Here is a 110,483-nt window from a genome sequence, read left to right as displayed (position 1 = left end):
TTCGCACCTCGGCGGCACTCTCGCCCGTGCCCTTGAGCGCGGTCGTGACGTGCGCGGCGAACTTGTCCGCGTAGCAGATCTCGGGCCCGGTGAGCGGGACCGGATCCAGGAGGTTCCCCTCGGGAACGGGCGGCGCGGTGTTCTCGATGACGGGCGGGTCGGCAGGCACGGGAGGGCGGTCGCCGGGATCACCCGTGGGCCTGCTGGACGGTTCTTCCGGAATGGTGGGGAACTCGCTGGGGCCGGGGGCCTTGTCGCCCTTACTGTCGTCCAGCGGCGCGCAGCCTGCGGTGAGTTCGAGCGCGAGCTTCATGAAGTCGAGCAACGGTTCGCCGGAACCCGGGGCCCCGGGTGCGGAGGCGACGTTGTCCGCCTTGATGGTGGCGGCCTGGGTGGCGCCGGAGCAGGCGGTGAGGGTGAGCGCGCCCAGAGCGAGTGCGGCTGCGGTGTGTGCGATTCGAGGCATGCCGTCAACCTAAAGTCGGGCGCCGGCACGGCCATGAGCACGCGTACTCACTTCGAGGAGCGAGAGTCGGCTCTCACCGCCGACCCGACAGCCCTCTTCACGTCACGGCAGTCGCAAGGTGCCGAGCGCGCCCACGGCCGCACAGATGTGGCCCGGCCCGCCCTCCGACCGCCGGCCGGAGCACCACCAGGAAAGCACTCCGTCCACGTCGCGCGTATGCGTGCCCAGGTTGTGTTCGACGCACAGGGGCCACGCCTGCCACAGAAGCTCAGTGACGGTTTCCTGCGCGGCGTCGGCGACGGTCGCCAAGGCATGAGCAGAGTCTTCCGGCGTCTTCGGGTACAGATGACCGCCGTGCCATTCGCCGTTGGCCAGGGCAACGTAGACGTACTCGGGCTCGCCCGCCTCGTAGGAAGGCTGGGCCAGCAGTTGCAGAGGTCCCTGCTCAGTAAGCGTCGCGGCCAAGTCCTGGTTGAGGACCACGAGAGCTTCGTCCCACAGGGGGTACTCGCCGCGCGGGACCCGGCGGACTTCTGGTTGATCGAAATGAGCACGCATAGGGCCATCCTCCGCTACGGATGCCCGACCTCACGCGCGCACAACGTCGGAAGGCTCGACGACACTTGAACGACCTTTGGATTCACGCACCGCGCACTGACGACTCCGACAACAGGGAGCACCTCCTCCAATGACCGCACAACCCGCACGTCCCGATCACGGCGGCCCCACAGCCGCCTCGGTCACGGGTGTCCCGCCGTTCACGCCCTCCCTCGCCAAAGCGGTGTTCAGGGACGTGACCCCGATGCACGTCTCCCGGCCGGCCGCGATAGCCGCCGCGTCGGTGACACGGACCGTGCTGACGGAGATCATCGACGCCGCGAGGAGAGCAGCGGTAGAGCAGAACCGGAAGAAGCTGCTTCCCGAGGACCTGATTCCGGCAATCGACCGGAACGTCGAACTCGAGGTGGCGGGTTCGTGGTTCGGCTACAGCTCGACGTTCAAGGAGCGGATGGGTGTCCTGCGCGACGCCGAGGGTGTCATCGTGTCCTCTCCCAAGCGCAGCAGGTCTCGCAGGCCGAGTGCTGTGGCCGGCTCCCACCGGTTCGAGGCCGGGGTCAGGAAGCTGCTGCGGAGCCAGGGGTGACGGCCGTCCCGGCGATGGTCCGGGACCTGGACGGGATCGCGAGCGTTTTCCTGACCGACCTCGCCCGTGACGCGGTCATGGTCGTCCGCCAGGGCGGGGCCAGGCGGACCGTCGGCCGGGATGACGTCCTGGCCGCCACCGGGATGCGGTTGTTCGTCGGCATCAGGCAGCGCGCCCTCGCCGAGGCACATGAGGCGACTCGGAACACTTCGGCCGGCTGAGCGGCGGCCGGAGATCCCTGCGCCTCGCCCTCTCCGAAATTCCGCCGGTCGGCGGTTCCCCAGTTCCACCCCGGAGAGGCCGGACGAGGCGCAGGGATCTCCGGAACCATAGGGCGGGGCCGTTACTGGAGCGTTTCAAGGCAGGTCGGGGCCTTCACGCATGCCCGAGCCGGCGTCCCCGCAGTGGTGCGGGGACGCCGGCTCAGAGGGTGGTGCGGGACATCAGGCCTTGTCGATGGTCAGGGTGATGGCCGAACGGATGGCGGTGTAGGAGCCGGACACCTCGTTGCCGACGAGACCGGCCGTGCGGTCGGTGCCGTACGCGTCGAACGGCAGGGTGATGATCTCGTCCTTGCCGTCGCCGTCGAGGTCGGCCACGAAGTGCTCGCGGGCGCCCCAGGCGTCGAAGCCGGTGACGGCCAACTGGTGGGGCTCGACGTCGGCCTTCAAAACCTCGGGCCTGTAGAGCGCGACGAAGGTCTCGCCGCTGCGTACGAGGACGCGGGCGCCGTCGGGGCCGGTGGCGAAGGAGCCGCCGCGGATCTCGGCGATGGCACGGGCCTGGCCGTCCACGCCGTCCGCGCCGTAGGTGCGCAGCGAGGCCAGGCTGTTCTCCACCAGGCCCTCGGGGCCCGTCATCCAGTTGGCGAGGGTGGCGTAGCCGCCCGCCTTGGCCTCGTGCAGCAGCTCACCGGTGCGGCCGTCGCGGATCTGGACCATGTTGGTCAGCTGGTTGGGCGGCAGCTGCTCGGAGTTGCCGCGCACCACGTAGGTGAAGACCACCGCATGGCCGTCGGCGTAGGGAATGCCGGACGAGGCGAACGTGCCGGCGCGCAGCGGCATGCCGAGGACGTCGCCCTGGCTGGTGCTGGGTGCCTTCGGGGTGAACGACCAGGCGGCCGAGCCGTCCTTGCCGTTCAGCGCGACGCCGCCCGCGGCGACCGGCGCGACGGGACTCCGGCCGCGGGTCTGGTACTGGGCGTAGACCTTGCCGTCGGCGGCCGACAGGTCGGCGAACGCCGGGGTGCCGATCTCCGCCGGGACCGCGTACTCCCACTTCAGGGAGCCGTCGTCCTCGTAGGCGCGGACCTTGTCGGTCGCCACGGCGACCTCGGCGGCGCCGTCGCCGTCGAGGTCGGAGGCGACGACGTTACGGACGTACTCGCCGGCGCCCGCCTTGATGACGGTGCGGACCTTGCCGGTGCGGGCGTCGACGATCGCGGCCGCCGAACTCGCGGCGACGATCAGCTCGTCGCGTCCGTCACCGGTGGTGTCGGCCTTGATGACCTGGGCCACGCGGCCGGGCAGCGTGGTCGACCACAGCCGCTTGGGCCGGCCGGAGACCATCGACGTGCCGTCGTAGGCGAACAGGCCGTTGGACGAGCCGCCGAGGACGACGTCGTTCTTCTTGTCGCCGTTGATGTCCGTGGCGGCGGCGGTGGTGGGGACGCCTTCCAGCGGCGAGACGGCCTTCTCCGCGCCGTTGCCGAGGTTGTAGACACGTACGTTCTGGTCGGTGTCGACGGTCCGCACCCGCCAGGAGCCGTCCTTGAACGGCTCGGTGTACAGCGGCGAGCCGATGACGCCGTTCTTCTCCCACTTCACGGCACCCTTGGTGCCGCTGAGGACGGAGATCCTGGCGTAGTGGGAGCCGTAGCGGTTCTCGGCGGCCCGGAGGTCCGTGTCGTCCAGGTAGGAGGCGACGATCTTGCCGTCGACCGCCTTCAGGCCCCATGCGGCGGCGACGTCACCGCTGTCGCCCGCCCGCTTGACGGTGCGCGCCCAGAGCAGGCTCGCGTCGTCGCCGTCGAGCGCGCGGACGCTGTTGCTGTTCATGTCGGGAACCGGGCTGTACGCGGATTCGGAGAGCGTCGACTCGCTGACCGTGTACTCAGGCTTGGTGCTGCCCTGGATGTCACCGATCTCCAGCGCGAGGGGAAGCGCGTTGATCCGCTCGGTGAGGGTGGTACGGGTGCCGTCGGCGAGGTCGTACGCGGCGATCTCGTACTTCACGCCCTCGGTGTAGTCCGACTGCTCCAGCGCCACGACCCGGTCACGCTTGGCGTCCAGGCGCAGCTGCCGTACGTAGAGGCTGCCGGTCTTCGACCACTTGACGGTGCCGTCCTCGGTGTCGATCACCAGGGTGTGGCCGCTGGGGGTCTGGTCGGTGGCGTAGTTGCGGTTCTGGTTCCAGGAGGCGGCGATCAGCCCGTCGCCCAGCGGCTGGAGCGAGCCCCACTGGACGCCGTTGTAGAGCTCGGCCTCGTGCGTCCAGGTCTGCTTCGGGGTGAGCTTGCCGTCGGCGAAGTCGAAGCGGATGCCGGTCAGGGTGGCCTTGGAGCCGGCCGGGGAGTTCATGTTGGAGAACGCGGAGTCCGCGATCACCAGCGTCTTGCCGACCAGTTTGACGTTGTACGCGGCCGCGTACAGCTTCGACCACAGCGTCTTGCCGGTGGCGCCGTCCAGGACCGTGACGAAGGTGCCGTTGGGCAGCGAGGAGCCCGGGGAGGTGAACGGGCGGTAGGGCAGTACGCCGTTCTCGGCGGTGAAGACGATGTCGTCCACGCCGTCGCCGGTCAGGTCGCCGGTGGTGACACCGTCGTCGCTCGCCATCGCGAACGGGCTGATCGCGTTGAAGCCCATCACCACGGCGGGCGGGTAGGGCTCCTTGCTGCCGCGGGGGGACGGGGTGATCTGCCAGTCCGCGTCCAGGGAGGTCGCGTCGCGCGACCAGAGCTGCTTGCCGTCGGCGCCGACGCGCTGGATCGGGCTGAGCCCGTTGACGGAGAAGTAGTCGCCCTTCGAGCCGCCCACCGGGAAGGTGGCGGCCATGCCCTGGGCGCCCTCGATGCCGGACTTCTTGGTCAGCTTCCAGGGGCTGGTGGCGTCGGTCGACGCACCGCTGTCCGTCGTGGAGGCGTCTGCGTCGGCGGCCTTGTCGGCGGTCGCCTTGGCGGCCTCGGCCGTCCGCCGGGCATCACCCTGGCTCCGCCCGTCGCCGTAGACGTCGGGCATGAGGCGGGCGGCCATCTCCGTGGCCTGGCTGTCGGTGAGCTTCAGGATGCCGTTGCCGTCCTCGGCGTGGACCGCCGGGGCGATGCTCAGGGCGAGACCGGAGGCAACCAGCATGGAGGCCAGGCGCAGGCCCCGTCGTTGCGGGTTTCTCATCAGATGTCCTTCGGGGAGAAGCGGAGGGCGGTGGCGTCGCTCAGGACGGTCTCGTTGAACGAGCTGCCGAGACCGTCGGTGCCGGCCTGGTTCTCGATGCCGGTGGTGGCCGAACCGCCGCGCTGCGAAGCGGCGCTGCCGATGCCCTTGTACTGGAGGGTGACGGCGCCGGTGGCCTCGTCGAAGACGGCCTCGAAGGAGACGCGCACCGAGGTGGCGGAGGCGAAGGCGGCGTTGTTCCACACGATGGCGAACTGGCGGGAGCCGGTCTTGCCGGTGACGGCGGTCTGGACGCTCGACTTCTTGTCCAGGGTCAGGTCGTCCCAGAAGGCGGCGACGACGCCGTTGGGCTGGGCGGGCGCCGGCAGCGCGGTGTTGGTGTAGTCGCCCAGGCGCGGCTGGAGGAAGTTGACCAGGCCGTTGGTGGTGACGGAGGCGCTGGTGTAGCTCACGCCGTAGTGGCGCACCGGGAACGGCAGGCTGATCTTCGTGGCGTCCTCGTCACCGGTCAGGGCGATGCTCTTCGAGCCCGTGATCCAGGAGGAGGCGACGGGTGCGCAGGAGTAGGTACCGGCCGCGTCCGTACGGTTGGGGAGCTTCACGTCGGCCGTCTCGTCGCCGTCGACCTCGATCGCGCCGCTGTAGACGCCGTTGCACACGACCGGAGCGGCCGGGGCGACGGACAGCGTGTAGGCGCCTTCGGCGACCTTCGGCAGGGTGAACAGGCCCTGGCTGTCGGTGGTGACCGCCGCGACGGGCGTGCCCTTCACGGAGACGGTGGCCTTCGCGAGCGGCCGTCCGGTGACGTCGAGGACCTTGCCGGTCACCTGGTGCGCGGGCACGGCGGTGAGCGCGAGGTCCTGCGTCAGGGGCTGCCCCGTGGCCAGTTCGACGCCGGACACCGTGCCGGTCACGTAGCCGTAGGAACCGGCCGAGAAGCTGTAGGTGCCCGGGAGCAGCGACAGCCGGTAGGAGCCGTCGGCACCGGTGGTCACCGCGCGGTTCGTGGAGTCGTTCGTGGCCTTGACGGTGACGCCCGGCAGCGCCGCGCCGCTCGCCTTGTCCGTGATCCGGCCGGACACCGTCACCGCGGTGTGCGGGGCCTTCTCCACGGAGGCGAAGACGTCGAGCTTGCCCTCGCCCCACACGTTGTTCATGCCGGCGGTGCCGCCGCAGTGCGTGTCCTCGACGTCGCGCGCGCCCTCGTTGAGGAGCTTGCGGGTCTCGTCGATGTTGCCGATCAGGGACGGAGCAGCCGACCACAGCAGCGCGACCGCGCCCGCGACGTGCGGGGTCGCCATCGACGTACCGCTGATGGTGTTGTACTGCGAACCGGGCCAGGTGGCCGTGACGTCGACGCCCGGTGCCGAGATGTTCGGCTTCGCCAGACCGTCGATCGGGGAGGGTCCGAAGCCGGAGAACTTGGCGATCTTGCCGGTGGAGTCGTAGGCGCCCACGCCGTAGGAGGCGACCTGCGAGCCCGGCGGGTGCGTGGTGGAGCAGGTGACGCCGTTGCCGTCGTTGCCGGCCGCGAAGGCCTCGAAGATGCCTGCGGAGTTCCAGGCCTCGACGATGTCCTTGTAGAAGGTGTTGTCGTCACCGCCCCAGGAGTTGTTGACGATGTTCGGCGCGAGGTCCGGGCGCGGGTTCTGCCCGTTGTGGTCGGTCGGCGCGAGGATCCACTGACCGGCCTTGAGAAGGTAGTCGTCCGTGCACTGGTCGGACTCGCAGCCCTTCGCCGCGATCCACGTCGCGTCGGGGGCGACGCCTATGCCGTGCTTGCCGACCATGGTGCCCATGGTGTGGGTGCCGTGGCCGTTGTTGTCGCACGGCTTGCCGGAGGTGCCGCAGTACCCGGACGGGTCGTAGAAGTTGTAGTCGTGCGTGAACGAGCCGTCGCCGTTGTTGCCGCGGTACTGCTGCACCAGGTCCGGGTGGTCGTACTGCACACCCGAGTCGACGTTGGCGATGACGATGCCCTCGCCGCGGTTGTCGTACTGCGACCAGACCTGGTCCGCCTTGATGTCCTTGACTCCCCACTCCGGGGCGTCGTCGCCCGTGGCGGAGGAGTCGGTCCCGGCGGACCGGGTGCGCGATGCGGCGACCTTCGCGTCGGAGGTCTCGATGTCGTCGAGCTTGTACGTGCGCGCCTTGACGATCCTGGCCACGTCGGAACGCTTCGCCAGCGCGTCCACCAGCGCCTGGTCACCCGTCACCTGGACCGTGTTGGAGATCCAGTAGTCCTGGTGCCCCACCTTCTTCTTGTCGAGGAAGGCGGTGAGCGAGCGCTGGCCCTGGCGCGCGGTGTCGCGCAGCGCCTTGTAGGCGGCCTGGGCCGCCTGGGCGTGGGTCTTCTTCCGCTTGGCGGCCGTGAGGTCGGCCTGGTCCTTCAGTACGACGAAGAAGCGGGCGTCCGCGCCGTCGCGCACGGCGGACGCGAGTCCGGCGTCGATCTTGCCCGAGACCGGGCTCGACGGTGTGGAGTCGGCGGAGTCGGCAAGGGCTGGTACGGGGCCGGCCAGCATCGCGGCAGCCGCGGTGAGCGAGGCCGCCGCCCACACGGCACGTCTACGCCTGGGCGATCGGGGCAGGGGCATCGAGGCACTCCTCCGGGGGGAAGGTTCGGGTGCCCGGACCCTAGGAGGCTGCCGTTACTCGGCCATTACAGGCCACTTGATCCCGCCGGTTCTCGCCGGGCCCCGCCCGGATCCGCGGCCCGTTCAGGCAGATCCGAGCCGGTCCCACGCAGGCTCCGCGTCCCCCGCCGCCGCCCCACCACGCTATGCGCTTGCGAGCAGGCCGACCGTGCCTGCCAGCCCCTCGTCGCCGTGGCCCTCGGCGACCCGGTCGCTCATCAGCCGCATGTAGGGGGTGAGGAGCCGCGGGTCCACGGACTGGCCCTGCGCCGTGGCGAGAAGCGTGTCGTTGGCCGCCGCCATCATGGCGAGGTTGGACGCGACCCCCTCGGTGAAATCACCGCTGTCCAGCTGGGCGGCCATGCCCTGGGCGGCTCCGGCCATGGCGCCGAGCCATTGAGCGAGCAGCGTGGCGAACCGGGCCCGGTCGACGTCCTTCTCCGTGTCCACCAGGGCGAAAGCATGGGTGATGCCTGCGAACATCCCCGTCATGGCGCTGAGCAGGGCGACATCGTGCAGCGCCGCGTGCCCCGGGTCCTCGCCGACGAACTTCACGCCGGCGGGAACCTCCAGCACCTCACGGTGGCGCTCGAACAACTGCTGGTCGCCGCTGTAGAAGACGTAACCCCCGGTCTCCGGGCGGCCGATCATCGGAGGGACGGCCATGATCCCGCCGTCCAGGAAGCGGGCGCCGCGGTCCTCGGCCCAGCGGGCGCGCTGCTGGGCCTGGGCGGGGGTGTTCGTGGTCAGGTTGACCACGTCCTTGCCGTTCAGTTCGGTACCGCTCAGGGTCTCGCCCACGGAGGCGTCGTCCAGCAGGCACAGGACGACGGGTCCGGTGGCCGAGGCCACCGCCTCGGCCGGTGTCGCGGCCGGACGGGCGCCCTCGCGCACCAGTGGTTCCGCCCTTCTCGGAGTGCGGTTCCAGACGGTCAGCGGGTGCCCCGCGGCCAGCCAGGTGCGGGCGAGCGCGGTCCCCATGTCACCGAGGCCGAGGAGGGTGACGGGCGTCTTGGAATTGCTGTGTGAGTCCATGCCTCCAGGCTGGGTCACGCCCGATAGGTGATCAAGTACGCACTATTTTGTGGGTGGTTACCTTAGGGTGAGTGGATGACCAGGCGGGGCGCTTACGTGTGCGGCATCGACGCGGCGATCGACGTGGTCGGCGGTAAGTGGAAGGTGCTCATCCTGTGGGCGCTGGAGGCGGGGCCCGGCCGGTTCGGCGAGCTGAGGCGGGGCATCCCCGGCATCACGGAGAAGGTTCTCGCCTCGCATCTGCGGGAGTTGGAGGCCGACCGCATCGTCTCCCGCGAGGAGACGTCGGAGGGTGCGGTACGCCGCGTCACGTACGCGCTCACCCCCCTCGGTGTCTCCCTGAACGAGGCCCTGGGCCCTCTCGGAGCCTGGGGCAGGGAGCACCTGCTCCAGGAGCGGGGCGCCCCCCAGGAAGCGCCCTGAGCGTGCGCGCGTGAATCGACCGCATCGCGGCGCTGCTCGACGACCCGGAGCTCGGCCCCCGGGCCGCCGCGAATCCGGCGCTGCCCGTCGCGACGATGTACGCGCTGATCGCGGCGGCCGGGCTGGCGGGTTAGAGGTACTCCGCGTACGCGTCGAGCGTCCGCAGGACCTCCGGTTCGGTGGCGGGCGGCAGTTGGAGGACGACCTCCTCGATGCCCAGGTCCGCGTAGTGGGCCAGCTTGCCCGGGTTCGGCAGGACCGCGTACGGGATCACCTGGAGGTCCTTCGGGTCCCGGCCCGCCGCCTCCCAGGCCGTACGCAGCCGGGGAACGGACTCGCTCAGGCCCCGGCCGCCGATCGGCATCCAGCCGTCCGCGTACTCCGCGATGTGCGCGAACAGCTTCGGGCCCGCCGCGCCGCCGATCAGGGTGCGCGGCCCAATCACCGGGCCGCGCGGTTCCTGGACGGGCTTCGGGTAGGCGTGGCTCGCCCGGACCGAGGTGAACTCACCCTGGTACGCGGTTGGTTCGTCCGCCCACAGCGCGCGCATCAGCGCCATCCGGTCGCGGCCGAGCTCCCGGCGCGTCGACCATTCCACGCCGTGGTCCGCCGCCTCCTCCACGTTCCAGCCGAAGCCGAGGCCGAGCGTGAAGCGGCCGCCGGAGAGGTGGTCGAGGGTCGCGATCTGCTTGGCCAGGCCGATCGGGTCGTGCTGGGCGATCAGCGTGATTCCGGTGCCGAGCGCCAGCCGTTCGGTCACCGCGGCTGCCTGGGCGAGGGCGACGAACGGGTCCAGGGTGCGGCCGTACTCGGGCGGCAGGTCGCCGCCCGCCGGGTAAAGAGTTTCCCTGCTCACCGGAATGTGCGTGTGCTCCGGAAGATAGAGCCCGGCGAATCCCCGCTGCTCAAGCTGGTGCGCGACCCGCACCGGTGTGATCGTTTCGTCGGTGAGGAAGATCGTTGTGGCGATCCGCATACGAGGACACCTCCGTCGTTGTCTGGTGGCGGCTCCAACGTATGCCGTACGGTGCGCAAAGCCGAGTCCTCGGCGACTTCGGGGGAGGTCGGAACATCATGGTCCGTACGCGCACCCGCACGGTGCTCACCGCGCTGTTCCTGACGGGCGTGCTCGTCGGCGGCTCATCCGCGGCGGCATCGGCCGCCGCGCCCGCATCCGCATCGCAATCCGCCGTCTCCCGCACCGCGTCGGTGCAGAGCGCGGGACACGTGGACAACGCGGCGGCGTCCGCCCACACCGGCGTGCGCGAGGCCGCGCACACGTACAAGAGCAAGCACAAGAGCAAAAGCAAGAGCAAGAAGCGGCGGAAGCACGGCTCCAGCGGGTTCGGGGGCGGGATGATCGCGGGGATCGTGCTCGCCGTGATCGTGGTCGGCATCATCGCGTTCGTGCTCGTCGCCCGCGCACGGCGGAACCCTTAGCCGCCGCGCCCCCGGCCGCCCCGTCCGGGGGTGGCCAGGGGCGCGCTGCGTCACCCCACCCGAAGGGGGTGCAGGACGCGCAGCGCCGCCCTGGAGCGCAGGGTGGGCGCCACCAGGGCCACGGTGTCGCCCGCAGACGCCGTCTGCGCGGTCGTGGACGTGCCCTGGTAGAACCAGCGCCAACTGCCGGAACCGGGCGCGGTCACTGTCGCGCTGACCTGGCCCGCGCTGTTCGTCTTCACCGTCTTCACGGTCGTGTACGAGGTGGCGCCCGTCTTCCTGAACTGCAGCTTCAGACTCTGGCCGCCGTAGCCGCGGTACTTCAGCGCCTCCCAGTCTGCGCGGGCCAGCGCGCCGGTGACCTTGACCTGGTTGCTGGTGCCGAACAGGGCGGGCCGCATCGCGGACACCTTCAGCGTCGCGGCTCGCTTCAACGTGAACGGGGCGAGCGCATCGAAGATCCAGTAGTCCCTGTCGTTGGCGTTGACGATGCCGTAGACGTTCCAGTCCCCGGCCCCCTCGTTGGCGTTGCGCTCGCTGTACGCGGGAAACCAGGCGGGATCGAAGCGCAGCGTCGCCGTGCAGTCCGAGGTGGTGGCGCTCAGCTTCTTGCAGGTGATCCCGACCGTCTCGGCCGGAGCGCCGTCGGCCGTGTCGGCGCCGCCCGTGTGGATTTCCCCCACCCCCTTGACACCCGAATTGTCCTTGATCGTCAGCTTGACCGGGAAGGTCACCACTCCACGGATGCCGACGACGACGCTCTTGCCGTTGTTGGCCACCGCCTTGACGATCCGGATGTCGCCCCGCCCTTCGGCCTGCGCCGGTGACGCCCCCAGCACGGCCATGACCACCGAAGCGGCCACCGTGCCCCACAGCACATGTCTTCGCATGTCCCCTCCTCCTCGCCCACGCGCCGGGTCCGGCGCGGAGCGTGGGCACAGCGTAGAACCCGTCTTCCGGGGCTCATCGGGGGGCTCACCGATCCGGTGATCGCCGAGGAGACCGGAGAACCTGCCGCGGGGGAGTCGTCGCACGATCCGGGGCGAGTGGGGCGTGCAACCGCCATGCGCAGCCGCGTTGTTGTACGTACGCGAGCCCCGCGATCACCGCGCCCAGCACCAGCCAGCCCGTCGGCCCTGCCGCCATCACGACTCCCGTCAGCAGCGGCGGACCGGCGGACTTCTGGATGGACGGGGACATCCCGGCCACTCCCAGGTACGCGGCGCGCGCGTCGGGTGGCGCGAGGAGGACGGCCAGCTCCCATGAGCTCACCGAGCGCATCAGCTCCGCCAGGGTGACCAGCACCGCCGCCCCGAGCAGGACCGCCGCGGCCGTCCAGGTCCCGCAGCGGGTGGCGGCGGCGAGCAGGGCGCAGCACGCGCCCATCAGGACCCCGTACAGGGTGACCGTCCGCAGCACGCGGCGCGGGCCCTCCGCCCTGTTGGAGACGGTCAGTTGGAGCGTGACGACGAGCACCGTGTTGATGACCAGGACCGCCGGGACGAGCGCGTGCGGCGCGGATGTGCTGCTCACGAGCCACAGCGGGAGGCCGACGCCGAGGACCGAGTCGTCGAGGTTCATCGGGATGTCGAGGAGGACGAAGCGGAGGTAGCCCCGGTCCCGCCACGGGCTCTTCGGCCGGGCGGGGTCGCGGGGGCCCGCCGTGGCGGTGCCGGCCGCCTCGCTCTTCGCTACCTCCACCGTCACCGTGGCGCGCGGCTCGCGGGTGCGGCGGGCCAGGAGCGCGGCGACGGCGAAGGACAGCGCGTTGGCGAGGATCATGGCGCGGTAGGCCTCCGTGGTGCCCACCGCCAGCCCGATGGCCGCGAGACCCGCGCCGACGCCGTAGCCGGCGTTCGCCGCGCTGCGGGACAAGGCCTGGTAGGCGGCCCGTCGTTCGCCCGCCGCTCGGGTGGCGAACAGCATCTCCAGGGTCTTCGCCGCGCGGTCGCCGAGATAGGTGGCCGCGATGACGGGCAGCAGGGCCGCGAATCCGGTGCAGGTCATCACCAGGAGCAGGGTCACCAGCCGGAGCAGGTGGCAGCCGATCAGCAGCCGGCGAACCGGGAAGCGGCCGGCGAGGCGCCCGGCCAGGGGTGATCCGACGATGCCCGCGATTCCGGCCGCCCCCAGCAGTACGCCGATCTGCTCGGGGCTGAGATGCGTGACGAAGGTGAGGTAGAGGACCGACGAAGCGGCCCACAGTCCGGAGCCGGTGCGGTCGACGGCCAGGGCGAGCAGCATGATCCGGGCATCCCGGCCGCCCGGCGGGTTCCGCAACTGCGCCAACAGCCCCTGGCTGTCCACGCGGTGCGACATCTCGGTGCCCCCGCTGCCCGCGCCCCCGCTGCCCGCCGTGCGGCGCACCGCCCACCCCCGGTTACCTCGACATCAAGAGATCTGAAGACCTGGGGAAGCCTGCCGGGATTTAATCTCGATGTCAAGATACTTGATGGCGAGATACTGCCTGTGGTTCCCCTCGCGAACCCCGTGGGAACGAATCGGCGGTCCGGCTCCTCTGTGGGGTGACGCAACACGTCACCGCAGCCCGCCCATGGCCCCACCAGAGGAGTCCCCCGTGATATCCGACCGCCTGTTGCCCAGCCGCCGCGCCGCGGCTCTCGCCGTCGCCGGTGTGCTCACCGCCGACGGACTGCTGCACGTCCTCTGGTCCACCGGCACCACCTGGCCCGCCGGGGACGCCGCCTCCCTCTCGTACGCCGTCCTCGGCGTCGACGCCCCGTTCACCCCGCCCGTCGTCCTCCCGCTGGCCGCCGTCCTGTTCGGCGGGGCGGCCCTGGTCACCGCCCGCGCCCGGCTGGGGCGCACGCACCGGCTGGGGCGGCTCCTCCAGGCCGGGACGCTCGCCGTCGCCTGCGGCACCGCGCTGCGCGGGGCGGCCGGGCTCGGTTGGGCGGCGGGGCTGCGCACCGGCCTGGACGCCGGAGCCGGATCCACGTTCCATCTGCTCAACTGGTCCTTGTACACGCCCCTTTGCCTACTGCTCGCCGCAGCCGCACTCCGAGTGGCGGCCAGGGAGGACAGCCCCGCCCGTGCCCGATGACCACGACCGCGCGGTACGCCTCGTGGTGGCCGCCCAGCGCGGGGACACCCTCGCCATGAACGAGCTCCTGGACGACCTCACCCCGTACGTGGGCCGCATCTGCACCCCGATCGCCCTGGCCGACGGACCCGACGCCGTGCAGGAGACCCTCGTCGCCGTCTTCCGCGGTCTGCGCACCCTCAAGGAGCCGGCCGCCCTGTACGGATGGGTGCGGTCCATCGCCTGCCGGGAGGCGGTCCGGGTCGCCCGGCGCACCGCCAGGGCCGTGCCCGCCGACCTCACCATCCTGCCTCAGCGCGGCGATCCGCAGCTCGGCGCGGACATCGGTGACGTCCTGGCCCGGCTCTCCCCCGAGCACCGGGCCGTGCTCGTCCTGCGCGACGTCGAGGGACTGGACGAACAGACCGCCGCCGCCCTGCTCGACCTCCGGGTCGGCACCGTCAAATCCCGCCTGCACCGGGCCCGGGACTCCTTCCGGAAGGCATGGACGTCATGACCGACACCCCGCTCCCCGCGTGGCCCGCCGCCGCGCCCCTGGACCCGGTGCGACGGCTGCACGCGCTCGCGGCCGGGGTGCGCGGCGCCCGGGTCACCACCCGGGAGATCCCCGCGCCCTGCGCCGCGGTGGAGCCCCTGCTCGCCGACATCGACGGCGAACTCGCGCTCCTCGTACCGGATATGCGGCGCCTGCGGCTGACCCGAGCCGAGGGCGACCGGGTCGAGGCGGTGGCCCGCAGCCGGTTCGGCCCGCACGCCCGCTTCCACGGGGTGCGGCGCCCCGGCTGGCTCTGGCTGCAGAGCCGCTTCGTGCTGATCGGCATCGCGGCCGCCCCGTCCACGACCACCCCTGGCCACACGCTGGTCGCCTTCACCGGCGGCGTACGCGTCCCGGGCCGGGCGGCCCTGGTCCCGGTCGGCGTCGGCCGGGCGGGCCGCAAGGTGCTCGGCCTGCTGGAGGCCCGCCTCACGGCGCGCGGGTGAGCCCTCCGCGAGCCGCTCAGCCCGGCCAGACGATCGCCTGGAGTTCGCTGTACGCGTGCAGGGCGTACGAGCCGACATCGCGCCCGACCCCGCTGCGTTTGAACCCGCCGAACGGGGCCTCCATATTGCGGCCGATGGTGTTCACCCCGACCCCGCCGGCCCGGAGCCGGCGGGCGACGCGGAAGGCGCGGGCCACGTCGCCCGACCAGACGTAGTCGATCAGGCCGTAGTCGCTGTCGTTGGCCAGCGCGATGCCCTCCTCCTCGTCGTCGAAGGGCACGACCACCACGACCGGGCCGAAGATCTCCTCCCGCACCACCCGCATGTCGTTGGTGCAGTCGGCCAGCAGCGTCGGCGCGACGTAGAACCCCCGGCCGGTCGGGTCCGGGCGTTCGCCGCCCGTGACGACCCGCGCCCCCTCCTTGCGGCCGAGTTCCACATACGCCTCGATGCGGTCGCGGTGGGACGCCGAGATGACCGGCCCGACGACCGTGCCCTGCGCCCTCGGATCGCCCACCGCCAGATACCCGGCGTACGCGGTGAGCTTCTCGACCAGCGCGTCGTGCAGGGCCCGTTGGACCAGGACGCGGGTCGGAGCCGTACAGATCTGACCGCTGTAGAACGAGAACGTCGTCCCGATGCCCGCGACCGCCGAGTCGACGTCCGCGTCGTCGAGCACGACGGCGGCGCCCTTCCCGCCCAGCTCCATCAACTGCCGCTTCATCGACCGGCCGCAGACCTCCGCGATGCGCTGCCCGACCGCCGTGGAGCCGGTGAAGCTGACCATGTCGACGTCGGGCGAGTCGACAGCCGCCTCGCCCGCGTCCGGTCCCGAACCACTGACGACGTTGACGACGCCCGCCGGAACGCCCGCCTCCGCCAGGGCCTCCGCCATGCGGTAGACGGAGAGCGGATCCTGCGGGGCCGGTTTCACGACGACCGTGTTGCCCATCGCCAGCGCGGGCGCGATCTTGCCGGCCGGGTTGGCCCAGGGGTTGTTGTACGAGGTGATGCAGGTGACGACGCCGACCGGCCGGCGGACGGCGAGCGCCCCGAAGATGCCGGCCCGGCCCATCGGACCCGCCTCGTTGATCTGCGGCGGCACGGCCTCCTCGACCGGTTCCAGCGCCCCCTTCGCGTACCGCCGGAACCGGGCAGCTCCCACGGCGACCTGCATCCCGCGGGCCGTGCCGGTGGTGGCGCCGCTCTCCGCCTGGGCGAGGGCCGCGTTCGCCGCGAAGTCGCGCTGCATCAGGTCCGCGGCGCGGTCGAGGATCGCCGCGCGTTCCTCCGGGCGGGTGCGGGACCAGGTGGCGAAGGCGTCACGGGCCGCGGCGGCGGCCTCGTACACCTGCGCGCGGCTCGCCTCGGGGGCGAGGCCGACGACCTCCTCGGTGGCCGGGTCGATCACCTCGTAGTGACCGCCGGCGGGCTCGGACCACTCGCCGTCGATGAACAGGCGCTGGGGCGGAGTCGTCATACCGTGCTCACCGTCCGGGTGTCGCGGCCGGAGCGGAGCACCGTGCCGGGGACCGCGCCGGTCACCTTGTCGTCGCGCAGAGTCTCCACTCCGTTGACGCGGACCGACACGATGCCCAGCGCCTTGGAGTCCAGGCGGGGGCTGTCGCCGGGCAGGTCGTGGACGAGGGTGGCGGGGCCCGCGTCGATGCGTTCGGGGTCGAAGAGGACGAGGTCGGCGTGGAAGCCCTCTTCGATGCGGCCCCGGTCGCGCAGGCCGAAGAGCCGGGCCGGGTCGTCGGTCAGCATCTTGACCGCCCGCTCCAGCGGCATGAGTCTGCGGCCGCGCAGACAGTCGCCGAGGAAGCGGGTCGTGTACGGGGCGCCGCACATCCGGTCCAGATGGGCGCCCGCGTCGGAGCCGCCGAGCATGACGTCCTCGTGCTCCCAGGTGCGCTGCCGCAGCGCCCAGGAGTCGGGGTCGTTGTCGGTGGGCATCGGCCACAGCACCGTACGCAACTCGTCGGCCGCGCAGATCTCGACGAGGCAGTGGAAGGCGTCCTGGCCGCGCTCGTCCGCGATGTCCTTGACGACGCGCCCGCTGAGGCCCTCGTTCGCCGCGCTGTACGTGTCACCGATGACGTACCGGCCGAAGTTCGCGAGGCGGCGGAAGACACCGGCCTCCTTGCTGTCGGCGCGGCGCAGCATCTCGGCGCGGGTGTCCGCGTCGCGCAGCCGCTCGATGCGTTCCGGTACGGGGAGGGCGAGGATGTCGCCCCAGCCGGGGATCAGGTTCAGGGCGCAGAACGTGCCGAGCGACATGTTCATCGGGGTGAGGATCGGCATCGTCAGCGCGACGATCCGGCCGCCCGCGCGGCGGGCGCGTTCGCTGGGGATCAACTGGCGCGGCACACGTTCGGGGACGGACGCGTCGATGGTCAGCACGTTCCAGTTCAGCGGGCGGCCGGCGGCGGCGCTCATGTCGACGAACAGGTCGATCTCGTCGTCGGAGAACTGATCGAGGCAGCCGGCCACGATGGCCTCGATCTGCGTGCCCTCGTGCTCGCCGACGGCCCGGGACAGCGCGAGGAGTTCCTCGGGGAGCGCGTGCCGGGAGGCGACCGGCTGTCCGTCGCCGTCGGAGTGCGTGGAGGACTGCGTGGTGGACAGGCCCCACGCCCCGGCGTCCATCGCGTCGTGGAGGAGGGCGAGCATGGCGTCGAGCTGGGCGGCCGTGGGCTGCCCGCCGACCGCGTCGGCGCCCATGACGTGGCGGCGCAGGGCGCAGTGCCCGACCATGAACCCGGCGTTCACCGCGATCCGCCCGTCGAGCGCGTCGAGGTACTCCCGGAAACTGGACCAGCTCCAGTCGACGCCCTCCTCCAGCGCCTTCAGCGCCATGCCCTCGACCCTCGCCATCATGCGCCGCGTGTAGTCGGCGTCCTCTGGGCGGTCCGGATGGAGTGGGGCGAGGGTGAACCCGCAGTTGCCGCCGGCGACGGTGGTGACGCCGTGGTTCATCGACGGGGTGGCGTACGGGTCCCAGAAGAGCTGCGCGTCGTAGTGCGTGTGCGGATCGACGAAGCCGGGCGCGAGGACGAGCCCGGTGGCGTCCTCGGAGCTCGCGGCCTCCTCGGCGACGGTCCCGGGCTCCGCGACGACGGCGATACGGCCGCCCCGAATACCGACGTCCGCGAGACAGGAGGGCCCGCCGCCGCCGTCCACGACGGTCGCTCCGCGAATGAGGTGGTCGAGCATGACGGGTCCCTTCCGTGGTGGTTTCGTTGCGCCGGGGTGCGTACGGCCGCGGTACGCACCCCGGCCCGCGGAGCGGCGGTCCGGGAAGACGCCGCTCGTCTCTCGGCCCCGCAGGGCAGACCGAGCTCCCGGGGCTCCGCCCCGGACCCCGCGCCTCAAACGCCGGCGGGGCTGGAATTCACGCCGCGTCGCGGAACCGCGAGGTCCGGTGCACCGGATCCGTGTCGATCTCCGGAATCACGTGCTCACCGATCAGCTTGATCGAGTTCAACGTGTCCTCGGGACTGATCCCGATCGGCAGCCCGAAGCTCAGCTGGTCCGCCCCCGCCCGCTCCCACCGCCGGCACTGCCCCAGCACCTCGTCCGGGTCACCGCAGATCATCAGCTCCTCGGCGATCAGCAGCTCGATGATCTCCTCGGAGTACTCGGGCAGCAGCTCCGGCCACTCCGGGATGCCCTCCGGCCGGGGGAACGTGTCGTGGTAGCGGAACAGCAGCGACTGGAGGTAGTTCAGCCCGCCGCCCACCGCGATCTCGACGGCCTTCTTGTGGGTCTCCGCGCAGATCGCCGTGGAGGTCACCATCACGTTGTCGTTGACGAAGTCACCGACCGGTTCGGCGTCCTTGACGGCGTTCTTGTAGGACTCGACGACCCACTCCATGTCGGAGACCTTCTGCACGCTGAAGCCCAGCACGCCGAGCCCCTTCTTGCCCGCCATGGCGTACGAGGACGGTGAGCCGGCCGCGTACCACATCGCCGGGTGCGACTTCCCGTACGGCTTGGGCAGGATCTTGCGGGGCGGCAGCGACCAGTGCTTGCCCTGGAAGCCGACGTACTCGTCCTGGAGCCACATCTTGGGGAACTCGGCGATGGTCTCCTCCCAGAGTTCCTTCGTGTGGTTCATGTCGGTGATGCCCGGCATGAACCCGAGGATCTCGTGGGTGCCCGCCCCGCGCCCGGAGCCGAATTCGAAGCGCCCCTCCGACAGGTGGTCGAGCATGGCGACCTTCTCCGCCACCTTCACCGGGTGGTTGACCGGGGCGAGCGGGTTGAAGATGCCGGATCCGAGGTGGATGCGGTCCGTGGCGTGTGCGAGATAGCCCAGGTACACATCGTTGGCCGAGAGATGCGAGTACTCCTCCAGGAAGTGGTGCTCGGAGGCCCAGGCGTACTTGAAGCCGGACTTGTCCGCCTGGATGACGTACTCGGTCTCCTCGATCAGCGCCTTGTGCTCTGCCCCGGGGTCGGCCTTGGCCCGCGCGGCGGGCACGTACCCCTGTACAAAGAGCCCGAATTCCAAGGGGGTTCACCGTCCTCAATCGTTTCTGACACACCGTCAGATTCTGCTGCGTCCGACTGTTCCACCGGCACCCCGACCCGTCAATAGCTGACGCCGCGTCAGGCACGGACCCGGGCGACGGGTCAGAACAGGCTCACCCCCGCCAGCCACCCGCCGTCGATCACGAACGGCTGACCGGTGATGTACGAGGAGTCGTCCGAGGTCAGGAACAGTGCGAGGGCAGCCACCTCCTCGGGCCGGCCGATGCGCCCCAGCGGCACGAGCTTCTTGTACAGCGCGCCCACGGCCTCCGCCGTCTCAGCCGGGTCCGCGTCCGGGTCGAGCGCCGCCGGGTTGGTCATGGGGGTGTCCACGGCGCCGGGGCACATGGCGTTGACCCGGATGCCCTTCGCCGCCAGCTCCACCGCCGCCACCCGGGTCAGCCCCAGCACGGCGTGCTTGGTGGCGGCGTAGGCGCCGACGAAGGCCATGCCGGTGAGACCGGTGTACGAGGAGGTGTTGACGATGGTCCCGCCGCCCGCCGCCTCGATCTCGGGCGCGACTGTCCTGATCCCCAGGAAGGCCCCCACCTGATTGACCTGCACCACCTGCTGGAACTCCTCCAGCGGCGTGGACACCAGTTCGTTGAAGCGCAGGATTCCCGCGTTGTTGACCAGCCCGTCGATCTTCCCGAAAGCCTCCTTCGTGGCGGCGACCGCGGCCTGCCAGTCCGCCTCCCGGCTCACGTCCAGGTGCACGAAGAGCGCGGTGTCGGCGCCCAGCTCCTTGGCCAGGGGCTCGCCCTGCTCGTCGAGCACATCGGCGATCACCACCCGCGCGCCCTCGGCGGCGAAGAGCCGCGCCTCCTGCTCGCCCTGTCCGCGCGCCGCGCCGCTGATCAGTACGACCCGCCCGTCCAGCTTGCCCATGGCCTGACTCCTACCTGTCGGTGTTGCCGGGGTTGTCGAGGTGCGGTGCGACGTCGGCGGCGAACGCCCCCATCTGATCGGTCAGTTCACTTCTGCTCCGGCTGCGGAAGCGCACCTGGATCTGGTGCACCCCCATCGCCCCGTACTCCCGCAGCGACTCCGCCAGCGCCTCCGGCTTCCCGCTGAGCGTGCGCCGCCCCACGGACCAGCCCGGCTCCCCCACGTACAGCGGCTCGGTGATGGCGCCGACGACGATCGGCTCGGCGATCCCAGCCTCCTCGCGCAGCGCGTGCAGCCGCCCGATCTGCGCGGGCAGCTTCTCCCGCGGGTCGCCCTGCGGCAGCCAGCCGTCCCCGCGCACGGCGGCCCGCCGCACCGCGGCGGGCGACGACCCGCCCACCCATACGGGCACCCGGTCCTGGGCGGGCCGGGGCAGCTGCCCGAGCCCGCTGAAGGCGAACCGCTCCCCCGCGAACTCCGGGTACTCCTCGGGCCCGAGCGCGGCCCTGAGCGCGTCGATGCTCTCGTCGAGCACGGCGCCCCGCCCGTCGAAGTCCGCCCCTAACGCCTCGAACTCCTCGCGCACATGCCCGGCCCCGACCCCGAGGATCAGCCGGCCGCCGCTGAGGTGGTCGAGGGTGGCGTACTGCTTGGCCGTGGCCAGCGGGTGCCGCAGCCCGACGACGGCGACATGGCTCATGAGCAGGACGCGCTCGGTGATCCCCGCGAGGAAGGCGAGCGTGGCGACGGGGTCGTACCAGACGGTGCTCATCGCCCCCGCGAGCCGCCGCGGGACGGCGACGTGATCGCAGCTCGCCAGGTAGGTGAACCCCGCACGGTCGGCGGTGCGGGCGATCTCGGCGAGGTCCTCCGGGGTGGCCCCGGCCTCCCACGGCTCTGCGTAGATGGTGCTCTGCGACTGGATCGGAAGCTGCATCCCGTACGACAGCGGTCCGGCGGGCAGTATCGGCACCGAACGGCCTCCTTCCCTCACGCGACCCGGCGCGCATCTGACGGCTCGTCATATGGCGAGCGGGGTCATCGTCGTCCCCGACGCGTCAACAGGCAAGGGGTGGCCCGGGAAGAAGGACCGCCCGAGCCCGGTCACACGGCCCTGACCTGCGAGAAGTAACGGTTCGCCGTCCCCGTGCCAATAGATGGGTGACACACTGCAGAGCCATAATGGAGGTCCCGCGTGCACAGACCCACGCACGAACCCGGACGGAGCCGAACTCCGTTCAGCGAGATGTACGAGGCGCATTTCGATGCCGTCCTCGGCTTCGTCACCCGCAGAACCGCCGACCGGCACCTGGCCGCCGACCTGACCGCAGACGTCTTCGTGGCCGCGCTGGAGGCCTTCGACGGCTACGACGCCGGGCGCGGCACGCATCTGGTGTGGCTCTACGGGATCGCCCGCAACACGCTGGCCTCGCAGGCCCGCCACGCGGCCCGGGAGCGGGTGGCGGTGGCCGCGTTGAGCGGCCGCCGGCTGCTCGACGCGCAGGACATGCAGCGCTTCGAGGAGCGCATCGACGCCGAGCGGGAGGCCAGGGACCTGCTGACCCGGCACGCCGCGCTGTCCGAGCCGCTGCGCGCGGTGATCGATCTGGTCGCCGTCGACGGCCTGACCACGAAGGAGGCCGCGAAGGTCCTCCGGATCTCCCAGGCGACCGCCCGCGTCCGTCTGCACCGTGCCCGCGCCGCGCTGCGCGCCGGCCGCACCAGCCCGCCCGGAACTCTCAACGCTCCACTCGCGGAGGTCTCCCGATGAACACCCCGATGGGATTCAAGCAACGACTCGGTGCGGAACTGGCCCTCCTGGAGAAGGCGCGGGCCGAGCGTGCCGCCGAGGAGACGCCCGCACAGGACACGCCGGGGGCTGTCCGCCGGGTCTTCGCGCGGCCCGGCATAAGGCGGACCGTGTTCGTGGGACTGGCCGCGGGTACGCTCGCCACCGCCGTCATCACCACCTCGGGCGGTCCAGGAGCGCAGACCCCGCCGGTGCCCACCATGACGGTCGCCCAGGTCCTGGACGCCGCCGCGGTCAATGCCGCGAAGGCCCGGGACAAGGAGCCCGGCCTCCACCAGTGGCTGTACGCCGACTATGTGCAATGCTTGAACGACTGTGGGCACCAGCCTGTCTGGGCGCGGTACGACGGGGCCAAAGGCGCAACTCGCGGCAAGACGCCCGGAACGGGCGACCGCGACGTCATCCTTGTGACCACCGACAACGCCCCCCGGAGGCCGGGGCGGGTCGGGGAACAGCCCCGGGAGACCCGCGAGGTCCTGTCCCGGCTGCCCACCGACCCCCACAAGCTCCTCGCGCGGGTGAGCACCGACCGCTTCTTCGCCGCCGGAGCGGACCCGAACGCGGCCCCGGATTCACAGGGGCTCCACAGCATTTCAGCGGATCAGCCTCCGGCCGTCACTCCCGGAGCGAAGTTCGCCAGGATCCTCAACATCCTTCAGACAGCGCCGAGCATCCCACCGCAGATCAACGCCGCGCTCTACCGCGCGCTGGCGCTCATCCCCGGAACCGAGCTGGTCGGCACACCGATGCGAGACGCCGCCGGCCGGCCGGGGCTCACCATCGCGTTCGACTTCCACGACCAGGGCCGAACGCGCGAGTACCTCTTCCTGGACCCGCGTACGTACGCCTACCGGGGCACCCGCACCGACTGGCACGGGGAGCACGACTTCACCGACTCCTTCGCCCGCTTGGCGACCGGCATCGTCGACCACCCCGGCCAGGTGCCCGGCGGCCCCGCCCCTGACCCGTCGAGCATCGTGGAGTTGGAGCCTACGTTCGTGGTTCCCCTTCCGGACCCACCCGGTTTCAGGAAGAAGCACTGAACAGCGGCGCACGAAGGCCGGGCCCGGACCCATCGGGGAGAGCCGGACCCTGGCCCTCACGGGCGCCGGCCCGCCCTACTTCCGGTACAACTCCTCGATCTCCGCCTCGAAGTCCCGCGCGATCGCGTCCCTCTTCAGCTTCAGGGACGGGGTCAGGTGGCCGCCGTCCTCCGTGAAGTCCACCGGCAGCACGGTGAACTTACGGATCGACTCGGCGCGGGAGACGAGGCGGTTGGCCTCGTCCACCGCGCGTTGCAGCGCCGCGCGCAGGTCCTCGTCGTGGACGAGTTCGCGCATCGGGATGTCCTGCTTCTTCTTCATCTGCCGCCAGTGATCCAGCCCGTCCGGCTCCAGGGTGATCAGGGCGGTGATGAACGAGCGGTTGTCGCCGATCACCATGCACTGGCTGACCAGCGGGTGGGCGCGCAGCCAGTCCTCGAGCGGGGCCGGGGCGACGTTCTTGCCGCCCGAGGTAATGATGATGTCCTTCTTGCGGCCGGTGATCGTGAGGTAGCCGTCCTCGTCGAGCGCGCCCAGGTCGCCGGTGGCGAACCAGCCGCCGTCCAGGACCGGGACGGCCTCGCCGCGCTCGGTGTCCCAGTAGCCCTGGAACACCTGACCGCCGCTGAGCAGCACCTCACCGTCCTCGGCGATGCGGACGGCGGTGCCGGGCAACGGCCAGCCGACCGTGCCCAGGCGCGGCTTCAGCGGCGGGGTGACGGTGGCGGCGGCCGTGGTCTCCGTCAGTCCGTAGCCCTCGAAGATCTCGATGCCGGCGCCCGCGTAGAAGGCGGCGAGCCGGCGGCCCAGCGGGGAGCCGCCGCAGATCGCGTACCGGACGTGTCCGCCGAGCGCGGCCCGTATCCGGCGGTAGACCAGCGGGTCGTACAGGGCCCGGGCGGCGCGCAGGCCGAGCCCGGGGCCGGGGCCCGTGCCGTGTTCGGCGGCCTCGACGGCCTGGCCGTAGCGCTGGGCGATCCGCGCGGCCCGGTCGAAGGACGAGGCACGACCCATCTTCTCGGCGGTGGCCCGGCCGGTGTTGTAGACCTTCTCCAGGACGTACGGGATCGCCAGCAGGAACGACGGCTTGAAGCCCGCCAGATCGGCCAGCAGGTCCTCCGTCTGGATCGACGGGGCGTGGCCGAGGCGGACCCGGGCGCGCAGACAGCCGATCGCGACCATCCGGCCGAAGACGTGCGACAGCGGCAGGAACAGCAGGGTGGACGCGGGGTATTTGCTGACGGACTTGAAAACCGGGTGCAGCAGCTCGATGGCGTTGTCGACCTCGGCGAAGAAGTTGCCGTGGGTCAGGACGCAGCCCTTGGGGCGGCCGGTGGTGCCCGAGGTGTAGATGAGGGTGGCCGGGGCCTCCGGTTCCAGGGTGGCGCGGCGGGCCGAGACGACGGCGTCCGGGATGTTCGTGCCGAGCTTCTTCAGCCGCCCCAGCGCACCCGTGTCGAACTGCCAGAGGTGGGTGAGGTCGCCGAGCTGTTTGCGTTCCTGGCTGATCACGCGTCCCTGTTCGGCCGTCTCCACGGCGCAGGCGACCGCGCCGGAGTCCTGGAGTATCCAGCGGGCCTGGAAGGCGGACGAGGTCGGGTAGATGGGGACGGTGACCAGGCCGGCGGCCCAGGACGCGAAGTCGAGCAGTGTCCACTCGTACGTCGTGCGCGCCATGATCGCGATGCGGTCGCCGCCCCGCAGTCCCTCCGCGATCAGGCCCTTGGCGACGGCGATGACCTCGGCCGCGAACTCCGCGGCCGTCACGTCCTGCCAGCTGCCGTCGGGCTGCTTGCGGCTGAGTACGGCCTCCGTGGGTGCCTCGCGGGCGTTGTCGAACGGGATCTCGGCGAGCGAGCCACGGCGCAGGGGCCGCGCGAACGCCGGTACGGAGACCTGCCGGACGCTGCCGTCGGCGGCCCTGACCTTCGTCGGCTCGACCAGGACGGGGGTGGCGGGGGCAGGGGAAGGGGCGGATCGCGTGGACACGTGCGGCTCCTCAGCATCGGGGGTCGAGCGGTTCACCGGGTCCGGCCGCCTGCGGCCGGGTCGTCCTGGGTCGGGCACACGGCTGTCAGACACGTTCGAGGATCGCCGTGACCCCCTGGCCGCCCGCCGCGCAGACCGAGATCAGCCCCCGGCCCGGGGCGTCGCGTTCGGCGAGCAGCTTCGCGAGCGTCGCGACGATCCGCGCGCCCGTCGCCGCGAACGGGTGCCCGGTCGCGAGGGAGGACCCCGCCACGTTGAGCCGGTCCCGGTCGACGGGCGCAAGACCCTGTTTCTCCCAGGCCGCCAGCGTGGCCAGCACCTGGGAGGCGAAGGCCTCGTGGATCTCGAACAGGTCGAAGTCCTCGATGCCGAGCCCGGCCCGCTCCAGCATCCGCGGCACGGCGTACGCGGGCGCCATCAGCAGCCCGTCCTCACCGTTCACGTAGTCGACCGCGGCGCTCTCGTACAGGGACAGATACGCCAGCGGCTCCAGGCCGTGCCGCTCGGCCCACTCCTCGCTCGCCAGCAGCACGGTCGCGGCACCGTCCGTGAGCGGGGTGGAGTTGCCCGCGGTCATCGTCGCGTCCGGGTGGTCCGCGCCGAACACCGGCTTCAGCGCGGCGAGTTTCTCCACCGTGGAGCCGGGGCGCAGATTCTGGTCGCGGTCCAGCCCGAGGTACGGGACGACGAGGTCGTCCAGGAAGCCCCGGTCGTACGCGGCGGCGAGCCGCTGATGGCTGGTGGCGGCGAGGAGGTCCTGCTCCGCGCGGCCGATGTCCCACTGCCGGGCGGTGACCGCCGCGTGCTCGCCCATCGAGAGGCCGGTGCGCGGTTCGGCGTTGCGCGGGATGTCCGGGACGAGGTGCCGGGGACGTACGCCCGCAAGGGCCTTCGCCTTCCCGCCCGTCGACTTCGCGCGCCGGGCCGACAGCAGCAGCCGGCGCAGTTCGTCGTTGACGCCGAGCGGCGCGTCGCTCGTGGTGTCCGCGCCGCCCGCGATCGCGGAGTCGGCCGCCCCGAGCATGATCTTGTTCGCGGCGGCGATCACCGCCTGGAGGCCGGTGCCGCACGCCTGCTGGATGTCGTACGCGGGGGTGCGCGGGTCGAGCCGGGAGCCGAGCACGGTCTCCCGGGCCAGGTTGTAGTCACGGCTGTGCTTGAGGACCGCGCCCGCGACGAACTCGCCGACCTGCCGTCCGTGCAGGTCGAAGCGCTCGACCAGACCGTCCAGCGCGGCGGTGAGCATCTGCTGGTTGGAGGCCTGCGCGTACGGCCCGTCGGCGCGCGCGAACGGGATGCGGCTGCCGCCGAGGACCGCGACCCTGCGGGGCCGCGGGAGTGCGAGGGGGATCAACTCGACCAACTCATCTCGACCAACTCCTGACTCCCAAGTAACCTTACTCGGAAGTAAATCTACGACCACGCAGGGAGTCCGGACAATGGCCGACCGCTATCTCCACCTCACCGGCACAGCAACCGGCCGATTCGTGACCCGGAGACTCGGCCTGCCGCAACCCGCCCACCTGCGCCGCTGGTCCCTGGAGACCCCGAACCTCCCCGGCCCGGTCATCCACCTCACCGCCGGGAACTCCGCCGTCACGGACCGGATCGCCACCGTCCTCGCCGCGTGCGGCCCGGAAGTCGTGGCCCGCGCCGACCGGCCGGCCGGAATCGTCCTCGACGCGACCGCCGTCGACACCGCAGCCGGACTCGGAGCCGTACACGCCGCGCTGCACCCCGTCGTCCGCACCCTCGCACCGGGCGGCCGCGTCGTCGTCATCGGGACGCGCCCCTCACCGGACGACCACCACCAGGCCGCCGCCCAGCAGGCCCTCGAAGGGTTCGTACGCTCCCTGGGCAAGGAGATCGGCAAGGGCGCCACCGTGCAGCTGGTGCGCCTGGCACCCACCGCCGTCGCCGCCGCCGAATCCACCCTGCGCTTCCTGCTCTCGCCCCGGTCCGCGTACATCAGCGGCCAGGTCATCGAGGTGAACGACACCGCCCCCGGCCCCGTCGCCGACTGGGCCGCCCCGCTCGCCGGCCGCACCGCGCTGGTCACCGGCGCCGCCCGCGGCATCGGCGCAGCCGTCGCCTCCGTCCTCGCCCGGGACGGCGCCCACGTCATCTGCCTGGACGTCCCGCAGGCCCAGGACGAACTGGCCCGCACCGCCGACCGCCTCGGCGCCACCGCCCTGCCGCTGGACATCACCGCGGACGACGCCGCCGAACGGATCGCCGCCGCCGCCCCGGACGGCCTCGGCATCCTCGTCCACAACGCCGGCATCACCCGCGACCGCCGCCTCGCCAACATGCCCGCCGACCGCTGGACCCAGGTCATCGACGTCAACCTCGACAGCGTCCTGCGCACCACCGACGCCCTGCTCAAGGACGGCACGCTCCGCCACGGCGGCCGGATCGTCGCCACCGCCTCCATCGCCGGCATCGCCGGGAACAACGGCCAGACGAACTACGCGGCCGGCAAGGCCGGAATCATCGGCCTGGTCCGCTCGCTGGCCCCCCGCGCCGCCGCCGACCACGGCGTCACCGTCAACGCGGTGGCCCCCGGCTTCATCGAGACGAGGATGACGGCGGCCGTCCCCCTCTTCATCCGGGAGGCGGGCCGCCGGATGAACTCCCTCTCGCAGGGCGGCCTCCCGGTCGATGTCGCCGAGACCATTGCCTGGCTCACCCAGCCCGCGTCGAGCGCCGTCAACGGCCAGATCGTCCGGGTCTGCGGCCAGAGCCTGCTGGGAGCGTGATGACGTCGACGCCGAGCCTGGCGCTGTCCCTGGCGCGCGGCGCCGTCACCTCCCCGTTCAAACGGGCGGGCCGCCCCGGCGCCACCCTGCCACCCGGCGTCGCGCACCTGCCGGCCGCACCGCTCGCCTCCGGCCCCCTGGCCGCGTACCGCAGGATCTGCGGCTTCACCGGCCCGGACGCCCTCCCGGTGACGTACCCCCACGTCCTGGCGTTCCCGCTCGCCATGCGGCTGATGACCGCGCGCCGCTTCCCGCTGCCGGTCACGGGACTCGTCCACACCTGGATCGAGATCACGGCGCACCGGACGCTCCACCCCGCGGGCCGACTCGAACTCAAGGTGTACGCGGATGGGTTGGCCCCGCACCGGCGCGGCACAGAAGTCACGGTCGTGACCGAGGCGCGGCTGGCGGGCGAGCTGGTGTGGGAATCCCGCAGCGGCTATCTGTCACGCCACGCGACGTCCCACACGGCGGCTCAAGCCACCCCCGCCCCCGAACCGGCCCTCCCCGCCCTCGCCGAATGGCGACTGCCCGCCGACCTGGGACGCCGCTACGGAGCCGCGTCGGGCGACCGCAACCCGATCCACCTGTACCCGCTGACCGCCCGGCTCTTCGGCTTCCCCCGCGCCATCGCCCACGGCATGTGGAGCGTCGCCCGCTGCCTCGCCGAGGCCCCGCAACCCCACCTGATCCGCACGGTACGGGCCGACTTCAGAGCCCCCGTCCTGCTGCCCGGCACCGTCACCTACGCCTCGGACGGCACCGTCTTCCAGCTCCGCGGCACCGGCGACCGCGTCCACCTCACCGGGACGACGACGTTGCGCCCTGCCCCCGGGGCTGCCACGGACGGCCGTTCATGAGGTTCTCAAGACCCGCCCAGGAGAAGTTCATCAAGGTGGCCGCGGCCTCCTTCGCGGAGACCCCCGGGGTCTCGTTCGCCCACCCGGCGAGCGACTCCGCGGCGCCCACCAGCGCCTGCGCCAGACCCGCCACATCCCGGTCCGCGAGCGCCGGATCATGGTGCACCTCGCACGCCGCGGCCCCGATCAGACCCGTCACGAACGCAACGATCTCCTCGCGCATCACGTTCACCTCGCCGGCGAACGGCTCCCCGTGCGTCCGCGCCTGCCGGTACAACACCGCCCAGCCGTCCGGGTTCTCCGCGGTGTGCGTGAAGAACGCCCGCAGCCCCGCCCACAGTTGCCGGTCGGCCGACTGCCCCGGCTCAACCCCTGCCCGCACCGCCTCGACCAGCGCTTTCGCCTCACGCGCGATGCAGGCGGAGAAGAGTTCGTCCTTGGAGTTCAGGTAGAGATAGACCAACGGCTTGGACACCCCGGCCAGCTCGGCGATCTCGTCCATCGAGGCCGCACGGAACCCGCGCCGCCCGAAAATCCGCACCGCGGCATCCATCATCTGCTGTTCACGCACTGCGCGCGGCATCCGTTTGCTCTTCACAGCACCCACGTCGACTTCCTCCACCCCCGCTGCCCGCCCCCGATGCCCTACTCCTCGGTAAGCGTACGGCGCGGGCCGCCTCGCCGTCGTACGGAGCAGGGTTCCCCGGCCCGGACGGCCGGAAGTCACCGCCTCCACGACACACAACAGGAGCGCCCCCCGGTCCGCAGTGGACCGAGGGGCGCCCCGTTGACGTGTGCGTGGTTACGCGGCGACCGGCACGCGCTCCGGCTCGGCGTCCCGCACCTCGGCGTCGTCGACCGGGGAGGCCGAGGCCGAGTTGTACTTGTCGTGGTCGAGGATCTTCTCGCGGGCCGAGACGAGCACCGGGATCAGAGCCTGCCCCGCCACGTTCGTCGCCGTCCTCATCATGTCCAGGATCGGGTCGATGGCCATCAGCAGGCCGACGCCCTCCAGCGGGAGGCCCAGCGTCGACAGGGTGAGGGTCAGCATGACCGTGGCGCCGGTCAGACCGGCGGTGGCCGCCGAACCGATCACCGAGACGAACGCGATGAGGATGTAGTCACCGACACCCAGCTGCACGTCGAAGATCTGCGCGATGAAGATCGCGGCGAGCGCCGGGTAGATCGCGGCGCAGCCGTCCATCTTGGTCGTCGCGCCGAACGGGACCGCGAAGGAGGCGTACTCCTTCGGGACGCCGAGGCGCTCGGTGACCTTCTGGGTGACCGGCATCGTGCCGACCGAGGAGCGGGAGACGAAGGCGAGCTGGATCGCGGGCCAGGCGCCCTTGAAGAACTGGAGCGGGCTGACCTTGGCGACGGTGGCGAGCAGCAGCGGGTAGACGCCGAACATCACCAGGGCGCAGCCGATGTACACGTCGGCGGTGAACGTGGCGTACTTGCCGATCAGGTCCCAGCCGTAGTCGGCGATGGCGTAGCCGATGAGGCCGACGGTGCCGAGGGGGGCGAGGCGGATGACCCACCACAGGGCCTTCTGGAGGAGCTCCAGGATCGACTCGCTGAGGGTGAGGATCGGCTTGGCCTTCTCACCGAGCTGCAGGGCGGCGATGCCGGCGACGGCTGCCATGAAGACGATCTGGAGCACGTTCAGCTCGGTGAACGGCGTGATCACGTTGTCCGGGATGATGCCGGTCAGGAAGTCGAGCCAGGAGCCGGAGTGCTCCGGGAGCTTGCCGTCCTTCGGGGTGAGGCCGGTACCGGAGCCCGGGTTGGTGATCAGGCCGATCGCGAGGCCGATGGCGACCGCGATGAGCGAGGTGATCATGAACCAGAGCAGCGTGCGGGTGGCCAGCCTGGCGGCGTTGTTGACCTTGCGCAGATTGGTGATCGACACCAGGATCGCGAAGAAGACGAGGGGCGCGACGGCCAGCTTCAGCAGCTGGACGAAGATGTGGCCGACCTTGTCGAGCGTGGTGTAGAGCCAGCTGACGTCCTGGCTGCGCGCGAGCCAGCCGAGCAGGACGCCGAGCACGAGACCGGCGACGATCTGGGCCCAGAAGGGGACCTTCGGTATGCGGAAACCGGAGCCGGAGGGCTTCTCGGTGGTGGCGGACGCGGGGTTCGCGGACACGGACACACTCCAGATGTGACGCATCGGGACGCACGGGGACGGTGCGGGGGGACGGGGGTGCGGCGCCCGCGTGGGCGGCGCCGCTGCATGGTGCCGGGGCCTATGTCAGACGTTGCGGCAACAGACCGCGGACATACAGCGGCAGAGATCGACGTGAAGGCGCTCCACGAGCGGAACGCTCGTGGCAGGTCGGAGGCGCACAACAGTCTTCATGTCGAACACGTTAACACTTGAACTTTGAGAACCTCAAAGGTCTTCTTTGGGCCTCCCGAGCGCGCCTCGGGCCCCCGTTCCGGCCCAACTCGGCTCCGGGCACGCGAAAACCCCAGTACAGGAGCGCTCGCTCCAGTGCTGGGGTTTCAAGAAGACAGGGGGTCGGTGTGAGGAAGCTTACAAAGTCCTTACTCCGCCCTCGCTCAATCACTACTGGGTGACGCCGTCCTCGCGCGTGCGGTTCGCTTCGAGGCGGGCCTTGGCGCGGTCGACCGAGGACACGATCTGCTCGGACATCTCGTCGCGCTGCTTGCGCAGGAGTACGTAGCTGAGCGGCGCGGAGAGCACCAGCGCGAGCAGAACGACCCAGACGATGTTGGATCCCCCCACACCGGCGGGGATGATCCCGAGGTTGACCGCGACGGCGGCGACGACGAGGCAGCCGACGAAGATGCTGAGACGCATCGCGGTGTACCGGATGGTTGCGCTCGGCTTGGCAGCGGACACAGCTGGCCTTCTCTCTACGTACGACAGTCCTGCCCGACCAGTGAAGCATGCCCCACAATCGATCAGTTCGGGGGGCTGCGCACATGCCGCGCGCCGGGCGGCCGGCGTGCGGGCCCGGCGGAACGGCGGCAGCCCTCAGCCGAGCGTCAGCAGCATGATGACGTCGTCGCGGTCGTCGTCCTCGGTCACCCGGATCGCTCCCGGGACCCGCCCGACCTCCTTGTAACCGCAGGCGCCGTAGAAGCGGTCGGCGCCCGTGCCACCGCGACAGGTGAGCCGGATCGCCTCGATGCCGTCGATGGCGCGCGCGGCGTCGGCGGCGGCGGCCATCAGGTCACGTCCGTAGCCGCGGCCCTGGTGGCGGGGGTGGACCATGACGCTGTTGGCCCAGAGCCAGTGCCGCATCAGCCGGTGGGTGTTGAAGGTGAGGAAGGCCGTGGCGGCGACGGCGCCGTCCTCGTCGTGTCCGACGAGCAGGCGGGTCCGGCCCTCTTCCATGGCCACGAGGTGCTTGACCAGCTCGGGCCGTACGTCCTCGGCCGTCACGGGCGGCAGGAATCCCACCGCGCCGCCGGCGTTGGACACATCGGTCCACAGCGCGGTGATGCCGTCCCGGAGAGACCGGTCGAACGGGGGATCCAGCTCAAACGTAAGCGCCATGGGCGCAGGTTAGCCATTACTCACCATCGGCTCAACGACTGTCCAGAACGCGAGAAGGCTCCGGCCGGGGACGGCGGCCGGAGCTCTCGTACAGCACTGCGCCGCAATGCGCGGCACCGCGCGCGACGGGCGCGCGCCGGGTCAGACCCGCATCGGCTGCGGCGACTCGCGCCGGTCGGCGTCGGGGCCCGGGTACTCGCGGATGATCTCGTACCGGGTGTTGCGCTCCACGGGCCGGAAGCCCGCGTCGCGGATCAGGTCCAGCAGATCCTCACGGCCGAGCTTGTTGGGCGTGCCGTAGTTGTCCGCGTCGTGCGTGATCTTGTACTCGACGACCGAGCCGTCCATGTCGTCCGCGCCGTGCTGGAGCGCCAGCTGGGCGGTCTGCACGCCGTGCATCACCCAGAAGACCTTGACGTGCGGGACGTTGTCGAACAGCAGCCGGGAGACCGCGAAGGTCTTCAGCGCCTCCGCGCCGGTCGCCATCGTCGTCCGCGCCTGGAGCTTGTTGCGGACCTTGCCGTCCTTCATGTCCACGAAGTCGTGCTGGTAGCGCAGCGGGATGAAGACCTGGAAGCCGCCGGTCTCGTCCTGCAGCTCACGCAGCCGCAGCACGTGGTCGACGCGGTGACGGGGCTCCTCGATGTGCCCGTACAGCATCGTCGCCGGGGTCTTGAGACCCTTCTCGTGCGCGAGCCGGTGGATGCGCGACCAGTCCTCCCAGTGGGTGGCGTGGTCGACGATGTGCTGGCGGACCTCCCAGTCGAAGATCTCCGCACCGCCGCCGGTCAGCGACTCCAGACCGGCCTCGATGAGCTCGTCGAGGATCTCGGAGGCCGACAGCCCGGAGATGGTCTCGAAGTGGTGGATCTCGGTGGCGGTGAACGCCTTGAGGGAGACCTGCGGCAGCGCTTCCTTCAGCGCGCTCAGCGAACGCGGGTAGTAGCGCCACGGCAGGGTGGGGTGCAGACCGTTGACGATGTGCAGCTCGGTGAGGCTCTCGCCCTCCATCGCCTTCGCGAGGCGGACGGCCTCCTCGATGCGCATCGTGTACGCGTCCTTCTCGCCCGGCTTGCGCTGGAAGGAGCAGTACGCGCACGAGGCGGTGCACACGTTGGTCATGTTGAGGTGACGGTTGACGTTGAAGTGGACGACGTCGCCGTTCTTGCGCGTACGCACCTCATGGGCCAGACCGCCGAGCCAGGCCAGGTCGTCGGACTCGTAGAGCGCGATCCCGTCCTCACGGGTCAGCCGCTCACCGTCCCGGACCTTCTGCTCCAGCTCGCGCTTGAGTCCCGCGTCCACTAGGCCGCCTCCCATTTCTCTCCGTAACCGACTTCAGATCACCGTACGCCTAGCTCTCCTCGGGGAGGTCTCCGACCCGGTTCTCCCACTTGGTGGAGAGCACGATCGTCGTGCGCGTCCGGGAAACGCCCTTGGTGCCGCTGAGTCGGCGGATGGTCTTCTCCAGGCCGTCCACGTCGCCGACCCGGACCTTGAGCATGTAGGAGTCGTCGCCCGCGATGAACCAGGCGTCCTCGATCTCGGCGAGGTCCTTCAGCCGGCGGGCCACGTCCTCGTGGTCGGCGGCGTCCGAGAGCGAGATGCCGATCAGGGCCGTGACCCCGAGGCCGAGGGAGGCCGCGTCGACGGTGGCGCGGTAGCCGGTGATGACACCGGCGGTCTCCAGCCGGTTGATGCGGTCGGTGACGCTCGGGCCGGAGAGCCCGACGAGCCGCCCCAGCTCGGCGTACGAGGCCCTGCCGTTCTCCCTGAGGGCCTGAATGAGCTGCCTGTCCACCGCGTCCATATGACTGAAACCTTCCATTGTTCAGCAGTATCGCGAGTCTACGTGTTGAATCCAAGGTATGCAGCCTTCACGGCCTGCAATTCCATTAGGTGAGATCAGTCGCGCGAGCCGCCACCGAGTTCGCCCTCCCAGCGGCGGTACAGCTGGTGCGGCACCCCCGCCGCGTCCAGCACCCGGCCCGCGACGAAATCCACCAGATCCTGGATGTGCGTGGCTCCCGCGTAGAACGCCGGCGAGGCGGGCAGCACGACCGCGCCCGCCTCGTCCAGGGCCACCATGTGCTTCAGCGTCTGGCCGCTCAGCGGCGTCTCGCGCACCGCGACGACCAGCTTCCGCCGCTCCTTGAGCGTCACGCTCGCCGCCCGCTGCAGCAGGTCCTTCGAGAGCCCGAGCGCCACCCCGGCCACGCACGCCGTCGAGGCGGGCACGATCAGCATCCCCTTCGCCGGGTACGACCCCGAGGACGGTCCCGCGGCCAGGTCACCGGCCGCCCAGTGCCGTACGCCGGACACGTCCACGTCGAAGGTGTGCGGCTTCCCGTCCGCGCCCCGCGCCAGCCAGCCGGCCAGGTCCTCGCGCCAGTGCGCGTCGCGGAACGCGATCCCCGTCTCGTCCAGCAGCGTCAGCCGTGAGGCCCGGCTCACCACCAGATCGACGCTCTCCCCCGCGGCCAGCAGACCGCGCAGCACGGAGGCGGCGAATGGGGTGCCCGAAGCGCCCGAAACCCCGACAATCCAAGGCTTTCGCTGCTGCTGACTCACTGAAGTCCCGGAATCCACACCCCCGAGCCTATCCGGCACCCCGATCACCGGCCGCGTCAGGAGTTCGGGGCCCTTACGGCTCCTACACCGTCAGGCCGCGCACCAGCAGGTCCAGCAGCGCGCACGCGAACAGGGCGATCCCGATGAACCCGTTGACCTGGAAGAACGCCCGGTTCAGCCGGGAGAGATCGTGCGGCCGCACCACCCGGTGCTCGTACACGAAGGCCACCGCGACGATCACCATGCCGATCCAGTAGAAGAGCCCGGCCCCCGCGGCCAGACCGAACCAGACCAGCAGGCCCGTCGTCACCACATGGCAGACCCGCGCCCCCCACAGCGCCGCCGGGACGCCGAAGCGCGCCGGGACGGACAGCACCCCGTGGGCACGGTCCGCCCGCACGTCCTGGCAGGCGAAGATCAGGTCGAAGCCGCCGATCCACACGCCGACCGCGAGGCCCAGGATCACCGCGTCCCACGACCAGCTTCCCGTCACCGCCAGCCACGCGCCGACCGGGCCCATGGCCTGCGCGAGGCCCAGGATCGCGTGCGGGTAGTGCGTGAACCGCTTGCCGTACGGATAGACGACCATCGGCACGACGGCCAGCGGCGCCAGCGCGAGGCAGAGCGGGTTCAGCAGGGCCGCCGCGCCGAGGAACACCACGACGGCGACGAGCGCACCCGTCCACGCCGACTTCACCGACACCGCACCGGTCACCAGCTCACGCCCGGCGGTCCGCGGATTGCGCGCGTCGATCTCCCGGTCGATGATCCGGTTCGCGGCCATCGCGAACGTCCGCAGCCCCACCATCGCGACGGTGACCAGCAGCAGCGTGACCCACTGGACCGACCCGCCGTCCAGGAACATCGCGGTCAGGGCGGCGATGTACGCGAAGGGCAGCGCGAAGACGGAATGCTCGATCATCACGAGCCGCAGGAACGCCCGGACCTTGCTGCTGGGTTGTGCGGGCCCCGATCCCAGGGTCGCTTCGGCGGCGCTCACAGTCCGTATTCCTTCCACCGGCGGTCGACCTTCGCCGCCGTCTCCGGGTCGGACTCGACCATGTCCGGCCAGCCCCCGTCCCGGGTGTAGCCCTCCTCGGGCCACTTCTTCGTCGCGTCGATGCCCGCCTTGCCGCCCCAGAACTGCTGGTAAGAGGCGTGGTCGAGGTGGTCGACGGGCCCTTCGGCGACGGTGAGGTCGCGGGCGTAGTCGGTGTTGCCGAGCGCCCGCCAGGAGACCTCGTGCAGATCGTGGACGTCGCAGTCGGAGTCCACGACGACGATCAGCTTCGTCAGCGACATCATGTGCGCGCCCCAGATCGCGCTCATCACCTTCTGGGCGTGCTTCGGGTACTTCTTGTCGATCGAGACGATCGCGCAGTTGTGGAAGCCACCGGACTCGGGCAGGTGGTAGTCCACGATGTCCGGCACGATGATCTTGAGCAGCGGCAGGAAGAACCGCTCGGTGGCGCGCCCCAGCGGGCCGTCCTCGGTCGGCGGCCGGCCGACGACGATGGACTGGAGCAGCGGCCGTTTCCGCATGGTCACGCAGTCGATGGTCAGCGCGGGGAACGGTTCCTGCGGCGTGTAGAAGCCGGTGTGGTCGCCGAACGGCCCCTCGGGGAGCATCTCCCCCGGCTCCAGCCATCCCTCGATGACGACCTCGGCGTTGGCCGGGACCTGGAGCGGCACGGTCTTGCAGTCGACCATCTCGATGCGCTTGCCCTGGATGAACCCGGCGAACAGGTACTCGTCGATGTCCCCGGGCAGCGGTGCGGTGGAGGCGTACGTCACCGCGGGCGGTGCCCCGAAGGCGATGGCGACGGGCAGCCGCTCACCGCGCTTGGCGGCGACCTGGTAGTGGTTGCGGCTGTCCTTGTGGATCTGCCAGTGCATTCCGATGGTGCGGCGGTCGTGGCGCTGGAGCCGGTAGAGCCCCAGGTTCCGGACGCCGGTCTCGGGGTGCTTGGTGTGGGTGAGCCCCAGGTTGAAGAAGGAGCCGCCGTCCTTGGGCCAGGTGAACAGCGCGGGCAACTGGTCCAGGTCCACGTCGTCGCCGGTGAGGACGACCTCCTGCACGGGGGCGTTCTCCGACTTCACCTTCTTCGGCGGTACGTGCACCATCGTGCCGAGCTTGCCGAAGGCCTCCCGTACGCCGACGAAGCCGTGCGGCAGCTCGGGCTTGAGCAGTCCGCCGATCTTGTCGCTGATGTCGGCGTAGGACTTCAGCCCGAGCGCCTTGAGGAGGCGCTTGTCGGTGCCGAAGACGTTCATGGCCAGGGGCATCGAGGAGCCCTTGACGTTCTCGAAGAGCAGCGCCGGCCCGCCGGCCTTGTTCACCCGGTCGACGATCTCACCGACCTCCAGATAGGGGTCGACCTCGGCCTTGATGCGCTTGAGCTCGCCCTCGCGCTCCAGAGCCCGGAGGAGGGATCGAAGATCGTCGTAAGCCATGCAGTCCAGTATCGGCCACCCGCTACCCTGGGCCCGTCACCGGGGCGGGGCATTGCCCCGCCAACTCTCCGCGGGGGGATTTCTCCACCATGTTCCGGGCCCTGATCTATCTCCTGCCCCTGGCGCTGACGATCTACGCGTTCATCGACTGCCTGAACACCCCGGAGGACGAGGCCAAGCACCTGCCGAAGGTCGCCTGGGTCTTCATCATCCTGCTCTTCTGGATCGTCGGCCCGATCGTGTGGCTGGCGGCGGGCAAGCTGCGCGAGGTGCCCGCCGGAGGCCGTACGCCGTCCGAATGGCACCGCAACCACCGTCAGCAGTGGGTGGCGCCGGACGACAATCCCGACTTCCTGAAGTCGCTCAAGGACGAGAACGAGAAGGACGAGGCCGTCCTCAAGGACTGGGAGGCGGACCTGCGCCGCCGCGAGGACGAGCTCAAGCGGCGGGAGAACGGCGGCCTGGACGATCCGGCGCCGGGCGCCTGAGCGGGACCGCTGGATCCTCGGTTCCGCCGGCGGCGGAACACCGTCCGGACCGGGCTCGACGATCCCTACAGTCCGGTCCTATGACGACGATCAGGACGCGTACGGTCGAGTACCCGGCGGACGGTTTGACGATGGTCGGGCACCTCGCCCTCCCGGTCGGCGCCGGCCGCCGGCCCGCGGTGCTGCTCGGACCGGAGGGCATGGGGCTCAGCGACGTCGAGCGCTGCAGGGCCGATGCGCTCGCCGAGCTGGGATACGTGGCGCTGGCCTTCGACCTTCACGGCGGGCGCTATCTGGGCGACCCCGAGGAGATGCTGGCCCGTTGCCTGCCGCTGCTCGCTGATCCCGACCGGATGAGGGCCATCGGCCATGCGGCGCTCGACGTGTTGCGCGCCGAACCGCGGACCGACCCCGACCGGATCGCCGCCGTCGGCTACGGAACCGGGGGCGCCATCGCGCTGGAACTCGGGCGCGGCGGCGTCAACCTGCGCGCGATCGGGACAGTCAACGCGACGACCACGGGCCGACCGGGCGAGGCGGCGCACATCCGCTGCCCGGTGTGGGCCGGGGTCGGGTCGGAGGACCCGATCATGACGCCCGCGCAACGGAACGCGTTCACCGCCGAGATGCAGGCCGCGGGCATCGACTGGCGCCTCACGGTCTACGGCGGCGCCTTGCACGCCTTCCACCACCCGCCGGTCGACCACCCCACGGTCCCCGGCGTCGGCCACCACCCCCAGCACGCGCGGCGGGCCTGGCGCGACGTAGTCGGCCTGCTCGCCGAGTGCCTGCCCGTGACGGCGGACCCGGGGGCACGACCGGGGGCATGACCGGGGGCGGGCCCCTTCGGCGCGTGTCCCGGGCCGGGTGGGGCGGCCCGCCGCGCGCCTCGCCGCGGTGCGTCACGGGCGGTCGAGCCGTTCGGCCGCTTTCGTCATCGGGCCGTCGGCGTCACCGGTGTTGAGCGTCCCGGCCGGTTCGAACAGCAGGATCGCGGTCTCCTGCTCCGCGACGGGGCAGTGCTCGACTCCACGGGGGACGACGAACAGCTCGCCCGTCTCCAGGACCACGTCGCCGTCCCGGAGCCGGATGGTGAGCCGTCCGTCCAGGACCAGGAAGAGTTCATCGGTGTCGTCGTGGGTGTGCCAGACGAACTCGCCCTTGAGCTTGGCCAGCTTGACCTCGTAGTCGTTGAGCGAAGCCACGGTCTTCTGCGACCACATCTCACTGAACTGCGACAACGCGTGCGCGAGGTTGACGGGGGCAGCGGTCCCGGGCATCGGGTGTCCTCTCTGCCGGCTGTCCGGGCCGGGGCTGGTCCCCGGGGTGGACGGCGGTGCGCTTCGAGACTGCGTCGCACCGGCGGTCCGTGTCTTGTACGTTCCTGTCATGACCGGAGTCCGGCCCCGCACGTCCACGAGCGCGTGGAGGCCGTCGGTCCCGGGTATCGACGAGGTCTTCCACGCTCACTTCACCGACCACGCGTACCCGGCGCACACCCACGACACGTGGGACCTGATGATCCTCGACGAGGGAGCGGTCGACTTCGCCCTCGACCACCGGCGCCACGGCGTCAGCGGTACGTCGAACGTGCTGCTCCTGCCTCCCGGCGTCCCGCACGACGGCAGAACCGTCACGGACGAGGGCTTCCGCAAGCGTGTCCTGTATCTCGACGCCTCCGTCCTGCCGCACCGGCTGACCGGCCGCGCGGCGGACAGCCCGGTCCTCGGCGACGCGCTGCTGCGGCAGCGGATCCATCAGCTCCACGGCGCTCTGGTCCGTGACGACGACGGGGGGTTCGAGGCGGAGTCCCGGCTCGCGTTCGTCCGCGAACGTCTCCACTCGCACCTCGACGCGCTCCTCCCCCGCCCGCCGGGCCGTGAGGCGAACCGGCTGGCGGTCGGGTTGCGGGAGCTGCTGGACGAACGCATCCGCACGGGCCTGTCGCTGCGGGAGGCCTCCGCCGCTCTGCACGCCCATCCCACACACCTGATCCGCTGCTTCACGCAGACGTTCGGCCTGCCGCCGCACACCTATCTCACCGGCAAGCGCATCGACCTGGCTCGGCGGCTGCTGCTGGACGGCCATCGCCCCGCGGACGTCGCCACCGCCGTGGGCTTCCACGACCAGTCCCACCTGAACCGGCACTTCGCCCGGCACACGGGCACCACGCCGGGCCGCTACGGCCGCCTCGGACACGGTTCGCCGTGACGAGCGGCCGCTGTCGTACCCGGCGCCTGCGCACTCGTACGGCAGCTGCCCGAAGCACGGCCCCGGGCCGATCGTTCGAAATTCTTGACCTTCGTCCAACACCTGGCCGATATCCTGGTGTTGACGGGGTGACAGACCGGGTGGGGCGGCGGCGCTGGGGGTGCTGTGGAGCGAGAGCTGTACGGGCGCGAGGCAATTTTCGGTGACGACGGACTTGCGGCGCGGCTGACCGGTCTCACTCCCCACGGTGCGCGTCGGGTCATCCACGAGCACGGTGACGACCCGCCCGTCGCGGTGCTGACCGGCGGCCGCGGCATGGGCAAGACGGCCGTGCTCAAGCAACTGCGCAGCCTGTACCGCGAGATCACCCCGGTCGCCCTGGTGGACTGCGAGGCCGTGCTGCCGCCGGCCGATCCGGGGCCCGGCTGGACGCCGGTGACGGGGGTGCTGCCGGAGCTCGCCACCCAGCTCACGGCGCGGGTGCACGCGGCGCGTCCGGTGCAGTTCCCCCGCCTGAGCCTCGGGCTCGTGGCGGTGGCCTCGGTGTCCTGGCGGCGCGAGGACGAGTCGCGGGCGCAGCGCGATCTGCAGTCGCTCGGGCCGGTGCTGGCGACGCTCGACACCCGGGGGGACGCGGCGACGGGCTGGGTCACCAAGGTGCTGACGAAGCTGGCGGCCGGGGCGTTCGACTCGGTGGCGCCGATGGCCGGGATGGTGGCCGAGGCGACCGTGGAGACGGTGCTGGAGGAGACGTTCAGCCGGTTCCAGCGGCGTGCGGCGCAGTGGTACGGCACGTACCCGCACGCGGGCGGCAACGGGCGCATCGGGCTGCGCCAGCTCGCGGTCGACTTCGAGCGGGGCGGTGATCTGCGCCGCCGTGCCGAGGACCACCTGGTGCTGGCCCTGGTCGCGGACCTGGTGGGGGCCTACAGCGGAATGGCGCGCGGCGCCCGGCGGGGCCGCCCGGTCCTGCTTCTCGACAACGCGCACACCGCGCTGGGCCGGCAACTGGTCGAGCCGTTGCTGCGGCAGCGCGCGAGCGGGGCGCGGGACCGGCTCGCGGTGTTCGCGTCCTCGCGCGTCCATGACCACGCGGGGCTGAGCCACGCGGTGCGCCGGCGGCTGCCCGAGGTGGCGCACGCCTCGCACTGGGCGCGGGGCACGGAGGTGACGTCCGGCATTCTGGCCGTCGGCCTGACCCCGCTGGACGCCGGCCACGTGCGCGCCGCGCTCGACCGGCACGATCCGCACGGCCGTACCCCCGCCGGGCTGGCGCGCGGGGTGCACCGGCTGACGGGCGGGCGGCCGCTGGGGGTGGCGCTGCTGGCGCAGGCGGCGGGTGAGGCGCCGGACCCGGGCGGCCTGGTGCCGGGGGCGTTGCTGGAGCGCACGGTGGAGCTGCGGGAGGACCGGCCGCCGGTGCGGGTGGCCGACGAGCTGCTGGAGCGGCTGCTGCCCGGGCAGCGCCCGGACGTGCTGAGCGTGCTGGCCGCGGCGCACGGCGAGGTGTCGGCGCGGCTGCTGGCCACGACCCGGCTGCGCGGTGAGTCGCTGGACGGCGATGTGGCTCTGCGGGTGCGGGACGCGCTGCGGTCGGAGGACTGGGCGGTGGGGCCGGAGTATTTCGTCGCCGATCCGCTGCTGCGGGCGCTGCTGCTGCACCGGCTGCGGTTCCAGGACGACGACCCTCCGTACTACGCGGTGTGGCGGGCGGTGCACGAGACGCTGCGCTCGGCGTACGCCGCCGGGGGCAGCTGCCCGAGCGAGCCGCACCGGCTGCACCAGGAGCTGGTGCTGGGCGGGACGGAGGACTGCGTGACGCATCTGCGGGTGCAGTTCGCCCGGCCCGACGTGCTGAGCTGGCTCGACGCGCTGCGGTTCATCGCCTCGGCGCCGTACCCCCGCCCGCCGGGCCGTACCGGCCCCGATCCGCGGCGGGCCGTCGCGCTGGGGCGGGAGGCGGCGTCCGACGAGGAGCGGGCGGCGCTCGCCGGGCTCGACGAGCGGGCCGCCGAACTCCAGTTGCAGCTACGGCGGTTGCTGCACGCCGTCTGGCTGCTGTCCGATCCGCTGGCCCTGCCCGACGAAGAGGTGATCGACAAGATGGCGCACGAGCTGCGGCAGTTGTCCGGCAGGCATCCGACGGGGCACGCGGTGCTCTGGGACGCGGCGACGCACTGGCCGCGCGATCTGCGGGGGTGGCGGGCGCTGTCCATGCCGCCGGGGGCGCCGGCCGGGCCGCACGGTCCGGGGGACGGTGGTCCGGATGCGTAATCCGCTGCGGTACCGCCTGTGGTGGACCACCCGGCAGAAGATCATCACGTCGGTCGTGGTGGGCGCCCTGCTGGTCACGGCCGGCTGGTTCGGCGTGGACCGCCTGACCGCGCCGGAGGACCGTTCCTGCGCGGCGGGCGTGACCCGTCCGCAGGGCAGCGCGGAATGCGTCGGGGTGTCCGGCACCGGCTACGACTTCGGGCAGGCGCAACTGACCCAGGTCGCCTCGGCGATCGGCCGGGAGAACGCCTCGCTGAAGCCCGGGCGGTACGCGACCGTGGCGCTGCTGCTCCCGCTGACCTCGACCGACGCGTCCATGCGCAGGAAGGTGCTGCGCGAGCTCCAGGGGGCGTTCGCCGCCCAGTACCGGGCGAACCATCATGCGAACGGGCAGGTCCCGCTGATCCGGGTGGTGCTCGCCAACACCGGGAACAACAGCCTGCTCTGGCGTCCGGTGGTGGACCGGCTGCTGACGATGACGGGCGCCCCGGACCGGCTGCGCGCGGTGTCCGGGGTCGCGATCAGCAGTACGCAGGCGAAGGAGGCGGTGAAGGAGCTGACCGGGGCCGGCATCCCGGTCGTGGGCTCGACGATCACCGCGGACGACATCGCCAACGGCCCGTCCGGCGACCCGTTCCCCGGCCTGGCGCGGGTCTCGCCGACCAACCGGGACGAGGCCCGCGCCCTCGCCTCGTTCGGTGAGGTGAAGGCGGACAAGGCGCTGCTCGTGCAGGACACCCGCAGCGGCGACCACTACACGGACACCCTCAAGTCGGCGTTCAACACCCTGCTGGAGGGATCGAAGTACCAGCCGGAGCTGTTCACCTCGCGCGAGGATCCGTACGACGAGGGCACCACGGCCAACACCTTCGAGCAGATCACGCATCTGATCTGCGACACGGACGCGGACACGGTGTTCTTCGCCGGGCGTCATGTCCAGCTGCGCCAGTTCGTCAACGCGCTGGGTGCGCGCGGCTGTCAGAACCGCCGCTTCACGGTGCTCACGGGTGACGAGGGTTCGTATCTGGGCGACGACAAGAAGCTCGACCGGAACGCGCTGCGGCGCAAGGTGACGGTGCGCTACGCCTCGCTGGCGCATCCGGACGCCTGGCCCTCCGTCGCGGCGGGGAAGAAGGCCCCGGCGGGCGGTTCGGCGCAGGACTACCGGGCGTTCGTGGAGCTCCTGGCCGAGGTGGCGAAGAAGCCGGCCGGTCCGGTCGGGCCCGCCGCGCACGACGACCTGACGGACGGGCAGCTGATCATCGCCCATGACGCGATGACGCTGGCGGTGGCGGGCATCCGACGGGCGACCCCGGACGGGAAGCAGCTGCCGGACCTGGAGGACGTGGGCGGGCAGTGGTCCCGGGTGAGGGGTTCGCTGCGGGTACGGGGGGCGAGCGGCTGGATCTGTCTGGACAACCACGGCAACCCGTACAACAAGGCCGTGCCGGTGGTGGAGCTGGCTCCGGACCCGCCGCATCAGCGGTTCGCGGCGCTGGCCTGGCCGGAGGGCGCGCCGCCGAAGGAGCAGTGCCTGCCCCCGTCGGCGCCCTGACCGCAGGTACGTGAACGGCTGCCCGCCCCCGCCGGAGCGGGGACGGGCAGCCGTGACGGTTCGGGGGGATCAGACGCCGGCGTAGGAGTGCTTGCCGGTGACGAAGATGTTGACGCCGTAGTAGTTGAAGATCCAGCAGCCGAAGGCGATCAGTGCGAGGTAGGCGGCCTTGCGGCCCTTCCATCCGGCGGTGGCCCGGGCGTGCAGGTAGCAGGCGTACGCGACCCAGGTGATGAAGGACCAGACCTCCTTGGGGTCCCAGCCCCAGTAGCGGCCCCAGGCGTCACCGGCCCAGATCGCGCCCGCGATGATCGTGAACGTCCACAGCGGGAAGACTGCGGCGTTGATCCGGTACGAGAACTTGTCGAGGCTGGAGGCGGACGGCATCCGGGAGAGCACGGACTGCGCGAACGTGCCCGGCTCCTCTCCGTTGGCGATCTTGCTCTCGTAGCTGTCGCGGAAGAGGTAGATGAGGGTGCCGATGCCGCCGATGAAGAACACGGCGCCGCAGATGATGGCGGTGGAGACGTGGATCCACAGCCAGTACGAGTGCAGTGCGGGCACCAGCTGGTCGCTGGAGGTGTAGAGCACCGTGGTCGCGAGGCCGAGGTCCAGCAGGATGGCCGTGACCAGGATCAGGCCCATCCAGCGGACGTTCTTCTTCAGGGCGAGCAGGATCAGGTACGCGCCGACGGCCACCGTGGAGAAGGTGATGGAGAACTCGTACATGTTGCCCCAGGGGGCACGCTGCACGGACAGGGCGCGGGCGATGACGCCGCCCGCCTGGATCAGGAAGGCGAGCACGGTCATGGAGACCGCGATCCGCCCGTAGAGGTCGCCCTTGAAGGTGCCGCCCGCGGCACCGGGCCCGTCCGGCACGTCGCGCGTGCCGGCCGCGGACCGGGTGACGATCTTCGGCCGTTCCAGGACGGCGGTGCTGCCGCCCTTCTGCGCGACCTGGACCTTCACCGTGCCGGCGGCGCCCTCGGCGGTCAGCTCGGCGGCCGTGCGGCCGACCTTGCTCCGGGACCCGAACACCCACTCCGCGATGTGCGCGAAGAAGGCCAGGGTGTAGACGGCCATCGACGAGTAGATCAGCACATTGCTGGTGTGTGCCAGATTCTCGTTGGTTGCGGCGGCGAGATTCACTTCTCAGCCCCTTCGGAAGGCTCTGCGGAGGACGCGGCGACGACGTGGGTGCCGGAATCCGGATCGGTGTCGGGGTCGGTGTCTGGGCCGGGCGCGGTGGGCGCGACGGCGTTGAGCGTGACCGCGAGATCGGCCAGCTCCTCGGGAAGCTTCGCGGACTCGCTGCGGCCGAGCCCCGCCATTTCGACGACGGTGACGCCGTCGGCGCCGCGCACGGCACGGATCCAGACGCGGCGCCGCTGGATGAACAGCGAGCCGGCCAGTCCGGCGATCGCGCCGATGGCCCCGGTGAGCGCCCAGCCGCTGGCGGGCTGCTCGGAGATCTGGAAGCTCGCCCACTCCTGGAGGCCCTCGAAGGTGATGGAGCCCGCGCCGCCGGGCAGCTTCATCGTGTCGCCGACGAGCAGCCGCTGCTTGAGCTGCTTGCCCTGGGAGTCCTTGAACTCCTTCATCTTCGACGTGTTCAGCTGGTACACGTTCTGCGGCAGTCCGGAGTCGACGCCGAGCGAGCCGTGGAACCCGTTGAGCGCGAGGACCGGCATGTCGGCGGCGGGGAACTGCGAGAACATCGTCCCCTTGCCGCTGCCCGCGAAGGTCGGCACGAAGAAGGCCTGGAAGCCCAGCTGCTCCTTCTCGCCCTTCTTGTCGCGGTAGCCGTCCATCACCTTGATCGCACCGGACGAGGTGACGTTGTTGTCGATTGGCAGCAGCGGCACGGCGGCCTTGTAGACCTCCTTGCCGCGGCCGTCCTTGACGGAGACGACGGGCGCGTAGCCGTGGGCGTTGAGATAGACCTTCGTACCGTCGACGACGAGCGGTTCGTTGACCTTGATGACGGCCTTCTTGGACGTGCCGTACGCGCCCTCGGAGTACGTGATGCGCGCCTCGTAGGTGCGGGGCGTGCCGATCTGCGGGCCGCTGCGCTCGTACGTACCGACGAAGTCGTCGAGGGTGAAGCTGAAGGGGGCGAGCGAGTCCTTGTCGTAGAGCGAGCCGGACTTGAAGTCGTCGTACTGGGTGATCGTGTTGGAGAACCCGTCGCCCTCGACGACCAGCTTGCCGCCCTCGGACTTGAAGAGCTGTCCCCAGGCGAAGGCCACCAGCATCACGATGAGCGCGATGTGGAACATCAGGTTCCCGGCCTCGCGCAGATAGCCCTTCTCCGCGGCGACCGCGTCACCGGCCTCATGGGCCCGGTAGCGGCGCTTGCGCATCATGGCGAGCGCGGCCTCGCGCACCTGCTCCGGCTCGGCCTCGGTGCGCCAGGTGGTGTACGCGGGCAGCCGGGTCAGGCGCTTGGGGGCGCCCGGGGGGCGGCTGCGGAGCTGGCCGACGAACGTGCCGGTGCGCGGGACGATGCAGCCGATGAGCGAGACGAACAGCAGGATGTAGATCGCGGAGAACCACACCGAGCTGTAGACGTCGAAGAACTGGAGCTTCTCGTAGATCGGCGAGACGGTGGTGTGGAGCCCCTTGAAGGTCTGCACCTTGAGCTCGTCGACGCTGTTCTGCGGAATCAGGGAGCCGGGGATCGCGCCGAGCGACAGCAGGAAGAGCAGGATCAGCGCGACCCGCATGGAGGTCAGCTGACGCCAGAACCAGCGGGCCCAGCCGATGACGCCCATGGCGGGAAGGTTCGCCAGGCTCTCCTCGCGCGGCGCGGTGGAGAGCTGGGAGCCGGCGGCCCCGAGCTCCCGGGCGGTCTCCCGGTCCCGCTCGGCGCGCACCTCCCGCTCATCGGGGCGCTCGCGCTCCTGGGGAGGGGTGGACTTGGTGTTGCTCATCGGTACTCAGATCCCCACCGTGAAGCCGTTGGACCAGCCCTGCAGTTCCTGCATCATGCTGCCCCACGCGCCGGTCAGCAGGAGCAGCCCGGTCACGATCATCATGCCGCCGCCGATGCGCATGACCCAGACGTAATGGCGCTTGACCCAGCTGAACGCGCCGAGTGCCTTGCGGAAGGCGACGGCGGCGAGCACGAAGGGCACGCCGAGGCCGAGGCAGTAGGCCACGGAGAGTACGGCGCCGCGTCCGGCGGTCGCCTCGGTGAACGCCAGCGCGTTGACGGAGGCGAGTGTCGGCCCGAGGCAGGGGGTCCAGCCGATCCCGAAGAGGGCGCCGAGCAGCGGAGCGCCCACCAGCCCGGTGACCGGCTTCTTGTGGATACGGAACTCACGCTGCGTCATCCACGGCATCAGGCCCATGAAGAAGACGCCCATCAGGATCATCAGCACGCCGAGGACCTTGGAGAGGGTCCCGCTGTACTCCTGGAGGGTCTGGCCGAAGTAGCCGAAGAGCGCGCCGCCGGAGACGAACACGGCGGTGAAGCCGATCACGAACAGCGAGGCGCCCGCGACGGTTCTGCCGCGCCGGGCGTCGCCGAGATCCGTGCCGCTGACCCCGGTGACGTAACTGAGGTAGCCGGGGACGAGCGGCAGGACGCAGGGCGAGAAGAAGGAGACGAGTCCGCCGAGCAGGGCGATGGGCAGGGCGACCAGCAGGGCCCCGCTCAGGACGGTCTCGTTCTGCGTGGCGACGGCGAGGACGGTCACCTGATCACTTCTCCGCGATCAACGGGTCGATCATCTTGTGCAGCTTGGTGGCGTCGAGCGCGGCCAGCGAGCGTGCGGCGATCTTCCCGTCCCGGTCGATGACGAGCGTGGAGGGGATCGTCTGGAGGTTGAGCGTGCCCTTGGGGAAGCGCAGCATGAGCTTGCCCGCCGGGTCGTAGAAGCTGGGGTAGCTGACGTTCCAGTCCTTCTCGAAGCTGAGCGCCGGGCCTCGTTGCGGATCCCTGGTGTTGATCCCGAGGAACTGGACGCCCTGGCCGGCGGTCTCGTTCGCGACCTTCGCGAAGTGCTTGGCCTCCAGGCGGCAGGGGCCGCACCACGAGCCCCACGCGTTCAGGACGACGACCTTGCCCTTGTAGTCGGCGAGGTCGAGCTGCTTGCCGTCCAGGCTCTCGCCGTCGAGCTTCGGGGCGTCCGCGCGCTCGCCCTTGGCCACGGTGGAGATTCCGCCGGTTCCGGTGACGAAGTGCGTGTCACCGCCGCCACCGGTCTTGCTGCCCGAGGTGCACGCGCTCAGCGTCAGCGCGAGCGCGACGGCCGCCGCGGGGGCGGCGAGCAGGGTGAAGCGGCGTCGGGATGCGCGGCCATAGCTCATGTGAAAAGTTTCGCATGGCGGTTTCGGGGATCTTGGTCACCCCCCTCGGTGCCCGTAAAGCCCGTTGTCAGGCCTGTTTAAAGAACGTGTTCCAGCCACCCTCGGGCGCCTGACCGACCTCCAGCGTACGAAGCTTGGCGAGCACCGCCGGGTCCTGTACGTCGAGCCAGTCGACGAACTGCCGGAAGGATACGAGGCGCACATCCGGCTTCCCCGCGATGTGCTTGAGCGCGTCCTCGACGGCGTCCATATAGATGCCGCCGTTCCACTCCTCGAAGTGGTTTCCGATGTAGAACGGCGCGCGGTTCGTCTCGTACGCGCGCTGGAATCCGGTGATGTACGCCTGGGTGGCCTGGTTGCGCCAGCCCGGATAGCGCGATGGCATTCCCTTGGTCGAATTCTGCGACTGGTTGGCCAGGATGTTGTAGTCCATGGAGAGGACCTCGAAGCTGTGCCCGGGGAACGGGACGCCCTGGAGCGGCAGGTCCCATACGTCCATGCGCTTGGTGGGCCAGACCTGGGTGCCGCCGGGCGAACTGGCGTCGTAGCGCCAGCCCAGCTTCTTCGCGGTGGGCAGCAGATTGTCCTGTCCGAGCAGACAGGGGGTGCGACCGCCGATGAGTTCCTTGCGGTAATCGAAGGGCAGCGGATCGAGGTCGGTCCAGCCGGTGTTGGTGCGCCATTCGGTGACGAAGGAGATCGACTGATCGATTTCGCTCTGCCACTGGGAGGCCGACCAGTTCCCCACCGATCCGGACCCGGCGCAGAAATGCCCGTTGAAGTGCGTGCCGATCTCATGGCCGTCGATCCAGGCCTGACGCACGTTCTTCAGCGTCTCCTTGATGTGACCGTCGGTGAGATAGCCGATGTCGGAGGCGCCGATGGGGTTGCCCGGCGGCCGGTAGAGGGATTTCTTCGATTCGGGCAGCAGATAGATCCCGGAGAGGAAGAAGGTCATCGCCGCGTCGTGTTCCCTGGCGAGTTCCAGAAAACGCGGGAACAGTCCGTTGCCGACCTCGCCGGCGCCGTCCCAGGAGAAGATCACGAACTGCGGCGGCGTCTGGCCGGGTTCGAGCGGCACGGGCGCGGCCGGCTGGCGCGGCTGCTTCCCGGTGTCGGCGGTGGAGCCGTCACCGATGACGCGTACGGCCTTCTTCGCGGGTCCGTGTCCCTTGACCGCACCGTCGGCGCCCTTCTCTCCCCTGGCACCCTTCTCCGGTCCGGTCCCGCCCGTACCGGATCCGTCGGAGGAACTGCAGCCCGCCATCCCGACGGCGGCCGCGGCCCCAAGTCCGGCTCCGAGCAAACCCCTTCGGCTGATGTCGCTCATACCGTTCCCATCTGCGGTCGTTTTGCCCTAAGTACATACAAACTGGCAAAGGCTTAGATGGGTGAAGCAACACGGGCGTTCCTCGAATTAGCACACAATTCTTTACGCAACCAGCCCGCAGCCATGACCGAACACAGGACCGCCCCCGAAGCCCCCGAAAAACGGCACACCAAAACCCCGGACGCCCACATTCCGCCCGGTTGGCGCACATCTGATCAACAACGGGCCGCCGGGGCCCAATCAAGCCCTGCCCTGGCCCAGCGACTCCGCCTCGGACCGGGGGCGGTCACATCTCGGACCAGGCAGATCAAGCCCGTCATGGGGGTCCCCCCATGCCCTTCAGGCTATGGGGGAGATTGAGGACAAAGGCCCACCGGGTCGCACCCGGGCCACCCCCGCACCACCCCCGGGGCGGGCCCGAACCCGGAAACCCCCGGCCAACGGCCGGCTACGCGCCGAACCCCTTCGACGCCCCCTTCACCGGCTTCGCCCCCGCCAGCAGATGCGCCGGCACCAGATCCCGCGCCGGCTCCGAGTACCCGACCGACACGATCTTGTCGCCCTGGTACGTGAAGCTGGTCAGCGAGGCGAGCGTGCACTGCCGCTTGCGCGGGTCGTGCCACAGCCGCCGCCGCTCCACGAAACTGCGGACGATCCAGATCGGCAGCTGGTGGCTGACGCACACCGCCTCATGACCGCGCGCCGCGTCACGCGCCGCGTCCAGCGCGCCCATCATCCGTACGACCTGCTCGATGTACGGCTCACCCCACGACGGCTTGAAGGGGTTCGTCAGGTGCTTCCAGTTGTCCGGCTTGCGCAGCGCCCCGTCGCCGACACCGAAGGTCTTGCCCTCGAAGACGTTGGCGGCCTCGATGAGCCGCTCGTCGGTGGCGAGGTCCAGGCCGTGCGTCTTGGCGATCGGCGTCGCCGTCTCCTGGGCCCGCTCCAGCGGGGAGGCGACGACATGCGTGACGTCGCGCTTGTCGAGGTGCTCGGCGACCCGGTCGGCCATCTGCCGGCCCAGCTCGGAGAGGTGGTAGCCGGAACGGCGCCCGTAGAGCACGCCCTCCGGGTTGTGCACCTCTCCGTGGCGCATCAGGTGGACGACGGTGATGTCCTTCTCTCCGGCGTCGCCGGCTGCGGTGCTGCTGGTCTCGCTCATGCGGTGGCCTCCGAGGCGGCGCGGGCTGCGGCGGGCAGCGCGGCGGCGATCCGCTCCACGGCCCGGGTGTCGTGGGCGGTGGAGACGAACCACGACTCGAACGCGGACGGCGGCAGGTACACGCCCTGCGCCAGCATCGAGTGGAAGAACGGCGTGTAGCGGAAGGCTTCCTGCCGCTTCGCGTCGTCGTAGTCGCGCACCGGACCGTCGGTGAAGAAGACGGAGAACATGTTGCTCGCCGCCTGCACGGTGTGGGCGACCCCCTCCTTGTCCAGGGCCTGGCTCACCAGCCCCCGGATCTCGGCGGAGACCGCGTCGACCTTCGCGTACGCGGCGTCGTCCAGCAGGCGCAGCTGGGCGAGACCGGCGGCGGTGGCGACCGGGTTACCGGACAGGGTGCCCGCCTGGTAGACGGGGCCGGCCGGGGCCAGGTGCGCCATGACGTCGGCGCGGCCGCCGAACGCCGCGGCCGGGAAGCCGCCGCCCATGACCTTGCCGAAGGTCATCAGGTCGGGCCGCACCCCGTCGATGCCGAACCAGCCGGCCTTCGACGTACGGAACCCGGTCATGACCTCGTCGGAGATGTACAGCGCCCCGTTGGCGGCGCAGATCTCCTTGAGCCCGGCGTTGAAACCGTCCAGCGGCGGTACGACGCCCATGTTGCCGGGCGACGCCTCGGTGATCACACAGGCGATCTCGCCGGGCTGTGCGGCGAAGGCGGCCCGTACGGCCTCCAGGTCGTTGTACGGCAGCACGATCGTGTCGCCGGCCTGGGCGCCGGTGACGCCCGGCGTGTCCGGCAGGCCGAAGGTCGCAAGCCCGGACCCGGCGGCGGCGAGCAGCGCGTCGACGTGGCCGTGGTAGCAGCCGGCGAACTTCACGATCTTCGCCCGGCCGGTGAAGCCGCGGGCGAGGCGGATCGCGGACATGGTCGCCTCGGTGCCGGACGACACGAGCCGCACCTGCTCCACGGGCTCGATCCGGGCCACGATCTCCTCGGCCAGCGCGACCTCGCCCTCGCCGGGCGTACCGAAGGACGTGCCGCGGGCGACGGCCTCCTGGACGGCGGCGATGACATCGGGATGGGAATGGCCGAGAATCATCGGCCCCCACGAGCACACGAGGTCGACATACTCACGGCCATCGGCATCGGTGAGGTACGGACCGGTGCCGGAGACCATGAAGCGGGGCGTACCGCCCACGGCCCGGAAGGCACGTACGGGAGAGTTCACGCCACCGGGCGTCACGAGGGACGCGCGGTCGAAAAGACTCTGCGAAACTGGGGCGCTATAAGGAAAGCTCACACATGCCATGGTGTCAGAGCCACGGACGGACTTGCGGACGGGTGTTTCACCGCACGCCCGTGGGGGAGGTCACTGACACGATGATCGGGTTGCGCGGCGGGGGCTGTGTCTCCTAGTTAGTAGTCGGGTGGATGAGATATGCATCGCGGTGGCGGAGTGGGCGAAGGGACCGACGACCTGGGGCCCGAGCCTGCCCGGCGAGGTCGGCACCGGCGCGAGGCTGAGCGCAAGCAGGGCATACAGGCCGGTGGTGCGCAGGTCGGAGCCGGAAGCAGGAGCAGTGGCGGGATGGGGGTGACCTACAAGTACTTCGGTGCTCCCGACGGCGCGACTGCCGCACGCGTGCCCATTTCCATGCGCCCCGAGGAGCTCGGCGGCGATGAGCTGGGCATGGGCGGCATGTTCACCAAGATCAAGCCGGAGACCGTGGCCGCGATGGTCCTCACCGGCATACAGGGCATACCCCTGCACAAGGTTCCGCCGCTGGAGCTGGTCGTGCTGCACCCCGACTACGCGGTGGTCAAGCTCCCCATGACGGTCGTGGACCCGCTGCTCGGCGTGGGCGAGGAGTCCGTGGGAGCCGCGGCCTTCATCTGGTCGACGGTCCCGGACCGCGGCGGACCGCGTGACGCGTTCAACGTCTACCAACTTCTCCACGAGTGGCAGGACTTCTCCCACCGGCTGCACGACGCGGGGCATCAGGCGTACTGCCTGGTCTGGCCCTGACCCGCCCCCTGGCTGGGCCCCTGGCGAGGACTCCGTCGTCAATCGCCGTTAGTTATAGAATTGCCGCGTGAGCAGCGAGGATGCCGCCCTGGAGGCGTTGGGCGCACTGGGTGATCCGGTGCGGCGCGGACTGTACCGGCACGTCACCGGGACGCCCGGCGAGGTCGGGCGTGACGCCGCGGCCGAAGCGGTGGGGGTCTCCCGTTCCCTGGCCGCGTTCCACCTGGACAAGCTCGTCGAGGCCGGGCTGCTCGAGGTGTCCTTCCGGCGGCTTTCGGGACGCAGCGGGCCGGGGGCCGGGCGGCCCTCGAAGCTGTACCGGCGGGCCGAGGGGGAGCGCGCGGTATCGGTGCCACCCCGGTCCTACGACGCGGCGAGCCGGCTGCTGGCCGAGGTGGTGGAGCGGGCCGGGCTCGACGGGGAACTGCAGGCGGTGGCGCGGGCCGCCGGGGAGGCGTCCGGGGGCGCCTCGGACTGTGCGGCGGATCCGGTCGAGGTCCTGCGGTCCCGCGGTTACGAGCCGTTCCGGGACGGGGCGACCGTGCGGCTGAACAACTGCCCGTTCCACGCGCTGGCCGAACAGTTCCCCGCCCTGGTCTGCGGGATGAACCTGGCCGGAATCGAGGGGCTGCTCACGGGGCTGCCGGACGGGGACCGGTGGAGCGCGGTGATGGATCCTCTTCCGCGGGGGTGCTGCGTGGCGCTGCGGGCCGCGGACGCCGGGCCGGACGGCGCAGCCGACGGGATGCCGGAAGCCACGCCCGAATCCTAAAAACAGCATTCGTTGACTTTAGAAGGTGCGCCCGGGCATGCTGCTCTCGTGAGCGACTTCCACCTTGCCCAAGTCAACGTCGGGCGCATACTTGCCCCGCTCGACAGCCCTCAGCTGGCCGGCTTCGTCGCCCAGCTCGCGGAGATCAACGCCGTCGCCGATCAGGCCCCCGGCTTCGTCTGGCGCATGGTCGACGACAGCGGAGCCGACGCGACGAACCTGCGCCCCCAGGACGACGACGACCTGTTCCTGATCAACTGCTCGGTCTGGGAATCGGTTGAGGTGCTGCGCGACTACACGTACCGCAGTGACCACCTGAAGGTGCTGGCGCGCCGCCGGGAATGGTTCGAGCGCCTCGCCGACTTCCACGCCGCCCTGTGGTGGGTCCCCGCAGGACACCGCCCGAGCGTCGACGAGGCGATGGCCCGCATCGCCCTGATCCGCGAAATCGGCGAAGGCCCCGAGGCGTTCACCTTCCGGTCCCCGCACCCGCCGCCGGCCGGATCCCCCGCCGGACCCGGGCACGCCCGCCAGGACGACCCGCTCCCCCACTGAACACACGCCCGCCGAACACGCACGCCGCTGAGCGGGCGCGGCCGAACACACGGCCCACCCGGCGTCACCCCCGCCGCCCACCTGCACGAAGGGCATCCTTCAACCAGCCCTATCCAGCCATTCATTGGCCGAAGGGTGATCTTCAGTTGCTCTGCCGGACCTGCCGATGCAGGAGGCATCGACACTGAAGGAGGCCTGCCGTGGGCGACACTCTGCCGGCTCTGTCCATTCCCGTGCTGGTCTTCGCCTCCGGCATCTACGCGGCATGTCGGACCTGGTGGCGGCGCCGGCACCCGGCGCCGCCGTCCCCGTACACCCACCAGGCGGCCCGCCTCGCCGAACGCGCGATGCTCGTCGACGCCGAGCAGATCGTGGACGGCGCCTACGCGTCCCTCGGCACGCTGTACACCGGCCCCACGGCCACGGACACGCGCATTGCGGCCACCCGCGTCGCACCCGGGGCGGCTGCCCACGAGGACGACGACCGGCCGGCGCCGGCACCCGCGCAGACGAACTAGGGGCCAGGGCCGCGACGCGCAGGCGACCGCGTCGTAGGATCGGCAGCCATGCCCGGCTCCCCAGGTCCCCGACGCGACACCCGGGGCATCGTCGACGCCCCCGAGCTGCTCACGCACGTACGCTTCCGGCGTCGAGTGCCCGCCCCCGCGCTGCGCCCGTATCTGGAGCACTACTGGCTGATCGACTGGGACCTGCGCGAGCCGTACGCCTCCCACCTGGTCCCGCACCCCAGCGTCAACCTGGTCTTCGAGCGGTACCCGGGCTGCGGCGACGAGGAATCCGGGTTCGCGGAGGTCTCGGGCATCGGCCTGGAGCTGTTCACGCAGAAGCTGGAGGGGCGGGGGCGGGTCTGCGGTGTGCAGTTCCGGCCGGGCGGCTTCCGGCCGTTCGCCCCGGACCGGCCCGTGTCCGAGTGGACGGGCCGCCGGGTCCCGGCCCCCGAGGTGTTCACGCCCCCCGTGCCGCCGTCGGCCGTGCTGGACCCGGCGCAGGAGGACGCGCGGGTCGCGGCGCTCGACGCGTACCTGCTCGCGCTCGGTCCTCAGCCGGACCCGCAGGCCGACCGCGCGATGGCCCTGGTCGACCTCGTGCGCACGGACCGCACGGTCCGCCGCGTCGGCGAACTGGCCCGTGCCGAAGGGCTGTCGGTGCGGTCGCTGCAACGCCTCTTCGCCACGTACGTCGGTGTCGGCCCCAAGTGGGTCATCCTCCGCTACCGCATCCATGAGGCGCTGGAGCGCGCCGAGTCGGACCCGGAGGTGGACTGGGCGCGACTCGCCGCGGATCTCGGGTACAGCGACCAGGCGCACCTGGTCAGGGACTTCACCGCGACGGTCGGCGTCCCGCCGACCGCGCTGGGTGCCCGCTGACTGTCAGTGCCCCGTCCTACAGTGCTGACATGGAGCGCACCGCAGCAGCATTCGTACGGATCGAGCCCTGGTCGGACAGCGACTTCGAGCTGCTCCGCCGTGCAAACGCGCCGGAGCTGATGGACCATCTGGGCGGGCCCGAGACGCAGGAGCAGCTCATAGGACGGCACGGCCGCTACGTGGCGCTGAGCGCGGACCGGGAGGGCCGGGGCAGGATGTTCCGCATCGCGCTGCCCGGTGAGGCCGAGGCCGTGGGCACCATCGGTTTCTGGGAGCACACCTGGCAGGGCGAGGAGGTGTACGAGACGGGGTGGGCCGTTCTCCCGGAATTCCAGGGCCGGGGCATCGCGTCGGCCGCGACGGCGGCCGTGGCCGAGCAGGCGCGCGCCGCGCACAAGCACCGCTACCTGCACGCCTATCCGTCGGTGGACAACGGCGCTTCGAACGGGGTGTGCCGCAAGGCGGGCTTCACGCTGATCGGCGCGTGCGAGGTGGAGTACCCACCGGGGCACCCGCTGCTGACCAACGACTGGCGGCTGGACCTCCACCCGGAGCGCTGACCCTCAACGGCGGAAGGCCGCGCGCCCGCGCCTGGCTGCGCAAAGCGTTTGACGGGTACGGCCACCTCATGGATATTTATCTGCGTCACGCAGCTTATGCGCTGCACAGCCACTGCCCCGGTCGCCACACCACTGCCGGGCTCAGTCACCCAGGAGACCCTCCATGCCCACCCTTGTCACCGGCTGCCGCGGCCGCGTCGGCTCCGCGCTCGTATCGCTCCTGCACCAGGGCGGCCACGCCGTGCGCGCAGGCTCCCGCAACCCCGAAGGGCTCTCACTGCCGGCGGGCGTCCCTGCCGTGCCCTGCGATCTCGGCGACCCCGGCACCTTCGCGGCCGCCCTGGACGGCGTCGACTCCGTCTTCCTCTACGCCGAGCCGTCCCACATCACCGCATTCCTCACCGCAGCGCAGACCGCCGGCGTCACGCACATCGTCCTGCTCTCCTCCAGCTCCGTCCTCGACCCGGACGCCGGATCCAACCCGATCGCCGCCTCCCACCACGCGGTGGAGCAGGCACTGACCGCATCGCCCCTCACCACGACCCTGCTGCGCCCCGGCGCCTTCGCCGGCAACGCCTGCCAGTGGTCGGAGTCCTTCCGGTCCGGCCGCCCCGTCGACCTGCCCTACCCCCACAGCGCGACCAGCCCCATCGACGAGTCCGACATCGCCGAAGCCGCACACGCCGTCCTCACCGACGCGCGGCTGCGGGGCTCCGCGTACCACCTGACCGGCCCCGAATCCCTGACCGCGGCCGAGCAGGTCGAGATCCTGGCCGCCGCGACGGGCAGCCCCGCCGCCTTCCGCACCGTGAGCAGGGCCGCCTGGAAGGACGCCGTGTCGCCCTTCGTGCCCGAGCCGATCGCCGAGGCGCTGCTCGACTACTGGGCCGCCACGGACGGCTCCGCCGCCGAAGTCACCGGCGAGACGGAGAAGCTGACCGGCCGTCCGGCTCGTACGTTCGCCGCCTGGGCCACCGAACACGCCGCCGCCTTCCGCGCCTGACGAGCGCCCGCCCGCCTCCCGAATCCCGTGGCCGCTCTCCCCGCCCCGATGGCATTCTGACCAGGTGAACGGACCCGAGATCCACCTCGAAGTCGACCCCGGACTGCGCCTCTTCGTCGCCCACGAACGCCGCCGCGGCCGGACGACCGTGACCACCGACGGCTCGTCCACGCTCGGCCACGTCGTGGAATCGCTCGGCATCCCGCTCACCGAGGCAGGACAGCTCCTCGTCGACGGACGCCCCGTGCCGGTCTCACACATTCCCGCGGCGGGCGAACTGGTCGAGGTCCGTGCCGTTCAGCGCCCGCAGCACGTACCCGGCGCACCCCTGCGCTTCCTGCTCGACGTCCACCTCGGCACCCTCGCCCGGCGGCTGCGGCTGCTCGGCGTCGATGCGGCGTACGAGAGCGAGGACATCGGCGACCCCGCGCTGGCCACCCGCTCGGCGCAGGAGCAGCGGGTCCTGCTCTCCCGGGACCGGGGACTGCTGCACCGGCGCGAGATCTGGGCCGGGGCCTACGTCTACAGCGACCGGCCCGACGCGCAGTTGCGTGACGTACTGGAGCGCTTCACACCACGTCTCGCACCGTGGACGCGGTGCACGGCATGCAACGGACCGCTCACGGCCGCCGACAAGGACTCCGTCAGCGGGCAGCTGGAGCACGGCACGCAGCGGTCGTACGACGTCTTCGCCCAGTGCACGGAGTGCGGCCGGGTCTACTGGCGCGGCGCCCACCACGCCCGCCTCGAGGCGATCGTCACCGAAGCGGTCCGCGACTTCGGCAACGCCCTGGCCGGGCCCGGCCCGTCGGGCGGCTGAGCCGGGGCCGGGCCGCCGTCCGTCAGGCGGCTGAGCCCGCACGCCGGACCGTCAGGGCACGTCGCGCAGCCGCTCGATCTGCTGCGCGCTCAGCTCCACCGTCCGCCGCATATGGGCGATGAGGAAGGCGACCTCGTCGTTGCCGTACTCCTCGAACAGGGCCGCCCAGCCGCCGTTCAGCCGCTCCCAGACCGCGCCGAACTCCGCCATCCGCTCGGGCACGGTCGCGACGAGCACCCGCCGCCGGTCGGCCGTGTCGCGCGCACGGGTCACATACCCGGCCCGCTCCAGCCGGTCGACGAGCCGGGTCGCCGACCCGGTGGTGAGCCCGGTCAGCTCCGCGACCCGCCCCGTGGTGACCGGCCCGTCCTCCAGACCGAGCAGGTTCAGGCACTGCAGATCCGTCGGGTGCAGCCGCAGATGGTCGGCCAGCGCCTGGTTGAACAGGGCGTACGACGCCATGTAGCGGCGCGAGGTGACGGCCAGTTCGGCCAGCAGCGCGCTGCGGCCCGGGGCGGATGACTTCTGCGGCATGCAGAGAGTGTACGGAGCAGACACCACCGGCACCGTGCACCGATCGCCCACACAGCTGCCCCTGCCCCAGCCCCCTGCCACTGCCCTGCCTGAAGTCCGGCCGAGTCAGCACGACCAACGCTCGACGCCACCGCTGCCGACGCCACCGCTGCCGACGCCACCGCTGCCGACGCCATCGCGTCACGGCACTACCGCGTCACGGCGCTACGGATGTTCGGCGGTCAGATAGCGCTGGACGGTGGGCGCGAGCCACGCGATCACCTCTTCGCGGTCCATCGACACTGCGGGCGGGATGCGCAGGACGTAGCGCGCGAGCGCCATGCCCAGAATCTGCGAGGCCGCGAGCGCGGCCCGGCGCGGCGCGTCGGCGGGGTCGGGGCAGACCCCTGCGGCTATCGGACCGAGCTGCTCGGCGAAGACGGCCCGCATCCGCTCGGCACCGGCCTCATTGGTGACGCCGACCCTGAGCAGCCCGGTGAGCACGTCGTCCTGCTCCCAGCGGTCCAGGAAGTGGCCGACGAGTACGGCACCGATGTGCTTGCCGGGCATCGCCCCGAGCGCGGGCATCCGCAGGTCGATCACGGACGCGGCGGCGAACAGCCCCTCCTTGTTCCCGTAGTAGCGCATCACCATCGACGGGTCGATGTTCGCGTCGCGGGCGATGGACCGGATGGTGGCGCGCTCATAACCATCGGCCGCGAATCGCTCGCGGGCCGCTTCGAGGATCGCGGCCTTGGTGGCATCCGAGCGGCGATGGGACCCCGGGGCTCTCGTCGTCATGCCAACAACTGTAGGCCAACACCTGTTGACATGCCAGTGTGGCCGCTCTACATTTGCCAACAAGCGTTGACCCACAAGCGTTGGCATTCGGCACAGGGAGACCGCCATGAACAGCAGCTCCGACTCCGGCACCAGCACGAACCACGCCACCACCCCCGCCTCCACCCCTGACCCGACCGTCGACGTACTCGTCGTGGGGGCGGGCCCCACCGGACTGCTGCTCGCGGGCGACCTCGCCGCCCAGGGCCTGTCGGTCACCGTCGTCGAACGACGGCGCCACGAGGCGGGAAACCTCACCCGGGCCTTCGCCGTGCACGCCCGCACGCTCGAACTGCTCGACACCCGCGGGCTCGCCGACGAGCTGATCAAGACCGGCACCACCCTCAGCGCCCTCCGCCTCTTCGGCCGGCTGGGCCTCGACCTCTCCCGGCTGCGCACCCGGTTCCCGTTCCTGCTGATCACCCCGCAGTACGAGGTCGAGCGCCTGCTGGAGCGCCGGGCCCGCACTGCCGGGGCGGACCTGCGCTACGGGGCGGAGCTGACGGACCTGGACCGGGCGTCGCACCCGGACACGGTCACCGCAGGCATCCGGCAGGCCGACGGCACGCCGGCCACGCTCACGGCGCGCTATGTCGTGGGCACGGACGGGGTGCGCAGCTCGGTGCGCCAGGCCCTGGGTCTCCCCTTCCCGGGCGAGTCCGTGATCCGGTCCATCGTCCTGGCCGACGTCAGACTCACCGAGGAACCCGCCGCCCTCCTGACGGTCAACGGCGTGGGGGACGCCTTCGCCTTCATCGCACCCTTCGGCGACGGCTGGTACCGCGTGATGGGCTGGGACCGGACGCACCAGGCAGCCGACGGCGACCCGGTCGGGCTCGACGAGCTCCGGGAGATCGCGCGCCGCGCGTTCGGCACCGACTACGGGATGCATGACGCCCGCTGGATCTCCCGCTTCCACAGCGACGAACGTCAGGTGCCCGCGTACCGCACCGGACGGGTCTTCCTCGCCGGTGACGCCGCTCACGTCCACTCGCCCGCGGGCGGCCAGGGAATGAACACCGGTCTCCAGGACGCCGCCAACCTCTCCTGGAAGCTGGCCGCCGCGCTGCGGGGGCACACGACGGACCCCGAGGCGCTCCTGGACAGCTATCACGCCGAACGCCACCCGGTCGGCAAGAAGGTGCTCCGCGCCAGCGGCGCGATCGTCCGCCTCGCCATGGCCCGCGGCCCGCTCCAGCGCACGGTCAGGGCACTGGTCGCCCGGGCGCTGTCCGCGGTCCGTCCGGCCTCCGACCGGGCCATCGGCATGATCTCCGGCATCGGGATCGGGTATGCGGCGCCGCGCGGCTCCCACCGGCTCACCGGAAAGCGCGCTCCCGACCTCGGCCTGGTGGAGGGGCGCCTGCACCACCTGCTGGGCGAGGGCGCGTTCGTGCTCGTCACCCCGGCCGGCGTGCCCACACCCGCCTCACCCGCGCCGGTCCTGCACGCCCACTGGCCGGGCGACCGGACGACGGCCCTCCTGGTCCGCCCCGACGGCTACATCGCCTGGGCGGCCGACCGGACCGACCCCGCGGCCCTCCAGGCCGCACTGGCCCGATGAACCGCCCGCAGCGGTCGAGGTGGACGTGGGCACGCGCGCGGGCACCGACGGCTTCAGAAGACGTACTCGTCCCCTGTGGCAGGCGCCAGCACCTCGTGCTCGCTGTTCTTCGGGTTCCGGTCGCTCGCCCCGCCGTTCCACACGGTGTCGATCCGTACGACGACTTCCGTCGGCCGGCCCGCGAGCTGCAGTTCGAGGGCGAGCTGCGACTGCGCGGTGCCGTCCGCGCGCAACGCACCCGTCCGGCACAGCACGGTCGCCCGGTCGGCCTGCAGGCACTCCTGCGGCAGCTCCTGGCGACCCGCCAGCCGTACGGAGGTCCTCACCCGCACGGTCACGCCGGACAGATCCGACGGCCCGCGGTTCTCGCTGCGCAGCCAGACCCCGAGCCCGGTACCCCACAGCGAGACATGCCCGTGGTGCGACACATCCGCCTCCGGCGCGATGCTCCGCACACCAGCCGCATCCCAGGCCGCATCCCCAGGCGCACCGACAGACGCACCCACGGGGTCACCGACGGCCTCGGCCGTCCCGCCCGCACCCAGCGCCACCGTCGACGCCATCGCCGCCGCAGCGGCCGCCCCCAGCAGAGTCCTACGCGTCACTACCATGCCCTGAAGATACAGATCCTCACGAATTATCCTTATTTACCCACCGGTTCGGCGCGTCCCGGATGCGCCCGCATGGCACCCTGCCCCCATGTCCGTGCTCCGCTCCCTCGCCCTCTTCGCCGTCGCCGCCCTCTTCGAGATCGGCGGTGCCTGGCTGGTCTGGCAAGGGGTCCGCGAGCATCGCGGCTGGGCCTGGATCGGCGGGGGCGTCATCGCCCTGGCGACGTACGGCCTCGTCGCGACGCTCCAGCCGGACGGCCAGTTCGGGCGGGTGCTCGCCGCGTACGGCGGGGTCTTCGTCGCGGGGTCGATCGCCTGGGGCATGGCCGCCGACGGCTACCGGCCCGACCGCTGGGACGTGACGGGTGCGCTGATCTGCCTGGCCGGCATGGCCGTCATCATGTACGCCCCCCGCAACCACTGACCGCGCCCCTGCCTATCCTGGCCCCGTACCGATCAGCTGCCCGAGGAGCCCGCCATGGCCGCATCCCCCATCGCCGTCATCACCGGAGCGAGCAGCGGCATCGGCGCCGCGACCGCCCGGCAGCTGGCGGCCGCCGGCTTCCGCGTGGTGCTGACGGCCCGCCGCAAGGACCGCATCGAGGCGCTCGCCGCCGAGATCACCGAGGCGGGCCACGAGGCCACGGCCTACGCCCTGGACGTCACCGACCGGGCAGCGGTCGACGAGTTCGCCACCGCGTTCCGCAGCCTCGCCGTCCTCGTCAACAACGCGGGCGGCGCGCTCGGAGCCGACCCGGTGGCCACCGGGGACCCGGCGGACTGGCGCCAGATGTACGAGACCAACGTCATCGGCACGCTCAACGTCACCCAGGCCCTGCTCCCCGCCCTCACCGCGAGCGGCGACGGCACCGTGGTCATCCTCTCCTCGACCGCCGGACTCTCCACCTACGAGGGCGGCGGCGGCTACGTGGCCGCCAAGCACGGCGAGCACGTCCTGGCGGAGACCCTGCGCCTGGAGATCGTCGGCACCCCGGTCCGCGTCATCGAGGTCGCGCCCGGCATGGTCAAGACCGAGGAGTTCGCCACCACCCGCTTCCGCGGCGACGAGGAGAGGGCCGCAAAGGTCTACGCGGGCGTCGACGCACCGCTCACCGCGGACGACGTGGCCGACACGATCACCTGGGCCATCACCCGTCCCAGCCACGTCAACATCGACCTCCTGGTGGTCCGCCCCCGCGCCCAGGCCTCCAACTCGAAGGTCCACCGCACCGTCTGACGCGCCACGGACGGCAGGCCCCGCAGGGGGCCTCAGCCCTTCACGCAGACGATCTGCTTCAGCTTCGCGACGACCTCCACCAGGTCGCGCTGCTGGTCGATGACCTTCTCGATCGACTTGTACGCGCCCGGAATCTCGTCGACGACGCCGGAGTCCTTGCGGCACTCCACGCCCCGCGTCTGGTCCTCCAGGTCCTTCGTCGAGAAACGCCGCTTGGCGGCGTTACGGCTCATCTTCCGGCCCGCGCCGTGCGAGGCCGAGTTGAAGGACTTCTCGTTGCCGAGACCCTTCACGATGTACGAACCGGTGCCCATCGAGCCCGGGATGATCCCGAAGTCACCGGAGCCGGCCCGGATGGCCCCCTTACGGGTGACCAGCAGGTCCATGCCCTCGTACCGCTCCTCCGCCACGTAGTTGTGGTGACAGGAAATGACCGGTTCGAAGGTCACCTTGGCCTTCTTGAACTCCTTGCGGACCACGTCCTGGAAGAGCGCCATCATGACCGCACGGTTGAGCTTCGCGTACTCCTGCGCCCAGAAGAGGTCATTGCGGTAGTCCTGCATCGGCGGGGTGTCCGCGAGGAAGACCGCCAGGTCACGGTCCACCAGACCCTGGTTGTGCGGCAGCTTCTGCGCCTGGCCGATATGGAAGTCGGCCAGCTCCTTGCCGATGTTCCGGGATCCGGAGTGCAGCATCAGCCAGACCGAACCCGACTCATCAAGACAGACTTCGATGAAGTGATTGCCACTTCCGAGCGTTCCCATCTGCTTCGTGGCACGTTCCTGACGGAATCTGACCGCTTCGGCCACCCCGTCGAACCGTGCCCAGAAGTCGTCCCAGCGGGTCGCCCCGAGATCGTGCAGCCGGGCCGGGTCCACCGGGTCGTCGTGCATTCCGCGGCCCACCGGGATGGCCTGCTCGATCTTCGACCGGAGCGGGGACAGGTCACCGGGCAGGTCGTTGGCGGTCAGGGACGTCTTCACCGCGGACATGCCGCAGCCGATGTCCACGCCCACCGCCGCCGGGCAGACCGCTCCGTGCATCGCGATCACCGAGCCGACCGTGGCACCCTTGCCGAAGTGGACGTCCGGCATCACGGCCAGCCCCTTGATCCACGGCAGGGTGGCGACGTTGCGCAGCTGCTGCATGGCGACGTCCTCGACCGAAGCCGGGTCGGCCCACATGCGGATGGGGACCTTCGCGCCCGGCACCTCTACATACGACATAACCCCTCGATTCCCCCGAAAATACTGAAAGCGCAAAACCGGTGCCAAGGTCGGCAAAAGAGTCGGTCGACCGGCATTCACGGCGGCGCGTGCGATAGACATTGTGTCCACCGGCCGCCATCGAGCGGCAACCGTTTTTCGTGCGAAGGGAGCCCAGGACCGTGCGACGAATGGCGTACGTACCAGGCGCCGTGCTGATCGCAGCACTCGTCGCCGGCTGCAGTGCCGGCACCGAAGGCGGCGCATCCGCCACCGACAGCAAGCCCGGCACCCTGGCCGCCTCCGCCGCGCCCCCGGGCAAGTACCGCACCCTTCCCGAGGCCTGCCGCGCCATCCCGCTCGCGACCTTGAAGGACCTGCTGCCCGGCGCCGCGCAACTGCCCGAGGCCCAGCAGGAGAAGGTGTACGAGGGCACCCCCGCCGGAACGTTCGACACGGACCGCCGCGTCGGCTGCCGCTGGAAGTCCGACGCACCCGACTCCTCCCGCAGCATCGTCATCGACTTCGAGCGTGTCGTCTCGTACGACCCGGCCGTGAGCGACGACGACCGTGCCCGCGAGGTGTACGCGAAGAAGGAGGAGGCCGCGGACCTTCCCTCCGTCTCCGTCCCGTCCGTCGACGCCGAGAAGGGGACCGCTTCGCCCGGCAGCTCACCGACGAGCGCCGGCGGAGCCGACGGAAAGACCGGCGGGAAGACGGACGCGACGCCCGGCGCCGGCCCGGACGGCGGCGCGACCGGGAGCGCGGACAACGCCGCCGGTGCCACCCCGGACGGCGACACGGGCGGCAACACAACCGGCGACACAACCGGCGACACGGCCGGAAGTCCCGCCGAGAACCTTCAGCCCCGCGTCCTCGACCAGCTCGGAGACAGCGCGTTTCTGGACGATCTGCTCACCCGGGCAGGTTCCACCGCACAGCACCGCACGGTGAGCGTGGTATTCCGCACATCGAACGTCATCGTGACCATCGAGTACACCGCGCAGCCGGCCCTGACCACCGAGGTCCCCGACAGCAAGGAACTCCAGGAGAAGGCCCAGGCGCTGGGCGAGAAGCTGGTCGACGGGCTCAGCGGATAGCCCCGCCCCCGGCCGCTGCGGGCGGGGCTCGGGCCACCCCGCGGGCCTCCCGGCCGAGGCGGCGTCCGGGGCCGGTCCGTCGTACCGTGGCCCTCCGGAACCACCCGCCGGCCGACCGCCCGTCCCCTGCCCACCGATACGCCCGGCACCTCGACGCCGCGCCACCCGAGTGAAGGAACCATGCACCGATCAGCCCCGCGACTCGCCCGCATACTCGCCTGCGCCGCCGTTCCGGTGATGCTCGTCGTCGCCGGCTGCTCGTCGGACTCCGACGGCAAGAAGGACGACGCCACCTCGTCGTCCGCGTCACCGACGAAGACCGAACCGGCCGTCGCGCCGGCCAAGTTCGCCGAACTGCCCGACCCGTGCAAGTCGGTCACCGCGAAGACGGTCAGGTCCCTGGTGCCCTCGGCCAAGGACAAGGGCGGCATCCGCGGCAAGTCCAGCGACACCTCCGCCCGCGGCGGCTGCTCGTGGAACGGCCTCGACGACAACGGCGTCAAGGGCTCCCAGTACCGCTGGCTGGACGTCGGCTTCACCCGCTTCGCATCCGACCAGTCCCTGGGCAGCGGCGCCGAGCGCGCCCAGGCGGACTATACGAAGCAGGTCGCCAAGGCCCAGGCGACCGAGGGTGCGAAGAAGCTCGCCACGGCCCCCCTCGGCTCGATCGGCGAAGAGGCCACGAAGATCACGTACGACCTCACCAAGACGGGTGAGGACTTCAAGTACGTGACCGTTGTCGCACGTACGGGGAACGTCGTCGTCACCGTCAACTACAACGGGGCCGGCTACGCGGGCGCCAAGGCTCCCTCTGCCGCGGACATCCTCGAGGGCGCCGAGAAGGCCGCGAAGGAGGCAGTGGCCGCGGTGGCGGCCGCCAACGACAGCGGACAGCCGAGCGGCTCGTCGAAGCCGTCCACGCCGCCCAAGCCCTCCAGCACCGCCAAGGCCAAGGCGAAGGCCTCCGCCTCGGGCAGCAAGACGGGCTGACCGCCCGCCCGATTCCTTGCCCGGCGGAGCCCGGTTCTCGCCCGGGAACCGGGCTTCGCCCCTCCCCGCGCGATGCCCCGCGCCGGCATGTGCCAGGCTGTGCCCGCCAGAACTCGAAGTCGTCCCGCTGGACCGGACGTCGGAGACAAAAGAATTGGGGAGGGGTCGCGGGTGGCCGCGATGCAGCTGACACGCACGCACCGGATACTCATCGGGCTCGTGGTCGCCGGTGCGGTGCTCATCGCGGCCATCGGTTTCGCGGGCTCGTACGCGGCCGTGCGCGAACTCGCCGAAGAGAAGGGGTTCGGTACCTTCTCGCTCGTCTTCCCGATCGGCATCGACGCCGGGATCTGCGTCCTGCTCGCGCTGGACCTGCTGCTGACCTGGCTGCGCATCCCGTTCCCGCTGCTGCGTCAGACGGCCTGGCTGCTGACCGCGGCGACGATCGCGTTCAACGGCGCCGCCGCCTGGCCCGATCCGCTGGGCACCGGCATGCACGCGGTCATCCCGATCCTGTTCGTCGTCTCCGTCGAGGCCGCCCGCCACGCGGTGGGCCGGATCGCCGACATCACCGCCGACAAGCACATGGAGGGCGTCCGCCTCACCCGGTGGCTGCTCTCCCCCGTGCCGACGTTCCGGCTGTGGCGGCGGATGAAGCTGTGGGAGCTGCGCTCCTACGAGCAGGTCATCAAGCTCGAACAGGACCGGCTGATCTACCAGGCCCGCCTCCAGGCCCGCTTCGGCCGCAACTGGCGCCGCAAGGCCCCCGTCGAGTCCCTGATGCCGCTCCGCCTCGCCAAGTACGGCGTCCCGCTTGCCGAGACCGGCCCCGCCGGACTCGCCGCGGCCGGGATCGAGCCCGTCCTGCTGCCGCCGGCCCCGGTCGCCGCCGTGGCCGTGGCGACCCCGTCCCAGCCCGAACTCGCGTCTGCGGCCCCGCAGGAGCAGCAGAGCCCGCAGCCGGTTCAGCAGCAGGAGCAGTACGCCCAGACGGTTCCCGGCGAGTGGGCCGACGAGCAGCAGCCGGGGGAGGGCCCCGGTCCGGATGTCAGCCCGTGGTTCGCGGCGCAGGTTCCGGACGGGGCGTACGAGGGTGCGTACAACCCGATGTACGTGGAGGGGCTGGAGCCGACCCCGGTGATGATCCCGGCGGGACCCGGGGGCCGTACCCGCCCGCTGGGAGACGTCGGCACGATCGGTGCGGTGCCCGGTCCCCGTACCGAGCAGATGCCGATGGCCCCCGGGGGCGAGCAGCAGGCACAGGACCAGGAGCAGTTCCCGGCCCAGGCGCAGCAGCCGGGGTCCGTCGTCGAGGCCGCCGACGAGTGGGCCGAGGAGTGGGCGCAGGAGGACGCGGAGTTCAGCGAGATCGCGTACGGGGCCTTCGCCGAGTTCGTGAGCCAGCAGCACACGTACCCCAGCATCGAGGCTCTCGACATACACCTGTCGGACCGCCACAACGTGCGGCATCCGCGCAGTGCGGCCCTGCTCCGTCAGTTGATGCACGGTTTCAAGAACCGGTACCACGCGGAACTCGAGGCCGACCACATCGCGTGACCGCGACGAACGAGTAACCGCAGAACGGCTGAGGGCCGTCACCGCATCCCCGGGTGACGGCCCTCAGCCGTGTGCGTGTTCCCGCTCCCCTCGCGAACCGCAATGTCTCGAAGGAGACAGTCCCGGTACGTCCTAGGTGCTCTACACGTCGTGCGCCGGCCGTCCTAGATTCGATGGTGTGCCGCGGTGAACGCGCCTCCGGCATTGTCAGGGCATGTTCGAATTCACCGGCCAACAAGGGGAATCTCCGATGACGACAACCAAGGGCCGAGGCGTTCTCTGGGCGTTGGCCGCCACGTCCCTGCCCATGTTCATGGTCTCGCTGGACAATCTCGTCGTCACGAACGCGCTGGCGCAGATCAGCAAGGACTTCGACGTCAGGCAGTCGGAGCTGCAGTGGGTGATGAACGGCTATGTGCTGGCCTTCGCCGGTCTGCTGCTGGCGGGCGCGGCGCTGGGTGACCGGTTCGGCAGGCGGCGGGTGTTCCTCGGCGGGATCGCCCTGTTCACGGCGTCGTCCGTGGCGTGTGCGATGGCCGGTTCGGTGGTGACGCTCGTCATTGCCCGGGTGGCCCAGGGCGCGGGCGCCGCGGCGATCCTTCCGGTGTCGCTGACCCTGGCCGTCGGCGCGGTCTCCCGTGCGCAGCGGAACCTGGCCGTCGGGGTGTGGGGCGGCGTCAACGGCCTCGGCATCGCGGCCGGTCCGCTCGCGGGTGGTCTGGTGACCGAGAAGATCGAGTGGAGCTGGATCTTCTGGATCAATGTGCCGGTCGGTGTGATCGCGCTGCCGCTCGCCCTGTGGGCGGTCGGTGAGAGCCGCGGCAAGGAGCGGAGCCTGAACGTCCCGAGCATGGTGCTGGTGACCGCTTCGGTCGTCTCGGCGGTCTGGGGCATCGTGTCGGCGGCCGACCACGGCTGGACCGACCCCGTCACGCTGGCCGGGCTGTCGCTGACGGTGGTCCTGGCGATCGGGTTCATCGTCTCCGAGCGCAACAGCGGGCACCCGCTCATCCCCGCCCACATGTACCGGGCGCCGGCGTTCGTGCTGAGCAACGTGGTGTCGATCACGATGTACTTCGGTGTCTTCGGGTCGATCTTCTTCCTCACGCAGTTCCTGCAGGGTCCCATGGGCTACTCGCCGTTCGAGGCGGGGCTGCGCACGATTCCGTGGACGCTGGCGCCGATGTTCGTGGTGCCGGTGGCCAGTCAGTTCGTGGACCGGATCGGCGGCGGGGTGCTGCAGGCGGCGGGCTGTGCGCTGCAGGGGGTGGGGCTGGGCTGGATCGCGCTGGTCGTCACGCCGGACGTCGGGTACGGCGCGATGGTGCCGGCGCTGGCGCTGGCGGGTATCGGCATGGGGCTGGTCTTCGCGGGGAACCCCGCCACGGTGATCTCGGCGGTGCCGGAGAACGAGCAGAACAAGGCGTCCGGCGCCAACAACACCAGTCGTGAGTTCGGCGGTGCGCTCGGTGTGGCGGCGCTGACCACGGTGTTCAGCCGGCAGTTCGCCGACAACACCTCGGGCGACCCGGCGGCGGCGTTCACCGACGGCCTGCAGGCCGCCCTGTGGATCGGTGTGGCCGTGGTGATGCTCGGCGCGGTGAGCGGTCTGTTCATCCGGCGCGGAGCGGAGCGGGCCGGCGACGCGGTGGCCGGGGAGAGCCCGGTGCCGGTGCCGGCCGGCTGAGTGTTCAGACCGGCCGACAGAGAGACCCTCCTGGGGACCGCTACCGCGCTCCCTCGCCGAGCAGCCCGGCCGCCGCCAGCAGCGCGTCCCGGCAGGTGTCCTCGTCGACGCCGGGCACCGCACAGGCCAGCAGCAGCACCCGGCGGGTCTCCGCGGACACCGCCTGGTGCACGCCGTCCCGGTGGGCGAACTGCGACAGCACGCGCTTCTCGTCGGCGAGCACCAGCACGCCCGCCTCCAGGGTCACCGGCCCGTCGGCGCCCAGTGCGGTGAACTCCTCGGTGCCGTCGGTCAGTCGGAGCGTCACCTGGCCGTCCAGCATGTCGCGGTCGAACAGGCCGAGCGCGACGAGGTCGCGTACCGCCACCGCGTTGACCGCGTCGACGGCCGGGTTGATCTTCGGCCAGGCGCCGAGCGGCTTGGCCCGCAGTCCCCGGTCGATCAGCGCCTGGATGGAGGGCGGCCGCTTGTCGGGGTGGCTGCCGAGCAGGCGGCTCAGCTCCCGGTAGGCGGCGACGTTCGGGGCCGCGCGCACCTCGGCGCGGCTCGCCCCGGTCCACCGGGCGTGCGCCTCGGCCCAGACCGCGTCGGCGGGCGCGGGGCCGGCGGTGGGGATCTGCGCCTCCAGGGTCAGGACCTGGACGCCGGGCACGAGGGCGCGGGCCTCGGGTGTCACGGCGACCTTGCGGAAGGTGGGAGTGCCCTGGGCGGTGGTCATCGGGTTCCTCCGGAGAAGGTGAAGTGTCCAGCGTGTGCGGGTCCATGTCCTCGGCGGTGAGGACGCGTTCGGTGTCGTGCGCGTCACCGGTCCGCCACCCGGCAGCAGGCCCTCAGCGCACCGAGCGGCCCCGCGGGGCGGCGATCAGCTCCTGCGCCAGCGCCTTGTTCACCGCGTCGATGCGTGACACCGCGTCCAACTTGTCGAAGATGTTGCGCAGATGGCGCTTGACGGTGCCTTCGGTGATGCCGAGCCTGCCCGCGATCTGCCGGTTGCTCATGGCCTCGGCGACACACGTCAGCACCTCGCGCTCGCGCGGCGACACCGGACCGGCTTCCTGCTCGCGCGACCGGTCGCCGCCGGCCGTGCACCCCGAGCGCGGCACCAGGATGGTGATCTGGTCGTCCTCCCGCGCGGCGTTGCGGACGGCGCTCAGCAGCGCCGCCCGCGAGACGCTCTTGTGCAGGTAGCCCCGGGCGCCCAGCCGCAGCAGTTCACGGACGAGCGGCTGGTCGTCGTACATGGTGAGGATGATGATGCGCAGGCCGGGAAAACGCTCCAGCAGCCCGCGTACCGCAGCCCGGGGATGGTGTTCGGGCATCTCCACGTCGAGCAGCACCACATGCGGCTGGTGCCGTTCCACCAGCTCGGCGAGTCCCCGCCCGCTGCTCGCCTGGGCCACGACCTGCAGGTCGTCCTCCGCGTCGAGCAGTTCGGCCAGCGCGGTGCGCAGCAGCGTGTGGTCGTCGGCAGCGAGGATGCGGATCGGTTCAGGTCGCGCGTTCAACGGAATCACCTGGGAGGTCCATCAGGGGGATCGTGAAGGTGACCCGGGTGCCGCCGTCGTCGGGCGCGCTGGTGAACAGGATGGTGCCGCCGAGGAGTTCGACCCGTTCGGTGACCGACGCGATTCCGTTCGCCCGGCCGGCCATGGTGACCGCGGAGACGTCGAAGCCGTGTCCGTCGTCCTCGATCAGCGCCTGCAGTTTGTACGGTGCGATGTCCACCGCCGCGAGCACGTGCTCGGCGTCCGCGTGGGCCAGGGAATTGCGCAGGCACTCCCGCACCACGAGGAACACCTCGTCGAGCACGTCCTGCGGGGCCCATTCCTCACTGCCGTTGACCTGGATCCGCACCTTGGAGGGAGTGATCTCCATCGACTCCAGGAACGCGGTGAACGCCGATTCCAACGTGCCTTCGCGGTCGGCGCGGCGCAACTGGGTGACCAGGTCGCGGATGATGCCGAGGGACTCGGTGAGGGTGTCCTTGACGGCGCCGATCCGGGCGGCGACGTCGTCGGGTCTGGATTCCCAGGTCAGTTCGTGCAGTTCCATACGGCGCAGGGCGAGGCTGACGTGGTTGCCGAGGTGGTCGTGGATCTCGCGGGCCAACTGCCGCTGGCTCGCGGCGTTGACCTCCCGCACGGTGTTCAGCAGATAGGTGTCGTGGCCGATCGCGCCGGCCTCCAGCCGTCTGCCGATCCCCCGCTGCAACGTACGCACACCGGCCTGGAAGCCGTCGAACTCCGCGGGCGCGTCCACCATCGCCCGGCCGAGCGCGTCGAAGACGATGTCGAAGAGGATCATTCCGGCACGGATGGAGTGCACGGCGTCGATGCCCTGAGTCGCCCGCTCCACCCCCAGGCCCTCGACCTGCTGGATCAGCCGGTCGCGTACGTCGGCCCGGCCGTGCCGCAGGCTCTCCGCGCAGTCCCTGATGATCCGCTCGGCCTGCAGGTCGCAGGTGTGCCAGATCTCTTCGGTGGCGACCAGGGGGCTTTTGATCTTTTCGAGCCGGTCCCGGTAGTCGGACAGTAATTCCTCGGTCCGTCCCAGAAGTTGTTCGGCCGTGTCGGATTCGATAAAACCCGGATGCATCAGAAGAGCCCCCACCCTCACCAGAAAACGACTCTCGGATCATCATCGTACGGTTACGGACTGTCAACGTGACTCCGTCCGGTACCTCACCTCCGGAGGAGGCGACCCCCGTCCGGCAACACGAAGGGCCACCACCCGGATCACCGGATGACGGCCCTTCGCCCTGAATCCTTACGCGCCCAGCAGCCTGCGCACCCGGTCCGCCCCCACGGCCAGCAGCAGCGTGGGCAGCCGCGGACCGGTGTCCCGGCCGACCAGCAGCCGGTACAGCAGCGCGAAGAACGACCGCTGCGCCGCCTTCAGCTCGGGCGTCGGCTTGGCATCGGCCTCCAGCCCCTCCAGCACCTTCGGCACGCCGTAGACGAGCGTGGTCAGCCCGTCCAGCGACCAGTGCGAGTCCAGCCCTTCCAGGAGCAGCCGCAGCGACTCGCGCCCCTGCTCGTCCAGCGAGCCGAGCAGTTCCTTGTCCGGCTCGTCGCGCACGACGGTGCGGGCCTCGGCCGGGACCTGGGTGGTGATCCAGTTCTCGGCCCGGTCGAGCCGCGGCCTGGCCTCGTCCAGCGAGGTCAGCGGGTTCGAGGGGTCCAGCTCGCTGAGGATGCGCAACGTCTGGTCCTCGGCCCCGGCCGTGATGTCGGCGACCGAGGCGAGCGTCCGGTACGGCAGCGGCCGCGGCGTGCTCGGCAGCTCACCGGCGGCCGTGCCGATCGCCCGGGCGTACGCGGCGGCGTCCGCCGGCAGCACCGAACCGTCGGCGACCTTGCGGCCCAGCGAGTCCCACTCGTCGTACAGCCGCTGGATCTCCTGGTCGAAGGCGATCTTGAAGGACTGGTTGGGCCTGCGGCGGGCGTACAGCCAGCGCAGCAGCGGCGCCTCCATGATCTCCAGCGCGTCGGCCGGGGTCGGCACGCCGCCCTTGGAGGAGGACATCTTCGCCATGCCGGAGATGCCGACGAACGCGTACATCGGTCCGATCGGCTGGACCCCGTCGAAGATCTCGCGGACGATCTGGCCGCCGACGACGAACGACGACCCGGGCGAGGAGTGGTCCACCCCGCTCGGCTCGAAGATCACGCCCTCGTACGCCCAGCGCATCGGCCAGTCGACCTTCCAGACGAGCTTGCCGCGGTTGAACTCCTTCAGCCGCACCGTCTCGGCGAAGCCGCAGACCGTGCAGGTGTAGTTCAGCTCGGTGCTGTCGTCGTCGTACGACGTGACCGTCGTCAGGTCCTTCTCGCAGTTGCCGCAGTAGGGCTTGTACGGGAAGTAGCCGGCCGAACCGCCGCTGCCGTCGTCCTCGCTCGCCGCACCGGAGCCCGCCTCGGCCTCCAGCTCGGCCTCGTCGGCCTTCTTCTGCTGCTGCGGCTTCTTGCCGCCCTTGCCGCCGGCCGCCGGGTCCTTCTTGGTCCGGTAGCGGTCGAGCACGGCGTCGATGTCCGCGCGGTGCCGCATCGCGTGCAGGATCTGCTCGCGGTACGTCCCCGCCAGGTACTGCTCCGTCTGGCTGATCCCGTCGTACTCGACACCCAGCTCGTCCAGGGCCGCCGTCATGGCTGCCTTGAAGTGCTCGGCCCAGTTCGGATACGAGGAACCGGCCGGGGCGGGCACCGAGGTCAGCGGCTTGCCGATGTGATCCGCCCAGGACGCGTCCACGCCCTCGACACCGTTCGGCACCTTGCGGTAGCGGTCGTAGTCGTCCCACGAGATCAGGTGCCGGACGGTGTACCCGCGGCGGCGGATCTCGTCGGCGACCAGGTGCGGGGTCATGACCTCGCGCAGGTTGCCCAGGTGGATCGGGCCCGACGGGGAGAGGCCGGACGCGACGACGACCGGTTTGCCAGGCGCACGACGCTCCGATTCGGCGATGACCTCGTCCGCGAAGCGGGAGACCCAGTCGGTCTCGGTGCTGCTCTGACTCTGAGCCACGGTCGGCACGTCCTTCTCTCTTGTAGGACTCATAGGGGCACCGACCATTCTCCCAGGTACCGCCCACAGCGCGAAAACGGCTTTACAGCCCGTGGGATACTTGGGGTCATCCCTTGTACCCCTACGGAAACGGCAGCCAGCTGATGGCCTCGGTCAATTCCCTCGCTTCCACGCTCCAGCAGCAGCTGGCGGACGCCCTGACGGCAGCCCTGCCGGATGCCGGTACCGCGGACCCGCTGCTGCGCCGAAGCGACCGGGCCGACTTCCAGGCCAACGGCATCCTGGCCCTCGCCAAGAAGCTCAAGGGCAACCCGCGCGAGCTGGCCGCCCAGGTCACCGGCGCCCTCCCGGCGACGGACCTGATCAAGGACATCGAGGTCTCCGGCCCCGGCTTCCTCAACATCACGCTCTCCGACAAGTCGATCATCGAGACCCTCGCCGCCCGGGCCGCCGACGGCGACCGGCTCGGCGTGCCGGTGAACACCGCCGCCGGCACCACCGTCATCGACTACGCCCAGCCGAACGTGGCCAAGGAGATGCACGTCGGCCACCTGCGGTCCGCCGTGATCGGCGACGCGATGGCGCAGATCCTGGAGTTCACCGGCGAGTCCGTCGTCCGGCGGCACCACATCGGCGACTGGGGCACCCAGTTCGGCATGCTCATCCAGTATCTGACCGAGCACCCGGGCGAGCTGAACCACGAGGGCGGCCAGGCCGAGGGCGAAGCCGCCATGTCGTCCCTGAACCGGCTCTACAAGGCGTCGAGGGTTCTCTTCGACTCCGACGAGGAGTTCAAGGCCCGCTCGCGGGACCGGGTGGTCGCGCTCCAGGCCGGTGACCCGGAGACGCTCGCCATGTGGCAGCGGTTCGTCGACGAGTCGAAGATCTACTTCTACTCCGTCTTCGACAAGCTCGACATGGAGATCAGCGACCCCGACATCGTCGGCGAGTCCGGCTACAACGACATGCTGGAGGAGACCTGCCGGATCCTGGAGGAGACGGGTGTCGCCGTCCGCTCCGAGGGTGCGCTCTGCGTCTTCTTCGACGACGTGAAGGGCCCGGACGGCAACCCGACCCCGCTGATCGTCAAGAAGACGAACGGCGGCTACGGCTACGCGGCGACCGACCTCTCCGCGATCCGCGACCGGGTGCAGAACCTCAAGGCGGACACCCTGCTGTACGTGGTGGACGCGCGGCAGTCCCTGCACTTCAAGATGGTCTTCGAGACGGCCCGGCGGGCCGGCTGGCTGAACGAGGACGTCAAGGCGCACCAGCTCGCCTTCGGCACGGTGCTCGGCAAGGACGGCAAGCCGTTCAAGACCCGTGAGGGTGTCACCGTCCGGCTGGAGGACCTGCTGGACGAGGCGGTCGAGCGTGCGACGGCCGTGGTCCGGGAGAAGGCCGAGAAGGTCGGCCTGTCCGAGGAGGAGATCGTCGAGAACGGCCGGTACGTCGGCGTCGGCGCCGTGAAGTACGCGGACCTGTCGACCTCCGCCGTACGGGACTACAAGTTCGACCTGGACCAGATGGTGTCGCTGCACGGCGACACGTCCGTGTATCTCCAGTACGCGTACGCCCGGATCCGGTCCATCCTGCGCAAGGCGGGCGACGCGAAGCCGGCCGCGCATCCGGAGCTGGAACTGGCCCCGGCCGAGCGGGCGCTGGGCCTGCACCTGGACCAGTTCGGCGAGGTGCTGTCCGAGGTGGCGGCGGGCTACGAGCCGCACAAGCTGGCCGCGTACCTCTACCAGCTCGCCTCGCACCTCACCACGTTCTACGACCAGTGCCAGGTCCTGAGCGACGAGAACCCTGCCGAGGTCGTCGAGAACCGCCTCTTCCTCGTCGAGCTCACCGCCCGCACCCTGCACCGGGGCATGGCGCTGCTCGGCATCAGGACCCCCGAGCGCCTCTGAGCCACGCGGTCCGACGTTCGGGGGCCCGGCTCACACCGGTACATCGGTGTGGGCCGGGCCCCACCGCGTACGTTTCACGGGTCGGGCCACTCGGAGCGGCCGAAGCCCGGGCGGCCGCCCCGGGTGCGGCTCAGACGGCGCCCAGGAGTCCGAGCACCTTTCTGACCGCCTCGACAACCGGCTCCCCGACCGTCGACACCGTGGCCGCGATACCGGCGACCGCCAGCAGCGCGCGATGCCTCTCCTCGGGTGCCCGCGGCGCGTCGGGCTCGCCGGTGAGGGCGGGCAGGTTGTCGTCGAGGACCCGGGCGCTGGCGGGCGGGAGCTGACCCCGCAGCTCCCCGATCAGCCCCAGCAGTTCCCGCACCGCCTCCTGCAGCTCCGCAGAGGCGGGTGCGGCGCCCGCGGACGCGAAGTGGTTGTTCTGGATGCCCGAGTTCCCCGTGCCGCCGTACATGTTCACGTTGTCGCCGCTCATGAATTCGCTATCCCCACATTCCCGGATCCGCCGTACATGTTGACGTTGTCCCCGAAGTGATAGATCTGGGGACTCGCGCTGATGCCCTCCACCCGCACGGTGAACTCGGCTTCCGGATGGTCGATCGCATACGCGATACGACCGACGAGTTCCATCAGATGGTTCGGGTCGTGGCTGGTCACCATCGCCGTCGACGGCCCTGACGTCTCCACGGCCAGCACGAAGTGCGAGCGCGCCGACAGGACCTGCATCAGCTCCACCAGGTAGAAGATCAACGCACCCACCGTCCCGAGCCACGCGAGGGTGATGAACGGGCCACCGCTGCTCTCGCCCCGGCCGAGGGACGCCACTCCGTCCACCAGCAGGATGAGAACGGTCAGGCCCACCGCCAGCGCGAGGGTCAACGCCACGCGCTTACTGAAGAGCATGATCGCCTCCTTGCGACGCGGACGCAGCACGAACGTGAACACGCGGGCGATGTTCTCCAGCGGATACGCGGCCGGCCCGACCCACAGCAGCCGCTTACTGACCCTGAGGTCGACCGCGCGCACCAGAGGCGGCGTCGGCGCGCCCATAGGTCGCGGTGGTATGGCCGGTGGCTCCATGACTCCCCCTCGAATGATCCGCTCGCCGCGAAGGGCCCATTAAGCGTCGCACCTACCTTCAACGCAAGTGGAAATCGACTCACCGACGCGTTACCGCCCAGGAGTTGGCGCAATCACCGCCTGCCCCACCCTCCACACCAGGACCCGTACAAACGGAAGATCCCGCGTACGCGCACGCGCCCGAACTACGAAATCGTCACCCGATCTCCGTTGACCGGTCTTCGGCCGGCGGGCGATAGTGACGCGGCCGATTCCACGTCGGCCGCGTCATCAGGGGTGGGGATCTCCATGCAGTGCAGCGGACACGACACGTCGCCCGAAAGGGCGACGGTGGGGACCGAAGCGGAAGCCACGGCCACGGAAGCCGAAGCGGCCGACGCGACCGCGGCGGTACTGGCCGCCCTCAGCGGCGGGAGACTCGCCGAGGCCCGCGCGCAGGCGACCGCCGCGCTGGAGCGGTACGGCCCCGATCCGGCGCTCTTCCTCCTGCTCGGCCGGGCCCACGCCGTCGAGAACGAGGACGACCACGACGACGAGGCCGAGCGCGCCTACCGCCGCGGCCTGGAAGCCTTCCCCGACCACCTGGACCTGCTGGCCGCGTACGCCGCACTCTGCCTGGAATCCGACGCGCTGGACCGCCCCGGCCGCCACGCCCGGGGCCCCGTCCTCGCGGCCCGGGTCCGCGCACTGGCACCCGGATCGCCGCAAGCGCGCGAAGTCGACCGGATCGGCAGGGGCATAGGCCTGGACGGGGCGGCAACGGGCGGCGGCCGGCCCTCCCTCGCCACCCCGATTCCGCGATCCGCTGCGCACGCGCAACGCCATGACGTCCGTACGGCCCTGGCCAACTCCCCGAGCCTCACCGAAGCCGCCCGCCAGGCCGAGGAGGATGCCCGGCGTTACCCCTACGACCTGCGCCGGATCATCCGCGCCGAGACCCTGACCGCCCTCGGCCGCCCGGGCCGCCGACTGCTCCTGGGGCAGGTACGGGCCCCGCTCCTGAGCGTGCTCGTCGCGTTGGCGCTGGGGGCCGTGGCCCTGATCCCCGGGCCCGCCTCGCCCCTGCCCGTGTGGGCGGCGGCCGCCGCCCTGCTCACGATCATCCCGAACCGCATGCTCACGGCCCTGGAGAGCCGGGCCCGCACGCGCGGCCTCGCCCGACTGCTGCCGCCTCCGGCTCCGGCCGACAGCGACCCGGCGTACAGCATGCTGCCGCCACCGCCCGCCCCCGGCGCCCGCGATTTCGCCGTGCTCGGGACGGCTCTCACCCTGGCGGTCTTCGCGGTGGTCTCTCCGCCGCTGCTCGTGCCCCGCACGCACACCGAGCCCCCGCGCTCCACGACATCGGCGCCGGACACCTTCCTCGGCAAGCCGCTGCTCTCCGCCCGGCCGGCCGTGGCCGGCCTCGACTCACGACTGGCCTCGGTGTGGCTGCCACCCGGCGGCGGCTCGTTCTCGTACGTCTACGGAAACCCGGAGGTGCCGATGGCCGACGGCAGTCTGCTCACCACGCAGGTCTTCGGCACGACAGGTGACTCCCGCACCGCGTTGAACGCCTACGAACAGACGCTGGCCGGTGCCGGCTCGGTCGTCGACGCCACCTGGGACGGCCCCACCGGGGCCCCGGTGCACTGCGTCTCGTACGCGACGGGCGACGAGGAAGCCGGCGCGCACGTGGCCTGCAGCTGGTCCGGCGACGACAGCTCGGGCACCGTGGTGACGGACGGCTCCGGCCTGAGCCACAACATGGCGGTCGTCGACACGATGATGGCGTGGGGCGAGATCGTGCACCAGGGCGCCGACGACAGTTCGCCCTGACCGAGCGTCACCGGGGCATGGCGCTGCTCGGCATCAGGACCCCCGAGCACCGCGGAGCACCGCGCGCCCCGTTCCGTACGGGGCCCACCAGGCGCACCCATCATTGGACTTGACCAATTTCCCTTCGTAGAAAATCATGACCGGAGTCGCCATAGGTTCTTCAGAACCCTCGTAACCGCCCCCCAGGAGAACCACGCAACATGCGTATACCCACCACTGCTGCCCTCGCGGCGCTCGGCGGCGCCCTGGTGCTCGGGCTCACCGTCGCCCCTGCCGCCCAGGCCGCTCCCGCCGCGGCGGACTGCACCACCGACGCCTTCGGAATCGCCGGTAAGTACGGCGAGTTCGTCCTCGGCGACGACGTCCACTCCCCCGACGCCGAGGGCGCCGTGGCCGTCGGCGGCAACGCCGACTTCCGGGGCGGCTTCAGCGTCGGCAACGAGCTGTCGGCCGCCGAGGTCGACGCCCTGCCCGGCCGGGCGGCGCTCGTCGTCCGGGGCGACCTGGTCAACGGCGGCTCGGACACCGTCGTGATGAAGGGCAACGCGGTGGTGGGCGGCACGGTGACGGGCCGCGCCGTCGACCTGCACCACGGCACCTTCGCCCAGCAGGCCGATCTCATCGACTTCGACGCGGAGTTCGCCAAGCTCCGGTCCTACTCCGCGGCGCTGGCCAAGGAGTCCGCGACCACCGGCGCCCAGGTCCGGCTCGAAGGAGACCGGCTGACGCTGGAGAGCGGCGACAGCGACCGTAACGTCTTCGCGGTTCCGGCCGACGAGCTGGAGAAGGCCAAGGAGGTCTTCATCAAGGTCCCGGCCGGGGCGACGACGATCGTCAACGTCAGCGGCCAGGACTACGACATGGCGAGCGCCGGCACCACCAGCTTCTTCCTCTCCGGCGGTCAGGACTTCGTCCTGGACGACAAGCGGCAGAGCACGTCCGACGGCAAGGTCAGGGCCAAGCTCCTCTGGAACTTCCCCGATGCCGACAAGATCTCCAAGAACAGCCAGGCCGCCTGGCCCGGCAGCGTGCTCGCCCCCGGGGCGCACCTGGACCTCGGCAACGGCGCGCCGGTCAACGGTTCGGTGTGGGTGGCCTCCCTGCACGGCTCGGGCGGGGCCGAGACGCACCACTTCCCGTTCACCGGCTGCCTCCCCGAGACCCCCGGCGGCCAGACCCCGTCGCCCGGTACGACCCCGAGCAGCAGCACCCCGGCCACGACGCCGCCGGCGACGGGCACCTCGTCGGCCCCCGTGAGCTCGCCGTCCCCGAGCGCCACCCCGTCCGACAGCCCGTCGGGGTCCGCCACGCCCGGCGCCACCGCGTCCCCGTCGGGCAGCACCGCACCGGGCGCCACCGGTGGCGGCGAGGGCGACCTGGCCTCGACCGGCAGCAGCGGCACGATCCCGATCGTCATCGGCGGCGCGGCGGTACTCGCCGCGGGCGCCGGCCTGGTCGTGATGGCACGCCGCCGCAAGCGCGCCTGATCACCACGCGCTGAGGGGGTGGCGCGCCACGGGCGCCACCCCCTCACGACCACCGGACCGCAGAACCGGTCCCCCTCAGCCGCCCTGCCCCTCCAGCGAGTCGGAGATGTCCTCCCACTTGGCCGTATCGCGCTGGTAGCTGTACACGGGGCGGTTCCCCATGGCCGCCGTACGGAACGGCCTGCCGTTGTCGTCGATGCGCAACGTCCCCTTCCGGCCCCCGCTGGACCAGTCCAGCTCCAGGTACCAGGTCACGTCGTGGTCCTCGGTGTGCGCGTTGAGGTGGAACACCTCCACGTCGGTGGAGCTCACCTGGTACGGGAAGTTCTTCGCCGCTACGACGCGGCCGCCGTCCTCACCGGCGACCGGCCGCGACACGGGCGCGCCGGCGTCCAGGTCGATGTCGAACGTCTGCGGCGCGATGCCGCCCCCGCAGCCCTCGCCCATCGAGTACGCGGGCCAGTCGTTGGCCGGCGCCTGCTTCACCACCCGGACGTGGAGCCCGGTCAGGACGACGGCCTGCTGCGAAGCGCCCTGCATCGTGAGCTCGATCAGCATCTTCCCCGCGTCCACCCCGCCCAACTGCGCCGACCAGTTGCGCCGGGCCCTGTCCTGGACGTCGGGCACCGGCGGCATGCCCTGGGGGTCCCGGTCCAGCAGGTAGTACTGCCCGCACGGCCAGTCCCAGTTGTACGAACTGATGGTGGAGGTCACAGGAACCCCCTGGAACCCGCTGCCCTTCTCCTCCTTCTTCCCGCCCGGTCCCTGGGGAACGGTGGACTTCGTGGCCGTGGCAGAAGGTGTCGCGGAACCACTGGTCGCGGACGGCGAGGGCTTGGAAGGACTCGGCGACGGGGACGCGCTGCCGCTCCGGCTCGGGGTGACCGGTGCGCTGCTGCGGGGTGTGTCCATCCCCTCCTCGTGGGCGCGGTCGCCCGAGTAGTGGCTGATGGCCAACGCGGTGGGCACGGTGAGCGCGACGACCGCGACGGCCGCGAGCAGGACCCGCAGCCGCTTGCCGGACATCCGGCGGGTGGTGGGCGCGGCACCCGGGGGCCGTGCATCGGGCGTCACGTCCTCGGCCGCCGGGTCGTTGGCCGCCTCTGATTCCGGTTCCGGTTCCGACGCCGCGCCCACCGGCTCCGCCGACGGCGTGACCGCGAGCTCGTCCGTCACCGCCTCCGCCGCCGTCACCGTCACCGTCACCGGCTCGACCGGGCCGGCGGCCTCCGCCCCTCTCAACGCCCCCCGCCGCTTGGCCTCGTCGGCCAGGATCCACTGCCGGTGCAGCGCGACCAGCTCGTCCGACGTCGCACGGCACACCCGCGCGAAGCGTTCGACCGGCGCGTAGTCGTGCGGAACCGCCTCCCCGTTGCAGTACCGGTGAATCGTGGAGGTGCTCATGTGCAGCTTCTGGGCCAGCGCTCCGTAGCTCAGCCCGGAGCGCTGCTTCAGCCCCCTGAGCAATGCGGCGAAGTCCTGGATCTCCGTGCCCACCCTGACCGTTCCCCTCTCCTACCCTCCCGGAACGGCGTCCCAGGCAGGTGATGTCTTCGCAGGTCAGGGGCCATTTTTCCGTTCCAGCGTCCCGTACCGGCCGGTGATCGTTGCCACCGGCTCCGAGCACCGGACACGATGGTGGAACACACCGCAGCAGCACCCCGGCAAGGGCAAGCAGCGCGACTCGTACACCCACCAACGTGCCCGTTCCCGGGAGCCGCCGTGCGTACTCGTCCTCAACTCAGCCTCACCGATGCAGTGGCCGCAGGAGTCCTGATCGCCTCGGTCACGACCGTCATCACACTCCTGTGGAACCTCTGACCACACGTCATTGTCCAGTACAACCGTCCGTCCCCGGTGCGCCAAAGCGGCGCCCCACATCCGGCGACACCTTCTGATGGGAAAAGACCACTCATGCGTAACCTCCGCATCCGCCGCGCCGCCCGTACCTCCGCTCTCGGAGCCATCGCCCTGATCGCCTCCGTGTCACTGACGGCCTGCCAGGAGGACAACCCCGCGCCGTACGACGCCCTCGCTTCCGCTTCGCCCGGCTCCTCCGCCACGACCCCGGCGGCGACCTCCGGCGCCTCCGGCGACAAGGCCAAGGAAACGGCGGCCCCCTCCACCGGCCAGGGCAAGGACACCGCCGCCCCGGACAACGGCACCGGCGGCTCCTCCGGTTCGGGCTCCGACGACGGCGCGTCCGCCGACAAGCCGCAGGACGACGGCGGTGTCGTCACCCTGGCCTGCACCGGTGCGAACACCAAGCTGACGATGTCGTCGGTGGCGCGGCCGGCCAACCACATGCTGCTCACGATGACCAACACCGGCTCGAAGGCGTGCAACGCCTACGCCTACCCCTACCTGCGCTTCGGTGAGGCGCAGGCCGTCCCGAACACCTTCCAGGACAGCAAGCCGCAGGCGGTGGCGACCATCAACCCGGGCGAGTCCGTCTACACCGGCGTCCTGACGTCGGCCGCCGACGGCAGCGGCACGAACGGATACGACACCAAGGACCTCAGCGTCAGCTTCCAGTCCCGCGCCGGCGGCTCCACCGGCTCGGCGGTCTCGGTGCCGCTCGCCAAGAGCGTGTACGTGGACAGCAGCCTCAGCGTCACGTACTGGCAGACGAGCATGGACGACGCGCTCCAGTACTGAGCGCCCGGGGGAACGGCCGGGGGGAAACGGCCACCACCCGCAACGCAAAGCCGCTCCACCTCACACGACCTCACATCACTTCACGGGGAGCATCACCATGAGCAGCAACCGCAACCGCAACCGCATCCGCATCCGCACCACCGTCCTCGCCACCGGCGCCCTCCTGGCCGCGCTCTCGCTCACCGCGTGCGGCAGCGACACCGGAACCGACAGCGCCAAGGCGGGTGCGGCCGCCCCGGCAGCGCACTCCGCCGCCAAGCAGTCCCCGCCCCCGGCCGCCACGCCGAAGAAGGCCGTCACCGACGCGGACACCACCAGCGGCACCAGCACCGACGCCCCCACCACCACCACCGGCGGCACGCCCAAGCGCGTCGTGCCCCCCGCCCAGAGTGAGCCGAAGAAGACCACCACCTCCTCGCCCCGGACCCCCAGCACCCCGAACCGCACGCCCGCCACCTGCACCGGCGGGAACACCAAGACGGTCGTGAGCAAGGTGAACCACCCCATCAACCACCTGCTGCTGACCGTGACGAACACGGGTGACCGCCCCTGCTACGCGTACTACGCGCCCAAGCTCCGCTTCGACGACGCGCAGGCCGTCTTCCCGATCCTGGAGAGCAGCCTGCCGCAGGCAGTCGTGACGCTGGACCCGGGCCGGTCCGCGTACGCCGCCATCGGCCTGACGGGCGAGCCCGGCGCCGGCCCCGCCCCGCGCAAGGCCGCCCACCTCCAGGTGAACTTCTCCGGCAGGAACGCGGCGGGCTCCACCGGCGCCCCGGCCGAGCTGACGCTCCCGGCGAAGACGTACTGGGACGACAACGGCTACGTCACCTACTGGCAGACCGACATGGCCGACGCCCTCACCTTCTGAGCCACACCACGGCCGAACCGGCCCCTCCGCCTCGTGCGGAAGGGCCGGTTCGGCCGTGGCGTCGAGGCGGCCTTGCCCGTCGGACGCGGTGTGGAACCGTAGGGCACATGAGCGGTGATCACGAGAGGGCCGCAGCGCTGGAGCGAGCGGTTCAGTTGCGGGAACAGGGCCAGGCCGGGCAGGCCCGGGAACAACTGGTGGAGCTGGTCGACCGGTATCCCGGGGATGCCGAGATCGCCTATCAGGCTGCCTGGGCACACGATGTGCTGGGCCTGGAGAGGGAAGCCGTGCGCCCCAGGCCTTCCGCATGCACGTGCCGAGGTGGCCCGGCCGGGGCCCGGACCGCCTCGGGCCGGTGGTCAGGCAGGCTGCGGGGTGGGTGTCGCGGGGGCGGCGGTCGCGGCCTCGCGGGTCTCGCGCAACACCAGCAGGCCGTTGGCGGCCATCAGTGTCGCGGTCAGGCAGTGGACGGCGAACGCGATGGCCACCGAGCCGTGGTGGACCAGCACGGTGGTCATGTCGCCGTACGCGGCGACAGCCTCCACCAGCAGCGCCCAGCCCAGCGCCCGACGGTGGCCGGTCACCAGCAGGATGCCCAGGACCAGGGCCAGGACGACGTCACGTATTCCCTTGATCACCAGGAAGCCGCCCCCGTCGCCGGCCGGCACGCTCGGTAAGCCGAAGCCCTGCGCCGCCGCCTGAGGGCTCACGATGAACTCCGTACCGAACCAGAGGATGAAGAGGACGAAGGCAGCGGCCACCACGGTGTTGATCTTCTTCAGAGACATGCTTCTTCTCCTTGCGGGATGTCGTCGTGCGGTCAGACGAGGGCGGCGACGAGGAAGGCGAAGGCGGCGATGATGACGGCGACGCGGACGTAGTGGTAGCGGTCCCAGCGGTTCATCTGCTCCTTCCAGTCGGCGGGCCGGTTCTCGGGGGTCCAGGTCTTGCCCCGGTTGTTGATCGGGACGAGCAGCAGGATCGACATGATCACGCTGACGGCCAGCAGCACGCCGCCGGTGACGACGAGGCCGGCGCCGTGCTCGCCCCATCGGGCGACGGCCCAGATCGCGGCGAGAATCATCGAGCCGATGTACCAGAACGGCATCAGGGCCCCGAGCATGCGGCCCCCATGAGCGCGGGCGAGCTGGCCGCTGTCCTCCGGGAGGGCATTGAAGATCCGGTTCATGACGAAGGCGACGGCGAACTCCACCCCCACCATCACTCCGACGACGACGGTGGTGATGACCTCAAGTGCGTTGAGCATGACGATCCCTCTCGAAATCTAGTGCCGCTAGCCGATGATGCAACGCTAGACCTACTGCCGCTCCTTTGTCTAGCGGTGCTAGAATCGAGTCATGTCGGTACAGGAACGCAAGGAACGTGAACGGGCGGAGCGCGAGCGCCTCATCGTGGCGACCGCCCGCGAGCTCGCCGAGCAGCAGGGCTGGGACGCGGTCACCACCCGCCGGCTGGCCGAGCGCATCGAATACAGCCAGCCCGTTCTCTACAGCCACTTCCGCGGCAAACGCGAGATCATCGGCGCCGTCGCCCTCCAGGGCGCCACCGAGCTGGCCGTGGCGGTACGGGCAGCGACCGCCGCCGCGAACGGCCCACGCCCCCGGGTCCACGTCCTGGCCCGCGCCTACCTGGACTACGCCGAACGCAACCCGGCGGTCTACGACGCCCTGTTCCAGCTCGACGGCGGCCTCGCGTACGCACAGGAGGACACCCCTGAACCCCTGAAGGACGCCTTCGCCGCGCTCCTGGAAACCCTGGGCGAGGTCGCCGGGGACGGCATCGCCCCGGGCCTGTTCACCGAGGTTTTCTGGTCCTCCCTGCACGGCCTGGCCACCCTCACCCGAACCCGACGCCTGCTCCCGGAGGACGCCGAAGCGAGGCTGGAACTCCTGGTGGACCGGCTCCCCGTGACCTGACGGCGCAAGAGGGCGCAGGAACTCAGATCCTGCTGAGGTCGACCTCCACCGCGAAGGGCGCGGCGGCCTTGATGACCCCGGTGAACACGTCCCCGTCCCGGTAGGCCCTGGTAGCAGGGTCGAGAACATAGGTGTACACGAGGGGAACGCCGGTCGCCGCCTGTTCGACCCTCCAGTAGAAGGCGATACCGGACTTGGCGTACTGGTCCGTCTTCACGATCCGGTCGGTGGTCTCCGACCCCGGTGAGACGACCTCCACGACCAGCAGCACGTGCTCGGGACGGGTGGGCGTGATGTCGATGGTGTCCGCGCGGTACACCACGACATCCGGGCGCCGGTTCGTGAGCGGGACGTCCTGGAGACGGACATCGAAGTCGGTATCGGCGTTCCAGTCGGGCCCCGCAGCCTCGTCCAAGGAATTCGCCAGGATCCGAGCGAGCCGGTTGTGGCGCTTGGACGCGCTGGGACTCACTACAACCATCCCGTCCACGATCTCGATCCCCGCACACTGCTCCTCGGACCAGGAGTCGTACTGCTCCGCCGTGATCTGCTCATGCATCCACGCAGGGGCTGCCATCTCGGCAGTCATGACGCACCTCCCGGACACCATGCGGGCGGGCCCGATCCCGCTGAGCTCAGCGTACTGTCCCAGCGTGCCCGCCCGGTGGCGGCTCAGGCACACAGCCCAGCGCCTCGGCCCAGAAGGCCACCATCCGCTGCGGATCGGAGCAGTCGATCGTCAGCTGCACGGTCATCCCCATTGCCTGAGCATCCCAGGCAGATCTGACAGACCCGAAACGGTCCGGGCGATCAGGCCCAACCGGCCGAGCTATAGAGTCCGGCCGGGAGGTGGCCATGACCGATCGCGGCTGGTACGACGACGATGGGTACGACGAAGCGTTGCAACGGGCCAAAGGCGCAACGCGGGTCGACTGGGCGGCAATCGCCGGCACAGCAGGCGCACTGACCTGCGCGCTGATCGTCTTCGTCGCGCTCTGCGCCGTTGCGGTCGGGGCGGGCCTGTACGTAGCGACGGCAATGGACTACTGACAAACCTGCCGCCGCCGGCCGACGGAATCGACCGGGCACGCCCTACCCGTGCCGGCTGAAGACCTCGCGGACGCCGGGCAGCGCCGCTTCCTGCTGCTCGTCCTCACCCTCGTACAGGTTCGCCACAACCATCTCCGGAGTGAAGTCCTGGCCGAAGCGGTAGCCGCCCAGGCAGTAGTCGAAGCCGGACTCGCCGAAGAGGTCCGCGTCCTCGCGGCGGCAGTGCTCCGCCAGGCCGTCGGACACGTGCCAGCGTGTGCCGTCGTGCCAGAAGACACCGCCCGCATAGTGAATCGTCCGGCCCGTGGCGGGGTCCGTGAGGTTCAGCGACTCGTAGTTCTCGGGACGGTCGCGGACCAGGCCGACGAGGGCTTCGGGCACGCCCTTGTAGAAGGACTCCTGGAGGGCGAAGTCCTCCTCGGCGTACAGATTCAGGTCCGACTCGTGGTCGAACGTCAGCAACAGCACGCGGCCGTCATCCGCGAAGTACCAGACCGCGGACTGACCACCGCCGTCGTTCCACGCCAGGCGACGTGCGCCGCTCACCGTCACGGGCGCCACATCGATGAGGTCGTCCATGATCGCCGCGCGGCGCTGCACCTCCGGGAGAGGAGTCGCTGCCAGGGCATCCCATATCGCGTTGCTCATGCCCGCAGGCTATCCACGGCCTCTGACAACGCGCCCGCCCCTACGATCTCACCCATGGCCATGTTCGTGCACCTGACACCCGCCGCGAACGCGGCACGCATCCGCAAGTCCGGGATACGGGCCGCCGGCCACAACCGCGACGGCGCAAAGGGCCTCTTCTGCTTCCCGGTCCTGCCGTCCTACACCCTCACCCACCAGTGGCTGCGCGAACTCGCCCGCCACGGCGGCCCGCGCGGCCTCGTCGCCGTCCACCTCCGCCTGCCCGACGACGAGCCGGTGACCGTCGGCCACTACAGCAACCGCCCGGGCCGGACCGCCCTCACCACCACGGCGAGCGACGCCGTGCACAGGGTCGCCGCGCTGGAGGACCCGCGCGGCTGGGAGGTCTTCCTCCCCCGGGCCGCCACCCGAGCCGAGATCCACCGCGTACGCGCGGTCCGCCAGGTCACCGGCTGGCGCTACTTCCCCGACTCCAACGGCAAGGCCCCGTGCACCTGTTACGGCTGCCGGGTGCGCGGCGAGTACGGCGCGCAACGCCTGCGCCGCCGCCGCCCGCACCCGCTCGACGGCCCGGCGCCCGCCACCCCCGTCCTGCTCGCCCGGATCGCCGCAGCGGGCGACCCCGGAGATGCGGCAGAACTACGCGCGACCCTGCACTGGTTCGGCTTCCGCCGACGCGGACCACTCGCTCAACTCATCCACCTCGCCGATCACCCAGACGCCGGCGTACGCGTGGCCCTGGTCGAGGCCGTGGCCCACTGGCGTACCCCCGGAGTCGACGCCTTGCTCCAACGCCTGGCCGAGGACCCGGACGAGGAGGTACGCGAAGCAGTCGACTCCACCGACCGGCTGAACCCGGCCTGACCACCGCCCCTACTGGCAGTCGAAGTCGAACCAGATCCGGTGCGTGCCGTCCTCGTCGACGGCCAGCCCGCCACCCCCGCGGATCCCGGCCAGGGCGCCGGTCCCACTCGACGGCACGATCGCGAAGAACTCGTTCGCCCGGTCGTCGCCGCTCGTAGCGGCAGAGTGCACGAAGTTGAACGTGCCCTCCCGCCCGCCGAGCGCACCCTCGAAGGCCTCCATGGCAACGTACGTACCCACCCCGGCGGCCTGATCGAAGGCGGCCGTGAACAGGGTCGTCGAACGCCCCGTGACCTCGCCCTCGAAGCTCTTGACGATGGTCGCGACACCCATCGGGAGACGCGTCTCGACCTCGGGGACGGGCTTCAGTTCGGACGGGACGAACGAGGTGACGGTGAAGGTACCGGAAGCTTTCATGGCGTCGATGGTAGGGCCGCACGGCCGGGATCCCGCGTGTGTGCGCTGCAAAATCAGCCCGGAGACAGGAACACGACGATGTCCGACTCGTCGCCCGGCACGGGTCCGGGCTCCTGCCATCCGACGCGGCGGTAGAACGCGAGCGTGTCGTGCGCCTGACTCCAGGTCAGCAGCCACGCCCGGCCGGTCGGCGCGTCAGCGGTGAGGGCGGACAGCAGCCGGCGCCCCAGCCCTGTGCCACGGGCGCGTGGCCGCACGCCCAGCTCGTCGATCTCGAAGGCGCCGACGAGGAGTTCGTTCACCCGGTCGGCGCCGAGCCGACTGGTCACCTTCCCATAGGCACGATCGGTGCGGAACGGGTCCTGGGTGGTCCACCCCGTGACAAAGCCTTCCACCTCACCGTTTTCCGCCATGGCCAGGACGGCCCGGAACCCGGGTCGGTACGCGTCCGCCTCCAGCCGCTCCCTGAACGCCGCCCGGGTCACCTCGGCGTCCTGGTGCTCCCAGGGCGGGGCGGTGAAGACCTCGACGTAGGCATCGGTGAGCTCATCGGCGCATGCCAGGACGTCCAGCCCGAAGTTCCGCATGGCGGGCCACCCTATCCGCCGGTCTTACCGCTTCATGCGGACGCCCTCATGGCCGGCAGCACGCTGACGTCACAGCGTCACGACCCGCGGGCGTGCGAACACCGAGTTGTCGATGACCACATCCATCATCGGCAATGGGTCGGCTTCCTCAAGATAGATGCGCTCGGCCACCAGATACCTGTTGCGGTGGATCGACTCCGCTTCGGTTCCGGCCCAGTCCTGGTCACGCTCGGCACCCCGCTCAACAGACAGTTCCGCATCCACCTGCAACCAGACGCGGAAGTCCCAGTACTCATTGATCTCGGGCCGGAAGGCGAAGACACCATCCACGATCAGCACCGCGTCCGGGCCGAGCGGCGTCACTTCGGATGAGTGATCTCGCTGGGTCAGCGGGTCGATGCTGCACAGAGCACACGCCGTCGCCCGCGACGACCGGCAGGGATCCAGCAGCAGGCGCTTGGCCGCTTCATAGTCGTACGCGTTGCAGTAGTAGCCCTCACCGGACTCCCGGTCGTAGAGGTGCCGGTCCCTCCACGGATTCTTGAAGTCGTCGAGAGTCGCCCGGAGCACCGGCCGCCCCGCAGCACTGATCCACGCAGCCAGTTCATGTCCGAAGCTCGTCTTCCCGGCAGCGGTGAAGCCGTCGATCCCCACGAGCAGACGGCCCTCACCGAGAGCCAGGATGCGCTTGGCGATCTTCTCGACCAGCATGCTGCGCTCGGCGGAGGCTTCCGGAGGGCAGGGCTGCCGCCAGGACGAAGCCGAGTGATGCACGTCCGCCTGCGGTGGTGTCATGGAGATGAAACTACCGGCTGGTTCAACAGCCAGGCAGGTCGCTGCGCGCGCACCCGCACACCCGGCGGAAGTCGAGTTACGGCGGCAGCGAAGGCGGCGGATGCGTAAGGAAACGCTCCCCGACCCACCTTCAGCCGAACTCGCACCACACGACCTTCCCGGGCGACCGTTCCCCCACCCCCCACCGGTCCGCCAGCGCGTCGACGATCACCAGTCCCCGCCCCCACTCCCCGTCCGGCTCACGCACCCCGGGCTTCCCGTCACCGCTGTCGTGCACCTCGACCCGCACCAGCCCCGCGTCCCGCAGCCACACCATCAGCCGGTAACCACGCCCCGGCGGCACCCCGTGCACCAGCGCGTTCGTGGCCAGCTCGCTGACACACAGCACCACGTCGTCCGCCCGCGCCTCCCGGATCCCCCAGTCGACCAGCGCCTCCCGCACGAAGTCCCTGGCCGCCCGCACCGACCGGCGCTCGCGCCGGAAGAACCGCTCACGCAGCAGCGGGAGTTGCATCGTCTCGTTCATGCGACGAGCGTCACACTCGGTCACTGTGTTGTCACAGTGTGCTCACCCGTACAGCTTTCTTGTACGAGAACGACGTCGCCCGGCTCAGCGCTGTCCTCCGCTCCTGGGAGGACCGCTTCGGCATACGGGTCGTGGCGCTCGGCTTCGACACCCTGACCGTCTCCGTGGCCCGCCCGCCCACGACGGAGGCGGAAGCACTGGCCCTGGCCTCCGAGCACTTCGCGTTCTGCCCGGACAACATCCACCAGTCCTCCCTCGACAGTCTGGAGAAGTACGCGGCCGATGCCCTGCTCGGCCGGGAGACCTGGTCGTTCTGGTGGGACTGAGAGGCACCTGGGGGACCGAGGCGGCTACGCCCGTACGGCGCGGTGCACCCACCGGCACTCGGCGCACTCCCCGGGCTCGGGCGCTCTGAACGCGCGGTCGCAGCCGTCGCAGTTCTGCAGCGGGTCGTACAGCGGGGAGCGATCGGTGGCCGGGAGGGGCGGGGGCAGCCGCTTGGTCAGCCGCTGCTTCAGGAACTTCACCGGGTACCTCAGCGGCAGGGGCAGATCCGTGGTGAGCGCCCGCCTGATGGCCGCGGGGGATGCCTTGCGCTCCAGCCATGCGGCGACGGCGGGAGTGAGCGCGCGGACGTCGTCCTCGGACAGGTCCAACTCCGGTGCGCTACGGGCCAGATCAAGCAGGAGCACGGAGGCCGTCCGGTCCAGCTCGGGCCCGGCCGTCTCCGGTCGGGGCGCAGGCACCTTCGCCGACACGTGAGCAACGACGGGCACGGGAGCAACCACAGGAGCGGGCGCAGCCGCAGCAACCTCGGGCGCGCGTTCCGGGGCCCGTTCAGTCGCCGGTGGCAATCCTCCCTTCCCGCTCGCGCGGACAGCCGCCGGGGCCGCCGTTTCCGTAACCGTGCGGGGCTGGTTGTACGAGGTGGTGCGGGTGACAACGCGGCCGGACGGAAGGCGTTCGCGGCTGCGTAGGAGGTAGCCGTGCTTCTCCAGCTCCCGCAGCGCCCCGGCGATGCGGGCCTCGCTCTCCGGGAAGCGCTCGACCAGGCACTTGATACCGGCCTTCGCCCCGGGAGGCAGCGACTGGATGTGCGTGGCGAGGCCGATCGCGACGAGCGAGAGCTCGTCGTGCTGGGCGAGATGGTTGCCGATCACCACGAAGTGGCTGACGTGGCGCATCTTCACGTGGATGACGCCGCCGGACGGGGCGTGGGAGGGGGAGATATTCTGCTGGGTATCCATCGGGAAGCGTTCTCTTCCTCGGCGGTCAGGCCCTCGCTCGGGATGCCAATCCCGGCGGGGGCCGTCACAGTCTGAAGTTTGGTTTCGTGAGCATATGCCAGGCAACGGGGGCGAGTTCTAGCCCAGACGGCCAACCTCACCCGTCCGAGTGACGGCCCCCGCGACCCGCGCACACGCACGCGGGCGCATGCGCGCGGGGGCCTGCTGAGGTCCACCCGGGTGGGTTGGGTTTGGTTAATTTCTTCTTCCCAAAGGACTTAAAAGCTTTTTACGTCGTGCGCCGCCGCGACGCGGCCCACCGCGTCGTACTCCATCGCGTCGCGGCCCACCGGGTCGTGGTTTCCGGACCCGGTGTGTGCGGCCAAGCCGTGGCAGGATCCGCGTACATGAGGATGGAACAAGCGGATCGGCCAGTCGCCCTGGTCAGCGGGTCCACGTCGGGGATCGGGGAGGCCGTCGCGCGAAGGCTGGCGGCGGACGGGATGCTGGTCGTCGTGCACTCGCGACGCAGCACGGAGGCAGGCGAGGCTCTGGCGGCGGAGCTCGGCGGGGCGTACGTACAAGCCGATCTGGCCGTGGAGGAGGAGGCCCGGCGCCTGGTCGAGGCGGCGCTCGGCCACTACGGGCGGCTCGACGTGCTGGTGAACAACGCGGGCATCAGCTGGCCGATCCCGCACGACGATCTGGCCGCGGCGACACCGGCGGACTGGCGGCAACTGCTGGAGGTCAACCTCATCGCCCCATGGGTACTGTGCACGGAGGCACTTCCGGCGCTGCGCCGATCCCCCACGGGCGGCAGCATCGTGAATGTCACCAGCCACGCCGGGGTACGCCCCAAGGGCTCGTCGGTGCCGTACGCCGCGAGCAAGGCCGCGCTGAATCACGTGACCCGGCTGCTCGCCGCCGCGCTCGGGCCCGAGGTGCGGGTCAACGCCGTGGCGCCGGGGCTGGTGGACACGCCGATGACGAAGGACTGGGCCCAGGCGCACGAGCTGTGGCGGGACCGCTCGCCCATGCGCCGCCCGGCCCAGCCCGCCGACGTGGCCGACCTGGTGGCGTCATTGATCGCCAGTACCTACCTCACGGGCGAGGTCATCGTGCTCGACGGCGGACTGAATCTGACCTGACGGCCCGGCCGGTCGGGCCCGTCGGCCGGGCCGCCGGGAATGGTCCGCGGCCCACGGGGAAGCCCACACACCATGGATCCGACAGAGAGCCTCATCGACGAGTTCCACGCACAGCCCGCCGAGAGCGACAGAAGACGCGAAATCGTCGCGGCGATGGGCGACATACTCGCGAAGCACCCCGACCACCCGAAGGCGCTGCCCTTCCTCGCCTCGGTGGCCGCGGACACCCAGGAGTACGACGTCGCCAGGGTGGAGGCCACCACCGCCCTGCGGCTGTCACCGCCCACGGACGACGCGCACCGGCAGCGGGCCGCCCGCGCGCTGCTGGCCGTGATGCGGGGGCCCGACGACGACCTGTGCCGCCAGTACGCGGCCATGGCGCTCGGGCCCTACGCGGACGCCCCGGAGGTCCACGAGGCGATGGCGGCCGCCGTTCTCGGGGACGACGACCCGCTCGTCCGGGACAACGCGCTGGCCGCGCTCCGTCACGCGGGCCCGAGCGAGGACCGGGCCGAGGTGCTGCACCAACTGACCGACGACCGCTCCCTGGGCCGGGAGGCGACCCGCATCCTCACGTCCTGGGGCAGGCAGACGGCGGCCTGAAGGCGGAGGCAGGCTGGTCCGCGCGGAGCCGGACCCGCTTCGAAAGGCCCCCGCGATCAGCAACGGCCCCGCAATCAGCGCCGCAGCTTCTGCGCGACCTCCGTCGCCCAGTACGTCAGGATCATCTGCGCGCCCGCCCGCCGGATGCCCGTCAGGCTCTCCATGATCGCCGCGTCGCGGTCGATCCAGCCCTTCTCGGCGGCGGCCTCGATCATCGCGTACTCGCCGCTGATCTGGTACGCCGCGACCGGCACGTCCACCGACTCCGCGACCTTCGCCAGGATGTCGAGGTACGGGCCGGCCGGCTTGACCATGACCATGTCCGCACCCTCCTCGAGGTCGAGCGCCAGCTCGCGCATCGACTCGCGGAGGTTGGCCGGGTCCTGCTGGTACGTCTTGCGGTCGCCCCTGAGCGAGGAGCCGACGGCCTCGCGGAACGGGCCGTAGAACGCGGAGGAGTACTTCGCCGTGTACGCGAGGATCGACACGTCCTCGTACCCGGTCTGATCCAGCGCGTCGCGGATCACACCGACCTGGCCGTCCATCATGCCGCTGGGACCGACCACATGGGCGCCCGCGTCGGCCTGGACCTGGGCCATCTCGGCGTACCGCTCCAGCGTCGCGTCGTTGTCGACGCGGCCGTCCTCGGTCAGCACACCGCAGTGGCCGTGGTCGGTGGTCTCGTCCAGGCACAGGTCGGACATGACGACGAGATCGTCCCCGACCTCCTCGCGCACCGCGCGCAGCGCGACCTGGAGGATGCCGTCCGGGTCGGTGCCCGCCGTGCCCCGGGCGTCCTTCTTCTCGTCCAGCGGCACACCGAACAGCATGATCCCGGAGACGCCGGCCGAGACCGCGTCGACCGCGGCCTTCCGCAGGCTGTCCAGGGTGTGCTGCTGCACGCCGGGCATGGCCGAGATGGCGACCGGGGCGTCGATGCCCTCGCGTACGAACGCGGGCAGGATCAGATTCGCCGGGTCGAGCCGGGTCTCGGCGACCATGCGCCGCATGACGGGGGTCGTCCGCAGCCGTCGGGGGCGAGAGCCGGGGAAGTTTCCGTACACAGTCATCCTTCGAGACTAGACCCGCGCACATCACGCTCTTACCGACACCTCTGCCGGGAAAACGGGCGGGCCCGGCCGCTTCACGAGGAAGCAGCCGGGCCCGTACACCCGTAGCCGGCACTCAGGTCGTCGTACGACGCCTCCGCGCACCCGGGCGGCGCTCGCTGGGACGCGTCACCGGGTCACCGGCCTCCTTCGCCGCGTCCCGGCGCTGCGCGCCGAACTCCGCGAGGGCCTCGGCCAGCTTGTGCACCGAGGGCTCCGGCGACAGGACGTCGACGCGCAGGCCGTGCTCCTCGGCGGTCTTCGCCGTGGCCGGGCCGATGCACGCGATGATCGTCACGTTGTGCGGCTTGCCGGCGATACCGACGAGGTTGCGCACCGTCGAGGACGACGTGAAGAGCACCGCGTCGAAACCGCCGCCCTTGATGGCCTCACGCGTGTCGGCGGGCGGCGGCGAGGCGCGGACCGTGCGGTACGCGGTGACGTCGTCGACCTCCCAGCCCAGCTCGATGAGCCCGGCCACCAGCGTCTCGGTGGCGATGTCGGCACGCGGCAGGAAGACGCGGTCGATCGGGTCGAAGACCGGGTCGTACGGCGGCCAGTCCTCCAGCAGACCCGCGGCGGACTGCTCACCGGAGGGCACCAGGTCCGGCTTCACACCGAAGTCGACCAGCGCTGCGGCGGTCTGCTCGCCGACGGCCGCGACCTTGATCCCGGCGAACGCACGGGCGTCGAGCCCGTACTCCTCGAACTTCTCCCGGACGGCCTTCACGGCGTTGACCGAGGTGAAAGCGATCCACTCGTAGCGGCCCGTGACCAGGCCCTTGACCGCCCGCTCCATCTGCTGCGGCGTACGCGGCGGCTCGACGGCGATCGTGGGGACCTCGTGCGGCACCGCGCCGTAGGAGCGCAACTGGTCGGAGAGCGACGCCGCCTGCTCCTTCGTCCGGGGCACGAGCACCTTCCAGCCGAACATCGGCTTGGACTCAAACCAGGCGAGCTGATCGCGCTGGGCGGCGGAGCTGCGCTCCCCGACCACGGCTATGACGGGCTGGTGCCCGTCCGGCGAGGGCAGGATCTTGCCCTGCTTGAAGACCTGCGCGATCGTGCCGAGCGTCGCCGTCCAGGTGCGCTGGCGCGTCGTCGTGCCGGCGACCGTCACGGTCAGCGGGGTGTCGGGCTTGCGGCCCGCCGAGACCAGCTCACCGGCGGCCGCGGCCACCGCGTCGAGCGACGTGGAGATCACGCACGTCGAATCGCTCGCGCCGACCTCGCTCCAGCAGCGGTCGGAGGCCGTACGGGCGTCGACGAACCGGACGTCGGCGCCCTGCGCGTCACGCAGCGGCACTCCGGCGTACGCGGGCACGCCCACCACGTTGGCGACACCCGGCACCACCTCGAAGGAGATGCCCGCGGTGGCGCAGGCCAGCATCTCGGCGCCCGCGTTGCCGTCGAGGCCGGGATCACCGGAGACGGCACGGACGACCCGCCTGCCGCCCTTCGCGGCCTCCATGACAAGATTGGCGGCGTCCCTGAGAACGGGAACACCGGCGGCTGTTGACTGCGCGTCAACAACCGTCAGCTCAGGCGTGCTTACGCCTGCCCGCGCATGGCCGCGGACGACGCCGAGAACCTCCGGCTCGGCGACAAGAACGTCCGCGCGCGCAAGCGCCTCGACGGCGCGCAGAGTCAGCAGTCCCGGGTCGCCGGGACCGGCGCCGAGGAAGGTGACGTGCCCTGCGGACAGGACAGGGAAATCGGATGCGGCGGGGCCGTTGGGGCTCAAAGTGCTCGCTCCCCCATAAGACCGGCCGCACCCTTGGCGAGCATCTCGGCCGCGAGTTCGCGACCGAGGGCCGCCGCGTCGTCGTGCGACGTGGGGACGGGACCGGTGGTGGACATCTGTACGAGCGAGGAGCCGTCGGTGGAACCGACGACACCGCGCAGGCGCAGTTCGTTGACAGCCTGGCCGTCGGCCAGGAGGTCGGCCAGCGCACCCACAGGTGCGGAGCAGCCGGCCTCCAGGGCGGCGAGCAGGGCACGCTCGGCGGTCACGGCGACCCGGGTGTGCGGGTCGTCGAGCTCGGCGAGCGCGGCGGCGAGGTCGGCGCTGTTCGCAGCGCACTCGATCGCCAGTGCTCCCTGGCCGGGAGCGGGCAGCACGGTGTCGACCGACAGGAAGTCGGTCACCTCACCGCTCCGTCCGAGGCGGCTGAGCCCGGCCGCGGCGAGTACCACCGCGTCGAGTTCACCGCTTCGTACAAATCCGATACGTGTGTCGACGTTGCCGCGGATCGGCACGGTCTCGATGTCGAGGCCGTGACTGCGGGCGTACGCGTTGAGCTGCGCCATGCGGCGCGGCGAGCCGGTGCCGATGCGGGCACCGGCAGGCAGCTGCTCCAAGGTCAGCCCGTCGCGCGCCACGAGCACGTCGCGCGGGTCCTCGCGCACCGGCACGGCGGCCAGCACGAGGCCCTCGGGCTGCGCGGTCGGCAGGTCCTTGAGCGAGTGGACGGCGAAGTCCACCTCGCCGCGCAGCAGCGCGTCGCGCAGCGCGGCGACGAACACGCCGCTCCCGCCGATCTGCGCGAGGTGCTCGCGGGAGGTGTCCCCGTACGTGGTGATCTCGACGAGTTCGACGGCGCGCCCGGTCACCTCGCTGACCGCGTCGGCCACCAGGCCGGACTGCGCCATGGCGAGCTTGCTGCGCCGGGTCCCCAGCCTCAGCGGCTGGGTTGACCCCGCGCCCAGGGGTGAGTTGTCGGTCATGACCGCCCTCGATTCGGGTCGTTCAGGTCTGCCCGGGAGACGGCGGCGACCGTCTGCGGGTCGAGGTCGAAGAGTTCCCGCAGCGCATCGGCGTACCCGGCGCCGCCGGGCTCGCTGGCGAGCTGCTTGACCCGCACGGTGGGCGCGTGCAGGAGCTTGTCGACGACGCGGCGCACGGTCTGCGAGATCTCGGCGCGCTGCTTCTCGTCCAGGTCGGGGAGGCGTCCGTCCAGCCGTGCGATCTCGCCCGCGACCACTCCGGCGGCCATCGTGCGCAGGGCGACGACGGTGGGAGTGATGTGGGCGGCGCGCTGGGCGGCCCCGAAGGCGGCGACCTCGTCGGCGACGATGGTGCGCACCTGGTCCACATCGGCGGCCATCGGGGCGTCCGCGGACGCCTCCGCGAGCGACTCGATGTCGACGAGGCGCACACCGTCGAGGCGGCCCGCGCCGCCGTCGATGTCGCGCGGCATGGCGAGGTCGAGCAGGGCCAGCCGGACGGGGCCGGTGGACTGTGCCGGGATCCGGCGGACGGCGCGTGCCTGCGCGGCCGCGGTGGCGGAACCGTTCTCCACCCACGCGGCGTGCTGCTCGTCCGCCTCGGCGGAAGCTGCCGGCACGGGCGCGGGCACCTCGTGCACCGGGTCGAAGTCCAGCCCGAGCGCTCCGGCGACGGCCTCCGCGCTCAGGACGAGCCCGGTGGCGCCGGTGCAGGAGACGACGACGTCGGCACGTGTCAGTTCGTCGGAGACCGCGGCCATCTCCACGGCGTGGGCGGCCACTCCCGTGCCGTCGGCCTGGTTGAGGATCTCGACCAGCCGGTCGGCGCGGGCGCGCGTGCGGTTGGCGACGACGATCTCGGCGACACCGGTACGGGCCAGGGTCGCGGCGGCCAGCGAGGACATCGAGCCGGCGCCGATCACCAGGGCGCGCTTGCCCTGCGCCCAGGCCGCCGGGTCGCGCCCGTCGGCGAGCTGCTCCAGGCCGAAGGTGACGAGCGACTGCCCGGCCCGGTCGATCCCGGTCTCGCTGTGGGCGCGCTTGCCGACCCGCAGGGCCTGCTGGAAGAGGTCGTTCAGCAGCCGTCCGGCGGTGTGGAGCTCCTGCCCCAGCGCCAGCGCGTCCTTGATCTGGCCGAGGATCTGGCCCTCGCCCACGACCATCGAGTCCAGTCCGCAGGCCACCGAGAACAGGTGGTGGACGGCCCGGTCCTCGTAGTGCACATAGAGATACGGAGTGAGCTCGTCCAGACCGACGCCGCTGTGCTGGGCGAGCAGGGTGGACAGCTCGGCGACGCCCGCGTGGAACTTGTCCACGTCGGCGTACAGCTCGATGCGGTTGCAGGTGGCGAGGACGGCGGCCTCGACCGCGGGTTCCGCGGCGAGCGTGTCCTGCAGCAGCTTGGCCTGGCTGTCGGCGGACAGCGAGGCCCGCTCCAGCACGGAGACCGGGGCGCTGCGGTGGCTCAGCCCTACGACGAGGAGACTCATGCCGGCATCACCGCGGGCATGTCCCCGTCGGGTCCCTTCCGGCTGCCGGTCGCGGCGCGCACGGGCGGCGCGGCGGGGTCGGGGCCACTGTCGGCGGCCTCCTCGCCGGCCTTGCGCTGCTCGTGGAACGCGAGGATCTGCAGCTCGATGGAGAGGTCGACCTTGCGTACGTCGACGCCGTCGGGCACCGAGAGCACGGTCGGGGCGAAGTTCAGGATGGAGGTGACACCCGCGGCGACGAGCCGGTCGCAGACCTGCTGGGCGGCGCCGGGCGGCGTGGTGATCACACCGATCGACACGCCGTTCTCGCTGATGATGCGGTCCAGGTCGTCGGCGTGCTGGACGGGGATCCCGGCGACCGGCGTACCGGCCATCGCGGGATCGGCGTCGATCAGCGCGGCGACGCGGAAGCCGCGGGAGGCGAAACCGCCGTAGTTGGCGAGCGCCGCGCCGAGGTTGCCGATGCCGATGATGGCGACGGGCCAGTCCTGGGTGAGGCCGAGCTCGCGCGAGATCTGGTAGACGAGGTACTCGACGTCGTAGCCGACGCCGCGTGTCCCGTACGAGCCGAGATAGCTGAAGTCCTTACGGAGCTTCGCGGAGTTGACCCCCGCCGCGGCGGCGAGCTCCTCGGAGGAGACCGTGGGGACCGAACGCTCGGAGAGCGCGGTCAGCGCGCGGAGATACAGCGGAAGTCGGGCGACGGTGGCCTCGGGAATTCCTCGGCTACGGGTCGCCGGTCGGTGATTTCGGCCAGTTGCCACGGTGCTCCTGCGGGATGAGCGGGGCTGCAGGCGGCCGTATGTCCCAAGACCGCCCCGTCGAATGCAGGCTATGTCTTTGTGAACGCGTGCACAAAGATAGTGTCCGTTTTGTCCGGTCAAAGTGACCGGGGTCACGCACATACGTCGCGCGATCCAGGAACCATGGATCGCATCAGCCCGTTGCAGGCCCGAAGGGGGCAAAGCGGAACACACTCCTCACAGCCACGCCCCCGAGACCACTCAAAACGCCCATGATGGTAACCGGGTTTCACTCAGGAAAGCAGCGCGCTGCGCAGTCTCGCCGGGTCCACGCGCCAGAACGTGTGCTGTTCGTTATCTACGAGAACCACGGGGATCTGCTCCCAGTACTCCTTGTACAACTCCTCGTCCTGGGTGATGTCCTTCTCCTCCCAGGACGCGCCGGTCTCCTCACACACCCCCCGCACCACCGCCCGGGCATCGTCACAGAGGTGACACCCCGGCTTCCCGACCAGGGTCACCACGCGGTCGGCGGGCTTCTTCTTCGTACGACGCAGCAGGGCACTCATGCCTCTCATTCTGCGCCGCTCCCGGGGCCGGTCGGGCCTTGAACCGGCCCCCCGCCGACCTTGGGCCCTTATGGCCGGAATCGCCCGTTTAACACGTCGGCCCCCGAGAGTTCACGCCACCGCATCCCGGCAGGTCGGGAAGGGGCGGGGTGACTGGCTATGCTCACGGCATGGCCGCTCTTGGATGGCTCACACCGCACAGGCGTTCCGCGACAGCACGGAGCGTGCTGGCAGGCGAGGCGGCGGCGGAGGCAGCACGGAAGTCCTCGCTCGCCGCCGAACAGCCCGCCGGCACGCTGCCCGCCGCACAGGAGGGCGAACCGGAATTCCCCGTCGTCGGCGACGACCGGGCCGCCGCATTCTTCGACCTCGACAACACCGTCATGCAGGGCGCCGCGATCTTCCACTTCGGCCGCGGCCTCTACAAGCGGAAGTTCTTCGAGCGCCGCGAGCTCACCCGGTTCGCCTGGCAGCAGGCCTGGTTCAGACTGGCCGGCGTCGAGGACCCCGAACACATGCAGGACGCCCGCGACAGCGCCCTGTCCATCGTCAAGGGCCATCGCGTCTCCGAGCTCATGTCGATCGGCGAGGAGATCTACGACGAGTACATGGCCGACCGCATCTGGCCCGGCACCCGCGCCCTCGCCCAGGCCCACCTCGACGCCGGCCAGAAGGTCTGGCTGGTCACCGCCGCCCCGGTGGAGACCGCCACGATCATCGCCCGCCGGCTCGGCCTGACCGGGGCGCTGGGCACCGTCGCCGAATCGGTCGACGGCGTCTACACCGGACGCCTGGTCGGCGAACCGCTGCACGGCCCCGCGAAAGCGGAGGCGGTACGCGCGCTGGCCGCGGCGGAGGGGCTGGACCTCGCCCGCTGCGCGGCGTACAGCGACTCGCACAACGACATCCCGATGCTGTCCCTGGTCGGACACCCGTACGCGATCAACCCGGACACCAAGCTCCGCAAGCACGCGCGCGCCCTGGACTGGCGGCTGCGCGACTACCGGACCGGCCGCAAGGCCGCAAAGGTCGGCATCCCGGCCGCGGCCGGCGTGGGCGCCCTCGCCGGCGGCACAGCGGCGGCCGTCGCCCTGCACCGCCGCCGCCGCTGACCGTCCCGCCGCATCGCCCCCGCTGACCGTCCCGCCGCATCGCCCCCGCCGCCGGCCCGGGCGCGCCCCCGGCGGGCCGGGCCACGCCCGGCCCGCGCAGCCGATCGGGACCCCTTACCCACCCATCGCTCCGGCCAGTCGGGTTACCCGCACTCGACCACAACCTGTCGCGGCTCCCGGCAGATCTCGAAGTAATTCGATCAACAACCGGTCACGATGTGCCACTCGATGCGTCGCATTGTCGCTACCTAAGCGACGTAACCGGTGATTTCTGCAACTGGGTGTAGCACTGCCTGTACGAAGCGTTATTCTCCTCAGACGCATTCCGGAACCCACCACTCACTACGACGAGTGACGGATCCGCACTGCACGTGATGGAAGCTCTGCCTCTGGGAGTCCCGTGTACCCACACGTCGGGGTTGACGCCTCGGGCCTGGCTACGCTGCGCGCAACGGTCGCCGACCGCTTGCGCGGCTTCGTCCCCACCGCGTACGCCGTACCCGCCTTTGCCACCCCTGCACCTGCCGGCCCCTGCTACGCCCTGGCCGAACGCGGCGCGGCGGTCGGAAGACGCAGCAACCGCGGCGCAACGACCACGTCCACCGTTCGTCGGCCGACCGCCGACAGCGACAGCGCGCGCATGATGGATCTCGTCGAGCGCGCACAGGCCGGTGAGGCTGACGCCTTCGGCCGCCTCTATGACCAGTACAGCGACACCGTGTACCGCTACATCTACTACCGGGTGGGCGGCAAGGCGACAGCGGAGGACCTCACGAGTGAGACCTTCCTGCGCGCCCTGCGGCGCATCTCCACCTTCACCTGGCAGGGCCGCGACTTCGGCGCCTGGCTGGTCACCATCGCCCGCAACCTGGTCGCCGACCACTTCAAATCCAGTCGTTTCCGACTGGAAGTGACCACCGGTGAGATGCTCGACGCCAACGAGGTCGAGCGCAGCCCCGAGGACTCCGTCCTGGAGTCCCTCTCCAACGCCGCACTGCTGCAAGCCGTGCGCCGACTCAACCCCCAGCAGCAGGAGTGCGTGACCCTGCGCTTCCTGCAGGGCCTCTCGGTCGCCGAGACCGCCCGGGTGATGGGCAAGAACGAGGGCGCGATCAAGACCCTGCAGTACCGCGCCGTCCGCACCCTCGCCCGGCTCCTCCCGGACGATGCCCGCTGACCCCAACCGAGCCGAATCACTCTCGGCGACAGGGCCATCACGCACTGGTCCGATCATCTTTCGTGCGTAACCCAAGTGCCGCACCAGTCGTTGTGCCGGTTGAAGGCTCCCTGTCGTCACCCCATGTCCGCTGACACTCACTCCATCGTGTGGAAGCGCTCAAGGGGTGCAACCTTCCGGACCCAAGGGGAGTCGACCGTCATGACGAGAGGAGGTGCCGCCAGTGATCGCAAACGTTTCGGCACACCGGCGGGCGAACGCCTTCGCCCAGGCCCTGGAGGAGCAGTCGCTCCACGGTGCGGCGGCCGTACAGCCCGAGGACCCGGCCGGACAGGCCGACCCCGGACCGCTGTTGGCCCTGGCGAACGGCCTCGGTGAGCTACCGAAGCCGGAGTTGGATCCCGAGGTCAAAGTGGTGCAGCGAGCCCAGCTCGTCGCCGCCATGGAGGCCATGTTCGCCGAGGGCGGCGCAGCCGCGGACCCTACGGTGCCCGAACAACGGGGCAAGGGGGCCCACCGGGCCTCGCCACTCCGGAAACTTCGCCCCAGATCCCGCTGGACGAAGGGCCTCGCAGCCGGCGGGCTCACCGTCGGTGTGGCCGCGGGAGCGTTCGGCGGAGTGGCCGCTGCCAGTTCCGACGCCCTGCCGGGTGACTCCCTCTACGGGCTGAAGCGCGGCATGGAGGACATCCACCTCGGCCTGGCCGACAGTGACACCGACCGCGGCGAGGTCTACCTGGACCAGGCCTCGACCCGGCTCAGCGAAGCCCGCAGGCTGATGGAGCGCGCCCGCTCCGGCGACCTCGACCACGAACAGCTCGGCGAGGTCAGGCGCACGCTCAACGGCATGACCCACGACGCCGGCGAGGGCCACCGCCTGCTCCACGCCGCCTACGCACGGGACGGCGCGATCGGCCCCATCCAGACCCTGGACTCCTTCTCCCGCGCCCACCGCGACAGCTGGAACAACCTCCGCGACCGCCTCCCCGTCCAGCTGACCGACATCGGCGACCAGGTGAGCTCGGTCTTCGCGGCCATAGACGAAGAGGTCCAACCGCTGCAGTCGCTACTCCCCCGCGCCCCGGAAACGAGCGACGGCTCCGCGAGGCCCGGCACCACCGGCCCCGGCATGGCCCCGTCCTCCCGCCCGCACACCCCGTCACCGTCATCCCCGTCGGGCACGCACGACAGCGGTACGGCCACCAGCTCCTCGCCCCGTCCGTCGGGCTCGGGCAGCACCCCGGCGGAAGGCCTCATCGGCGGCGCCACGGACGACCTCCTCGACCCGCCGTCGCCCGGCACCACCACACCGGCACAGAACACCCCGACCACGACCCCGTCCCCGGACATCACCCTGCCGCCCCTGATCCCGGGCCTGATCGGCGGCCTGGGAATCGACGCGGAGGACGACAAAACCTGACACCCGGCCGGACGGGCCACCCCAAGCCCGTCCGGCCACCCCAAGCCAGTTGGGGGTCCCCCCGGACGGCGTCTGGGGGAGATTGAGGACAAGCCCCCGCCCCGGCAACGGGCAACGGGCAACGGGCAACGGGCAACGTCAGAAGAACACCGACCGCCTCTGCACCAGCAACTCGTACAACGTGTGCTGAATCCGCTCCCGCACCTGATCCGTCAGGTTGAACATCAGCATCGGATCCTCCGCCGCCTCCACCGGATACCCCTGCGTGGGAATCGGCTCACCGAACTGGATCGTCCACTTCGTCGGCAACGGCAGCGCCCCCAACGGCCCCAGCCACGGAAACGTCGGCGTGATCGGGAAGTACGGGATCCCCAGCAGCCGCGCCAGCGTCTTCGCGTTGCCGATCATCGGGTAGATCTCCTCCGCCCCCACGATCGAGCACGGCACGATCGGCACCCCGGCCCGCAGCGCCGTCGACACGAAGCCGCCCCGCCCGAAGCGCTGCAACTTGTACCGCTCGCCGAACGGCTTGCCGATGCCCTTGAAGCCCTCCGGCATCACCCCGACGACCTCGCCCTGCCGCAGCAGCCGCTCCGCGTCCTCCGCACAGGCCAGCGTGTGCCCGGCCTTACGGGCCAGCTCGTTCACAACCGGCAGCATGAAGACCAGATCCGCCGCGAGCAGCCGCAGATGCCGCCCCGCCGGATGGTTGTCGTGCACCGCGACCTGCAGCATCAGCCCGTCCAGCGGCAGCGTCCCCGAGTGGTTGGACACGATGAGCGCCCCGCCGTCCGACGGGATGTTCTCGATGCCCTTCACCTCGACCCGGAAGTACTTCTCGTACACCGGCCGCAGCATCGACATCAGGACCTGGTCGGTGAGCTCCTCGTCGTAACCGAACTCGTCGACCTCGTAGTCGCCCGTGACCCGCCGCCGCAGGAACGCGAGCCCGCCCGCGATCCGCCGGTCCCAGCCGCCCCCCGCAGCCCCGGCAGCCCCCGCGCCCTCCGGGGCCACCACGGCCTCCTGGGGCTCCTCCGGCGGCGGCGCCGCACCCGGCTGCCCGGGCAGGGCGCTGACGGACCGTGTGCCGCGTGCCGAGGACCGCCGGCGCGCGGCGCGCGGCACACCCCCCGACCGCGAACGGTCGTCGTCGAACGGAATGACCTTGGCATCCGCCATCGTGGGTGCGCTCCTCTACCTGACGCTCGGAGTCGGGTGTGTGTCGCCGCCTGCGCCGCCCCCGGCGAACGGCATCGCGGCCAGCCTGTCGACGGCCCGGCCCACCGCCGCGGGCGGCAGCAGCCCCGGCCCCCGGCTGCGCGCGAACTCCGCGAACGTCTCCGCCGTGGAGAACCGCGGCCGGAAGCCCAGCGTCTCGCGCATCTGGACCGTGGAGACCACCCTGCCATGGGTGAGCAGCCGGATCTGCTCCGGCGAGAAGTCCGTCATGCCGACGGTACGCAGCGCCTGCCCGACCCAGGTGACCGCGGGCAGCAGCAGCGGCATCGTCGGCCGCCCCAGCCGCCGCGAGCACTGCGAGAGCAGCAGCACCCCGTCCCCGGCGATGTTGAACGTCCCGCTGTTCAGCGTCCCGCGCCGTGCTTCGCCCGCGGCGATGCCGAGGACGTCGACGACATCGTCCTCGTGGACGAACTGGAGCCTGGGGTCGTACCCGAACACCGTCGGCAGCACCGGCAGCGACAGATAGTCGGCGAGCTGCGAGTCCGGGTCGGGGCCCAGGATGTTGGCGAACCTCAGCACGCACACGGCCACGTCCGGTCTGCGGCGCGCGAAGCCCCGTACGTAGCCCTCGACCTCCACCGCGTCCTTCGCGAAGCCCCCGCTGGGCAGCGACTTGGGCGGGGTCGTCTCGTGGAAGACCGCCGGATCGCGGGGCGCCGAACCGTACACACTCGTACTGGACTTCACCACCAGCCGCCGGACGGACGGCGACTTCTGGCAGGCGCCGAGCAACTGCATGGTGCCGATGACGTTGGTCTCCTTGACCGCGGTACGCCCCTGCGCCCCGAGCGCCTTGCCGCTGACGTCCAGGTGCACGACGGTGTCGACCGTGTGCTCGGCGAGGACGCGGGCGATGGCGGGCTGGCGGATGTCCGCGCGGACGAACTCGGCGTCCCCCAACTGGTGCCCGGGCGCGACCGCGTCGACCGCGATCACCCGGTCCACGTCCGGCTCCCGCTGGATGCGCCGCACGAACCGCCCGCCCAGCTGCCGGGCCGCTCCCGTGACGAGCACGACCTTCCCCAAGATCAGCGCCTTCCGTCGGTCCCCTGTGAAGTGAGTGGAAGTGAATAGAGGTGAGTGGAGGTGAGTGAAAGGGGCGCCCGCGAAGAGGCACTCCCCCGGTCGTCACCGTAGCGGGTGGATGTTGCGCTGTGATGCCCGCGCGGCGCCCTTCTCCCGCGTCTTGGCCCGAATGTGCGCACCGGCCCGCCCATCCAGCCGCGTACCGGCCCCGCACAGCACCGCAGCCCTCCCGCCTGATCGGCGGAAGGGCTGCGGATTTCACGAACTGCGTTCGCTTACTTCTTGTTGCGACGCTGAACGCGCGTGCGCTTGAGCAGCTTGCGGTGCTTCTTCTTGGCCATCCGCTTACGCCGCTTCTTGATAACAGAGCCCACGACTACCCTCGCTCACTTCTTCTTCACTGGTGCGGGGCGTCTGGGCCCACACGACCTACGTCGGCCTAGCCTACCCGCCACCGCGTGAGGTACGTAATCCGAGGGGAATGTCAGGCCGTCCCCACCCCCACGAAGGACTCGCGGAGATACTCGTGAACCGCTTGCTCCGGCACCCGGAAGGACCTTCCCACCCGGATCGCCGGCAGATGACCACTGTGCACCAAGCGGTACACGGTCATCTTCGACACTCGCATGACCGAGGCGACTTCCGCCACGGTCAGAAACTTGACCTCGTTGAGAGGCCTCTCGCTGTCAGCAGCCATGACCCACCTGTACCTTCCGCACGAGACGCGCACCGGCTACCCCTCCGGTGACTCTTCGTCGTTGTGCGCTCACTCCACAGATTAGGGGCGGGTGATGCGAGTGGGGAAGAGGTGAGACGATCGGCCGCCTACTGTGACAGACACGCCCGATTGAGTACATAGCGCGTCAGCGGCAGGTAGTACGCGGACCGCACGGCGTCATCGAGCGGTACGGCCACCGCCACCCGGCCCTCCGCCTCCCCGACGAACAGCGCCGGATCGTCCGTATCGGCAAGGCCGATCGCCTCGATGCCCAGCTGACCTGCCCCGCAGACCCAGCCGTGGTCCCCCACGACCAGTTCCGGCAGCGGCCCCCGCGCATCCGCCGCGGCCTCCAGCGCCACCCTCAGCGGCAGCGGCGAGTGGGTGTGCGCGCCGGTGCCACCACCGGGCGCCCGCACGCCGGGTTCGCGCACCAACGCGACTCCCCGTACGTAGTCGAGGTGGTACGTGCGTACGCCGAACCGGGTCGTTATGTCGATACGTCGCCCCTGCGCGGGGGTGAGTACGGTGCACCCGACCGCCGACAAGGCGTCTGCCAGCGCTGCGTAGAAACCGATCAGACGGTGCGGATGACCCGTCCCGAACAGCACCGGCGCCCGCCGGACCGCCGCTTGCGACAACCGCACGGCAAACGCGTCCAGCCCCGCCATCGTCCGCTCCGGATCGATCACATCGGGACCCGAGACATGCGCGGGATCGTCCGAGACCCCGCACTTGTCGGCCATGAGCCGCAGCAGGTCCCGCTCCCCCCAGTCCCGCCCCGGATCGAGCCCCAGCGTCACCCGCGGATCCCTGGCCGCGAACAGCCGATAGCTCCGCAGACTCACCTCCCGCGACGTGGCCACGGGCCCGGCCAGCCGGGCCGCCAGCAGATGCGCGCGCAGCGCTCCGGTGCTCAACACCCTGCCGATGCTCCCCCACCGCCGGCGCCCGGGGGCCAAAACCCGGATTACGCCCCACAGTTGGCGTAACACCTTCGCGAACCGGGGCCCTCAGGTCAGCAGCCCCCGCAGCGGAAACACCGCACGCCTGGTCGCGAGCACCGCCTGATCCAGCCGGTCCGCGGGGTCGTAACCGTCCTCCCACGCCTTCCACGCCGGGGTCCGCCCGTCCGTCATCCGGGCCGGACCGAGCTGCCGCGTCCGCGCGTACACCTCGTCCCGCCACGACGAAGGGATCACCGACTCCGGGTCCACCGGCGCATGCGCGGCGATACCCACCAGATGCGTCCACGATCGCGGCACCACATCCACCACCGCGTAACCGCCCCCGCCGAGCGCCACCCAGCGCCCGCCCTCCGCGTACTCGTGCGCCAGGTCGTGGCAGGCCGCCATCACGGACCGCTGCGCGTCCAGCGACACCGCCAGATGGGCCAGCGGGTCCTCGAAGTGCGTATCGGCCCCGTGCTGCGTCACCAGCACCTGCGGCCGGAAGTCCGCCAGCAGCTCCGGCACCACCGCGTGGAACGCCCGCAGCCACCCGGCGTCCCCCGTACCCGCCGGCAGCGCCACATTGACCGCACCGCCCTCAGCCGCACCGCCACCGGTCTCCTCCGGCCACCCGGTCTGCGGGAAGAGCGTGCGCGGGTGCTCGTGCAGCGAGATCGTCAGCACCCGCGGGTCCTCCCAGAACGCCGTCTGCACCCCGTCGCCGTGGTGCACGTCCACATCGACGTACGCGACCCGCTCCACCCCCAGTTCCAGCAGCCGCGCGATGGCGAGCGCCGGATCGTTGTAGATGCAGAAACCCGCCGCCGCGCCCGGCATGGCGTGATGGAGCCCCCCGGAGAAGTTCACGGCGTGCCCGGTCTCGCCCCGCCAGACGGCCTCGGCCGCCGCCACCGACTGCCCGGCGATCAGCGCCGAGACCTCGTGCATCCCCGCGAACGCCGGATCGTCCGTGGTCCCGATCCCGTAACTCTGGTCCGCCGCCCGCGGATCGGCGGACGCCGCGCGCACGGCCGCCACATAGTCCGACCGGTGCACCAGCCGCAGCGTCGAGTCGCCGGCCGCCTTGGCCGCCACCACGTCCACCGCCCGGTCCAGGCCGAACGCCCGCACCAGACCCATCGTCAGGGCGAGCCTGACCGGGTCCATGGGATGACTGTCCCCGAAGTCGTATCCCGTTACTGCGTCATCCCACATCAACTGTGCGCGGCCGCTCATGCCCGCCACCGTATCGGGCAGGCTCCGCGCCGAACGACTTGGCGTACACCAGCGTCGCGAGCACCAGCACCATCGGCACGAGCATCGCACCCCGGTAGCTCCACGCGTCCCCGAGCGCCCCCACGAGCGGCGAGCCGACGAGGAATCCCACGTAGTTGAAGATGTTCAGCCGCGCGATCGCGGTATCGCTCGCCCCTGGGAACATCCGCCCGGCCGCCGCGAAGGTCTGCGGCACGATCACACAGAGCCCGAGCCCCAGCATGGTGAACCCGAGCATCCCCACCCAGGCCCCGCCCGCGACGGCCACCACCCCGAACCCGGCCGCGGCCAGCACACTCCCCGCCCGCACCACGGCCACCGCACCGAACCGCCGCACCCCGAAGTCCCCGACGGCCCGCCCCAGCAGCGTCGTCACCATGTAGACGTTGTACGGGACGGTCGACAGCTGCTCCGAGCTCCCCAGCACGTCCTGCAGGTACTTCGCGCTCCAGTTGGAGACCGTCGAATCCCCGATGTACGCGAAGCACATCACCAGACACAGCGGCATCAGCAGCTTGAACGAGACCGACCCGGCCTTCCCCCGCGCCGCCTGCTGCTCCTCCTCTTCCTGCTTCCCCTCGACGTACCACCGGCTCCCGAGGAACGCGACGGGCAGCAGCACCACGACCACCGGAAGGTACGAGGCCAGCAGCGACAGATCCCAGTGCGCCCCGGCCCACGCCATGGACGCCCCGGCGATCCCGCCCAGGCTGTACGCGGCGTGGAAGCCGAGCATGATGGAGCGCCCGTACGCCCGCTGCAGGCTCACCCCCATCATGTTCATGGAGGCGTCCAGCGCACCCACGGACAGCCCGAACACACCGAGCGCCAGTGCCGCTTCCCACACGTGGCTGCCGGCCCCGACTCCGAGCAGCGCCAGCAGCACGAGCGGCTGTGCCCACCGCAGGACCACCCTCGGCCGGACCCGCGCGACCACCTTCTCGGTGACCACGCTGCCCACACCGGCCAGGATCGGCACGGCGGCGAGGAACACGGGCAGCAGGCCGTCGGATATCCCGTACCGGTCCTGAATGGCGGGTATCCGGGTCACGAGAAGAGCGAAGGTGACGCCCTGGACGAAGAAGCTCAACGCAAGGGAGGCTCTGCCGTGCCGCAAACGTGCATCTGTCATGGGCGCGAGCGTAGGGCCAGTCTCTACTCATGGGTAGAGACGTCAGGCAAGCAATTCCCGCAGCTGACCCATGTCGGAGAAGTGCCCGTTCACCCCGGCCAGCCGGTCCGCCGGCATCATCGACGTGAACCCGTAGACGTCCATGCCCGCGGCCTTGGCCGCCTCGACTCCGAGCGGGCTGTCCTCGATGACGACACACCGCTCGGGGGCGACACCCATCCGGTCGGCGGCGAGCAGGAACAGATCGGGCGACGGCTTGCCCCGGCCCACGTCCTCGGCCGAGAAGATCCACTCCTCCTCGAACCACTGGTCGAGGCCCGTGGCGCGATGACTGACCCGGATCCGTTCGTGGCTGCTGGAGGAGGCGACGCAGTACGGGATCCCGTCGGCGACCAGCTCCCCCAGCACGTCCTCCACCCCGGGAACGGGTGTCAGGTCCTGCTGGAACGCGGCGAAGATCCGTTCGTGGAGCGTGTCGTTGAAGTCCGCGGGCAGCTTCTCGCCTCCCCGCTCCTCGACGAGGTCGTGCACCCGGTGCACGGCCGATCCCATGTAGTCGCGGAGGGACTCCTCGTACGAGGTGGGGTGTCCGAGCTCGGTGAGGTAGCCGGCCAGGATGGTGTTGGCGATCGGCTCGCTGTCCACGAGCACACCGTCGTTGTCGAAGATGACCAGTTCGTAGCGCATGTCACGACCTTAAACGGTCGGAACGCAGAAAAGCCCCGTGCCACAAGGGCACGGGGCTTAACTATCAAAAGGAGTTCGGCGGCGTCCTACTCTCCCACAGGGTCCCCCCTGCAGTACCATCGGCGCTGAAAGGCTTAGCTTCCGGGTTCGGAATGTAACCGGGCGTTT

At 70.8% G+C, this 110,483-nt stretch carries 108 protein-coding genes, 1 rRNA gene and 3 pseudogenes (1 of these 112 running past the window's edge); 44 read left to right on the top strand and 68 right to left on the bottom strand.

The features are described 5' to 3' along the window. Both ABTX18_RS20465 and ABTX18_RS20460 read right to left on the bottom strand, forming a co-directional pair. Positions 1-466, bottom strand: partial view of a hypothetical protein gene (locus tag ABTX18_RS20465; protein WP_352124125.1) — the 5' portion only. Its footprint begins 212 nt before the window's first position; only the first 466 of its 678 coding nucleotides appear in the window; the start codon lies at positions 464-466; the stop codon falls past the left edge of the window. Between the two features lie 102 nt (positions 467-568). Then, the gene (locus ABTX18_RS20460; protein ID WP_352124124.1) at positions 569-1,024 is read right to left on the bottom strand and encodes a hypothetical protein; all 456 of its coding nucleotides are present in this window, start codon (positions 1,022-1,024) and stop codon (positions 569-571) included. A 130-nt stretch (positions 1,025-1,154) separates the two neighbouring features. On the opposite strand from ABTX18_RS20460, the pseudogene ABTX18_RS20455 reads away from it, so the two are divergent. Further along, positions 1,155-1,831: pseudogene (locus tag ABTX18_RS20455) on the top strand (hypothetical protein). A 222-nt stretch (positions 1,832-2,053) separates the two neighbouring features. On the opposite strand, the gene ABTX18_RS20450 reads toward ABTX18_RS20455, so the two are convergent. The 3 genes from ABTX18_RS20450 to ABTX18_RS20440 all read right to left on the bottom strand — a co-directional run bounded on the left by ABTX18_RS20450 (position 2,054) and on the right by ABTX18_RS20440 (position 8,670). After that, the gene (locus ABTX18_RS20450; protein WP_352124123.1) at positions 2,054-4,999 is read right to left on the bottom strand and encodes a hypothetical protein; all 2,946 of its coding nucleotides are present in this window, start codon (positions 4,997-4,999) and stop codon (positions 2,054-2,056) included. Next, positions 4,999-7,596 (bottom strand): S8 family serine peptidase, encoded by a 2,598-nt coding sequence (locus ABTX18_RS20445; RefSeq protein WP_352124122.1) that lies wholly within the window; start codon positions 7,594-7,596, stop codon positions 4,999-5,001. The genes ABTX18_RS20450 and ABTX18_RS20445 overlap by 1 nt, the downstream gene beginning before the upstream one ends. 183 nt (positions 7,597-7,779) lie before the next feature. Then, a complete protein-coding gene (locus ABTX18_RS20440; RefSeq protein WP_352124121.1) occupies positions 7,780-8,670 on the bottom strand; it encodes an NAD(P)-dependent oxidoreductase in 891 nt (296 codons plus the stop codon). 75 nt (positions 8,671-8,745) lie between these two features. Between ABTX18_RS20440 and ABTX18_RS20435 the strand changes: the two genes are divergently transcribed. Continuing rightward, positions 8,746-9,093, top strand: coding sequence for a winged helix-turn-helix transcriptional regulator (locus ABTX18_RS20435; RefSeq protein ID WP_352124120.1), 348 nt, complete (start codon positions 8,746-8,748; stop codon positions 9,091-9,093). Positions 9,094-9,223: 130 nt separating this feature from the next. Here the strand turns inward: ABTX18_RS20435 and ABTX18_RS20430 are convergent, their stop codons facing one another. Continuing rightward, positions 9,224-10,069 carry an LLM class F420-dependent oxidoreductase gene (locus ABTX18_RS20430; RefSeq protein WP_352124119.1) on the bottom strand — a complete coding sequence of 282 codons (846 nt, stop codon included), beginning with the start codon at positions 10,067-10,069 and terminating at the stop codon, positions 9,224-9,226. A gap of 98 nt (positions 10,070-10,167) precedes the next feature. Between ABTX18_RS20430 and ABTX18_RS20425 the strand changes: the two genes are divergently transcribed. After that, on the top strand, positions 10,168-10,533 hold the full coding sequence (locus ABTX18_RS20425; RefSeq protein ID WP_352124118.1) for a hypothetical protein: 366 nt from the start codon (positions 10,168-10,170) through the stop codon (positions 10,531-10,533). 50 nt (positions 10,534-10,583) lie between these two features. On the opposite strand, the gene ABTX18_RS20420 is transcribed toward ABTX18_RS20425, so the two are convergent. Together ABTX18_RS20420 and ABTX18_RS20415 are read right to left on the bottom strand one after the other, a co-directional pair. Beyond that, positions 10,584-11,423: a hypothetical protein gene (locus tag ABTX18_RS20420; RefSeq protein WP_352124117.1), complete on the bottom strand. Its 840-nt coding sequence runs from the start codon at positions 11,421-11,423 to the stop codon at positions 10,584-10,586. A gap of 85 nt (positions 11,424-11,508) precedes the next feature. After that, positions 11,509-12,900 (bottom strand): MFS transporter, encoded by a 1,392-nt coding sequence (locus tag ABTX18_RS20415; protein WP_352124116.1) that lies wholly within the window; start codon positions 12,898-12,900, stop codon positions 11,509-11,511. Between the two features lie 211 nt (positions 12,901-13,111). Here ABTX18_RS20415 and ABTX18_RS20410 point away from each other — a divergent pair, with 211 nt between their 5' ends. The 3 genes from ABTX18_RS20410 to ABTX18_RS20400 are packed head-to-tail and all read left to right on the top strand — an operon-like array spanning position 13,112 to position 14,578. Then, positions 13,112-13,597 carry a DUF3995 domain-containing protein gene (locus tag ABTX18_RS20410; RefSeq protein ID WP_352124115.1) on the top strand — a complete coding sequence of 162 codons (486 nt, stop codon included), beginning with the start codon at positions 13,112-13,114 and terminating at the stop codon, positions 13,595-13,597. A gap of 55 nt (positions 13,598-13,652) precedes the next feature. After that, the gene (locus ABTX18_RS20405) at positions 13,653-14,093 is read left to right on the top strand and encodes an RNA polymerase sigma factor (RefSeq protein WP_503061187.1); all 441 of its coding nucleotides are present in this window, start codon (positions 13,653-13,655) and stop codon (positions 14,091-14,093) included. Continuing rightward, a complete protein-coding gene (locus ABTX18_RS20400) occupies positions 14,090-14,578 on the top strand; it encodes a hypothetical protein (protein WP_352124113.1) in 489 nt (162 codons plus the stop codon). The genes ABTX18_RS20405 and ABTX18_RS20400 overlap by 4 nt, the downstream gene beginning before the upstream one ends. A 16-nt stretch (positions 14,579-14,594) precedes the next feature. Here the strand turns inward: ABTX18_RS20400 and ABTX18_RS20395 are convergent, their stop codons facing one another. The 5 genes from ABTX18_RS20395 to ABTX18_RS20375 all read right to left on the bottom strand — a co-directional run bounded on the left by ABTX18_RS20395 (position 14,595) and on the right by ABTX18_RS20375 (position 20,975). Next, on the bottom strand, positions 14,595-16,058 hold the full coding sequence (locus ABTX18_RS20395; RefSeq protein ID WP_352124112.1) for an aldehyde dehydrogenase family protein: 1,464 nt from the start codon (positions 16,056-16,058) through the stop codon (positions 14,595-14,597). After that, positions 16,055-17,794 carry an N-acyl-D-amino-acid deacylase family protein gene (locus ABTX18_RS20390; protein WP_352124111.1) on the bottom strand — a complete coding sequence of 580 codons (1,740 nt, stop codon included), beginning with the start codon at positions 17,792-17,794 and terminating at the stop codon, positions 16,055-16,057. The genes ABTX18_RS20395 and ABTX18_RS20390 overlap by 4 nt, the downstream gene beginning before the upstream one ends. Positions 17,795-17,972: 178 nt before the next feature. Beyond that, the gene (locus ABTX18_RS20385; protein WP_352124110.1) at positions 17,973-19,094 is read right to left on the bottom strand and encodes an LLM class flavin-dependent oxidoreductase; all 1,122 of its coding nucleotides are present in this window, start codon (positions 19,092-19,094) and stop codon (positions 17,973-17,975) included. Positions 19,095-19,216: 122 nt separating this feature from the next. Beyond that, a complete protein-coding gene (locus ABTX18_RS20380; RefSeq protein ID WP_352124109.1) occupies positions 19,217-20,002 on the bottom strand; it encodes an SDR family NAD(P)-dependent oxidoreductase in 786 nt (261 codons plus the stop codon). 10 nt (positions 20,003-20,012) lie between these two features. Continuing rightward, positions 20,013-20,975 (bottom strand): LLM class F420-dependent oxidoreductase, encoded by a 963-nt coding sequence (locus tag ABTX18_RS20375; protein ID WP_352124108.1) that lies wholly within the window; start codon positions 20,973-20,975, stop codon positions 20,013-20,015. 222 nt (positions 20,976-21,197) lie between these two features. Between ABTX18_RS20375 and ABTX18_RS20370 the strand changes: the two genes are divergently transcribed. After that, a complete protein-coding gene (locus tag ABTX18_RS20370) occupies positions 21,198-21,773 on the top strand; it encodes an RNA polymerase sigma factor (RefSeq protein WP_352124107.1) in 576 nt (191 codons plus the stop codon). Beyond that, a complete protein-coding gene (locus ABTX18_RS20365; protein ID WP_352124106.1) occupies positions 21,770-22,855 on the top strand; it encodes a CU044_5270 family protein in 1,086 nt (361 codons plus the stop codon). Before ABTX18_RS20370 ends, ABTX18_RS20365 begins: the two co-directional genes overlap by 4 nt. 75 nt (positions 22,856-22,930) lie before the next feature. On the opposite strand, the gene ABTX18_RS20360 is transcribed toward ABTX18_RS20365, so the two are convergent. Continuing rightward, the gene (locus ABTX18_RS20360; RefSeq protein WP_352124105.1) at positions 22,931-24,844 is read right to left on the bottom strand and encodes an AMP-dependent synthetase/ligase; all 1,914 of its coding nucleotides are present in this window, start codon (positions 24,842-24,844) and stop codon (positions 22,931-22,933) included. Positions 24,845-24,929: 85 nt separating this feature from the next. Next, positions 24,930-26,207 carry an acetyl-CoA C-acetyltransferase gene (locus tag ABTX18_RS20355; RefSeq protein WP_352124104.1) on the bottom strand — a complete coding sequence of 426 codons (1,278 nt, stop codon included), beginning with the start codon at positions 26,205-26,207 and terminating at the stop codon, positions 24,930-24,932. 76 nt (positions 26,208-26,283) lie between these two features. On the opposite strand from ABTX18_RS20355, the gene ABTX18_RS20350 reads away from it, so the two are divergent. Both ABTX18_RS20350 and ABTX18_RS20345 read left to right on the top strand, forming a co-directional pair. Next, positions 26,284-27,603 carry a 3-oxoacyl-ACP reductase gene (locus tag ABTX18_RS20350; protein ID WP_352124103.1) on the top strand — a complete coding sequence of 440 codons (1,320 nt, stop codon included), beginning with the start codon at positions 26,284-26,286 and terminating at the stop codon, positions 27,601-27,603. Then, positions 27,603-28,463, top strand: a complete 861-nt coding sequence (locus ABTX18_RS20345) for a MaoC family dehydratase (protein ID WP_352124102.1) — start codon at positions 27,603-27,605, stop codon at positions 28,461-28,463. Before ABTX18_RS20350 ends, ABTX18_RS20345 begins: the two co-directional genes overlap by 1 nt. Here ABTX18_RS20345 and ABTX18_RS20340 read toward each other — a convergent pair. The 9 genes from ABTX18_RS20340 to ABTX18_RS20300 form a co-directional block, all read right to left on the bottom strand. Then, positions 28,405-29,046, bottom strand: coding sequence for a TetR/AcrR family transcriptional regulator (locus tag ABTX18_RS20340; RefSeq protein ID WP_352124449.1), 642 nt, complete (start codon positions 29,044-29,046; stop codon positions 28,405-28,407). The genes ABTX18_RS20345 and ABTX18_RS20340 overlap by 59 nt on opposite strands. Before the next feature lie 219 nt (positions 29,047-29,265). Continuing rightward, the gene (locus ABTX18_RS20335; RefSeq protein ID WP_352124101.1) at positions 29,266-30,612 is read right to left on the bottom strand and encodes a dicarboxylate/amino acid:cation symporter; all 1,347 of its coding nucleotides are present in this window, start codon (positions 30,610-30,612) and stop codon (positions 29,266-29,268) included. A gap of 423 nt (positions 30,613-31,035) precedes the next feature. After that, positions 31,036-31,290 carry a DUF4229 domain-containing protein gene (locus tag ABTX18_RS20330; protein WP_352124448.1) on the bottom strand — a complete coding sequence of 85 codons (255 nt, stop codon included), beginning with the start codon at positions 31,288-31,290 and terminating at the stop codon, positions 31,036-31,038. 177 nt (positions 31,291-31,467) lie between these two features. Further along, positions 31,468-31,992, bottom strand: coding sequence for a GNAT family N-acetyltransferase (locus ABTX18_RS20325; RefSeq protein ID WP_352124100.1), 525 nt, complete (start codon positions 31,990-31,992; stop codon positions 31,468-31,470). A gap of 141 nt (positions 31,993-32,133) precedes the next feature. Further along, complete coding sequence (gene mqnE, locus ABTX18_RS20320; RefSeq protein ID WP_352124447.1) at positions 32,134-33,297, bottom strand: aminofutalosine synthase MqnE; 1,164 nt, start codon at positions 33,295-33,297, stop codon at positions 32,134-32,136. Between the two features lie 49 nt (positions 33,298-33,346). Beyond that, positions 33,347-33,802, bottom strand: a complete 456-nt coding sequence (locus tag ABTX18_RS20315) for an Lrp/AsnC family transcriptional regulator (protein ID WP_136330825.1) — start codon at positions 33,800-33,802, stop codon at positions 33,347-33,349. Between the two features lie 95 nt (positions 33,803-33,897). Continuing rightward, positions 33,898-34,563: a UbiX family flavin prenyltransferase gene (locus ABTX18_RS20310; protein ID WP_352124446.1), complete on the bottom strand. Its 666-nt coding sequence runs from the start codon at positions 34,561-34,563 to the stop codon at positions 33,898-33,900. 82 nt (positions 34,564-34,645) lie between these two features. Further along, on the bottom strand, positions 34,646-35,563 hold the full coding sequence (mqnP, locus tag ABTX18_RS20305; protein ID WP_352124099.1) for a menaquinone biosynthesis prenyltransferase MqnP: 918 nt from the start codon (positions 35,561-35,563) through the stop codon (positions 34,646-34,648). Beyond that, positions 35,560-37,017 carry a menaquinone biosynthesis decarboxylase gene (locus tag ABTX18_RS20300; protein WP_352124098.1) on the bottom strand — a complete coding sequence of 486 codons (1,458 nt, stop codon included), beginning with the start codon at positions 37,015-37,017 and terminating at the stop codon, positions 35,560-35,562. Before ABTX18_RS20300 ends, mqnP begins: the two co-directional genes overlap by 4 nt. Before the next feature lie 89 nt (positions 37,018-37,106). On the opposite strand from ABTX18_RS20300, the gene ABTX18_RS20295 reads away from it, so the two are divergent. Together ABTX18_RS20295 and ABTX18_RS20290 are read left to right on the top strand one after the other, a co-directional pair. Continuing rightward, positions 37,107-37,505: a PLD nuclease N-terminal domain-containing protein gene (locus ABTX18_RS20295; RefSeq protein WP_352124097.1), complete on the top strand. Its 399-nt coding sequence runs from the start codon at positions 37,107-37,109 to the stop codon at positions 37,503-37,505. A gap of 80 nt (positions 37,506-37,585) precedes the next feature. Beyond that, on the top strand, positions 37,586-38,335 hold the full coding sequence (locus tag ABTX18_RS20290; protein WP_352124096.1) for a dienelactone hydrolase family protein: 750 nt from the start codon (positions 37,586-37,588) through the stop codon (positions 38,333-38,335). A 72-nt stretch (positions 38,336-38,407) separates the two neighbouring features. On the opposite strand, the gene ABTX18_RS20285 is transcribed toward ABTX18_RS20290, so the two are convergent. Beyond that, positions 38,408-38,785: a cupin domain-containing protein gene (locus tag ABTX18_RS20285; RefSeq protein ID WP_352124095.1), complete on the bottom strand. Its 378-nt coding sequence runs from the start codon at positions 38,783-38,785 to the stop codon at positions 38,408-38,410. A 109-nt stretch (positions 38,786-38,894) separates the two neighbouring features. Between ABTX18_RS20285 and ABTX18_RS20280 the strand changes: the two genes are divergently transcribed. From ABTX18_RS20280 to ABTX18_RS20270, 3 genes are all read left to right on the top strand, one after another. Further along, a complete protein-coding gene (locus ABTX18_RS20280) occupies positions 38,895-39,716 on the top strand; it encodes a helix-turn-helix transcriptional regulator (RefSeq protein ID WP_352124094.1) in 822 nt (273 codons plus the stop codon). A 165-nt stretch (positions 39,717-39,881) separates the two neighbouring features. Next, positions 39,882-41,990, top strand: coding sequence for a hypothetical protein (locus ABTX18_RS20275; protein ID WP_352124093.1), 2,109 nt, complete (start codon positions 39,882-39,884; stop codon positions 41,988-41,990). Further along, positions 41,983-43,545, top strand: coding sequence for an ABC transporter substrate-binding protein (locus ABTX18_RS20270; RefSeq protein WP_352124092.1), 1,563 nt, complete (start codon positions 41,983-41,985; stop codon positions 43,543-43,545). The genes ABTX18_RS20275 and ABTX18_RS20270 overlap by 8 nt, the downstream gene beginning before the upstream one ends. Positions 43,546-43,614: 69 nt before the next feature. Here ABTX18_RS20270 and ccsB read toward each other — a convergent pair whose 3' ends face one another. The 7 genes from ccsB to hemL form a co-directional block, all read right to left on the bottom strand. Then, complete coding sequence (gene ccsB / locus ABTX18_RS20265; RefSeq protein WP_352124091.1) at positions 43,615-44,694, bottom strand: c-type cytochrome biogenesis protein CcsB; 1,080 nt, start codon at positions 44,692-44,694, stop codon at positions 43,615-43,617. Continuing rightward, a complete protein-coding gene (gene resB, locus ABTX18_RS20260) occupies positions 44,691-46,478 on the bottom strand; it encodes a cytochrome c biogenesis protein ResB (RefSeq protein ID WP_352124090.1) in 1,788 nt (595 codons plus the stop codon). Before resB ends, ccsB begins: the two co-directional genes overlap by 4 nt. Before the next feature lie 6 nt (positions 46,479-46,484). Continuing rightward, a complete protein-coding gene (locus ABTX18_RS20255) occupies positions 46,485-47,246 on the bottom strand; it encodes a cytochrome c biogenesis CcdA family protein (RefSeq protein ID WP_352124089.1) in 762 nt (253 codons plus the stop codon). Positions 47,247-47,250: 4 nt separating this feature from the next. Next, positions 47,251-47,859: a TlpA family protein disulfide reductase gene (locus ABTX18_RS20250; protein WP_352124088.1), complete on the bottom strand. Its 609-nt coding sequence runs from the start codon at positions 47,857-47,859 to the stop codon at positions 47,251-47,253. A gap of 67 nt (positions 47,860-47,926) precedes the next feature. Continuing rightward, positions 47,927-49,189: a polysaccharide deacetylase family protein gene (locus tag ABTX18_RS20245; protein ID WP_352124087.1), complete on the bottom strand. Its 1,263-nt coding sequence runs from the start codon at positions 49,187-49,189 to the stop codon at positions 47,927-47,929. A gap of 448 nt (positions 49,190-49,637) precedes the next feature. Further along, entirely contained in the window at positions 49,638-50,351 is a 714-nt protein-coding gene (locus tag ABTX18_RS20240; RefSeq protein ID WP_352124086.1) for a histidine phosphatase family protein, read from the bottom strand. After that, positions 50,348-51,664: a glutamate-1-semialdehyde 2,1-aminomutase gene (gene hemL / locus ABTX18_RS20235; RefSeq protein ID WP_352124085.1), complete on the bottom strand. Its 1,317-nt coding sequence runs from the start codon at positions 51,662-51,664 to the stop codon at positions 50,348-50,350. Before hemL ends, ABTX18_RS20240 begins: the two co-directional genes overlap by 4 nt. 279 nt (positions 51,665-51,943) lie before the next feature. Here hemL and ABTX18_RS20230 point away from each other — a divergent pair, with 279 nt between their 5' ends. From ABTX18_RS20230 to ABTX18_RS20195, 8 genes are all read left to right on the top strand, one after another. Then, a complete protein-coding gene (locus ABTX18_RS20230; protein WP_352124084.1) occupies positions 51,944-52,381 on the top strand; it encodes a hypothetical protein in 438 nt (145 codons plus the stop codon). 67 nt (positions 52,382-52,448) lie between these two features. Continuing rightward, positions 52,449-53,153, top strand: coding sequence for a helix-turn-helix transcriptional regulator (locus ABTX18_RS20225; protein ID WP_352124083.1), 705 nt, complete (start codon positions 52,449-52,451; stop codon positions 53,151-53,153). 48 nt (positions 53,154-53,201) lie between these two features. Then, positions 53,202-53,708 carry a DUF3291 domain-containing protein gene (locus ABTX18_RS20220; protein ID WP_352124082.1) on the top strand — a complete coding sequence of 169 codons (507 nt, stop codon included), beginning with the start codon at positions 53,202-53,204 and terminating at the stop codon, positions 53,706-53,708. A 200-nt stretch (positions 53,709-53,908) separates the two neighbouring features. Beyond that, positions 53,909-54,226, top strand: a complete 318-nt coding sequence (locus ABTX18_RS20215) for a hypothetical protein (protein ID WP_352124081.1) — start codon at positions 53,909-53,911, stop codon at positions 54,224-54,226. A gap of 48 nt (positions 54,227-54,274) precedes the next feature. Continuing rightward, positions 54,275-55,096: a DUF6597 domain-containing transcriptional factor gene (locus ABTX18_RS20210; protein ID WP_352124080.1), complete on the top strand. Its 822-nt coding sequence runs from the start codon at positions 54,275-54,277 to the stop codon at positions 55,094-55,096. Between the two features lie 29 nt (positions 55,097-55,125). After that, positions 55,126-55,656, top strand: coding sequence for a GNAT family N-acetyltransferase (locus ABTX18_RS20205; RefSeq protein ID WP_352124079.1), 531 nt, complete (start codon positions 55,126-55,128; stop codon positions 55,654-55,656). Positions 55,657-55,819: 163 nt separating this feature from the next. Then, positions 55,820-56,659 carry an NAD(P)H-binding protein gene (locus tag ABTX18_RS20200; protein ID WP_352124078.1) on the top strand — a complete coding sequence of 280 codons (840 nt, stop codon included), beginning with the start codon at positions 55,820-55,822 and terminating at the stop codon, positions 56,657-56,659. A gap of 64 nt (positions 56,660-56,723) precedes the next feature. Next, on the top strand, positions 56,724-57,479 hold the full coding sequence (locus tag ABTX18_RS20195; protein ID WP_352124077.1) for a Mut7-C RNAse domain-containing protein: 756 nt from the start codon (positions 56,724-56,726) through the stop codon (positions 57,477-57,479). Between the two features lie 51 nt (positions 57,480-57,530). On the opposite strand, the gene ABTX18_RS20190 is transcribed toward ABTX18_RS20195, so the two are convergent. Together ABTX18_RS20190 and ABTX18_RS20185 are read right to left on the bottom strand one after the other, a co-directional pair. Further along, on the bottom strand, positions 57,531-58,013 hold the full coding sequence (locus tag ABTX18_RS20190; protein WP_352124076.1) for a MarR family winged helix-turn-helix transcriptional regulator: 483 nt from the start codon (positions 58,011-58,013) through the stop codon (positions 57,531-57,533). A 204-nt stretch (positions 58,014-58,217) separates the two neighbouring features. Next, on the bottom strand, positions 58,218-58,793 hold the full coding sequence (locus tag ABTX18_RS20185) for a TetR/AcrR family transcriptional regulator (RefSeq protein ID WP_352124075.1): 576 nt from the start codon (positions 58,791-58,793) through the stop codon (positions 58,218-58,220). Positions 58,794-58,899: 106 nt separating this feature from the next. Here ABTX18_RS20185 and ABTX18_RS20180 point away from each other — a divergent pair, with 106 nt between their 5' ends. After that, a complete protein-coding gene (locus ABTX18_RS20180) occupies positions 58,900-60,396 on the top strand; it encodes an FAD-dependent oxidoreductase (RefSeq protein WP_352124074.1) in 1,497 nt (498 codons plus the stop codon). Positions 60,397-60,449: 53 nt separating this feature from the next. Here ABTX18_RS20180 and ABTX18_RS20175 read toward each other — a convergent pair whose 3' ends face one another. After that, positions 60,450-61,007, bottom strand: a complete 558-nt coding sequence (locus tag ABTX18_RS20175) for a hypothetical protein (RefSeq protein WP_352124073.1) — start codon at positions 61,005-61,007, stop codon at positions 60,450-60,452. An 88-nt stretch (positions 61,008-61,095) separates the two neighbouring features. On the opposite strand from ABTX18_RS20175, the gene ABTX18_RS20170 reads away from it, so the two are divergent. Both ABTX18_RS20170 and ABTX18_RS20165 read left to right on the top strand, forming a co-directional pair. Continuing rightward, a complete protein-coding gene (locus ABTX18_RS20170; RefSeq protein ID WP_352124072.1) occupies positions 61,096-61,431 on the top strand; it encodes a YnfA family protein in 336 nt (111 codons plus the stop codon). A 54-nt stretch (positions 61,432-61,485) separates the two neighbouring features. After that, positions 61,486-62,244, top strand: coding sequence for an SDR family NAD(P)-dependent oxidoreductase (locus tag ABTX18_RS20165; RefSeq protein ID WP_352124071.1), 759 nt, complete (start codon positions 61,486-61,488; stop codon positions 62,242-62,244). Between the two features lie 32 nt (positions 62,245-62,276). Here ABTX18_RS20165 and ABTX18_RS20160 read toward each other — a convergent pair whose 3' ends face one another. Continuing rightward, the gene (locus ABTX18_RS20160; RefSeq protein WP_352124070.1) at positions 62,277-63,470 is read right to left on the bottom strand and encodes an RtcB family protein; all 1,194 of its coding nucleotides are present in this window, start codon (positions 63,468-63,470) and stop codon (positions 62,277-62,279) included. Positions 63,471-63,640: 170 nt separating this feature from the next. Between ABTX18_RS20160 and ABTX18_RS20155 the strand changes: the two genes are divergently transcribed. The 4 genes from ABTX18_RS20155 (at position 63,641) to ABTX18_RS20140 (ending at position 68,783) form a co-directional block, all read left to right on the top strand. Next, a complete protein-coding gene (locus ABTX18_RS20155) occupies positions 63,641-64,549 on the top strand; it encodes a DUF3558 domain-containing protein (protein ID WP_352124069.1) in 909 nt (302 codons plus the stop codon). 180 nt (positions 64,550-64,729) lie between these two features. Further along, positions 64,730-65,539, top strand: a complete 810-nt coding sequence (locus tag ABTX18_RS20150) for a DUF3558 family protein (protein ID WP_352124068.1) — start codon at positions 64,730-64,732, stop codon at positions 65,537-65,539. Positions 65,540-65,710: 171 nt separating this feature from the next. After that, positions 65,711-67,096, top strand: a complete 1,386-nt coding sequence (locus ABTX18_RS20145) for a DUF2637 domain-containing protein (RefSeq protein ID WP_352124067.1) — start codon at positions 65,711-65,713, stop codon at positions 67,094-67,096. Between the two features lie 250 nt (positions 67,097-67,346). After that, positions 67,347-68,783 (top strand): MFS transporter, encoded by a 1,437-nt coding sequence (locus tag ABTX18_RS20140; RefSeq protein WP_352124066.1) that lies wholly within the window; start codon positions 67,347-67,349, stop codon positions 68,781-68,783. A gap of 40 nt (positions 68,784-68,823) precedes the next feature. On the opposite strand, the gene ABTX18_RS20135 is transcribed toward ABTX18_RS20140, so the two are convergent. From ABTX18_RS20135 to lysS, 4 genes are all read right to left on the bottom strand, one after another. Beyond that, positions 68,824-69,501, bottom strand: a complete 678-nt coding sequence (locus tag ABTX18_RS20135; RefSeq protein ID WP_352124065.1) for a phenylalanine--tRNA ligase beta subunit-related protein — start codon at positions 69,499-69,501, stop codon at positions 68,824-68,826. A 112-nt stretch (positions 69,502-69,613) separates the two neighbouring features. Next, positions 69,614-70,288, bottom strand: a complete 675-nt coding sequence (locus ABTX18_RS20130; protein WP_352124064.1) for a response regulator — start codon at positions 70,286-70,288, stop codon at positions 69,614-69,616. Continuing rightward, complete coding sequence (locus ABTX18_RS20125) at positions 70,272-71,378, bottom strand: sensor histidine kinase (RefSeq protein WP_352124063.1); 1,107 nt, start codon at positions 71,376-71,378, stop codon at positions 70,272-70,274. Before ABTX18_RS20125 ends, ABTX18_RS20130 begins: the two co-directional genes overlap by 17 nt. A 171-nt stretch (positions 71,379-71,549) precedes the next feature. Continuing rightward, positions 71,550-73,313, bottom strand: coding sequence for a lysine--tRNA ligase (gene lysS / locus ABTX18_RS20120; protein WP_352124445.1), 1,764 nt, complete (start codon positions 73,311-73,313; stop codon positions 71,550-71,552). Between the two features lie 134 nt (positions 73,314-73,447). Between lysS and argS the strand changes: the two genes are divergently transcribed. Beyond that, the gene (argS, locus tag ABTX18_RS20115) at positions 73,448-75,217 is read left to right on the top strand and encodes an arginine--tRNA ligase (RefSeq protein WP_352124444.1); all 1,770 of its coding nucleotides are present in this window, start codon (positions 73,448-73,450) and stop codon (positions 75,215-75,217) included. A 130-nt stretch (positions 75,218-75,347) separates the two neighbouring features. Here argS and ABTX18_RS20110 read toward each other — a convergent pair whose 3' ends face one another. After that, positions 75,348-75,695 (bottom strand): hypothetical protein, encoded by a 348-nt coding sequence (locus ABTX18_RS20110; protein ID WP_352124062.1) that lies wholly within the window; start codon positions 75,693-75,695, stop codon positions 75,348-75,350. Continuing rightward, positions 75,692-76,270: a DUF6232 family protein gene (locus ABTX18_RS20105; protein WP_352124061.1), complete on the bottom strand. Its 579-nt coding sequence runs from the start codon at positions 76,268-76,270 to the stop codon at positions 75,692-75,694. The genes ABTX18_RS20110 and ABTX18_RS20105 overlap by 4 nt, the downstream gene beginning before the upstream one ends. 360 nt (positions 76,271-76,630) lie before the next feature. On the opposite strand from ABTX18_RS20105, the gene ABTX18_RS20100 reads away from it, so the two are divergent. Both ABTX18_RS20100 and ABTX18_RS20095 read left to right on the top strand, forming a co-directional pair. Next, the gene (locus ABTX18_RS20100) at positions 76,631-78,118 is read left to right on the top strand and encodes a hypothetical protein (protein WP_352124060.1); all 1,488 of its coding nucleotides are present in this window, start codon (positions 76,631-76,633) and stop codon (positions 78,116-78,118) included. 200 nt (positions 78,119-78,318) lie between these two features. Beyond that, on the top strand, positions 78,319-79,605 hold the full coding sequence (locus ABTX18_RS20095; RefSeq protein ID WP_352124059.1) for a choice-of-anchor A family protein: 1,287 nt from the start codon (positions 78,319-78,321) through the stop codon (positions 79,603-79,605). A gap of 75 nt (positions 79,606-79,680) precedes the next feature. Here ABTX18_RS20095 and ABTX18_RS20090 read toward each other — a convergent pair whose 3' ends face one another. Continuing rightward, on the bottom strand, positions 79,681-81,102 hold the full coding sequence (locus ABTX18_RS20090; RefSeq protein WP_352124058.1) for a helix-turn-helix domain-containing protein: 1,422 nt from the start codon (positions 81,100-81,102) through the stop codon (positions 79,681-79,683). A gap of 417 nt (positions 81,103-81,519) precedes the next feature. Here ABTX18_RS20090 and ABTX18_RS20085 point away from each other — a divergent pair, with 417 nt between their 5' ends. Next, entirely contained in the window at positions 81,520-82,263 is a 744-nt protein-coding gene (locus tag ABTX18_RS20085) for a DUF4232 domain-containing protein (protein ID WP_352124057.1), read from the top strand. A 97-nt stretch (positions 82,264-82,360) separates the two neighbouring features. After that, positions 82,361-83,134 (top strand): DUF4232 domain-containing protein, encoded by a 774-nt coding sequence (locus tag ABTX18_RS20080; RefSeq protein ID WP_352124056.1) that lies wholly within the window; start codon positions 82,361-82,363, stop codon positions 83,132-83,134. Positions 83,135-83,493: 359 nt separating this feature from the next. Here ABTX18_RS20080 and ABTX18_RS20070 read toward each other — a convergent pair whose 3' ends face one another. Both ABTX18_RS20070 and ABTX18_RS20065 read right to left on the bottom strand, forming a co-directional pair. Beyond that, positions 83,494-83,922, bottom strand: coding sequence for a DUF4267 domain-containing protein (locus tag ABTX18_RS20070; RefSeq protein WP_352124055.1), 429 nt, complete (start codon positions 83,920-83,922; stop codon positions 83,494-83,496). Between the two features lie 32 nt (positions 83,923-83,954). Further along, on the bottom strand, positions 83,955-84,401 hold the full coding sequence (locus tag ABTX18_RS20065) for an anthrone oxygenase family protein (RefSeq protein WP_352124054.1): 447 nt from the start codon (positions 84,399-84,401) through the stop codon (positions 83,955-83,957). 91 nt (positions 84,402-84,492) lie between these two features. Between ABTX18_RS20065 and ABTX18_RS20060 the strand changes: the two genes are divergently transcribed. Next, complete coding sequence (locus ABTX18_RS20060; protein ID WP_352124053.1) at positions 84,493-85,071, top strand: TetR/AcrR family transcriptional regulator; 579 nt, start codon at positions 84,493-84,495, stop codon at positions 85,069-85,071. A 22-nt stretch (positions 85,072-85,093) separates the two neighbouring features. Here the strand turns inward: ABTX18_RS20060 and ABTX18_RS20055 are convergent, their stop codons facing one another. Both ABTX18_RS20055 and ABTX18_RS35840 read right to left on the bottom strand, forming a co-directional pair. Further along, positions 85,094-85,660 carry a Uma2 family endonuclease gene (locus tag ABTX18_RS20055; protein WP_352124052.1) on the bottom strand — a complete coding sequence of 189 codons (567 nt, stop codon included), beginning with the start codon at positions 85,658-85,660 and terminating at the stop codon, positions 85,094-85,096. Between the two features lie 61 nt (positions 85,661-85,721). Then, positions 85,722-85,832 (bottom strand): annotated as a pseudogene (locus ABTX18_RS35840) (VOC family protein); the annotation flags it as partial. A 94-nt stretch (positions 85,833-85,926) separates the two neighbouring features. Here ABTX18_RS35840 and ABTX18_RS20045 point away from each other — a divergent pair. Continuing rightward, the gene (locus ABTX18_RS20045; RefSeq protein ID WP_352124051.1) at positions 85,927-86,121 is read left to right on the top strand and encodes a hypothetical protein; all 195 of its coding nucleotides are present in this window, start codon (positions 85,927-85,929) and stop codon (positions 86,119-86,121) included. Between the two features lie 42 nt (positions 86,122-86,163). Here ABTX18_RS20045 and ABTX18_RS20040 read toward each other — a convergent pair whose 3' ends face one another. Continuing rightward, positions 86,164-86,769 carry a hypothetical protein gene (locus tag ABTX18_RS20040; RefSeq protein WP_352124050.1) on the bottom strand — a complete coding sequence of 202 codons (606 nt, stop codon included), beginning with the start codon at positions 86,767-86,769 and terminating at the stop codon, positions 86,164-86,166. 54 nt (positions 86,770-86,823) lie between these two features. On the opposite strand from ABTX18_RS20040, the gene ABTX18_RS20035 reads away from it, so the two are divergent. Beyond that, positions 86,824-87,633, top strand: a complete 810-nt coding sequence (locus ABTX18_RS20035) for a HEAT repeat domain-containing protein (RefSeq protein WP_352124049.1) — start codon at positions 86,824-86,826, stop codon at positions 87,631-87,633. Between the two features lie 9 nt (positions 87,634-87,642). On the opposite strand, the gene ABTX18_RS20030 is transcribed toward ABTX18_RS20035, so the two are convergent. The 4 genes from ABTX18_RS20030 to ABTX18_RS20015 all read right to left on the bottom strand — a co-directional run bounded on the left by ABTX18_RS20030 (position 87,643) and on the right by ABTX18_RS20015 (position 89,958). Continuing rightward, positions 87,643-88,050 (bottom strand): DUF3224 domain-containing protein, encoded by a 408-nt coding sequence (locus ABTX18_RS20030; RefSeq protein ID WP_352124048.1) that lies wholly within the window; start codon positions 88,048-88,050, stop codon positions 87,643-87,645. A gap of 53 nt (positions 88,051-88,103) precedes the next feature. Next, on the bottom strand, positions 88,104-88,637 hold the full coding sequence (locus tag ABTX18_RS20025; protein WP_352124047.1) for a GNAT family N-acetyltransferase: 534 nt from the start codon (positions 88,635-88,637) through the stop codon (positions 88,104-88,106). Positions 88,638-88,706: 69 nt separating this feature from the next. Then, positions 88,707-89,432 (bottom strand): nucleoside/nucleotide kinase family protein, encoded by a 726-nt coding sequence (locus ABTX18_RS20020; protein WP_352124046.1) that lies wholly within the window; start codon positions 89,430-89,432, stop codon positions 88,707-88,709. 130 nt (positions 89,433-89,562) lie between these two features. Then, positions 89,563-89,958: an ATP-binding protein gene (locus ABTX18_RS20015; RefSeq protein WP_352124045.1), complete on the bottom strand. Its 396-nt coding sequence runs from the start codon at positions 89,956-89,958 to the stop codon at positions 89,563-89,565. A gap of 62 nt (positions 89,959-90,020) precedes the next feature. Here ABTX18_RS20015 and ABTX18_RS20010 point away from each other — a divergent pair. Beyond that, positions 90,021-90,284 (top strand): annotated as a pseudogene (locus ABTX18_RS20010) (DUF4253 domain-containing protein); the annotation flags it as partial. 24 nt (positions 90,285-90,308) lie between these two features. Here the strand turns inward: ABTX18_RS20010 and ABTX18_RS20005 are convergent. Next, positions 90,309-91,205, bottom strand: a complete 897-nt coding sequence (locus ABTX18_RS20005; RefSeq protein WP_352124044.1) for a helix-turn-helix domain-containing protein — start codon at positions 91,203-91,205, stop codon at positions 90,309-90,311. A 386-nt stretch (positions 91,206-91,591) separates the two neighbouring features. Between ABTX18_RS20005 and ABTX18_RS20000 the strand changes: the two genes are divergently transcribed. Continuing rightward, positions 91,592-92,332 (top strand): SDR family NAD(P)-dependent oxidoreductase, encoded by a 741-nt coding sequence (locus tag ABTX18_RS20000; protein WP_352124043.1) that lies wholly within the window; start codon positions 91,592-91,594, stop codon positions 92,330-92,332. A gap of 72 nt (positions 92,333-92,404) precedes the next feature. Further along, the gene (locus ABTX18_RS19995) at positions 92,405-92,935 is read left to right on the top strand and encodes a HEAT repeat domain-containing protein (protein WP_352124042.1); all 531 of its coding nucleotides are present in this window, start codon (positions 92,405-92,407) and stop codon (positions 92,933-92,935) included. Between the two features lie 74 nt (positions 92,936-93,009). On the opposite strand, the gene hemB is transcribed toward ABTX18_RS19995, so the two are convergent. The 6 genes from hemB to ABTX18_RS19965 all read right to left on the bottom strand — a co-directional run bounded on the left by hemB (position 93,010) and on the right by ABTX18_RS19965 (position 99,573). Continuing rightward, positions 93,010-94,005: a porphobilinogen synthase gene (hemB, locus tag ABTX18_RS19990; protein WP_352124041.1), complete on the bottom strand. Its 996-nt coding sequence runs from the start codon at positions 94,003-94,005 to the stop codon at positions 93,010-93,012. A gap of 115 nt (positions 94,006-94,120) precedes the next feature. After that, complete coding sequence (locus ABTX18_RS19985) at positions 94,121-95,788, bottom strand: bifunctional uroporphyrinogen-III C-methyltransferase/uroporphyrinogen-III synthase (RefSeq protein WP_352124040.1); 1,668 nt, start codon at positions 95,786-95,788, stop codon at positions 94,121-94,123. Then, on the bottom strand, positions 95,785-96,771 hold the full coding sequence (gene hemC / locus ABTX18_RS19980; protein ID WP_352124039.1) for a hydroxymethylbilane synthase: 987 nt from the start codon (positions 96,769-96,771) through the stop codon (positions 95,785-95,787). The genes ABTX18_RS19985 and hemC overlap by 4 nt, the downstream gene beginning before the upstream one ends. Continuing rightward, positions 96,768-98,261 carry a glutamyl-tRNA reductase gene (locus tag ABTX18_RS19975; protein WP_352124038.1) on the bottom strand — a complete coding sequence of 498 codons (1,494 nt, stop codon included), beginning with the start codon at positions 98,259-98,261 and terminating at the stop codon, positions 96,768-96,770. The genes hemC and ABTX18_RS19975 overlap by 4 nt, the downstream gene beginning before the upstream one ends. Continuing rightward, positions 98,258-99,025, bottom strand: coding sequence for a redox-sensing transcriptional repressor Rex (locus tag ABTX18_RS19970; protein ID WP_352124037.1), 768 nt, complete (start codon positions 99,023-99,025; stop codon positions 98,258-98,260). Before ABTX18_RS19970 ends, ABTX18_RS19975 begins: the two co-directional genes overlap by 4 nt. A gap of 272 nt (positions 99,026-99,297) precedes the next feature. Beyond that, on the bottom strand, positions 99,298-99,573 hold the full coding sequence (locus ABTX18_RS19965) for a glutaredoxin family protein (RefSeq protein ID WP_352124036.1): 276 nt from the start codon (positions 99,571-99,573) through the stop codon (positions 99,298-99,300). Positions 99,574-99,743: 170 nt separating this feature from the next. Here ABTX18_RS19965 and ABTX18_RS19960 point away from each other — a divergent pair, with 170 nt between their 5' ends. From ABTX18_RS19960 to ABTX18_RS19950, 3 genes are all read left to right on the top strand, one after another. Continuing rightward, positions 99,744-100,685 (top strand): HAD family hydrolase, encoded by a 942-nt coding sequence (locus ABTX18_RS19960; RefSeq protein WP_352124035.1) that lies wholly within the window; start codon positions 99,744-99,746, stop codon positions 100,683-100,685. Positions 100,686-101,085: 400 nt separating this feature from the next. Next, complete coding sequence (locus ABTX18_RS19955) at positions 101,086-101,862, top strand: ECF subfamily RNA polymerase sigma factor, BldN family (protein WP_123460007.1); 777 nt, start codon at positions 101,086-101,088, stop codon at positions 101,860-101,862. 223 nt (positions 101,863-102,085) lie between these two features. Then, positions 102,086-103,282 (top strand): DUF5667 domain-containing protein, encoded by a 1,197-nt coding sequence (locus ABTX18_RS19950; RefSeq protein ID WP_352124034.1) that lies wholly within the window; start codon positions 102,086-102,088, stop codon positions 103,280-103,282. Between the two features lie 138 nt (positions 103,283-103,420). Here ABTX18_RS19950 and ABTX18_RS19945 read toward each other — a convergent pair whose 3' ends face one another. From ABTX18_RS19945 to rrf, 9 genes are all read right to left on the bottom strand, one after another. Continuing rightward, positions 103,421-104,464: a lysophospholipid acyltransferase family protein gene (locus ABTX18_RS19945; RefSeq protein ID WP_352124033.1), complete on the bottom strand. Its 1,044-nt coding sequence runs from the start codon at positions 104,462-104,464 to the stop codon at positions 103,421-103,423. A gap of 15 nt (positions 104,465-104,479) precedes the next feature. Beyond that, on the bottom strand, positions 104,480-105,553 hold the full coding sequence (locus ABTX18_RS19940) for an NAD-dependent epimerase/dehydratase family protein (RefSeq protein WP_352124032.1): 1,074 nt from the start codon (positions 105,551-105,553) through the stop codon (positions 104,480-104,482). A 275-nt stretch (positions 105,554-105,828) separates the two neighbouring features. Further along, complete coding sequence (locus tag ABTX18_RS19935) at positions 105,829-105,927, bottom strand: 30S ribosomal protein bS22 (protein WP_003948845.1); 99 nt, start codon at positions 105,925-105,927, stop codon at positions 105,829-105,831. A gap of 110 nt (positions 105,928-106,037) precedes the next feature. Continuing rightward, entirely contained in the window at positions 106,038-106,250 is a 213-nt protein-coding gene (locus ABTX18_RS19930) for a helix-turn-helix domain-containing protein (RefSeq protein WP_123460011.1), read from the bottom strand. A gap of 128 nt (positions 106,251-106,378) precedes the next feature. Then, the gene (locus ABTX18_RS19925; RefSeq protein ID WP_352124031.1) at positions 106,379-107,194 is read right to left on the bottom strand and encodes a phosphatase; all 816 of its coding nucleotides are present in this window, start codon (positions 107,192-107,194) and stop codon (positions 106,379-106,381) included. 90 nt (positions 107,195-107,284) lie between these two features. Beyond that, complete coding sequence (locus tag ABTX18_RS19920) at positions 107,285-108,457, bottom strand: acetoin utilization protein AcuC (protein ID WP_352124030.1); 1,173 nt, start codon at positions 108,455-108,457, stop codon at positions 107,285-107,287. Next, positions 108,426-109,628: an MFS transporter gene (locus ABTX18_RS19915; protein WP_352124029.1), complete on the bottom strand. Its 1,203-nt coding sequence runs from the start codon at positions 109,626-109,628 to the stop codon at positions 108,426-108,428. Before ABTX18_RS19915 ends, ABTX18_RS19920 begins: the two co-directional genes overlap by 32 nt. 42 nt (positions 109,629-109,670) lie before the next feature. Continuing rightward, positions 109,671-110,315 (bottom strand): HAD family hydrolase, encoded by a 645-nt coding sequence (locus ABTX18_RS19910; RefSeq protein ID WP_352124028.1) that lies wholly within the window; start codon positions 110,313-110,315, stop codon positions 109,671-109,673. 73 nt (positions 110,316-110,388) lie between these two features. Further along, a 5S ribosomal RNA gene (gene rrf / locus ABTX18_RS19905) occupies positions 110,389-110,483 on the bottom strand; the annotation flags it as partial.

This window comes from Streptomyces sp. NPDC096323 (assembly GCF_040302845.1).
Lineage (GTDB): Bacteria > Actinomycetota > Actinomycetes > Streptomycetales > Streptomycetaceae > Streptomyces.
The sequence above is the reverse complement of the archived record's forward strand: the minus strand, read 5'-3'. Positions and strand labels throughout refer to the sequence as shown.

Excerpts from the sequence above, each read along its gene's own strand:
- ABTX18_RS20460 (WP_352124124.1), bottom strand. The coding sequence starts at position 1,024 with ATGCGTGCTCATTTCGATCAACCAGAAGTCCGCCGGGTCCCGCGCGGC.
- ABTX18_RS20450 (WP_352124123.1), bottom strand. The coding sequence starts at position 4,999 with ATGAGAAACCCGCAACGACGGGGCCTGCGCCTGGCCTCCATGCTGGTT.
- ABTX18_RS20445 (WP_352124122.1), bottom strand. The coding sequence starts at position 7,596 with ATGCCCCTGCCCCGATCGCCCAGGCGTAGACGTGCCGTGTGGGCGGCG.
- ABTX18_RS20440 (WP_352124121.1), bottom strand. The coding sequence starts at position 8,670 with ATGGACTCACACAGCAATTCCAAGACGCCCGTCACCCTCCTCGGCCTC.
- ABTX18_RS20435 (WP_352124120.1), top strand. The coding sequence starts at position 8,746 with ATGACCAGGCGGGGCGCTTACGTGTGCGGCATCGACGCGGCGATCGAC.
- ABTX18_RS20430 (WP_352124119.1), bottom strand. The coding sequence starts at position 10,069 with ATGCGGATCGCCACAACGATCTTCCTCACCGACGAAACGATCACACCG.
- ABTX18_RS20425 (WP_352124118.1), top strand. The coding sequence starts at position 10,168 with ATGGTCCGTACGCGCACCCGCACGGTGCTCACCGCGCTGTTCCTGACG.
- ABTX18_RS20420 (WP_352124117.1), bottom strand. The coding sequence starts at position 11,423 with ATGCGAAGACATGTGCTGTGGGGCACGGTGGCCGCTTCGGTGGTCATG.
- ABTX18_RS20405 (WP_503061187.1), top strand. The coding sequence starts at position 13,653 with ATGAACGAGCTCCTGGACGACCTCACCCCGTACGTGGGCCGCATCTGC.
- ABTX18_RS20400 (WP_352124113.1), top strand. The coding sequence starts at position 14,090 with ATGACCGACACCCCGCTCCCCGCGTGGCCCGCCGCCGCGCCCCTGGAC.
- ABTX18_RS20395 (WP_352124112.1), bottom strand. The coding sequence starts at position 16,058 with ATGACGACTCCGCCCCAGCGCCTGTTCATCGACGGCGAGTGGTCCGAG.
- ABTX18_RS20390 (WP_352124111.1), bottom strand. The coding sequence starts at position 17,794 with ATGCTCGACCACCTCATTCGCGGAGCGACCGTCGTGGACGGCGGCGGC.
- ABTX18_RS20380 (WP_352124109.1), bottom strand. The coding sequence starts at position 20,002 with ATGGGCAAGCTGGACGGGCGGGTCGTACTGATCAGCGGCGCGGCGCGC.
- ABTX18_RS20365 (WP_352124106.1), top strand. The coding sequence starts at position 21,770 with ATGAACACCCCGATGGGATTCAAGCAACGACTCGGTGCGGAACTGGCC.
- ABTX18_RS20350 (WP_352124103.1), top strand. The coding sequence starts at position 26,284 with ATGGCCGACCGCTATCTCCACCTCACCGGCACAGCAACCGGCCGATTC.
- ABTX18_RS20345 (WP_352124102.1), top strand. The coding sequence starts at position 27,603 with ATGACGTCGACGCCGAGCCTGGCGCTGTCCCTGGCGCGCGGCGCCGTC.
- ABTX18_RS20340 (WP_352124449.1), bottom strand. The coding sequence starts at position 29,046 with ATGCCGCGCGCAGTGCGTGAACAGCAGATGATGGATGCCGCGGTGCGG.
- ABTX18_RS20330 (WP_352124448.1), bottom strand. The coding sequence starts at position 31,290 with ATGCGTCTCAGCATCTTCGTCGGCTGCCTCGTCGTCGCCGCCGTCGCG.
- ABTX18_RS20325 (WP_352124100.1), bottom strand. The coding sequence starts at position 31,992 with ATGGCGCTTACGTTTGAGCTGGATCCCCCGTTCGACCGGTCTCTCCGG.
- ABTX18_RS20315 (WP_136330825.1), bottom strand. The coding sequence starts at position 33,802 with ATGGACGCGGTGGACAGGCAGCTCATTCAGGCCCTCAGGGAGAACGGC.
- ABTX18_RS20300 (WP_352124098.1), bottom strand. The coding sequence starts at position 37,017 with ATGGCTTACGACGATCTTCGATCCCTCCTCCGGGCTCTGGAGCGCGAG.
- ABTX18_RS20295 (WP_352124097.1), top strand. The coding sequence starts at position 37,107 with ATGTTCCGGGCCCTGATCTATCTCCTGCCCCTGGCGCTGACGATCTAC.
- ABTX18_RS20290 (WP_352124096.1), top strand. The coding sequence starts at position 37,586 with ATGACGACGATCAGGACGCGTACGGTCGAGTACCCGGCGGACGGTTTG.
- ABTX18_RS20285 (WP_352124095.1), bottom strand. The coding sequence starts at position 38,785 with ATGCCCGGGACCGCTGCCCCCGTCAACCTCGCGCACGCGTTGTCGCAG.
- ABTX18_RS20280 (WP_352124094.1), top strand. The coding sequence starts at position 38,895 with ATGACCGGAGTCCGGCCCCGCACGTCCACGAGCGCGTGGAGGCCGTCG.
- ABTX18_RS20270 (WP_352124092.1), top strand. The coding sequence starts at position 41,983 with ATGCGTAATCCGCTGCGGTACCGCCTGTGGTGGACCACCCGGCAGAAG.
- resB (WP_352124090.1), bottom strand. The coding sequence starts at position 46,478 with ATGAGCAACACCAAGTCCACCCCTCCCCAGGAGCGCGAGCGCCCCGAT.
- ABTX18_RS20250 (WP_352124088.1), bottom strand. The coding sequence starts at position 47,859 with ATGAGCTATGGCCGCGCATCCCGACGCCGCTTCACCCTGCTCGCCGCC.
- ABTX18_RS20245 (WP_352124087.1), bottom strand. The coding sequence starts at position 49,189 with ATGAGCGACATCAGCCGAAGGGGTTTGCTCGGAGCCGGACTTGGGGCC.
- ABTX18_RS20240 (WP_352124086.1), bottom strand. The coding sequence starts at position 50,351 with ATGAGCGAGACCAGCAGCACCGCAGCCGGCGACGCCGGAGAGAAGGAC.
- hemL (WP_352124085.1), bottom strand. The coding sequence starts at position 51,664 with ATGGCATGTGTGAGCTTTCCTTATAGCGCCCCAGTTTCGCAGAGTCTT.
- ABTX18_RS20230 (WP_352124084.1), top strand. The coding sequence starts at position 51,944 with ATGGGGGTGACCTACAAGTACTTCGGTGCTCCCGACGGCGCGACTGCC.
- ABTX18_RS20210 (WP_352124080.1), top strand. The coding sequence starts at position 54,275 with ATGCCCGGCTCCCCAGGTCCCCGACGCGACACCCGGGGCATCGTCGAC.
- ABTX18_RS20205 (WP_352124079.1), top strand. The coding sequence starts at position 55,126 with ATGGAGCGCACCGCAGCAGCATTCGTACGGATCGAGCCCTGGTCGGAC.
- ABTX18_RS20200 (WP_352124078.1), top strand. The coding sequence starts at position 55,820 with ATGCCCACCCTTGTCACCGGCTGCCGCGGCCGCGTCGGCTCCGCGCTC.
- ABTX18_RS20190 (WP_352124076.1), bottom strand. The coding sequence starts at position 58,013 with ATGCCGCAGAAGTCATCCGCCCCGGGCCGCAGCGCGCTGCTGGCCGAA.
- ABTX18_RS20185 (WP_352124075.1), bottom strand. The coding sequence starts at position 58,793 with ATGACGACGAGAGCCCCGGGGTCCCATCGCCGCTCGGATGCCACCAAG.
- ABTX18_RS20180 (WP_352124074.1), top strand. The coding sequence starts at position 58,900 with ATGAACAGCAGCTCCGACTCCGGCACCAGCACGAACCACGCCACCACC.
- ABTX18_RS20175 (WP_352124073.1), bottom strand. The coding sequence starts at position 61,007 with ATGGTAGTGACGCGTAGGACTCTGCTGGGGGCGGCCGCTGCGGCGGCG.
- ABTX18_RS20170 (WP_352124072.1), top strand. The coding sequence starts at position 61,096 with ATGTCCGTGCTCCGCTCCCTCGCCCTCTTCGCCGTCGCCGCCCTCTTC.
- ABTX18_RS20165 (WP_352124071.1), top strand. The coding sequence starts at position 61,486 with ATGGCCGCATCCCCCATCGCCGTCATCACCGGAGCGAGCAGCGGCATC.
- ABTX18_RS20160 (WP_352124070.1), bottom strand. The coding sequence starts at position 63,470 with ATGTCGTATGTAGAGGTGCCGGGCGCGAAGGTCCCCATCCGCATGTGG.
- ABTX18_RS20155 (WP_352124069.1), top strand. The coding sequence starts at position 63,641 with ATGGCGTACGTACCAGGCGCCGTGCTGATCGCAGCACTCGTCGCCGGC.
- ABTX18_RS20150 (WP_352124068.1), top strand. The coding sequence starts at position 64,730 with ATGCACCGATCAGCCCCGCGACTCGCCCGCATACTCGCCTGCGCCGCC.
- ABTX18_RS20140 (WP_352124066.1), top strand. The coding sequence starts at position 67,347 with ATGACGACAACCAAGGGCCGAGGCGTTCTCTGGGCGTTGGCCGCCACG.
- ABTX18_RS20135 (WP_352124065.1), bottom strand. The coding sequence starts at position 69,501 with ATGACCACCGCCCAGGGCACTCCCACCTTCCGCAAGGTCGCCGTGACA.
- ABTX18_RS20125 (WP_352124063.1), bottom strand. The coding sequence starts at position 71,378 with ATGCATCCGGGTTTTATCGAATCCGACACGGCCGAACAACTTCTGGGA.
- argS (WP_352124444.1), top strand. The coding sequence starts at position 73,448 with ATGGCCTCGGTCAATTCCCTCGCTTCCACGCTCCAGCAGCAGCTGGCG.
- ABTX18_RS20110 (WP_352124062.1), bottom strand. The coding sequence starts at position 75,695 with ATGAGCGGCGACAACGTGAACATGTACGGCGGCACGGGGAACTCGGGC.
- ABTX18_RS20105 (WP_352124061.1), bottom strand. The coding sequence starts at position 76,270 with ATGGGCGCGCCGACGCCGCCTCTGGTGCGCGCGGTCGACCTCAGGGTC.
- ABTX18_RS20095 (WP_352124059.1), top strand. The coding sequence starts at position 78,319 with ATGCGTATACCCACCACTGCTGCCCTCGCGGCGCTCGGCGGCGCCCTG.
- ABTX18_RS20085 (WP_352124057.1), top strand. The coding sequence starts at position 81,520 with ATGCGTAACCTCCGCATCCGCCGCGCCGCCCGTACCTCCGCTCTCGGA.
- ABTX18_RS20080 (WP_352124056.1), top strand. The coding sequence starts at position 82,361 with ATGAGCAGCAACCGCAACCGCAACCGCATCCGCATCCGCACCACCGTC.
- ABTX18_RS20070 (WP_352124055.1), bottom strand. The coding sequence starts at position 83,922 with ATGTCTCTGAAGAAGATCAACACCGTGGTGGCCGCTGCCTTCGTCCTC.
- ABTX18_RS20065 (WP_352124054.1), bottom strand. The coding sequence starts at position 84,401 with ATGCTCAACGCACTTGAGGTCATCACCACCGTCGTCGTCGGAGTGATG.
- ABTX18_RS20060 (WP_352124053.1), top strand. The coding sequence starts at position 84,493 with ATGTCGGTACAGGAACGCAAGGAACGTGAACGGGCGGAGCGCGAGCGC.
- ABTX18_RS20055 (WP_352124052.1), bottom strand. The coding sequence starts at position 85,660 with ATGACTGCCGAGATGGCAGCCCCTGCGTGGATGCATGAGCAGATCACG.
- ABTX18_RS20045 (WP_352124051.1), top strand. The coding sequence starts at position 85,927 with ATGACCGATCGCGGCTGGTACGACGACGATGGGTACGACGAAGCGTTG.
- ABTX18_RS20040 (WP_352124050.1), bottom strand. The coding sequence starts at position 86,769 with ATGAGCAACGCGATATGGGATGCCCTGGCAGCGACTCCTCTCCCGGAG.
- ABTX18_RS20035 (WP_352124049.1), top strand. The coding sequence starts at position 86,824 with ATGGCCATGTTCGTGCACCTGACACCCGCCGCGAACGCGGCACGCATC.
- ABTX18_RS20030 (WP_352124048.1), bottom strand. The coding sequence starts at position 88,050 with ATGAAAGCTTCCGGTACCTTCACCGTCACCTCGTTCGTCCCGTCCGAA.
- ABTX18_RS20025 (WP_352124047.1), bottom strand. The coding sequence starts at position 88,637 with ATGCGGAACTTCGGGCTGGACGTCCTGGCATGCGCCGATGAGCTCACC.
- ABTX18_RS20020 (WP_352124046.1), bottom strand. The coding sequence starts at position 89,432 with ATGACACCACCGCAGGCGGACGTGCATCACTCGGCTTCGTCCTGGCGG.
- ABTX18_RS20015 (WP_352124045.1), bottom strand. The coding sequence starts at position 89,958 with ATGAACGAGACGATGCAACTCCCGCTGCTGCGTGAGCGGTTCTTCCGG.
- ABTX18_RS20005 (WP_352124044.1), bottom strand. The coding sequence starts at position 91,205 with ATGGATACCCAGCAGAATATCTCCCCCTCCCACGCCCCGTCCGGCGGC.
- ABTX18_RS20000 (WP_352124043.1), top strand. The coding sequence starts at position 91,592 with ATGAGGATGGAACAAGCGGATCGGCCAGTCGCCCTGGTCAGCGGGTCC.
- ABTX18_RS19995 (WP_352124042.1), top strand. The coding sequence starts at position 92,405 with ATGGATCCGACAGAGAGCCTCATCGACGAGTTCCACGCACAGCCCGCC.
- hemB (WP_352124041.1), bottom strand. The coding sequence starts at position 94,005 with ATGACTGTGTACGGAAACTTCCCCGGCTCTCGCCCCCGACGGCTGCGG.
- hemC (WP_352124039.1), bottom strand. The coding sequence starts at position 96,771 with ATGACCGACAACTCACCCCTGGGCGCGGGGTCAACCCAGCCGCTGAGG.
- ABTX18_RS19975 (WP_352124038.1), bottom strand. The coding sequence starts at position 98,261 with ATGAGTCTCCTCGTCGTAGGGCTGAGCCACCGCAGCGCCCCGGTCTCC.
- ABTX18_RS19965 (WP_352124036.1), bottom strand. The coding sequence starts at position 99,573 with ATGAGTGCCCTGCTGCGTCGTACGAAGAAGAAGCCCGCCGACCGCGTG.
- ABTX18_RS19960 (WP_352124035.1), top strand. The coding sequence starts at position 99,744 with ATGGCCGCTCTTGGATGGCTCACACCGCACAGGCGTTCCGCGACAGCA.
- ABTX18_RS19945 (WP_352124033.1), bottom strand. The coding sequence starts at position 104,464 with ATGGCGGATGCCAAGGTCATTCCGTTCGACGACGACCGTTCGCGGTCG.
- ABTX18_RS19930 (WP_123460011.1), bottom strand. The coding sequence starts at position 106,250 with ATGGCTGCTGACAGCGAGAGGCCTCTCAACGAGGTCAAGTTTCTGACC.
- ABTX18_RS19920 (WP_352124030.1), bottom strand. The coding sequence starts at position 108,457 with ATGAGCGGCCGCGCACAGTTGATGTGGGATGACGCAGTAACGGGATAC.
- ABTX18_RS19915 (WP_352124029.1), bottom strand. The coding sequence starts at position 109,628 with ATGACAGATGCACGTTTGCGGCACGGCAGAGCCTCCCTTGCGTTGAGC.
- ABTX18_RS19910 (WP_352124028.1), bottom strand. The coding sequence starts at position 110,315 with ATGCGCTACGAACTGGTCATCTTCGACAACGACGGTGTGCTCGTGGAC.